Annotated in this window: 98 protein-coding genes, 1 tRNA gene, 2 pseudogenes and 1 riboswitch (2 of these 102 cut by a window edge); of the genes and pseudogenes, 39 read left to right on the top strand and 62 right to left on the bottom strand. The window is 61.7% G+C overall.

The features are described from left to right. Together EFD56_RS07205 and hglS are read right to left on the bottom strand one after the other, a co-directional pair. On the bottom strand, positions 1-887 hold the 5' portion of the coding sequence (locus tag EFD56_RS07205; RefSeq protein ID WP_085743497.1) for an NAD(P)/FAD-dependent oxidoreductase. 397 nt of this gene lie to the left of the window's left edge; 887 of the gene's 1,284 nt are visible here — the first part of the coding sequence; its start codon is at positions 885-887; its stop codon lies off the left edge, out of view. Between the two features lie 67 nt (positions 888-954). After that, the gene (gene hglS / locus EFD56_RS07200) at positions 955-2,385 is read right to left on the bottom strand and encodes a 2-oxoadipate dioxygenase/decarboxylase HglS (RefSeq protein WP_085743496.1); all 1,431 of its coding nucleotides are present in this window, start codon (positions 2,383-2,385) and stop codon (positions 955-957) included. An 84-nt stretch (positions 2,386-2,469) separates the two neighbouring features. Between hglS and EFD56_RS07195 the strand changes: the two genes are divergently transcribed. From EFD56_RS07195 to EFD56_RS07185, 3 genes are all read left to right on the top strand, one after another. Then, complete coding sequence (locus EFD56_RS07195; RefSeq protein ID WP_085743495.1) at positions 2,470-3,378, top strand: LysR family transcriptional regulator; 909 nt, start codon at positions 2,470-2,472, stop codon at positions 3,376-3,378. Positions 3,379-3,446: 68 nt separating this feature from the next. After that, the gene (locus EFD56_RS07190; RefSeq protein WP_003567502.1) at positions 3,447-3,683 is read left to right on the top strand and encodes an Lrp/AsnC ligand binding domain-containing protein; all 237 of its coding nucleotides are present in this window, start codon (positions 3,447-3,449) and stop codon (positions 3,681-3,683) included. A 145-nt stretch (positions 3,684-3,828) separates the two neighbouring features. After that, positions 3,829-5,007, top strand: coding sequence for a glycosyltransferase family 4 protein (locus EFD56_RS07185; protein ID WP_085743494.1), 1,179 nt, complete (start codon positions 3,829-3,831; stop codon positions 5,005-5,007). A gap of 21 nt (positions 5,008-5,028) precedes the next feature. Here the strand turns inward: EFD56_RS07185 and EFD56_RS07180 are convergent, their stop codons facing one another. The 9 genes from EFD56_RS07180 to epmA all read right to left on the bottom strand — a co-directional run bounded on the left by EFD56_RS07180 (position 5,029) and on the right by epmA (position 17,863). Continuing rightward, on the bottom strand, positions 5,029-8,340 hold the full coding sequence (locus EFD56_RS07180; RefSeq protein ID WP_085743493.1) for an oligosaccharide flippase family protein: 3,312 nt from the start codon (positions 8,338-8,340) through the stop codon (positions 5,029-5,031). A 113-nt stretch (positions 8,341-8,453) separates the two neighbouring features. Further along, the gene (locus tag EFD56_RS07175) at positions 8,454-9,632 is read right to left on the bottom strand and encodes a glycosyltransferase family 4 protein (RefSeq protein ID WP_085743492.1); all 1,179 of its coding nucleotides are present in this window, start codon (positions 9,630-9,632) and stop codon (positions 8,454-8,456) included. A 43-nt stretch (positions 9,633-9,675) separates the two neighbouring features. After that, positions 9,676-12,156: a glycoside hydrolase family 2 protein gene (locus tag EFD56_RS07170; protein WP_085743491.1), complete on the bottom strand. Its 2,481-nt coding sequence runs from the start codon at positions 12,154-12,156 to the stop codon at positions 9,676-9,678. A 16-nt stretch (positions 12,157-12,172) separates the two neighbouring features. Beyond that, on the bottom strand, positions 12,173-13,135 hold the full coding sequence (locus EFD56_RS07165; RefSeq protein ID WP_126904999.1) for a DUF1839 family protein: 963 nt from the start codon (positions 13,133-13,135) through the stop codon (positions 12,173-12,175). Between the two features lie 8 nt (positions 13,136-13,143). Beyond that, complete coding sequence (locus tag EFD56_RS07160; protein ID WP_037115497.1) at positions 13,144-14,052, bottom strand: amino acid--[acyl-carrier-protein] ligase; 909 nt, start codon at positions 14,050-14,052, stop codon at positions 13,144-13,146. A gap of 5 nt (positions 14,053-14,057) precedes the next feature. Beyond that, positions 14,058-15,239, bottom strand: a complete 1,182-nt coding sequence (locus EFD56_RS07155; protein ID WP_085743490.1) for an acyl-CoA dehydrogenase family protein — start codon at positions 15,237-15,239, stop codon at positions 14,058-14,060. Then, complete coding sequence (locus EFD56_RS07150) at positions 15,239-15,490, bottom strand: acyl carrier protein (RefSeq protein ID WP_004674181.1); 252 nt, start codon at positions 15,488-15,490, stop codon at positions 15,239-15,241. Before EFD56_RS07150 ends, EFD56_RS07155 begins: the two co-directional genes overlap by 1 nt. Positions 15,491-15,752: 262 nt before the next feature. Further along, a complete protein-coding gene (locus EFD56_RS07145) occupies positions 15,753-16,805 on the bottom strand; it encodes a lysine-2,3-aminomutase-like protein (protein WP_037115500.1) in 1,053 nt (350 codons plus the stop codon). Further along, positions 16,802-17,863 carry an EF-P lysine aminoacylase EpmA gene (gene epmA, locus EFD56_RS07140; protein ID WP_085743489.1) on the bottom strand — a complete coding sequence of 354 codons (1,062 nt, stop codon included), beginning with the start codon at positions 17,861-17,863 and terminating at the stop codon, positions 16,802-16,804. Before epmA ends, EFD56_RS07145 begins: the two co-directional genes overlap by 4 nt. A 148-nt stretch (positions 17,864-18,011) precedes the next feature. Between epmA and efp the strand changes: the two genes are divergently transcribed. Next, the gene (gene efp / locus EFD56_RS07135) at positions 18,012-18,581 is read left to right on the top strand and encodes an elongation factor P (protein ID WP_008528334.1); all 570 of its coding nucleotides are present in this window, start codon (positions 18,012-18,014) and stop codon (positions 18,579-18,581) included. A gap of 174 nt (positions 18,582-18,755) precedes the next feature. On the opposite strand, the gene EFD56_RS07130 is transcribed toward efp, so the two are convergent. Next, positions 18,756-19,430, bottom strand: a complete 675-nt coding sequence (locus EFD56_RS07130; RefSeq protein ID WP_085743722.1) for a GntR family transcriptional regulator — start codon at positions 19,428-19,430, stop codon at positions 18,756-18,758. 145 nt (positions 19,431-19,575) lie between these two features. Here EFD56_RS07130 and EFD56_RS07125 point away from each other — a divergent pair, with 145 nt between their 5' ends. From EFD56_RS07125 to EFD56_RS07110, 4 genes are all read left to right on the top strand, one after another. Next, positions 19,576-20,502: a substrate-binding periplasmic protein gene (locus EFD56_RS07125; RefSeq protein WP_064828723.1), complete on the top strand. Its 927-nt coding sequence runs from the start codon at positions 19,576-19,578 to the stop codon at positions 20,500-20,502. 9 nt (positions 20,503-20,511) lie between these two features. After that, on the top strand, positions 20,512-21,255 hold the full coding sequence (locus EFD56_RS07120; RefSeq protein ID WP_037142234.1) for an amino acid ABC transporter permease: 744 nt from the start codon (positions 20,512-20,514) through the stop codon (positions 21,253-21,255). Positions 21,256-21,258: 3 nt separating this feature from the next. Further along, positions 21,259-22,059 (top strand): amino acid ABC transporter ATP-binding protein, encoded by an 801-nt coding sequence (locus EFD56_RS07115; protein ID WP_064828722.1) that lies wholly within the window; start codon positions 21,259-21,261, stop codon positions 22,057-22,059. A gap of 93 nt (positions 22,060-22,152) precedes the next feature. Next, entirely contained in the window at positions 22,153-23,349 is a 1,197-nt protein-coding gene (locus EFD56_RS07110; RefSeq protein WP_064828721.1) for an NAD(P)/FAD-dependent oxidoreductase, read from the top strand. Between the two features lie 46 nt (positions 23,350-23,395). Here the strand turns inward: EFD56_RS07110 and EFD56_RS07105 are convergent, their stop codons facing one another. From EFD56_RS07105 to metA, 6 genes are all read right to left on the bottom strand, one after another. Beyond that, positions 23,396-24,124: an SIS domain-containing protein gene (locus tag EFD56_RS07105; protein WP_085743488.1), complete on the bottom strand. Its 729-nt coding sequence runs from the start codon at positions 24,122-24,124 to the stop codon at positions 23,396-23,398. Positions 24,125-24,142: 18 nt separating this feature from the next. Next, on the bottom strand, positions 24,143-25,294 hold the full coding sequence (gene nagA, locus EFD56_RS07100) for an N-acetylglucosamine-6-phosphate deacetylase (protein ID WP_085743487.1): 1,152 nt from the start codon (positions 25,292-25,294) through the stop codon (positions 24,143-24,145). Beyond that, a complete protein-coding gene (locus EFD56_RS07095) occupies positions 25,294-26,325 on the bottom strand; it encodes an SIS domain-containing protein (protein ID WP_064828718.1) in 1,032 nt (343 codons plus the stop codon). Before EFD56_RS07095 ends, nagA begins: the two co-directional genes overlap by 1 nt. Beyond that, positions 26,322-27,095, bottom strand: a complete 774-nt coding sequence (locus tag EFD56_RS07090) for a GntR family transcriptional regulator (RefSeq protein ID WP_064828717.1) — start codon at positions 27,093-27,095, stop codon at positions 26,322-26,324. The genes EFD56_RS07095 and EFD56_RS07090 overlap by 4 nt, the downstream gene beginning before the upstream one ends. Before the next feature lie 139 nt (positions 27,096-27,234). After that, positions 27,235-28,257: an aldose epimerase family protein gene (locus EFD56_RS07085; protein WP_037142220.1), complete on the bottom strand. Its 1,023-nt coding sequence runs from the start codon at positions 28,255-28,257 to the stop codon at positions 27,235-27,237. A gap of 140 nt (positions 28,258-28,397) precedes the next feature. Then, positions 28,398-29,321: a homoserine O-acetyltransferase MetA gene (gene metA / locus EFD56_RS07080; protein ID WP_004674197.1), complete on the bottom strand. Its 924-nt coding sequence runs from the start codon at positions 29,319-29,321 to the stop codon at positions 28,398-28,400. A gap of 50 nt (positions 29,322-29,371) precedes the next feature. After that, a riboswitch (SAM riboswitch) is annotated at positions 29,372-29,449 on the bottom strand. A 155-nt stretch (positions 29,450-29,604) separates the two neighbouring features. Here metA and EFD56_RS07075 point away from each other — a divergent pair. Next, a complete protein-coding gene (locus tag EFD56_RS07075; protein ID WP_064828715.1) occupies positions 29,605-31,509 on the top strand; it encodes an ABC transporter ATP-binding protein/permease in 1,905 nt (634 codons plus the stop codon). Between the two features lie 10 nt (positions 31,510-31,519). Here the strand turns inward: EFD56_RS07075 and EFD56_RS07070 are convergent, their stop codons facing one another. The 3 genes from EFD56_RS07070 to EFD56_RS07060 all read right to left on the bottom strand — a co-directional run bounded on the left by EFD56_RS07070 (position 31,520) and on the right by EFD56_RS07060 (position 34,588). Beyond that, on the bottom strand, positions 31,520-33,340 hold the full coding sequence (locus EFD56_RS07070) for an ABC-F family ATP-binding cassette domain-containing protein (RefSeq protein WP_126904998.1): 1,821 nt from the start codon (positions 33,338-33,340) through the stop codon (positions 31,520-31,522). Positions 33,341-33,343: 3 nt separating this feature from the next. Next, complete coding sequence (locus EFD56_RS07065) at positions 33,344-34,000, bottom strand: thiamine diphosphokinase (RefSeq protein ID WP_184330868.1); 657 nt, start codon at positions 33,998-34,000, stop codon at positions 33,344-33,346. Positions 34,001-34,063: 63 nt separating this feature from the next. Continuing rightward, positions 34,064-34,588: a MarR family winged helix-turn-helix transcriptional regulator gene (locus EFD56_RS07060; RefSeq protein ID WP_064828950.1), complete on the bottom strand. Its 525-nt coding sequence runs from the start codon at positions 34,586-34,588 to the stop codon at positions 34,064-34,066. A gap of 115 nt (positions 34,589-34,703) precedes the next feature. On the opposite strand from EFD56_RS07060, the gene EFD56_RS07055 reads away from it, so the two are divergent. Beyond that, positions 34,704-36,239 (top strand): MDR family MFS transporter, encoded by a 1,536-nt coding sequence (locus EFD56_RS07055; RefSeq protein WP_064828712.1) that lies wholly within the window; start codon positions 34,704-34,706, stop codon positions 36,237-36,239. Between the two features lie 388 nt (positions 36,240-36,627). Next, on the top strand, positions 36,628-38,172 hold the full coding sequence (locus tag EFD56_RS07050) for a M48 family metalloprotease (protein ID WP_064828711.1): 1,545 nt from the start codon (positions 36,628-36,630) through the stop codon (positions 38,170-38,172). Positions 38,173-38,222: 50 nt separating this feature from the next. On the opposite strand, the gene EFD56_RS07045 is transcribed toward EFD56_RS07050, so the two are convergent. From EFD56_RS07045 to EFD56_RS07025, 5 genes are all read right to left on the bottom strand, one after another. Further along, positions 38,223-39,086: an RNA polymerase factor sigma-32 gene (locus tag EFD56_RS07045; protein ID WP_012485599.1), complete on the bottom strand. Its 864-nt coding sequence runs from the start codon at positions 39,084-39,086 to the stop codon at positions 38,223-38,225. Positions 39,087-39,464: 378 nt separating this feature from the next. Continuing rightward, positions 39,465-40,037, bottom strand: a complete 573-nt coding sequence (locus EFD56_RS07040) for a CarD family transcriptional regulator (protein WP_011427211.1) — start codon at positions 40,035-40,037, stop codon at positions 39,465-39,467. Between the two features lie 394 nt (positions 40,038-40,431). Beyond that, a complete protein-coding gene (fdxA, locus tag EFD56_RS07035; protein WP_011427210.1) occupies positions 40,432-40,770 on the bottom strand; it encodes a ferredoxin FdxA in 339 nt (112 codons plus the stop codon). A gap of 193 nt (positions 40,771-40,963) precedes the next feature. After that, the gene (locus EFD56_RS07030; RefSeq protein ID WP_010002647.1) at positions 40,964-41,368 is read right to left on the bottom strand and encodes an RNA-binding S4 domain-containing protein; all 405 of its coding nucleotides are present in this window, start codon (positions 41,366-41,368) and stop codon (positions 40,964-40,966) included. Positions 41,369-41,370: 2 nt separating this feature from the next. Then, positions 41,371-44,562: a helicase-related protein gene (locus EFD56_RS07025; protein ID WP_085743485.1), complete on the bottom strand. Its 3,192-nt coding sequence runs from the start codon at positions 44,560-44,562 to the stop codon at positions 41,371-41,373. Between the two features lie 806 nt (positions 44,563-45,368). Here EFD56_RS07025 and EFD56_RS07020 point away from each other — a divergent pair. From EFD56_RS07020 to EFD56_RS32560, 3 genes are all read left to right on the top strand, one after another. Further along, positions 45,369-45,524, top strand: coding sequence for a DUF3309 family protein (locus tag EFD56_RS07020; RefSeq protein ID WP_126904997.1), 156 nt, complete (start codon positions 45,369-45,371; stop codon positions 45,522-45,524). Between the two features lie 26 nt (positions 45,525-45,550). Beyond that, complete coding sequence (locus EFD56_RS07015; protein WP_004674249.1) at positions 45,551-45,811, top strand: YMGG-like glycine zipper-containing protein; 261 nt, start codon at positions 45,551-45,553, stop codon at positions 45,809-45,811. Between the two features lie 192 nt (positions 45,812-46,003). Continuing rightward, a complete protein-coding gene (locus EFD56_RS32560; RefSeq protein ID WP_010009089.1) occupies positions 46,004-46,162 on the top strand; it encodes a hypothetical protein in 159 nt (52 codons plus the stop codon). Between the two features lie 95 nt (positions 46,163-46,257). Here the strand turns inward: EFD56_RS32560 and phbB are convergent, their stop codons facing one another. Together phbB and EFD56_RS07005 are read right to left on the bottom strand one after the other, a co-directional pair. Further along, the gene (gene phbB / locus EFD56_RS07010; protein WP_004674255.1) at positions 46,258-46,983 is read right to left on the bottom strand and encodes a beta-ketoacyl-ACP reductase; all 726 of its coding nucleotides are present in this window, start codon (positions 46,981-46,983) and stop codon (positions 46,258-46,260) included. Between the two features lie 71 nt (positions 46,984-47,054). Further along, positions 47,055-48,236, bottom strand: a complete 1,182-nt coding sequence (locus EFD56_RS07005) for an acetyl-CoA C-acetyltransferase (protein ID WP_126904996.1) — start codon at positions 48,234-48,236, stop codon at positions 47,055-47,057. 238 nt (positions 48,237-48,474) lie between these two features. Here EFD56_RS07005 and phaR point away from each other — a divergent pair, with 238 nt between their 5' ends. After that, a complete protein-coding gene (phaR, locus tag EFD56_RS07000) occupies positions 48,475-49,050 on the top strand; it encodes a polyhydroxyalkanoate synthesis repressor PhaR (protein WP_004674265.1) in 576 nt (191 codons plus the stop codon). Here the strand turns inward: phaR and EFD56_RS06995 are convergent. The 5 genes from EFD56_RS06995 to mtgA all read right to left on the bottom strand — a co-directional run bounded on the left by EFD56_RS06995 (position 49,045) and on the right by mtgA (position 52,173). Continuing rightward, the gene (locus EFD56_RS06995; protein WP_010004193.1) at positions 49,045-49,452 is read right to left on the bottom strand and encodes a hypothetical protein; all 408 of its coding nucleotides are present in this window, start codon (positions 49,450-49,452) and stop codon (positions 49,045-49,047) included. The genes phaR and EFD56_RS06995 overlap by 6 nt on opposite strands. 162 nt (positions 49,453-49,614) lie before the next feature. Continuing rightward, positions 49,615-49,800, bottom strand: a complete 186-nt coding sequence (gene rpmF / locus EFD56_RS06990; protein WP_003543812.1) for a 50S ribosomal protein L32 — start codon at positions 49,798-49,800, stop codon at positions 49,615-49,617. A gap of 155 nt (positions 49,801-49,955) precedes the next feature. Next, on the bottom strand, positions 49,956-50,603 hold the full coding sequence (locus tag EFD56_RS06985) for a glutathione S-transferase family protein (RefSeq protein ID WP_126904995.1): 648 nt from the start codon (positions 50,601-50,603) through the stop codon (positions 49,956-49,958). 13 nt (positions 50,604-50,616) lie between these two features. Beyond that, the gene (locus EFD56_RS06980) at positions 50,617-51,339 is read right to left on the bottom strand and encodes a DUF1868 domain-containing protein (RefSeq protein WP_010008345.1); all 723 of its coding nucleotides are present in this window, start codon (positions 51,337-51,339) and stop codon (positions 50,617-50,619) included. 96 nt (positions 51,340-51,435) lie between these two features. Beyond that, positions 51,436-52,173 carry a monofunctional biosynthetic peptidoglycan transglycosylase gene (gene mtgA / locus EFD56_RS06975; protein WP_004674281.1) on the bottom strand — a complete coding sequence of 246 codons (738 nt, stop codon included), beginning with the start codon at positions 52,171-52,173 and terminating at the stop codon, positions 51,436-51,438. Between the two features lie 136 nt (positions 52,174-52,309). On the opposite strand from mtgA, the pseudogene EFD56_RS06970 reads away from it, so the two are divergent. Beyond that, a pseudogene (locus EFD56_RS06970) lies at positions 52,310-53,226 on the top strand (polyprenyl synthetase family protein). 6 nt (positions 53,227-53,232) lie between these two features. Here EFD56_RS06970 and hisC read toward each other — a convergent pair. The 4 genes from hisC to EFD56_RS06950 all read right to left on the bottom strand — a co-directional run bounded on the left by hisC (position 53,233) and on the right by EFD56_RS06950 (position 57,793). Continuing rightward, positions 53,233-54,294 (bottom strand): histidinol-phosphate transaminase, encoded by a 1,062-nt coding sequence (gene hisC / locus EFD56_RS06965; protein WP_126904994.1) that lies wholly within the window; start codon positions 54,292-54,294, stop codon positions 53,233-53,235. Between the two features lie 16 nt (positions 54,295-54,310). After that, positions 54,311-55,561 carry a flavodoxin-dependent (E)-4-hydroxy-3-methylbut-2-enyl-diphosphate synthase gene (gene ispG, locus EFD56_RS06960; RefSeq protein WP_064819242.1) on the bottom strand — a complete coding sequence of 417 codons (1,251 nt, stop codon included), beginning with the start codon at positions 55,559-55,561 and terminating at the stop codon, positions 54,311-54,313. A gap of 197 nt (positions 55,562-55,758) precedes the next feature. Then, positions 55,759-56,952 carry an MFS transporter gene (locus EFD56_RS06955; RefSeq protein ID WP_037115522.1) on the bottom strand — a complete coding sequence of 398 codons (1,194 nt, stop codon included), beginning with the start codon at positions 56,950-56,952 and terminating at the stop codon, positions 55,759-55,761. Between the two features lie 64 nt (positions 56,953-57,016). Further along, positions 57,017-57,793, bottom strand: a complete 777-nt coding sequence (locus EFD56_RS06950) for a DeoR/GlpR family DNA-binding transcription regulator (RefSeq protein ID WP_037115523.1) — start codon at positions 57,791-57,793, stop codon at positions 57,017-57,019. 242 nt (positions 57,794-58,035) lie between these two features. Here EFD56_RS06950 and EFD56_RS06945 point away from each other — a divergent pair, with 242 nt between their 5' ends. The 3 genes from EFD56_RS06945 to EFD56_RS06935 all read left to right on the top strand — a co-directional run bounded on the left by EFD56_RS06945 (position 58,036) and on the right by EFD56_RS06935 (position 60,442). After that, complete coding sequence (locus tag EFD56_RS06945; protein WP_010017259.1) at positions 58,036-58,809, top strand: amino acid ABC transporter substrate-binding protein; 774 nt, start codon at positions 58,036-58,038, stop codon at positions 58,807-58,809. A gap of 194 nt (positions 58,810-59,003) precedes the next feature. Continuing rightward, positions 59,004-59,684 carry an amino acid ABC transporter permease gene (locus EFD56_RS06940; RefSeq protein WP_004674295.1) on the top strand — a complete coding sequence of 227 codons (681 nt, stop codon included), beginning with the start codon at positions 59,004-59,006 and terminating at the stop codon, positions 59,682-59,684. Then, positions 59,681-60,442 (top strand): amino acid ABC transporter ATP-binding protein, encoded by a 762-nt coding sequence (locus EFD56_RS06935; protein ID WP_085743481.1) that lies wholly within the window; start codon positions 59,681-59,683, stop codon positions 60,440-60,442. The genes EFD56_RS06940 and EFD56_RS06935 overlap by 4 nt, the downstream gene beginning before the upstream one ends. Before the next feature lie 40 nt (positions 60,443-60,482). Here EFD56_RS06935 and EFD56_RS06930 read toward each other — a convergent pair whose 3' ends face one another. From EFD56_RS06930 to EFD56_RS06920, 3 genes are all read right to left on the bottom strand, one after another. Next, positions 60,483-61,055: an NADPH-dependent FMN reductase gene (locus tag EFD56_RS06930; protein WP_064819497.1), complete on the bottom strand. Its 573-nt coding sequence runs from the start codon at positions 61,053-61,055 to the stop codon at positions 60,483-60,485. 184 nt (positions 61,056-61,239) lie between these two features. Next, the gene (pyc, locus tag EFD56_RS06925; RefSeq protein ID WP_126904993.1) at positions 61,240-64,704 is read right to left on the bottom strand and encodes a pyruvate carboxylase; all 3,465 of its coding nucleotides are present in this window, start codon (positions 64,702-64,704) and stop codon (positions 61,240-61,242) included. Between the two features lie 173 nt (positions 64,705-64,877). Further along, positions 64,878-65,633: a helix-turn-helix transcriptional regulator gene (locus tag EFD56_RS06920; RefSeq protein WP_012485581.1), complete on the bottom strand. Its 756-nt coding sequence runs from the start codon at positions 65,631-65,633 to the stop codon at positions 64,878-64,880. A 380-nt stretch (positions 65,634-66,013) separates the two neighbouring features. On the opposite strand from EFD56_RS06920, the gene EFD56_RS06915 reads away from it, so the two are divergent. Both EFD56_RS06915 and EFD56_RS06910 read left to right on the top strand, forming a co-directional pair. Beyond that, on the top strand, positions 66,014-67,777 hold the full coding sequence (locus EFD56_RS06915) for a glucan ABC transporter ATP-binding protein/ permease (RefSeq protein ID WP_064819236.1): 1,764 nt from the start codon (positions 66,014-66,016) through the stop codon (positions 67,775-67,777). A 425-nt stretch (positions 67,778-68,202) separates the two neighbouring features. Next, positions 68,203-68,556 carry a VOC family protein gene (locus tag EFD56_RS06910; protein WP_010002912.1) on the top strand — a complete coding sequence of 118 codons (354 nt, stop codon included), beginning with the start codon at positions 68,203-68,205 and terminating at the stop codon, positions 68,554-68,556. A 50-nt stretch (positions 68,557-68,606) separates the two neighbouring features. Here the strand turns inward: EFD56_RS06910 and EFD56_RS06905 are convergent, their stop codons facing one another. From EFD56_RS06905 to EFD56_RS06850, 13 genes are all read right to left on the bottom strand, one after another. Further along, a complete protein-coding gene (locus EFD56_RS06905) occupies positions 68,607-69,845 on the bottom strand; it encodes an OpgC family protein (protein WP_126904992.1) in 1,239 nt (412 codons plus the stop codon). A gap of 100 nt (positions 69,846-69,945) precedes the next feature. Continuing rightward, positions 69,946-78,465: a glycoside hydrolase family 94 protein gene (locus tag EFD56_RS06900; RefSeq protein WP_085743477.1), complete on the bottom strand. Its 8,520-nt coding sequence runs from the start codon at positions 78,463-78,465 to the stop codon at positions 69,946-69,948. Positions 78,466-79,049: 584 nt separating this feature from the next. After that, on the bottom strand, positions 79,050-79,214 hold the full coding sequence (locus EFD56_RS32555) for a hypothetical protein (RefSeq protein WP_010008857.1): 165 nt from the start codon (positions 79,212-79,214) through the stop codon (positions 79,050-79,052). A 124-nt stretch (positions 79,215-79,338) separates the two neighbouring features. Further along, on the bottom strand, positions 79,339-79,524 hold the full coding sequence (locus tag EFD56_RS06895) for a hypothetical protein (RefSeq protein WP_037116795.1): 186 nt from the start codon (positions 79,522-79,524) through the stop codon (positions 79,339-79,341). Between the two features lie 162 nt (positions 79,525-79,686). Beyond that, a complete protein-coding gene (locus tag EFD56_RS06890; protein WP_085743476.1) occupies positions 79,687-80,436 on the bottom strand; it encodes an ABC transporter ATP-binding protein in 750 nt (249 codons plus the stop codon). Further along, complete coding sequence (locus EFD56_RS06885) at positions 80,433-81,266, bottom strand: ABC transporter ATP-binding protein (protein ID WP_064822971.1); 834 nt, start codon at positions 81,264-81,266, stop codon at positions 80,433-80,435. The genes EFD56_RS06890 and EFD56_RS06885 overlap by 4 nt, the downstream gene beginning before the upstream one ends. Beyond that, the gene (locus tag EFD56_RS06880) at positions 81,263-82,198 is read right to left on the bottom strand and encodes an ABC transporter permease (protein ID WP_085743475.1); all 936 of its coding nucleotides are present in this window, start codon (positions 82,196-82,198) and stop codon (positions 81,263-81,265) included. The genes EFD56_RS06885 and EFD56_RS06880 overlap by 4 nt, the downstream gene beginning before the upstream one ends. Continuing rightward, on the bottom strand, positions 82,195-83,265 hold the full coding sequence (locus EFD56_RS06875) for an ABC transporter permease (RefSeq protein ID WP_064828698.1): 1,071 nt from the start codon (positions 83,263-83,265) through the stop codon (positions 82,195-82,197). Before EFD56_RS06875 ends, EFD56_RS06880 begins: the two co-directional genes overlap by 4 nt. Before the next feature lie 18 nt (positions 83,266-83,283). Then, on the bottom strand, positions 83,284-84,927 hold the full coding sequence (locus EFD56_RS06870; RefSeq protein WP_064828697.1) for an ABC transporter substrate-binding protein: 1,644 nt from the start codon (positions 84,925-84,927) through the stop codon (positions 83,284-83,286). A gap of 101 nt (positions 84,928-85,028) precedes the next feature. Further along, positions 85,029-86,087, bottom strand: a complete 1,059-nt coding sequence (locus EFD56_RS06865; protein WP_085743474.1) for a dipeptidase — start codon at positions 86,085-86,087, stop codon at positions 85,029-85,031. A 159-nt stretch (positions 86,088-86,246) separates the two neighbouring features. Continuing rightward, positions 86,247-87,272 carry an ABC transporter permease gene (locus EFD56_RS06860; protein WP_085743473.1) on the bottom strand — a complete coding sequence of 342 codons (1,026 nt, stop codon included), beginning with the start codon at positions 87,270-87,272 and terminating at the stop codon, positions 86,247-86,249. Positions 87,273-87,306: 34 nt separating this feature from the next. Then, complete coding sequence (locus tag EFD56_RS06855; protein ID WP_085743472.1) at positions 87,307-88,848, bottom strand: sugar ABC transporter ATP-binding protein; 1,542 nt, start codon at positions 88,846-88,848, stop codon at positions 87,307-87,309. 68 nt (positions 88,849-88,916) lie between these two features. Continuing rightward, complete coding sequence (locus EFD56_RS06850) at positions 88,917-89,846, bottom strand: sugar ABC transporter substrate-binding protein (protein ID WP_012485567.1); 930 nt, start codon at positions 89,844-89,846, stop codon at positions 88,917-88,919. A 363-nt stretch (positions 89,847-90,209) separates the two neighbouring features. On the opposite strand from EFD56_RS06850, the gene EFD56_RS06845 reads away from it, so the two are divergent. Continuing rightward, on the top strand, positions 90,210-90,707 hold the full coding sequence (locus EFD56_RS06845) for a DUF1993 domain-containing protein (protein WP_064828693.1): 498 nt from the start codon (positions 90,210-90,212) through the stop codon (positions 90,705-90,707). Positions 90,708-90,733: 26 nt separating this feature from the next. Here EFD56_RS06845 and EFD56_RS06840 read toward each other — a convergent pair whose 3' ends face one another. Both EFD56_RS06840 and galE read right to left on the bottom strand, forming a co-directional pair. Next, positions 90,734-92,293: an alkaline phosphatase family protein gene (locus EFD56_RS06840; protein WP_085743471.1), complete on the bottom strand. Its 1,560-nt coding sequence runs from the start codon at positions 92,291-92,293 to the stop codon at positions 90,734-90,736. Then, positions 92,271-93,254 carry a UDP-glucose 4-epimerase GalE gene (galE, locus tag EFD56_RS06835; protein WP_085743470.1) on the bottom strand — a complete coding sequence of 328 codons (984 nt, stop codon included), beginning with the start codon at positions 93,252-93,254 and terminating at the stop codon, positions 92,271-92,273. The genes EFD56_RS06840 and galE overlap by 23 nt, the downstream gene beginning before the upstream one ends. A 235-nt stretch (positions 93,255-93,489) precedes the next feature. On the opposite strand from galE, the gene EFD56_RS06830 reads away from it, so the two are divergent. Both EFD56_RS06830 and EFD56_RS06825 read left to right on the top strand, forming a co-directional pair. Beyond that, on the top strand, positions 93,490-94,134 hold the full coding sequence (locus tag EFD56_RS06830) for a ThuA domain-containing protein (RefSeq protein ID WP_126904991.1): 645 nt from the start codon (positions 93,490-93,492) through the stop codon (positions 94,132-94,134). Between the two features lie 64 nt (positions 94,135-94,198). After that, positions 94,199-94,765: a GNAT family N-acetyltransferase gene (locus EFD56_RS06825; RefSeq protein ID WP_126904990.1), complete on the top strand. Its 567-nt coding sequence runs from the start codon at positions 94,199-94,201 to the stop codon at positions 94,763-94,765. Between the two features lie 26 nt (positions 94,766-94,791). Here the strand turns inward: EFD56_RS06825 and EFD56_RS06820 are convergent, their stop codons facing one another. After that, a complete protein-coding gene (locus tag EFD56_RS06820; protein WP_126904989.1) occupies positions 94,792-95,046 on the bottom strand; it encodes a DUF2934 domain-containing protein in 255 nt (84 codons plus the stop codon). A gap of 238 nt (positions 95,047-95,284) precedes the next feature. On the opposite strand from EFD56_RS06820, the gene EFD56_RS06815 reads away from it, so the two are divergent. Then, positions 95,285-96,721 carry a DUF6880 family protein gene (locus EFD56_RS06815; RefSeq protein ID WP_126904988.1) on the top strand — a complete coding sequence of 479 codons (1,437 nt, stop codon included), beginning with the start codon at positions 95,285-95,287 and terminating at the stop codon, positions 96,719-96,721. Positions 96,722-96,759: 38 nt separating this feature from the next. Beyond that, on the top strand, positions 96,760-97,320 hold the full coding sequence (locus tag EFD56_RS06810) for a DsbA family protein (RefSeq protein WP_126904987.1): 561 nt from the start codon (positions 96,760-96,762) through the stop codon (positions 97,318-97,320). Positions 97,321-97,400: 80 nt separating this feature from the next. Here EFD56_RS06810 and EFD56_RS06805 read toward each other — a convergent pair. After that, a tRNA-Gly gene (locus tag EFD56_RS06805) sits at positions 97,401-97,475 on the bottom strand. 254 nt (positions 97,476-97,729) lie between these two features. Here EFD56_RS06805 and EFD56_RS06800 point away from each other — a divergent pair. The 4 genes from EFD56_RS06800 to EFD56_RS06785 all read left to right on the top strand — a co-directional run bounded on the left by EFD56_RS06800 (position 97,730) and on the right by EFD56_RS06785 (position 100,230). Then, positions 97,730-98,239 carry a prolyl-tRNA synthetase associated domain-containing protein gene (locus EFD56_RS06800; RefSeq protein WP_126904986.1) on the top strand — a complete coding sequence of 170 codons (510 nt, stop codon included), beginning with the start codon at positions 97,730-97,732 and terminating at the stop codon, positions 98,237-98,239. A gap of 55 nt (positions 98,240-98,294) precedes the next feature. Beyond that, positions 98,295-99,269 (top strand): thioredoxin, encoded by a 975-nt coding sequence (trxA, locus tag EFD56_RS06795; RefSeq protein WP_016736316.1) that lies wholly within the window; start codon positions 98,295-98,297, stop codon positions 99,267-99,269. A 76-nt stretch (positions 99,270-99,345) separates the two neighbouring features. Beyond that, positions 99,346-100,032, top strand: coding sequence for an LON peptidase substrate-binding domain-containing protein (locus EFD56_RS06790; protein ID WP_206513411.1), 687 nt, complete (start codon positions 99,346-99,348; stop codon positions 100,030-100,032). Positions 100,033-100,041: 9 nt separating this feature from the next. Then, positions 100,042-100,230, top strand: coding sequence for a Trm112 family protein (locus tag EFD56_RS06785; RefSeq protein WP_010034724.1), 189 nt, complete (start codon positions 100,042-100,044; stop codon positions 100,228-100,230). A gap of 81 nt (positions 100,231-100,311) precedes the next feature. On the opposite strand, the gene EFD56_RS06780 is transcribed toward EFD56_RS06785, so the two are convergent. Continuing rightward, positions 100,312-101,526, bottom strand: coding sequence for a ubiquinone biosynthesis hydroxylase (locus EFD56_RS06780; protein ID WP_126904984.1), 1,215 nt, complete (start codon positions 101,524-101,526; stop codon positions 100,312-100,314). An 84-nt stretch (positions 101,527-101,610) separates the two neighbouring features. Here EFD56_RS06780 and tesB point away from each other — a divergent pair. From tesB to EFD56_RS06745, 7 genes and pseudogenes are all read left to right on the top strand, one after another. Next, positions 101,611-102,493 (top strand): annotated as a pseudogene (tesB, locus tag EFD56_RS06775) (acyl-CoA thioesterase II). A 210-nt stretch (positions 102,494-102,703) separates the two neighbouring features. Continuing rightward, positions 102,704-103,054, top strand: a complete 351-nt coding sequence (locus tag EFD56_RS06770) for a P-II family nitrogen regulator (protein ID WP_003543684.1) — start codon at positions 102,704-102,706, stop codon at positions 103,052-103,054. A 25-nt stretch (positions 103,055-103,079) separates the two neighbouring features. After that, positions 103,080-104,510, top strand: a complete 1,431-nt coding sequence (locus EFD56_RS06765) for an ammonium transporter (protein ID WP_126904983.1) — start codon at positions 103,080-103,082, stop codon at positions 104,508-104,510. Positions 104,511-104,758: 248 nt separating this feature from the next. Beyond that, the gene (locus EFD56_RS06760; protein WP_126904982.1) at positions 104,759-107,446 is read left to right on the top strand and encodes an FtsK/SpoIIIE family DNA translocase; all 2,688 of its coding nucleotides are present in this window, start codon (positions 104,759-104,761) and stop codon (positions 107,444-107,446) included. Between the two features lie 139 nt (positions 107,447-107,585). Continuing rightward, entirely contained in the window at positions 107,586-108,254 is a 669-nt protein-coding gene (locus tag EFD56_RS06755) for an outer membrane lipoprotein carrier protein LolA (protein WP_004676810.1), read from the top strand. Positions 108,255-108,467: 213 nt separating this feature from the next. Next, complete coding sequence (locus EFD56_RS06750; RefSeq protein WP_085743462.1) at positions 108,468-109,271, top strand: exodeoxyribonuclease III; 804 nt, start codon at positions 108,468-108,470, stop codon at positions 109,269-109,271. Beyond that, complete coding sequence (locus EFD56_RS06745; RefSeq protein WP_126905034.1) at positions 109,268-110,056, top strand: ATP-grasp domain-containing protein; 789 nt, start codon at positions 109,268-109,270, stop codon at positions 110,054-110,056. Before EFD56_RS06750 ends, EFD56_RS06745 begins: the two co-directional genes overlap by 4 nt. A gap of 30 nt (positions 110,057-110,086) precedes the next feature. Here the strand turns inward: EFD56_RS06745 and EFD56_RS06740 are convergent, their stop codons facing one another. Together EFD56_RS06740 and EFD56_RS06735 are read right to left on the bottom strand one after the other, a co-directional pair. After that, positions 110,087-110,542, bottom strand: coding sequence for a cyclic nucleotide-binding domain-containing protein (locus EFD56_RS06740; RefSeq protein ID WP_038691875.1), 456 nt, complete (start codon positions 110,540-110,542; stop codon positions 110,087-110,089). 227 nt (positions 110,543-110,769) lie between these two features. After that, positions 110,770-111,453: a response regulator transcription factor gene (locus tag EFD56_RS06735; RefSeq protein WP_011427159.1), complete on the bottom strand. Its 684-nt coding sequence runs from the start codon at positions 111,451-111,453 to the stop codon at positions 110,770-110,772. A gap of 140 nt (positions 111,454-111,593) precedes the next feature. Between EFD56_RS06735 and EFD56_RS06730 the strand changes: the two genes are divergently transcribed. Both EFD56_RS06730 and EFD56_RS06725 read left to right on the top strand, forming a co-directional pair. After that, entirely contained in the window at positions 111,594-112,142 is a 549-nt protein-coding gene (locus EFD56_RS06730; RefSeq protein ID WP_126904981.1) for a L,D-transpeptidase family protein, read from the top strand. Positions 112,143-112,276: 134 nt separating this feature from the next. Beyond that, positions 112,277-113,107, top strand: a complete 831-nt coding sequence (locus EFD56_RS06725; protein WP_126904980.1) for an aldo/keto reductase — start codon at positions 112,277-112,279, stop codon at positions 113,105-113,107. 110 nt (positions 113,108-113,217) lie between these two features. Here EFD56_RS06725 and leuC read toward each other — a convergent pair whose 3' ends face one another. Together leuC and EFD56_RS06710 are read right to left on the bottom strand one after the other, a co-directional pair. Further along, positions 113,218-114,627 (bottom strand): 3-isopropylmalate dehydratase large subunit, encoded by a 1,410-nt coding sequence (gene leuC, locus EFD56_RS06720; RefSeq protein WP_126904979.1) that lies wholly within the window; start codon positions 114,625-114,627, stop codon positions 113,218-113,220. A 244-nt stretch (positions 114,628-114,871) separates the two neighbouring features. Beyond that, positions 114,872-115,343, bottom strand: the 3' portion of a protein-coding gene (locus EFD56_RS06710) for an amino acid ABC transporter permease (RefSeq protein ID WP_126904978.1). 344 nt of this gene lie beyond the right edge of the window; only the last 472 of its 816 coding nucleotides appear in the window; its start codon lies off the right edge, out of view — the gene reads right to left on this strand; its stop codon occupies positions 114,872-114,874.

The raw sequence follows: 115,343 nt of genomic DNA, 5'->3' as shown, positions 1-115,343 counted from the left end.
CCTGCCTGGTCCATGCGGAAGGAGGACAGGATGTCCTTGGTATCCCAGGCGCCTTCCCGTCCCGGCAGGATCGATTGACGCAGATTGTGGCCAAGCGGCACGGTGGCGAAATTGAAATAGGGCAGATAGACCTGTTCGTTGCGCACCTGCTCGAAAGGGCCGGTGCTGTAGGCATCGGTCGCGACGATGATCCAGTCGGCGCTGACCGCGCCGTTTTCCGTCTTCACGGTCCAGCGGCTGCCGCTGCGCTCCGTTGCGATGACGGGGCTCGACGTATGGATGGCGACACCCGCCTTGACGGCGGCATGGGCAAGGCCGCGCGCATAGGCCAGCGGCTGCAGCGTTCCAGCGCGCAAGTCGAGCAGCGCACCGGTATAGGCGTCGCTGCCGATGCGTCTGGCCGTCTCCGCCGCATCGAGCAGCGTCACGGGCGCGCCGCGTGCGGCCCACTGCGCCGCACGCGCCTCGATTTCCTTCAGCCCGTCGGCGCCGACCGCGCAGTGCAGCGTGCCGGCGCGTTCGAGTTCGCAGGCAATGCCGTGCCTGTCGATCAGTTGCATCACGAGCTTCGGGGCATTGCCGAGCAGCTCGAGCAGGCGTTCGCCGTGCAGCGGGCCGAGCACGCCGGGCAGGTCGTCGGGCATCACCCACATGCCGGCATTGATCAGACCGACATTGCGCCCTGCGCCGCCGAAGCCGATCTCCTTCGCCTCCAGCAGCACCACCTTCGAGCCGGCTTCGGCAAGATGCAGGGCAGAGGAGAGGCCGGTGTAGCCGCCACCGACGATGACGACGTCGGCCGATACCGCGCCTGCGAGAGGCGAGGTAGCAGGCGGTTCGGCTGCGGTCTTTTCCCAGAGGCCATGGGAGCGCGGATCATTCAGCATGGTTCAGTCCGATCGGAACGAAATCGCGGTAGTTTAGCGCATATGATGAAGGGTTGAAGCGCGCATTTCACGCAACGGTCTTCAACGGCAGGCCCGCAAGGCCGAGCGCTTCCATCGCTGCATCCAGCGATGCGGCCTGGCGCTCGGCATAAAGCACCAGCTCGTCCTGAACGGCAGCGCCGAGTGCTGCCTCGAAGGCGTCGCGGTTCGAGCGCGTCGCATAATTCTGCTGCTGATCGGTGCCGAGATTCGACTGGAAGATGCCGGCCGCGCTGACGGGCAAGAAGTCTTCGTAGACGATCGGCGAGAAGGCAAGGTAACCCTTGGCGATCAGCGCTTCCGGATCGCCAGGCAGCGTGCCGTTGACCGCGGCGGCAATGCCTGCCGGCGTGGCGGCATAACGGAAGAAGGCGAGATCTTGTCTGCGCAGCTCGTCCCAGCTGTCCGGCAGCGCCTTGAAACGCTCGGCAAGTTCCCGATCGTAGGCGCCGGCCTTGGCACCGCCGGCGCCGACCTGCACCTCGCCGCGAACCGAGGCGAGCAGCCTATCATAGAGCGTCCGGCCCTTGGCCGTCAGCGCCACGCCGCGCTGTTCGATCTCGCCGAAACGGGCGGTATGCGTGCCTTGAACTGCTTCCGCCTCACCGGCAAAGACGATCGTTTCTTCCAGCGCCTTGAAGCTCGTCTGCCGCAGCAGGATATCGCAATGACGGCGCGGCGGCCCTTCGATGACGGCCTTCGGCGTGATGCCGCGTTCCGGCATGCGGGCCTGGACCGCGTCGATATCGAGCGTGCGCGGCGTCAGATGATTGATGTGCGGGCCTTTGAAGCTGACGACGTCGGCGATCAGCCGATGCGCGTCGTGCAGGCGCTTGTAGGTTTCGGCGCCGACCGTCGCCTCGCCGTGCCAACGGAAGGTTTCGAGCGCCTCGGCGACGAATTCCGTTGCTTCCGCTTCCGTCAGGCCGCCATTCTGCTCGTGACGCTCAATCAGTGCGACGGCGCGCGGCGTATAGATGCGCCGCTTTGCCAAAATGGCCTCGGCTTCGCTGCGCAGGCCTTCGTCTTCGATCAGTTCCAATCGCAGCAGCGAGGTGAAGACGCGGAACGGATTGATGTTGAGCGCGGCCTCGTCGATCGGCCGGAAGCAGGTGGAATGGACCGGCACGCCGGCAACAGAGAGATCGTAGTAGCCGACCGCCTGCATGCCCATGACGGCGAACAGCCGGCGGATGGTGAAAAGTTCATCGGCCGTGCCGAGGCGGATGGCGCCGTGACGCTCGACATCGATGCGCTCGAGCTCGCCGGCGTGCGCCAAACGCTGGCGCAGCTCCGGATCGCGTTCGAGGCAGTCGGCATTCACATCGGCGACCAGTTCGATCAGCGTGCCGTATTGCGGCACCTCCGTCCGGTACATCTGCGACATCGCTTCGGTGAAAAGGGAACGGATGCGGTCAGTGGAAACGAAGGTTTGCGGCATTTCGAAACTCCGGCTCATTCCGTTTTTGCAGGATGAAACTCTTTACAATCGCGGCGAAGCCGGAAATATCGCTATTTCGGAAATAGCTCATTCTGAAATGGAATGATTATGCTTGGCTCAAGGCGTTTTCTGCCGTCGATTTCACATCTCGCCGCCTTCGAGGCGGTCGCCCGCACCGGCAGCGTCACGGCGGCCGCACGCGAGCTCGATCTGACGCAAAGCGCCGTCAGTCGCCAGGTGAGCGCGCTGGAAGAGCAGCTTGGCGTCGAGCTCTTCCTGCGTGAACGCCAGACCATGCGGCTGACACTGGCCGGCGACGGCTACGCCCGCGAAATCCGCGAGGCACTCCGGCGGATATCCAGCGCCTCCCTGAACCTGCGCGCCAATCCGCATGGCGGCACGCTCAATCTCGCCATCCTGCCGACCTTCGGCACGCGCTGGCTGGCGCCGCGGCTCGGGCGCTTCCTCGCCGCCAATCCTGGTGTAACCATCAATCTGGCGACCCGGCTCTCGCCCTTCGATTTCCGCCTCGATTCGATCGATGCGGCGATCCATTTCGGCCATCCGCACTGGCCGGGGGCGGAACTGACCTTGCTGATGTCGGAGCGCACCGTGCCGGCCTGCAGCCTCGACTTTCTCGAGCGACACGCGATCACCGGGCCGCAGGATCTGCTGTCCGTTCCGCTTCTGCATCTGACGACGCGCCCTGATGCCTGGGAGCAGTGGTTCGCCGGCAACGGCGTTTCCTTCGAAAGCGTGCATGGCATGCTCTTCGACCAGTTCGCCACCGCCGCACAGGCGGCGATCGCCGGTCTCGGGGTCGCCCTGCTGCCGACATTCCTGATGCAGGAGGAACTCAGGCGCGGCGATCTTGTCGCCGCCGTCGATCGGGAGATGGAGAGCCGCGAGCGCTATTATCTCGCCTTTCCGCGCGAGCGCGCCGACTATGCGCCGCTTGCCGCCTTTCGCGACTGGATCGTCGCGGAGGCCGCCGCCAATCCGGCTGCGTGAGGAACGGCTTGCATCGGCATGGCGCTTTCGACCATTATATCAGCCAAACAAACTCTGCAGGAAATCTCATGAAGCCGATCTTCGTCCAGCTCCAATGCGCCCCCGGCAAAACCTATGAGGTTGCCGACGCCATCTACCAGACCGAACTGGTTTCGGAGCTCTATTCCACCAGCGGCGACTACGATCTGCTGCTGAAGGTCTACATTGAGGAAGGCCAGGATATCGGCAAGTTCATCAACGACAACATCGCCAATATACCCGGCATCGTCCGATCGCTGACGACGCTGACCTTTAAGGCTTTCTGAGCTCCGTCAGACGCGGTTAACCCTTTTCGCGAAGAATCGCCTGTCCGAACGTCGCTAAAACTGCGGCTTAACGCCTGAGATATCTCATCGTTGCTATAAGAAAGCCGCCTCGACAGGAGGCGGCGTGCACAGCGATAGGTGGGAAATGGCGATCGTCGAGGCAGGCAGGGTGCACGCGAGGCCGCAGCTGGAAACGGGGCCGCTGATCGTCCATGTCGTGCGGCAGTTCCTGCCCAATCGCGGCGGCCTGGAAGATGTGGTCGCCAATCTTGCCCGCCAGACCGTCCGGCGCGGTTATCGCGTTCGCGTCGTCACACTCGATTCGCTGTTCACCGCACCGAAGGATAAACTGCCGGCGCGCGAAGACATCGACGGTATCGCGGTGGTGCGCATTCCCTGGTCCGGCAGCAGCCGCTACCCGCTGGCGCCGGAGGTTTTCCGCCATCTCGCTGATGCCGATCTCGTGCATGTCCATGCCATCGACTTCTTCTTCGATGCCCTTGCCTGGGGCCGGCTGCTGCATCGCAAGCCGATGATCGTCACCACCCATGGCGGCTTCTTCCACACCCGCAAATACGCGGCGATCAAGAAGATCTGGTTCCGCACGCTGACCCGCGCTTCGGCACTGGCCTACCGACGCGTCGTCTGCTGCAGCGCCTCCGATCTCAAGCAGTTTTCCGCCATCGTCCCGGACAGCCTGCTGATCGAAAACGGCGCCGATATCGGCAAATTCGCCGATAGTGCCTCGCAGCGGCCAAGGCGCCGCATCGTCACCATCGGCCGCTTCTCGGTGAACAAGCGGCTCGACCATCTGCTCGACGCGATGGCGGTATTGAAGGATCGTGATCCGGAATGGCATCTCGATATTGTCGGCGCCGAATCCGACCTGAACCGGGTTGATATCGCAGCCGCCATCGAAGGCCGCAATCTTTCCGGCCGCGTCACCCTGCACGTCTCGCCCGACAACGGCGCCATCCGGCGCATTCTCGCCGAGGCCTCGCTGTTTGCCTCCGCCTCGGAGTATGAAGGTTTCGGCCTTGTGGCGCTGGAGGCGATGAGCGCCGGCCTGCTGCCGGTGCTGAACGCCAATGATGCCTTTACAATGCTTGCTGGCCGGCATCCCGTCATCAGGCTGGCCGATTTCACCCATCCGGCGAGCGCCGCGACAATGATCGAAGCGGCCTATGAAATGCTCGCGCGCCAACCGGACGTCGTTCGCGCCGAGCTTGTCGACGCCGTGCGCGGCTATTCCTGGGATATCGTCGCCCGGCGTTATATCGATCTCTATCGGTCGCTGAACGTCGTCTCTCCTGACCGGATCTAATCCTGCCAGCCTGAAATCCCGTCATGCTTTGGCGAGACGGATGATCTCATCGAGCACGAACCTGCGTGATTGCGGCGGCGTCAAATTATGATCGGCATCCGGCAGCATCAGCAGCCGCACATTCGGATAGCGGGACAGCTTGGCGCCGCGCGGTCCAAAGTGAAAATAGACGTGATCGAGGCCGACATCGCCTTCGCTGTAGATCAGCGTCAACGGCACCTTGCGCCTGCCGAACTGGGCGAAGGAATGCCGGACCTCGCGGGCGATGTGACGCCGGTCGGGCAGCAGCTCGAGCAGCGGCGCGACCCATGGGGACAGGCGACGACCGGCAGCGATGACCATGTTCTGCAGCGCCGAGACGACATCCACCTGACCGCGCAGCAGCCGCTTTAGCGTATCGAGCCGCGCCAGGCGCTGGCCGTAATCATCGAGGCTGCGGGGAACGGAAACGACATGTTCCTTACGCACCGGTATCTCAGGATCCCAGTAATAGACGAAGGGATTGATCGACACGACGGCCTTCAGTCGCTCGTCGGCGACGCCGGCGCGGAAGGCGACATAGCCGCCACTGCACCGGCCGGCCACCATTACAGGGCCGGCGGTGATGGTTTCGAGCAGATCGAGCGAGGCGACTGCATCGGCGGTTTGCGTATCGGAATAAAGCACCTGCTCCGGCGCATCAGGCCGCGGCGGACTGTCGCCGACATTGGCGGAATCGAAGCGCAGCGAAACCACGCCCTGGCGCGCAAGCTCGCGCGCCATATCAACCGTCGTCCGCCCCCAGCCGGCATGCCGGTCATAGGCGGTCGACAGGAAGAGCACGGCACTGCCCTTGATCTCGCCGGGCGGCCGGCTGACGACGCCGACCAGGTGATCATGGCTTCCGAAACGGACCGGTATTTCGACAAACCCATTGCCGGCCAGCGGCGGGTTGTCGATTTCTGCCGGCGATGGGGCGGCGGATGTCTCCACCGTGGCCCCCTCCAGCCACGTCGTCAGCTGCGCGACGACAGCCATCGGCGTCTTGGCGAAGAGCGGATTGGTGACGAGTTCATCATAGCCTTCGAAAGCCTTCTGCTCGACATCGGCGCCAAGCGCCGTCAGCGTATCGGCAAAGCCGGTATCGTCGGCCTTGGCGGGACGTTCGAGGATCAGATAGCGGGACGCCGCCAATCCTCGCGGCGAGGCGATGTTGAGCTTGCCGAGCTCGCCGGCGATCTCCTCGGGCATGACGAGGCCGGCGATCTGCACCTTGGCGGTCTGGACATGCTCCTTGCCGAGGCCGAGATCGGCATCGATGATCTTCGACCACATGTTGAGTTCGCGCAGATAGGCCCGGCCGCTCAGCACCGGCGCCAGCATGACGAGGCTGTCGACGCCCTCGATCGAGGCGCCGATGCGCTGCGCAAGTGTTGCGCCGAGGCCCTGTCCGATGAGGACGATACGGTCGCAGCCGGAGAGTGTCTTCAGCTTGGCAGCCGCCGCGCGGATCGAATTTTCCCAGGTTTCCAGACTTGCCGGCAGCGCGTCGAAATCCAGCGCATCGCCGGTGCCGCGATAGTCGAAGCGCAGGCTCGGCACGCCGATATCCGAGAAATGCTCGGCCGCAACGCGGAAAAACTTGCGGCTGCACATCTCCTCGAAACCCCAGGGGCTGACAAAAAGCACAGCGGCCGAACGCTTCTTCACCTGCGCATTCTCAGGCATGAACAGGCCGATCGTACCGTCGAAGACGACAGGCAGGGCAGCGCTGCGCCCAGCCCCCTCAGCCGGTTCGAGCGAGAATTCGCCGGGAGCGACCTTGGCGCGATCGGGATCACCGGGAAGCGCCGGCGCAATGAAATTGATGGCGTGCCCGACAGGCTTGCGGAGCATGGACGGCATCTTGTCGAGAATGGAGCGCATGACATCGACATCTTCGGCCGGTACGGCGCGCAGCACCCGCAGCGCTGCGAAATAGCACAACGTGCCGGCGACGATCGCACCGACGAGACCGGCCGGACCATGGACAAATTCCAGCACGGAAATGGCTCCGCAGGCGCATAACACGGAGGCGAGCGTCACCTTCGTGAGGCTTCTGTAGAGACCCGAAAGCTGAGATCCGAATCCTGTCTGTCTGATCATCATCACCGACATTGCAACGAAGACGAGGATGCGCACCAGCGCGGCGCCCTCGGCGGCAAGCCTAGGTACGATCAGTAAACAACCGGCTACCATCACGAGGCCACCTATCACACTGATTTTCAGGCGGGCGCGGGCCCTGTCCATCGATAGGAGGTAGAGGCTGAGGATCTGCATGAAGGTATAGGCGGGCGCCACCAGCGCCAGCAGCGCCACCACCGTGCCACTGCGGCCGAACGCCTCGCCGAACACGACCCGCACCAGCTCGCTGGAGATGGCAGCAAGCCCGAGGCTCATCGGCAGGACGATATAGGCCATGCTGCGGGTGACGGCGGCAAAGACCTCGACCGGCAAGGTCGAATCGTCGCTGTTGTGCCGCCGCTCTGAGTAGTAGGGCAGCAGGCTGCCGGTCATCTGGATCGGCAGTTGCAATGCGATATTGGCGATCGACAGGCCGACCGCATAATAGCCGACCATCTCCACCGACCAGAACTGCTGCAGAAACAGCAGTTCGAGCCGGTTGAGGAAGATGGAATCGATGATGAACTGGAGCGAGAGGATGACCGAGGAGGAGGCCAGGTATTTCAGCGACACCCCGCACCAGTCGCGGCGTGCAAGCAGGATCGGCAGCGTGGCGAAAAACAGGACAAGCTGGCCGAGCGCGTAACCGATCAGAACACCCTGGACGCCATAGAGGACGGCGCCGACAGCGACGCCGGCAAGCTGGACGATCGAGACGACGACGGTCAGCCGGAAGAAGGCGCCGAGCTTCTTCTCTCCGATCAGGTAGAATTTGACGAAGGAGCCGATCGCCTGGACGAAGAACAGAACGCCGGTGACCAGAGCGACGGACGGCGCGGTTTCGGCCCAGTGCATCTCCTCGGAAGTCAGGAAAAACAGCGCGTAAAGGGCCAGCAGCACGACGGTCGAAAACATCATGAAGCTGACGAGGATGGCGGCAAAACCGCGTCGGCGGCGCGCGTCGTAACCTTCCGCCGACAGCTGCGGCAGCGTCTTCAGGAGCGTGATGCTGGAGCCGAGCTCGGCGATCGAGGCGCCGGTCACCACCAGCCAGAGCGAGAAAGCGACGATGCCGTTGGCTTCCGGTCCCAGCAGCCGCGCGGTGATGATCGAGGAAACGAATCCCGTCAGCAGCAGCAGCATGCCCGCCGCCGCATTCATCACCGAATTTGCGATAATACCCTTCGACATCTGTCCATCCGTCAGGATCGGCCGTTGCACGGTTCTGCGTGACATGCCGTAATCCGCATACCCGCCATCTCTAATGCGAAAATGTTAAAATAAAGCGGAGTGGCGACCTCAGCTTAGCTGGTTTGCAGCTCCGCCAGCCTGTGAAGTGCCTTCTCGTAGCTGTTCTCGGCGAGGTAGCGCAGCAGAAATTCCCGTGCTTTCTCCGCCTTCTCGCGCGCCCGCTCCGGCGCAAGGAAGATTTCCCTGAGGTGCGCGGCCGCCGCCGGGGGAGAAGGATCTGCCCAGACCGCATTTCCGAGCCCGGCAAATTCAGGGTGGGTATCGACAACCGGAATGAGCGGAGCGTCGACCAGCCATGTATTGTTCGGATCGCAGAAATCCGCCGTGCCCGACCATGCGGTGGAAATGACGGGCGTAAGCTGCATGATCGCTTCGGCAACGGTCAGCCCGAAGCCTTCCGAACGATGCAGCGAAAGATAGGCGTCGGACGAGCGGATGAGGCCATTGATCTCGGAATTCGACAGCTTGTCGGTGACGATCCTGATCCGGCTGTCGTCCTTGACCGAGGCGACCAGGTCGCGCAGGCCCTCGTCCCTTGCGATGTCGCCACTGGCCTTCATCAACAGAAAGGCGCGTGGGGCTTCGGCGGCAAATATCCTGAAGGCCTCGACGACGGCCTGCGGATTCTTCCGGTTGATCGAAGAGCCGGCACTGAAGATGAAGCTGACGAGAAAGGCGTCCTCGTCGATGCCGAATTTCTCCCGCATGCCGTCCGCGGCCGGCTTCTCGGTGACGGGATGCGGAACGACGATAACGGGCGCGGCGGTCAGCGGCGCAATCGCCCGGCGGGTGAATTCCGAAGGCACGAAGACGGCGTTCATGTAACGCATCGCGTTGCGCCACTCCGCCGGCACGGCTTCGAGCTCCCAGGCGAAATAGCCGATATTGAAGGCACGGGAGAAAGTCGCCACGCCCTTCTTCAGAATGGCGCGCGGCAACATCGGCGGATTGAGATGCCAGATGCGGCTTCCCGGTGTTTCAGCGGAGGGAGACAAGGGCCTCCATCCGGCAAAGGACGATTCGTCGGGATGGGTGCTGACGTCCGAAAGCGATATCGCCCGGCCTGCTGCGGCGAGCGCGTCGGCGCACAGCCTTGCCGACTCGCCGACGCCGACGGCCATCGATAGATAACCGGCGATTTCCACCGGCTTGCGCGGATTGAAGGCGACACGCGAGCGTGGAATCAGCCGCTGCAGGGCATGGGCACGCAGAAATCGGTATATCGTTCTCAAATCACGGATCTCTTTCAATGCATCGGCATTGTTGTTGGCGGGGTCAGCTCTGGAGCATGAGGCGATGTGAACTGCCGAGATGTCTGATGTCGCCGGCCGGCGGACTATCGGTCTCCGTGCCGGGCAGCCTATGGAGCCGCACGCGCTGCGCCGCGCCGGGAGCAAGATGAAACCAATCATCCTCGGCCCGATAGCCTTCGACGTCGATATGCACCGATTGCGCCAGCCTGTCGGTCCTGAGATCGACGAACCAATCGTCGCCGACCTTGCCGAGCGATGCCTCGATGCCCGCATCGTGAAGCGCTTTGCCGCGTCCACAGGGGAAGTGGAAGCTTTCGGCAAGAATGGCGCCGTCGGCGAGTGAGCGCAGTCGCGCCACGTTGACATCATGCGCCGGCGGGCCGAAGCGGAAGGCGTAGGTCGTATCGAAGAAGGCGCCAAACAGCGCGGTGGAGGCAAACCGTTCCACGCTCCGTGCCGCCAGCTTGAAGCCCGTGTTGCCGCTGACGACCTGCTGCTTGCCGTCGCGCAGGCAGAAGACTTCGAGCTCGACGTCGAGTGCGGCGTCGGTCTCGTTGACGACATGCACATCGAGGCCGTTGGTTCCTTCATCGAGAAAGACGGTCTGAACCGGCCGGAAGGCACGGCGCATCGCATACCAGACCGGCTTTGGCTCGCCGGTCGAATCGATCACGCCCCAGCCGGGGCCGGGCAACAGGTCCTGCAGCGTCCAGACGAGTGCGCCGCTGCAGCTCGAGCCCTTGCGCCGCCATTCGGCAAAGGTTTCCTCGAGCACCTCGCCGGTGACGGCGCGGGAGAGATCGAGATAACGTTCCGGATCTTCGCGGCGCAACCGGGCCGGATCGAACCCGTAAAGGAGCTCCAGATAGAAGTCGCGAACGTCCTCGAAGTCCCACGATGCGCTGCGGTCGCGCGGCACGCGCGCCTTCCAGAGCGGGCTGTGGACGGCCGGCACGTCGAGATGACGATGCAGCGTCCTATGCTGCGGCACATGCGCGAAGGCGAGGCTTTCGGAGGCAAACCGCACCTCGGCGCGGCGGGCATCGGCAATCGGCCGCATATAGGCGCCGACGCCGTAATAATGCGCAACACCGGCGTTCGGCGAAAAAGGCAGTGCGCCGCCATAGGGCGAGTTCGGGACATAGGGCACGTCGGGACGCATGCGCGCGATGACGGCCGGGATGATCTCATCGGTGATCGGCCCGCTCCAGAATTCCATCGGCAGGCCGAGCATGGCCGCTTGCTGGTGGATCTCGCTACCGCCGCAGAGCACCGCGAGCGAAGGCGATGCTTGAACGCCGTGCAGCATTTCCTCGACCTCGGCGTGCACGTGACCGAGAAAGGTCTTGTCATTGCGTGGATAATCAAAATTGGCGAACATGAAGTCCTGCCACACGAGCAGGCCGAGTTCGTCGCAGAGCGCAAAGAAATCCGGCGTCTCATAGGTCATCGTGCCGCCGATCCGGATCATGTTCATGCCGGCGTCAGTGGCAAGACGCAGGAACGGCTCGTAGTCCGCTCGTCCACCCGGCAGGCGCGCGATATCCGCTGTCGTCCACACCGCGCCGCGGCAAAAGACGCGCTCGCCATTGACGAGCAGCGCGAAGTCATCGCCGTCATCGCCGCGGTCGACCTCGATACGCCGGAAGCCGGTGTTGCCGAGCGAGTACTCGGTGCCATCCGAAACCAGCGTCAGCTCGTAGAGACGGGGAGCGCCATGTGTGTGCGGCCACCAGGGCTCGATGTCGGCAAGCTTGAGGATAGAAGAGTAATGATTGTCGCCGACCTTTTCGAACGGCTGTTCCATCCCGCCGCAGCGCAGCAGCATCGAAGGGTTCTCGGCATTGTTGTGCAGGGAAACGCTGAGCCGGCCGACGCCGCTCTCCTCCAAGACGGCGCGAATCGAGACATTGTCGAGCGATACGGGGTTGCGCCGCACCAGAGAAATCGGCCGCCACGGGCCGACCGCGTGGATGTCGGGACACCAGCCCGGCATATGGCCGAGCAGCGTCGTGCGGAAATTTTTCAAGCCCGGCGGCGTGATCATCTGTGGCCGCCAGCGCGCGCGCGGGCCGGGCTCCGACAGACGCGGGCCGAGCGCCCGGAAACAGAGCGCCAGCTCGTCGCCGCCCGAAAGCGTCACCGGAATCTCATGCGCGGTAAACATGCTTTCCGAAAAGAGGATTTCCTGGCCGTTCAGGAACACATGGCACAGCGTCGCCAGCCCCTCGAAACGCAGGATCGCTTCGCCGGGTTCGGCATCGAAGAGGCGGCAGAGATACCAGGCGTCTTTGGCGTTCAGCGGCTCCGGATTTTCCCGGTCGAAGAGCCCGGCTCTTTCGAGTGCGGCGGCGACGGTGCCTGGAACGGGTGCGGGAATGAACTGCGCGGAGAGCGGAATGTCGTGCGGCACCGCACAGGCATCCGGTTCCGTCAGGACCAGGTTCCAGCCTTCGGAAAGCACGCTTTCCTCGGCTCCGATGCTTGCCAAACGCCCCCGCATGGTCTGATCTCCGGCCTCAGATTCGCTCTGCAAGCGATGCCATCATCAAATCCCATGCATCGGCGGCCGGATCAAGGGCTGCCTGCAGCGGCTCGAACTTCCTGCGGGCGACGGCGCGGGCAAGCTGGAACTGCACGGATTTCGCCGCGTCCGAAATGCGCCGCGCATGGTCGGCGGCGTCTGCGAATTCATCCGCGGAGAGCCACGCCAGATGATCGGCCGCCAGCTCGAAATTGGCGCCGACCTGGCGAAGCGTGTTAAAGGCATATTTGTGAAAGAAGCCGAACGGCCGCTCAGCCACCGCTTCTACCTGTTGCGGAAAGACCGCGGCGAAGGCGCGGATCGGATTGTCGCTGGGCCGCCTGTTGAAATGAACCCCGGCTAGTCGTCGCGCGGTCGCGCGCAGATGCGCTTCGTCGGCGGGCTTTTCCGGGAATCGTGCAAATTCCGCATAAGGCAGGAACGGCGGGTCGTTCTCGGTCAGCTGCAGCTGGAACAGCCCGTCGAAATCCTCGCCTTCAAGGTGGAAATAGCCGGCATTGTGGAAATACTCGACGCGTTTTGCCGCAACATCCAGCCGGTTGACGGCGACCGTCGTCTTGCCGTGCTCCTGCCGATAGGCGGTGCCGCGCGTATCCGGCATATAGTAGGAATCCATCTCGATCAGGCAGAGACGGCCCCGCGCGATCTGCACTTCGACATGCCGCTCGGCCCGGTCATAGATGGCAAGTTCGGTCGCGCGGATGCCATAAAGCGTCTCGAGATCCTCGAGCGGCACCTTGAAGAAGGTGAACTGGTCGCCTTCGAAATCCTGCGCCAGGGTGAAGCCGAGCATCGCCTCGGGTGCTGCCGCCGAGGTCGCCAGCACCTCGATCCACAGGTCGACGTAGCAGTTGGTTTCCGGCCAGGCGCGCTCGCTGGAATGCAGCGCGTGCGGACGATAGGTTTCCGGGCGGATCCCCGGGAATACCGATGTCATCGCGTCGCTCAGCCCCACAGTGCTTTCCGCACATTGGCCGGCCATTGCTTCACGTCGAGCCCGTGATGGTGGAACAGGGCAAGTGCGATGCGCTCGAGCCCGAAGCCGACACAGGCCGTGTGCGCAACGCTGCCGTCTTCGAGGTTGAGGCCCCATTTCGTGCCGAATGCGTCCTGGTGATAGTTGAAGCTCATGCAGGCGGTCGGATTGGCGGCCGAGGTGATCGGGATCAGCAGTTCGAACTTCAGGTTCTGGTCGCGCTGATTGTTGGCGAGCATCTTACCGGCGCGGCCGAAGAACGGATCGTTGGCGATATCGATCGTCACTTCCAGGCCGACGGCCTTCATCATCTCGACTCCGCGATCCATCCAGCGCTGGCGGAAATCGGTGACGTGCTGCTCGCTGCCCATGCAGACATATTCGCGCATGCGGAATAGCTGCTGGCGGGCCGGATCTTTCGACGGTTCGTGGCGGAAGCAGTAGGATTGCAGGTCGAAGAGGCCGCCGGTCTTCGGCAGATTGCCGCGCTTGGCGATCGTCGGATAGAGCGGATAGCAGGCGGCCGGCGTCAGTACGATGTCGGTCGCTTCCTGTCCCTTGGTCCAGTCCTCGCCGACTTCCATGCATTGCAGCAGGCTGACATGATCAAGTTCGCTGCCGCAGAAGCTGTGCACGGTGCCGGCCAGCTGCGGGAAGCTCTTCATGTAACCGCTTTTTTCGAAAAAAGCGCGGTTCATACCGGGCGGAAAGCGCATGGCTTCCGCACCATCGGCGCCGCCGACCTTGTCGATCAGGCGCTCGAAGGCAGCGATCACCTCTTCGAACTGGCCGCTGCGGCCATAGAGCCCATCGATGCCCGTATCGATCAGCAGGCCGGCTTCGAAAAGCCGGTCGAGAAACGAGGTCTGCATATCCATGATTGTCACCCCAGTAGGCTAGTGTCCTGCTTATGGACAAGAAGCATGCTCGACGTATTACCGAGGATGCGGTCGTTCGAGATCATGAGCTGTGCGGAATGGGCGTCGCGCAGATGGCGTCCGAGGCTGAAGGGCGTGCCGTTCTTGTAACCCATGATGCCGCAGATCAGCATGGCATGGTTGACGATCTCCAGGATCGTCTCGGAAGAGGCAATCTTGACGTTGTTCATCGCCACGGCAAAGCCCATCGACGACAGCCTGTCGGGATCGGCCTTGGCATGTTCATAGGCCTTCAGGCCGGCAACGACGTTGGATTTCACCATCTGCAGCAGGTTGGAAACCTCGGCGAGGCGAAGCGCGCCGGGCGGCTGGGCATCAGGCGCCTTGCGGGCGGCAGCGCGCACAAAGGCCTGGGCACGCGCGACGGCGTCGACTGCGATGCCATACCAGACGCCGCTCCACAACAGATGCGACGAGGCGAGCATGGATTGCGCCGCGATCTCGGCGAAAGGCTTCGGCAGGATCTGCTGGGCCGGTGCCTGCCCCTTGAAGAGGAAGCCATCGGAGCAGGTGCCGCGCATGCCGAGCGTATTCCAGGCGTGCGTCCTTTCGAGCGTGTACTGGTCCTTGAGAAAGGCCGTCAGCACCTGATCGGATGACGCCGCCTGCGCGTGGGCGCGCGAGGTGATGAGAATGGCGTCGGCATGCGAACCATAGGAAATGACGGTCGCATCCTTTTCGAGGCGGCAGATATCGCCGTCGACTTCAACCGCGCAAATACTGTTGCGCAGGTTTCCGCCGATCCCGCCCTCGGTGGTGGCGGAGGCGATCAGCAGTTGCCCGGCAGCAATGCTGCGCATGAAATGGCAATGCCATTCGCTGTCGGCGCCGTGTTCGACAAGGCTCGATAGCTTGATGTGGTGCATCGCGAAGACCATGGCGCTCGCTGCGCAAGCCTGGCCGAGCATCGCGCACAATTCGGCGATCTCGGTGATCGAGGCCGATTCACCGCCGAGATGGTGCGGCACCTGGATGCCGAGCAGCCTCTCGGCCTTCATGGCATCCACGGCTTCGCGTGGGAAACGGCCCTCGGCGTCGACGACATCGGCATGTTTGGCCGCGATTTCGGCGACGCGAGCCACCCTGGCGGCAAGACCGTCCTGCATGATCTTGACGGGGAAGTTCATCAGGCGACCTTCCGGCCGTCCTGGATGAGATCGACAGTTTTGGCGATCGCCGAGATGCTCGCGAAGGATTTGCGGTTCAGCAGATTGTCGGGAAATTCGATGTCGAACGCCTCTTCAATGCCGAGCATCAGCTGCACCGAAGCGAAGGACGTCAGACCTGCTGCATAAAGATCGGCATCGTCGGCGATCTGGTCGATCGGCGTCGGAAGCTTGCCGAATTTGGCTACGAGGTCGCGGATTGTCTTATTCATCCCATCACTCCAAGATTCTCATGATCCCGAACCGGCGTTCATCGCCTTGTCATGAGCGTTCTTTTAGTGCGGAAAACAGAACATTCCGCTAATTTGTTGGGTTAAATATGATTAGCACTCACAGTTAGGATTTTAGCGATCGGCCCGGTTGGAGTAAAAATAACAATTCTACATCAATAATTTAATAGAGTTTCGACGACGAAACTTGCGGCGCTCTGCGACGCGACGAGTACAGAAATGACACGCAAAGCGCCATTTTGCGTCAACCGGCGGGGGGATAGGAATGTTCGCCGCCGCGATAGTCCGAGACGGAATAACATCCGTCCCCTGTCGCCCGGATAACGCTTTCGCTGATGACGGCCTTGCCGTGGCCGCCCGGGATATCGAGGATGTAGGCCGGCTGGCAAAGCCCGGAAATCCGTCCGCGCAGCGCCGCGACGATCCGCTGCCCCTCGTCGATCGTCAATCTGAAGTGGCCGGTGCCGGGCGCGAGATCCGGATGGTGCAGGTAATAGGGTTTGACGCGGATCTCGACGAAGGCCTTCATCAGCTCGGCAAGCACGTCGGGATCGTCATTGACGCCCTTCAACAGCACCGACTGGCTGATCATTGCGATGCCGGCGTCGACCAGGCGAGCACAAGCCGCGCGCGCTTCCCTTGTCAGCTCCCTCGGATGATTGGCGTGCAGCGCCACGTAGACCGTCTTGCCGCTCGCCTTCAGGGCAGCGATCAGCGCCGCATCGATCTTTTCGGGATCGACCACGGGAACGCGGGTGTGGAAGCGCACGATCTTGACATGCGCGATTGCCGCCAGCGCCTCCATGATTTCGCGGAGCCGGCGCGGGGAAAGCACCAGCGGATCGCCGCCGGTGAGGATGACCTCCCAGATCTCCTGGTGGTCGGCTATGTAATCGAAGGCTGCCTGCATTGCGGCGGCATCGAGCGTGCCGAGGCCCTGCGGCCCGACCATTTCACGCCGGAAGCAGAAACGGCAATAGACCGGGCAGATATGCACGGCTTTGAGCAATACGCGATCGGGGTAGCGGTGGACGATGCCTTCAACGGGGCTATGGGCATGGTCACCGATCGGATCGGCGCGCTCCCCGGTTGCGGCCGTCAACTCAGCCGGATCAGGCACGAATTGCCGTGCGATCGGATCATCAGGATCGGCGCGATCGATCAGCCTCGCCATCACAGGCGTCAGCGCGATCGCGTAACGTGCGGCCACCTCGTCGAGCATTGCACGATCGTCGGGCGTGGCCAGCCCCGCCTGCAGGAGATCATCGACGGTCTTGATCGGTTTTACGGCGTTCATCGCCCATACTCCGCAACCGGCGCCCAAAGCACCTGATCGATGCGCGAAGCCCCCGTCGCCAGCATTACCAGCCGATCGAAACCGAGGGCAATGCCGCTTGCCTCGGGCATCGACGAAAGGGCGGCCAGGAAATCGTCGTCGATCGGGTAGGTCTCGCCATAGACCCGCATCTTTTCGGCCATCTCGATCTCGAACCGCCGCCTCTGTTCGGCGGCGTTGGTGAGCTCGCCAAAGCCGTTGGCGAGTTCAACGCCGCAGGCATAGAGCTCGAAACGCTCGGCAACACGGGGATCGCGGGCTGATGGACGGGCAAGGGCCGCCTCCGAGACCGGATATTCGTCGAGAATGGTGATGCGGCCGAAGCCGAGATGCGGCTCGATCTTTTCGACCAGCACTCGGCTGAAGAGATCGGCCCAGCCATCGTCATCGGCAACACGAATGCCGACGCTTCTCAGCTCGGCCGCCAGATGCTCGCGATCGGTCGAACCGTCGGCGGCGACGGAGGCGAGAAGATCGATCCTGGCGTGGCATTCAAACGCTTCGGCGACGCTCACGCGTTCCGGCCCGGCGAAAGGATCGCACGCCGCACCGCGATAGCCAAGCTTGTCGGTCTTCACCGTCTCGGCTGCGAGCGCCAGAATCCGCACGCAATCCATCATCAGGCTCTCGTAGCTTTCGCCGGCTCGATACCATTCGAGCATAGTGAATTCGGGATGATGCAGCGGCCCGCGCTCGCGGTTGCGATAGACATGGGCAAAACACGAAATGCGCTGCTCGCCTGCGGCAAGCAGCTTCTTGCAGGCGAATTCCGGCGAGGTGTGCAGATAGAAGGGCGCCATTTGCCCGTCCGTCGTCAGCGCTTCGGTGGCGAAGGCATGCAGATGCGCCTCGTTGCCGGGCGAGACTTGCAGCACCGCGGTATCCACCTCGATGAAATCCTCGCGCGCGAAAAAACCGCGCAATGCCGCCTGGATCGCATTGCGCCCAATCAGGAAGGGGCGGCGATCGGCATGCACGGACGGGGTCCACCAGGGGGACGCTTTGGCCGAAGGGTTCATTCCAAGCTTTCTTGGCCGGAGAAGCCGGTATGGGGGTGGCTATTTCCCGGATTTTAGGTTAGTTGCGCCCCCAAAGAAAAATATTTGCGTCTTCAGGGCGTTTCGACAGTCCTCTACGACGCCGAAAGCCGAGTTACAAGGAAGTCTTATGGTCAAGGTCATCGCCTCTTCGGTCCGCAAGGGCAACGTTCTCGATGTCGACGGCAAGCTCTACGTCGTTCTCACCGCCCAGAACTTTCATCCGGGCAAGGGCACGCCGGTCACCCAGGTCGACATGCGCCGCATCGTCGACGGCGTGAAGGTTTCCGAGCGCTGGCGCACCACCGAACAGGTCGAGCGCGCCTTCGTCGAAGACGTCAACTTCCAGTACCTTTATGAAGACGGCGAAGGCTTCCACTTCATGAATCCGGCGAACTACGACCAGGTGGTCGTCAGCCAGGAAACCATGGGCGACCAGAAGGCCTATCTCCAGGAAGGCATGACCTGCATCCTGTCGATCCATGAAGGCATTCCGCTGGCGCTCGAACTGCCGCGCCACGTCACGCTCGAAATCGTCGAGACGGAACCGGTCGTCAAGGGCCAGACGGCGTCCTCTTCCTACAAGCCGGCGATGCTCTCCAACGGCATCCGCACCTCGGTGCCGCCGCATATCGATGCCGGCACCCGCGTCGTCATCGCGACAGAAGACAATTCCTACGTCGAACGCGCCAAGGATTGATCCTGGTTTTCATCCATGCGAGAGGCCGGCTCACGCCGGCCTCTCACTAAGATGTGGAATTTCGGGCAGAGCTCGATGTCGCATCAACTCGGGCCCTGCGATTGTTTCGGACGGCTCATTTTGCCGGAAATATCTTCGTTCAGCTAAAGCTGCACGCAATTCCAAGGTCCGAATTCAGATTACCTTTCGGACCTCGCTCTCGAAGCTCATGACATGAGCCATAGCGATCCTTTCAGCCTCATCCGCGTCGCCTTTGCATACGGCCTCAAGCATGAGGACCTGATCATGCAAGACGTCCTCAAGACGCGGTACCAGTGTCGGAAACCGTTTCATGGCCACGTACAGGATTCTCAACGACAGATTGTGGTAGTGATCCAGCGTGTCGAACAGGAAAGGGTTCTTCGCCACTTTGTAAATGAAGCGGTGAACCCGACGATCTAGCGCAAGGATGTCTTCCAGCGCCATCGGACCGGTTGTCTGCTTGAGCTCATCGATCAGTTGCCGGGCTTCTTGCCGCTCGAACTCGCGCAGCCTTTCCGCAGCCAGTCGGGTCGCCCAGGATTCGATCCGTGCTCGTGCCTCATAAACGGCAGTAAGATCATTGATATCGATCTTGCTGACAAAAGTGCCGCGCCGCGCGCTGACGACGACGAAACCATCATATTGCAGACGCTGAAGCGCCTCCCGAACCGGCGTGCGCCCGACGTCCATGCGTTTCATAAGCTCGGCCTCCCGCAGAAGCGTGCCCGGAGGAAGCTGTGTCGTGATGATGTCGTCGCGCAGCCGAATGTATGTCCGCTCCGCCAGCGTTGATTCAGCCGCTTCGTAATCCACTTCGAATACCGACATCTTCAGCGCGTTCCTCTCTCTGTGCATGTCCGCATAGCCAAACACTGCTCCGCCTAAAAAAGCGCGCAACGAATCTGCTTGACTTCATATAGTGTCGGCATATCTTCAATATATCAGCAATATATAACCACAAAGAGGGGTTCAAATGAAACATGCTGAATTGACGAAAAAATCGCAGGCGCATGGGATCGTTGCCTTGGCGATATTGAGTTTGGGGTTGTTCGCGACGGCCCTGCCACCCGCTGCTGCCGCCGACGATCTGGAACTGATGAAGCCGGGCACGCTCGTCGTTACGGTGCAGCCGTACATGCCCTACACGGCGGTTAAGGATGGGAAGCTTGTCGGCCTTGACAGCGACATCCTGGCAGCCATCGCCGATAAGCTCGGCCTGAAGATCGAAATCAACGTCACCGACTTTCCGGGCATGCTGGCTTCCGTCCAGACGCAGCGGGCTGATATAACCATTGGCGGAATCGCATGGTCCGACGCCCGCCAGAAAGTCGGCCTGTTCACGGACCCGCCGTATTATTCGCCACCGGCCATGGCGGTAAGCGGCACGGCCGCCTTTCCGGATGTTGCGAGCCTGGAAGGCAAGAATCTCGGCACCGTCACCGGCTATGTCTGGGCGAAATCCATCGCCCAGGTCCCGAACGCATCGCCCCATACGTTCCCGAGCGCCGACAGCGTGTTCCAGGATATTTCTGCCGGGCGCCTCGACGTAGGCTTTCTCGATCCGCTGCTGATCACCTATCAACAACAGCAGCGGCCTGACATGAAGGTCCGTATCGAATATCTGAAGCCGCCGACGAACGAACAGGTCGCCGCGCACCCCGATTACAAATATTTTCAAGCGTATATGACCGGATTCTACCTTCCAAAGCAGTCGCCGAAGCTGGCCAAGGCTGTTTCCGATCAGATTGACGGCATGTACAAGGATGGATCCCTTGCGGCTTTGATCACGAAATGGGGCGGCGATCCCCAGCAGTTCTTGGTCCCATCGCCCGAGATGGCGGCACAGCGGCGCGGCGTTGATCGTCCCGCCGACTGGAATCCGCCTTCCATCGCGAAGTGAGATCGAAGCATGATGGCGTTGTCATCCTTCACCGATATCTTCCAGGTTCCCTGGAACGACTACGTCGGAAACATTGCCGGGGGTCTGCTCAAGACCCTCGGCTACACCATGGCAAGCTTCGTCGGCGCGACGATCCTTGGTCTTGCACTTGCACTGATGAGGCTCAACCGGCTCCGGCTGGTCCGCGTCCCTGCGGCGCTCTATACGGAGCTTTTTAAGAACGTACCGCTCCTCGCGATCATTTTCCTCACCTACTTCGGCCTGCCTTCCGTAGGCATCAGGCTGGAGGTTTTCGAGGCTGGAGTATTGAGCCTGGTGCTCTTCTACGCGGCTTACCTCTCCGAGATCTTTCGGGCAGCTATCGCCGGCGTCCACAGAGGACAGCAGGAGGCGTCGCAAGCGCTCGGGTTAGGGCGCGGCAAGACTTTCAGCCATGTCGTTCTGCCTCAGGCGGTGCGGCTGGCGCTTCCCGGTACGAACACCATGTTCGTCGACCTGATCAAGTCGACCTCGCTGCTCGTGACGATCTCCGCTGCCGAACTGATGACGCAGGCCCAGTTGATAGCCTCGGAAACCTTCCGAGCGCTGGAAGTGTATCTGGTGATCTCGGCCGTTTATTTCGGTATCTGCTACCCGGTTTCACAATGTCTGCTTCTGCTCGAGCGCAAGATCCATGCGGGTGTGCCATTGTCATTGGCCAGACGGCGTCGGCTGAAATTGGCCAGGGCCTATCTCGCCGAGGGGAAGGTCTGACCCATGACCACCACTCCCGCCAAAACTGCCTTCGTGGCAAAGCAGCCGGTCGGTCGTCCCGCCGTCAAAATTAGCGGATTGCGCAAGTCTTTCGATGGGCGCCTGGTGCTTGACCGCGTCGATCTCGATGTTCCAGTCGGCAAAATCGTCAGCATCATTGGTCAGAGCGGGGGAGGAAAGACCACCCTCATGCGCTGTGTCAATTTGCTTGAGCGTCCCGATCAGGGAACGATCACTGTCGGCGATGAGACGATCTTCGCTGACGGCAAGGTAACCTGCCGCAATCTTGCGAAGCTTCGGCAATGCGTCGGCATGGTGTTTCAGCGTTTCAATCTGTTCCCGCATTTGACGGCTGTGGAGAACGTCATTCTCGCTCAGATGCAAGCAGCCGGGATTGCTGAGAGACAGGCCGTGGAACGGGCCGTGAAACTTCTGACCAGAGTGGGTCTTGCCAAACGGGCAATGGCTTATCCGGAGCAGATGTCGGGCGGCGAGCAGCAGCGTGTGGCGATTGCACGCGCCCTGGCGCTGGAGCCAACGGTGTTGCTGTTCGACGAACCGACGTCGGCGCTCGATCCTGAATCGACCGGCGAAGTTCTCCGCGTCATGCGGGAACTGGCCGCAGACGGCATGACGATGATCCTGGTCACCCACGAGCTTCCCTTTGCGAAAGAGGTGTCGGACTGGGTCGTGTTCATCGATGGCGGTCTTATCATCGAGCAGGGAACCGCCGGAGATGTGCTTGACCGTCCAACGGAGGCACGCACGGCTGCCTATGTCGCGCGCTACGCTTCTCCAGGCTAGCCTCGATCGACCTGAACCGCTCCGGCGGCGCATGGCGCCGCGGCAGAGCCCGGCCGGCATCAGGCCTCTTTTTCCAAGGCAAATACATATCCGATGAACAAGCTTACAACAGATATCGCCGTCATCGGCGGCGGCGTGATCGGCATGGCAACCGCCCTGCGGCTGCGTGCCGACGGTCGGGATGTCGTGCTGATCGAACCGAACAAACCCGGTTCGGGCGCATCCTACGGCAATGCCGGAACGATTGCCGATTATGCGATCATTCCCGTCGGCACGCCCGCTGTCCTTAAAAACCTGGCGGCGCTGCTCCTCAATTCCGACAGCCCTTTATCCATCCGCAAGGCCGCATTGCCGACGTTATTTCCATGGCTGGTGCGTTTTGCCTACGAATCCCTCCCTCACCGATACAGAGACAATACGAGCCGCATCGCCGACCTTCTGTCCGACGCTTCATCGGAATGGCTTGAACTCGCAGCAGAAATCGGCGCATCCGATCTCTTGAGCGCGAAAGGATGCCTTTATCTCTACCAGACGCCTGAGGCCTTCAAGGCGGCCGCTTCGGATGTCGCGCTTCGCCGAAACTACCGGATAGCGCAGCAGCTTCTCACCCCCGACGAAGTGCAAAGCCTCGAGCCCCGGCTGCCGCAGGTTCATGGCGGAGGGCTTTTCTTTCCGAAGGCGATAAACTTCACCGATCCCGGCCAGGTCATGAGCGTGATGGAAGCCGGCGCCAGACAAGCCGGGGTCGAGTTCGTCCGAGATTCCGTGACGACTATTTCGCGTGAGCGGAACGGAGTGAGGATGCAGGCTTCAGCCCACAATATTCATGCCCGAGCAGCCGTGATCGCCGCCGGGGCACATTCCCGCGGGCTGGCTCTGCAGCTCGGAGAGCGGGTTCTGCTGGATACTGAGCGGGGTTATCATCTCGAGTTCGATATGGAAACACTGCCGGTGGAACGACCGGTATGCCCGACGCATCATGGATTTTACTTTTGCCCGATGCGTGACCGTTTGCGTGTGGCCGGTACCGTGGAGCTCGGAGGCATTACTGCTCCTTCGAACCCGAGGCGGCTGGAAGTGTTGCTCGCAAATGCGCGAAGGATTTTCCCAACGCTTGGTGAACCAAGCCGGAGCTGGATGGGCTTCCGCCCTTCGATGCCCGATTCCGTTCCGGTTATCCGGCCTTCAAAAGGAGGAAGGGACGTCGTGTTTGCTTTTGGACACGGACATATCGGTTTGACGCTGGCACCGCGGACTGCCCGCATGGTCAGCGCCATTCTTGCCGCCTGATCGCGTCAAGAACCGCGCTTGCGACGCGGCAGGCCTTTTATCCGACTCAGAGATGCGGGTTGCGCGGCCGATATTTCTTGACGAGCTTCTGGTTGATCTCGGCTGCCCCCGGCATGTTGGCGCTGAGATAAACAGGCGCATCGCCTGATTTTGAAAGCTCCGAGGCGACCTCGGCAAAGATCGCATTGATAACCGTCACCCCCACCGCCGTCGAGACCGGCCCGACCCGAAGCCCTGTTCCTTCGAGGTCGAGAACGGCATCACCCGGCGGCAGCCCGTTGTCGAGCACGACATCAGCGACCTCGGCGAGCCGCCGGCGGCCATTGGCGATCGCCGAGGAATAAGCGATCGAGGTGATGGCGATCACCTTGGCGCCGATTTCATGCGCATAGTCGGCGGCTTCGATCGGCGCGGCGTTCACGCCGGAATTCGATGCAATGATAATGACGTCGCCCGGCTGCATGCCGTAACGCTCCAGCATCGGCCGCACTAGGCCCTGGGTCCGTTCATAGACCGAGCTGATGACTGCTCCTTCGTGCAGCATGGCCGAACCGACAAGCACCGGCACAGTGAAGGCGAGCCCGCCAGCGCGATAGTGCACCTCTTCCGCCAGCATATGCGAATGCCCGGTGCCGAAGACATAGACGCGCTTGTCGCCACGAGCTGCATCGAGGATCACCGACGCTGCCTGCGCCATCGGCTCGGCAAGCGCGTGCTTCAACGTCTCCAGCCGACCGATCAGATTGGAGAAATAGGCATCGGTGATATCAGTCATCCTACGTCTCCTTGAGGGTCAGGCCGCTTCGCCGGCAAGCCAGGTGGCGGCAACAGTCAGCGCATCGGTGAGATGGACGAGATCGGCGCGCGCGCCCGGCGAGAGATGGCCGCGATCGGCAAGCCGGAGGAAACGGGCGGGATAGAGGGTCGCCATGCGCAAGGCCTCGGCGAGCGTCAGGTCGAGATAGGTGACGCCGTAGCGGATCGTCGAGATCATGTCGACATCGGAACCGGCGAGCGTGCCGTCGGAGAGCACCAGCTTGGAGCAGAAGCCGCCTCTTTCGCGCCGGACGGTGCGCCCGTTCAGCGTGAACGAATCCTTCTCAGACCCGACGAGCGACATCGCGTCGGTGACAAAGAACAGCTTGCCTTCACCGCGCTTGGCGCGCAGCGCCGTGCGCAAGGCCTTCGGATCGACGTGATGACCGTCGGCGATGATGCCGCACCAGGTGGAGGGATGATCGATCGCGGCGCCGACAAGGCCCGGCGCACGGTGCCCCAGTTGGCTCATGGCGTTGAAGAGATGCGTGACGCCGCGCGCTCCGGCATCGAAACGTTCCTCCGCCGCCTCGCTCGAACAATCGGAGTGACCGATGCTGACGGTGACGCCCGCTTCCGCAAGTTCGCGCACCTGAGCAACCGTCACCTGCTCGGCGGCAATCGTGACGAGCAGCGTGCCGATCGCCTCGCGCGCCTGGATAAAGGCTTTGACGTCGCGGTCTTCGACCGGCCGCATCAGCTCGGCCAGATGCGCGCCCTTGCGCGCCGGCGCCAGATGCGGACCTTCGAGATGCAGCCCGGCAACGCCGCGGTCCGCCTTGACTGCTTCCGTAGCGGCCTCGATGGCGGCGATGGAGGCTTCCGATGTGTCGGTGATCAGCGTCGGCAGCAGCGCGGTCGTTCCATAGGGCCGGTGGCCCTGTGCGATGATCTCCATCGAGGCGGCGGATGGTTCGTCGTTCAGCATCCGTCCGCCGCCGCCATTGACCTGCGCATCGATGAAGCCGGCCGAAAGCACGCCGCCGGCAAGCGTCACCGTCTCGCCGTCCGGCAGATCGTTTGTCGCGACAATCGCCTCGACCCGGCCGTCGGCAACGATGAGCGCCCTGTCGTCATGAAAGCGCTCGCCGTCGAAGATGCGGGCGCCGATGAAGATCTTGCGGGCCATCAGACCGTCTCCGTCACCTTGAGCAGGTTTGCCGGCTTGTCCGGATCGAAGCCCTTGCGGCGGGTCACCGACTCGATCAGCCGGTAATAGACGAGCAGCGACACCAGCGGATCGATGAGGCCGTTGCCGGTCGTCGGCACCCGAAGATTGATCCCGGAGAGCGGCTGCGTGGAGAAACCGACGGTGGTGGCGCCGAGTTTCTGCAGCCGCTCCAGCGCCTGGCCGTTATTGGCAAAGGCCGCATCATCCGGCGCGAAGGCGACGATGGGAAAGCCCGGCTGTACCAGGCGCATCGGGCCGTGCATCAGTTCCGCCAGCGAGAAAGCTTCGGCATGCAGGCCGGAGGTTTCCTTGGCCTTCAACGCCGCTTCCAGCGCAATGGCGAAGGCCGGGCCGCGGCCGGCCGTATAGAGCGAGGTCGCGTTGAAGAGCACCTCCTCGGCTGCCGCCGTATCGATCCCAGCCGTCGCTGACAGCGCCTCCGGCAGCTTGGCGAGCGCGGCCTGCAGCCCGGATGCACCGCCGATCGCAGCTGTCACGCCGGAAAGGGCGGCGACGGAGGCGATGAAGGATTTGGTCGCCGCGACGCTCTTTTCGGCGCCGGCGTTGAGGCCGAGAACGATATCCGCCTGTTTGGCAAGCGGGCTGTCGGTGACGTTGACGACGGCGATCGTCGTTGCCCCGCCCTTCCTGGCCGCCTCTTGCAGGGCCACGATATCGGGGCTCGCACCCGATTGCGAGACGGTGAAATGCACGCCGCCCTTCAATTGGAGCGCGGCCCCGTAGACGGACGCGATCGACGGGCCGACCGAGGCGACCGGAACGCCGCAGGTGATCTCGAAGAGATATTTGAAGAAGGTGGCGGCGTGGTCCGACGAGCCGCGCGCCGCCGTCGTCACCACGCTCGGGCGGGCGGACGAAAACAGTTTGGCAATCTCGGCAAAGGCCGGTTTTTCCTTTTCGAGAAGGGTGGCCACCACCTCCGGCGACTGGCCGGCTTCCTGCAGCATCAGCGACTGGGTTTCACTCATAGGTCATCTCCGATTCTCAATTCGGCAACGAAATCATAGGCATCGCCGCGGTAGTGCGAGCGGGTGTATTCGACGACACGCTGGTCTTCCAGGCGCGAGACGCGTTCGATCAGAAGCGCCGGCGCGCCTGATTTGACGTTCAGGATCGCCGCCGACGATGGGTCGAGCGTGACCGCGGTCAGCCGCTGCAGCGCGCGCACCGGCCGGTGGCCATTGGCGGCCAGCGCATCGTAGAGCGATCCCTCGCCACCGGCATCGACGCCCAAGAACTTGATCGGCACCACGGCGCGCTCGATCGCCAGCGGCAGGCCGTCGGCAAGACGCAAGCGGTCGAGCCTCAGCACCGGTTCGTCGCCGCCAAGACCGAGCAGGAAGGATTCCTCCGGCGATGGCGTGTTGATGGTCCGCGACAATATCCGAGCAGCCGGCAGCCGGCCGCGGGAGCGCATATCGGCGGAGAAGGAGGAAAGCCGCCAGAGCGACTGCTCCATGCGTTCCACCCGGCTCGATACGAAAGTACCGCTTCCGTGGCGCGATTCCAGTACGCCCGACGCCATCAGATCACGATAGGCGGTGCGTACGGTCACGCGGCCGAGCTTCAACGCTTCGGCGAGATCGCGCTCTCCCGGCAGCGCCGCGCCGGGCTTCAGCAGGCCTTCCTGGATAAGACCGGTCAGCGCCTGTGCCAGTCGCTTATAAAGCGGGCCCGTCAACGCCTCGTCACGCAGGCCGCGGCTGTTTAGCTCCGCTATTAGACTGGTTCTATCCATGGGCCGACAATAGAACCTATCTAGAACCAATCGGCAAGGCGGAATCGCGCGCGGCTAGGAAAAAACCTCCCCGGCGGGCCGAAGAGGTTTCATAGCGATCAAATTTGACAGTCGTGCGTCGACAGCGCGGTCTCAGACGTCAGCTCTTCGTGAAGATATAATCCGTCTCCTGGCGCAGCACTTCGCCGGGGCGCAGCACCGCATTCGGGAAACCTTGATGATTGATGGCGTCCGGCCAGACCTGCGTCTCCAGGCAGAATCCGGCGAAGGGGCCGTATTTGCGCCCGCCGTGTCCGGGCGCCCCGGTATTGAGCTTGAAACCGGCATAGAACTGCACGCCCGGTTCGGTGCTGCGCACTTCAAGCGACACACCGGAATAAAGACTGCGGGCGAGCGCGACGCTGCGCTTGGCGGTGCGTTCGGCCGACAGGCAGAAATTATGGTCGTAAAGCACCTGTTCGCTGCCGACGAAACGCTTCATCGGCGTCATTTCGCGAAGATCGAATTCGGTACCGGCAACGGAACGGATCTCGCCGGTCGGCACCTGCCGTTCATCGGTCGGCAGATAGTGATCGGCGGCGATCATGATGTCGTGGCCGAGCGCATCCTCGCGGCCATCGAGATTGAAATAGGCGTGCTGGCAGACATTGGCGAGCGTCGGCTGGTCGCTGGTCGATTCATAGGTAATCGACAGTTCGCCGTTGCCGTGCACCCAGAAGGTTGCCTGGATGGTGCAATTGCCGGGATAGCCGGCGCGGCCATCGGGATCGACGATCTTCAGCACCACGCGGTCAACGTCATGTTCGACGATCGTCCAGCTTCGTTTGGCGATATTGTCGCTGCCGCCATGCAGATGCGTGACGCCGTTTTCGTTCGGCTCGAGCTGATGGTCCTTGCCGTCGAGCGTGAATTTGCCGCCGCCGATCCGGTTGGCGCAGCGGCCGGGCGTGGCGCCGAAATAAGCGGAATAGAGCGGGTAGCTGTCGAAATCCTCGAAGCCGAGCGAGAGCGGCGCGTCATGACCCTCAAGGCGCAGATCCTGAATGACCGCGCCCCAGCTGATGATCTTGGCCGTCAGCCCGCCGCCCTTGATGACGACACGATAGACGGTTTCGCCCGCCTTCGTCTGCCCGAAAACTTCCCGCTCCAACTTGTCCGACATGATGACATCCGTTCCGTTCTATCCTTGGGGTTCAGGACCGGAACCTGCCCGCATTTGCTCCAAACCGCAACCGGTCGGCACAGAAAGAAATGCTGCAGCAAAGATGTCGCGGCAATGTGTTGAGATGCGACGGGTGACGCTCAGAGATCCATGCCGATCTCTTCGACGTCATAGGGCGTCGTCTGGTAGATTTCGTTGATCCAGTTGCCAAACAGCAGATGTGCGTGGCTGCGCCAGCGGTTCTGCGGCGCAAGCGCCGGATCATTATGCGGAAAGTAATTGTGCGGCATCTTGATCGGCACGCCGGCGTCGACATCACGGAAATACTCGTCCGAGAGCGAGGTGGAATCATATTCGACATGGTTGAACATGTAGAGCCGCCGGCCCCTTTTCTCATGCACCAGGCAGACGCCCATCTCGCTCGATTCCATCAGAATTTCCAGGCTGTCGGATTTCTCGATGTCAGCGCGCCGCACCTCCGTCCAGCGCGACACCGGCACCTCGAAATTATCGGAAAAGCCGTTGAGATAGATGGAGGAAGGCTTCAGGTTCCGGTGGCGGTAGACGCCGAAGGCCTTTTCCTTCAGCTCGTATTTCGGAACGCCGTGGAAATGATAGATCGCCGCCATCGCGCCCCAGCAGACGTTCATCGTCGAATGGACGTTGGTTTCCGTCCAGTCGAGAATTTCCTGCATCTCTTTCCAATAGGTGACGTCCTCATAGGGCAGAAGCTCGATCGGCGCCCCGGTGATGATGAAGCCGTCGAATTTGCGCTGTTTCACCTCTTCCCACGTCTGATAGAAGGCGAGCAGGTGATCTTCGGAGGTGTTCTTCGCCTTGTGCCCGCCAATGCGGATCAGCGACAGCTCCACCTGCAGCGGCGAAGCGCCGACCAGGCGCGCCATCTGCAGTTCGGTCTTGATCTTGTTCGGCATCAGGTTGAGCAGCCCGATCTGCAACGGGCGAATGTCCTGACGGATCGCCATCGTCTCGGTCATCACCCGCACACCTTCCTGAACCAGGGTTTCGAAAGCGGGCAGCGTATCGGGGATCTTGATGGGCATTGCGGTCACTCGATCAAAAATAAAAAACCGGCGGCGACAAAAAAATCGCTACCGGTCCGCACGCGGCCCTTTAGCGACTTTTTTAACGTGGCTGCAAGCCGGCCGGCCAAATCACCACGGAGTGCCTTAATTAGTCCCAGTTGAGCCGCGAATCAACTGCCGAATGCATGCAGCGGCGACTCAGGCAAGGCTCATCACAGTTTAATGACTGATAGAATCTGTTGATAGACCGGTAACGCCACCATGTTAATAATGACAGTATGGGCGGTGTTGGAAAAGCGTGATGGCAGATAAGACCAAGGGGAGGCCGGGGATCCGGAGGCAGGATAGAGTAGGGTATGATTTCAGCCTGACTTATCGCCTCGGGGTGATGTTCTCCGCATTCTGGAATTCTCAAGTGCGCGGCAGGGTGCTGTTTCTGGCGACCGTGCTGATCCTCGTCATCCTGCTGACGGCCTATGGTCAGGTCATTCTCAACGAATGGAACGCCCCCTTCTACGATTCGCTCGAGCGCCGCGACCTCGGCGAATTCTTCCATCAGCTTGAAATCTTCGCCATGATCGCCGGTACGCTGCTGTTGCTCAACGTGCTGCAGGCCTGGCTGAACCAGATGACCGCGCTCTATATGCGCGAGGGCCTGTCGCGCGATCTCGTCGACCAGTGGCTGAAGCGCAAGCGGGCGCTGCGGCTCGCCTCCAGCGGTCTGATCGGCGTCAACCCGGATCAGCGTCTGCACGAGGATTCCCGCAACCTTGCCGAAAGCACGACCGGGCTCGTCCTTGGCCTGCTGCAATCGACCATTCTTCTGGTGAGCTTCATCGGCGTGCTCTGGGAACTGTCGAGCGGCTTCATCTTCCACATCAGCGGCCACAGTTTCTCCATTCCCGGCTACATGGTCTGGGCCGCGATCTTCTATGCCGCCTCGGCCTCGGTGCTGAGCCAGGTCGTCGGCCGCAAGCTGGTCAAGCTCAATGCCGACCGCTTCTCGAAGGAGGCCGAGCTTCGTTTCACGCTGATGCATGCCAATGAGAACATGCCGGCGATCACCGTCGCGCGCGGCGAGGAGAACGAGCGCCGGCGCATCAATACCGACATCAGCTCGGTGCTGAGGGTCGTCAAGCGGCTCGCCATGGCCAATACCAATCTCACCTGGGTGTCAGCCGGCTACGGCTGGCTGGTGATCGTCATTCCGATCATCGTCGCCGCACCCGCCTATTTCTCCGGCGGCCTGACCCTTGGTCAGCTGATGATGTCGGTCGGCGCCTTCAACCAGGTCAATACCGCGCTGCGCTGGTATGTTGCCAATTTCGGCCCGATCGCCGAATGGCGCGCCACGCTGATGCGCGTCACCGATTTCCGCCAGGCGCTGCTCGACATGGACGAGGACTACGACCTGAAGGACAGCATCGCCTATGAAAATACGGCACCCGACACATTGACGCTGAAGGATGTGGTGATCAACGCCAAGATCGGCGAAGACATCGACGAATGCGGCGGTTTTCGCCTGCGCGAAACCGATGTCGTGATCAAGGCCGGCGAGAAAATCATGATCAACGGCGATCACAGCGTCAACCGCAAGCTGCTGTTCCAGGCCATGGCCGGCCTGTGGCCATGCGGCAGCGGCACGATGGGTCTGCCGCCGGCCGACGATATGCTGTTCGTGCCGCAGATCGCCTATATTCCCGGCGGCACGCTGCGCGAAGCGTTGGCTTTCCCCGAAAGCGCCGATGCTTACGAGAAATCAGCCGTCGAGGCGGCGCTCGAAAAAGCCGGCCTGCATTCGCTGATCGCAAGGCTCGATACCCGCGCTCGCTGGGACAAGCTGCTCGACAGCGACGAACAGAAGGCGATCGGCTTCGCCCGCCTGCTGCTCGTGCGCCCGCGCTGGATCGTCTTCGACGAAGTGCTGGAGGGTATGGAGCCGGAGTGGCAGGAAACGATGGCAAAGCTGCTGACCTCCATGCCCGAAACCGGCATGATCTATATCGGCCGCTCCGAAGCCTATCTCGAGGCGCTGCAGCCGCGGGTGCTGCATCTGCAGGCGCTGCCGTCAAAATCCGAAGAGCCGCAGCCGCAGGTCGCCCAGACGGGCGCCAGCGCCAGTGCGGGCGCCGCCGCCATCCCCCGCCCCGGCGCTTTAGGTCGCTCTCGCCGGACCACTGGTTACATGGATAAAGCGAGCGGCTGAGTTGTGAAACTCAGCCCTCCAGCTCTTCCCGCAGCATTTCGAGCTCCAGCCACTCCTCTTCCATGGCAGTCAGGCCGGCACGCAGTTTCTCCATCTCGGCCGCAAGGCGATTGAAAGCAGCCGGATCACGCGCGAAGAGATTGGGATCGGCCATCACCTGTTCGCGCTTGGCGATCTCGGCTTCGGCTTTCGCCATCTCCTTCGGCAGGTTTTCGAGCGCGAATTTCTGCTTGAAGGAGAGCTTGCCCTTCGAGCTTCCCGCGGCCGGCGCCGTCTCCTGCGCCTTCGGCTTCTCCGCCGCCTTATCGGCCTTCTTGCGCTCTTCCAGCGCGCCCTTGCGCTGGGCAAGCATGTCCGAATAGCCGCCGGCATATTCGATCCAGCGGCCGTCTGGCGCATCCGGCACGGCGGGTGCGATCGTCGAGGTCACGGTGCGGTCGAGGAAATCGCGGTCGTGGCTGACGAGAATGACGGTGCCGGGGAAGCCGGCGACGATTTCCTGCAAGAGGTCGAGTGTCTCGATATCGAGATCGTTGGTCGGCTCATCGAGGATCAGAAGGTTCGCCGGTCGCGACAGGATACGGGCCAGCATCAGCCGGGCGCGCTCACCGCCGGAGAGGCTCTTGATCGGCGTCCGCGCCTGTTCCGGCTGAAACAGGAACTCTTTCATGTAGCCGGTGACATGCCGCTGCTCGCCGTTGACGATCAGGTTTTCGCCGCGGCCGTCCGTCAGGTAGTTCGCAAGCGTATCCTCCGGATCGAGATCCTCGCGCTTTTGGTCGAGTGTCGCAATTTCCAGATTGGTGCCGAGCTTTATCGTGCCGCTATCCGGGGAAAGCTGTCCAGTCAGCATTTTCAACAACGTCGTCTTGCCGGCGCCGTTCGGTCCGACCAAGCCAATGCAATCGCCGCGATGCACGCGGATCGAGAAGGGCGTGACGATGGCGCGCTCGCCGAAACTCTTGGTGATCTTGTCGGCCTCGATCACCAGCTTGCCGGATTCCTGCGCGTCTGAGACCGACGCCTGCACCGTGCCCTGAGGGCCCTTGTGGCCGCGATATTGCGAACGCATCGTCTGCAGTTCACCGAGGCGGCGCATGTTGCGCTTGCGCCGCGCTGTGACGCCGTAGCGCAGCCAATGCTCCTCGCGCTCGATCGCCTTGCCGAGCTTGTGCTGTTCCAACTCCTCGGCCTCCAGCACCTGGTCGCGCCAAGCCTCGAAATGCGCAAATCCCCTGTCGAGCCGGCGCGAGGTGCCGCGGTCGAGCCAGACGGTTGCGGTCGAAACCTTTTCCAGGAAACGCCGGTCGTGCGAGATCAGCACCAGGGCGCTGCGCGTCTTCTGCAACTCACCTTCCAGCCATTCGATCGTCGGCAGATCGAGATGGTTGGTCGGCTCGTCGAGCAGGAGAATATCGGGCTCGGGCGCCAGCACGCGGGCGAGGGCGGCCCGGCGTGATTCGCCGCCGGAAAGAGTGCTCGGATCTTCCTCGCCGGTCAGTCCGAGATGCGACAGCAGATAGGTGACGCGATAGGGATCGTCACCCGGCCCGAGCCCGGCTTCCGCATAGGCCTGCACCGTGCTGAAGCCGGCAAAATCCGGCGCCTGTTCGAGATAACGCACCGTCGACGAGGGATGGCGGAAGATCTCGCCCGACTGCGCTTCGACCAAGTCGGCAGCAATCTTCAGCAGCGTCGATTTTCCCGAGCCGTTGCGGCCGACGAGACAGATCTTGTCCCCGGGCTCGACCTGCAGCGAAGCACCCGCCAGAAGCGGCGCGCCGCCGAAGCTCAGGAAGATATCGTCGAGTTTCAGAATGGGAGGGGCCAAAAATCAGACTCCGGAAAGATCATAAGGTCGGGCAAGCACGATCGCCCGGCCGCTGCCGAGCGAAAAACGAACCTTGCCTTCCGCCACGTTGGAAATGGTGCGCGACGAGCCGAAGGGCAGGTGGAAATCTGTGAGCGGATAACGCGCATTCTCAATCGAAAGGCCGGTCAGCGGGCCGAGCCCCGGCACGGAAAACAGGCTGCCTTTGGGAAGATCGAGTTCGATGGTGCCTGATATCAGCGGTACCGCTTCCTCTTTGCCCGAAGTCAGCAGCACATCGAAACCCGCTTCCGCCAGGCCGACAGCCGACAGCAGATGCTGAAGGGCGTGGTCGGAGCGTTCGCCGCCGAGCGCGCCGGCGAGGATCAGCCGCCGCGCGCCGCGGGCGATCGCTTCCGCTACGGCGATTTCGCCGTCCGTTGCCGCCTTTGCCGCCGGGTAGGGCTGTCTCGGCACATTGGGAAACGCCCCGTCGAGATCGGCCGGCGTCGAATCGAAATCGCCGACCCAGAGCTCGGGCGTCACGCCGAGCGCCGCCGCATGCCGCATGCCGCCATCGGCTGCGATGAAGCGGCTGCCGCCGATCGCCTGGCGCAGGCGCTCCGTCAGGCTGAGTTCGCCGCCGAGCAGAATGGTGAAAGTGGATTGGCTCATGGGCATTGCCCTTAGCGCAAACGGGGGGGCGAGGGGAAGGGGCGCGCCGGCGGATCGGCGGCCTTCGCCTCAACCGGGCGTATCTTTGTCGCGCGACAGGAAGATCGCTTCGTAGCCACCGATGAAGCGTTCGAACAGGGTCGCGAAACGCTCGATATCCTCACCTGGCCAGTCGGAGACGATCTCCGAGATGATCGCAAGTTTCTGCGCGTGGATATCGGCAAGCAAGGCTTGGCCGGCGTCGGTGATGACGACGACGATCCGCCGCGCATCGGCCTGCGAGGCCTCGCGGCGCAGCACGTTGCGCCCGACCATCTCGGCCACGACCCGGCTGGCGCGTGACGGATCGATGCGCAGCATCTCGGCTATCGTGCCGACAGTCACCTCGCCGGCTGGCTCGGCCCGCCGCACGGCGTCCAGCACGTCGAGATGAGAAAGTTCAAGATCCGGCGCCGCACTCTGGATTGCCAACCGGCCGATCAGCCGCCGACCGGTCATCAAACGCATGCGCGCCATGCTCCGGCCAATGCGAGGCAGGTTCGCGTCCGGATCGGTCGGGCTGGTGGACAGGATCTTGGTCAGAGTTTCATTCATCACGGAATCATAACAGAGCCGTCGCGAAAATTGAATATGCCGATGGCATTCATGTGCCATTGACAATTACATGCTGATGGCACATAAAATTCGCACGAACCCGGAAATACGCCTCATGGACATGCAACTCGCGCCTGCGCCGCTCGTGACGGATCCTCGTCGCCGGCTTATCCTCTTCTTCTTTCTGATGACCGCCATGTTCATGGCGACGCTTGATAATCAGATCGTCTCCACGGCGCTGCCGACGATTGTCGGCGAATTCGGGCATCTCGAACGGTTCGGCTGGATCGGCTCGGCCTATCTTCTGGCGCTCAGCGCCGTCATGCCCGTCTATGGCAAGCTCGGCGATCTCTTCGGCCGCAAATATGTGATGATGACGGCGATCGCAATCTTCACCGTCGGCTCTGCAGTCTGCGGCCTTGCCGTCTCGATGGATACGCTGATTGCTGCCCGCGTGCTGCAGGGCCTCGGCGGCGGCGGCATCATGGTATCGATCTTTGCCGTCAACGCCGATCTGTTCGAGCCGCGCGAGCGGGCGCGCTATCAAAGCTATTCCAGCCTCGTGCTGATGGCGTCGGGCGCGATCGGTCCGGTGCTCGGCGGCACGATGAGCGACCTCTTCGGCTGGCGCTCGATCTTCCTCGTCAACGTGCCGATCGGCTTCATCGCGCTGACGGGCCTGGCCTTCATGCTGCCCTACCGCAAACCGCATCGCCGTCCCAAGATCGATTATGCCGGCGCGCTGCTGCTTGCGCTGACGACGACGAGCGTCGTGCTTGCCACCGATAGCAGCGAATTGTTCGGCGCATTGATTTCGCCTGAGAGTATCGGCGTCGTCGCCTTCGGCGTGGTTTGCGCCGTCGCCTGGGTTTTCGTCGAACGCCGCGCACCCGAGCCGATCGTGCCGCTGCAGCTCTTCCGCAATTCGACCTTCAGCCTTCTCCTGATCATCTCGATCATGGGCGGCGCCATTGCCATCGGCATGGTCAATTACTTCGCCCTCTTCCTGCAGACGACGACGGGTCTTTCGCCATCCGCCGCCGGCCTTTTCTTCATCCTCCTCACAGGCGGTCTCGTCTGCGGATCGCTGTCGGCAGGCCGCATCATCTCCAGGACGGGACGCTACAAACCCTTCGCCATCGCAAGCCTCACCTGCAGCGCCGTCGCCTTCGCGCTGATGTCGCAGGTCCAGGCCGGAACGCCGATTGCCTTCATCGGCGCGATCATGCTGCTGCACGGAATCGGCATCGGCCTTGCCCAGCAGGTTCCCGTTATCGGCGTGCAGAATGCCGCACCGGCCCGCGACGTCGGCGCCGCGACCGGTTCGGTGACGCTCTCGCGCATGGGCGGCGCCTCGATCGCCATCTCCATTTACGGCGCCATCATCGCTTCCGGTCTCGGCAAGTCCGGCGTTCCCATTGCCGGTGTTGCCGACATCGAACAGCTGACGCCGAAGATGATGGCCGCCCTTCCCGAAGCCAGCCGCCAGGCCGTCGCGGATATCTACGCCGCCGCCTTCGCGTCGCTGTTCATGACCTCCTGCGCCATTGCCCTGATCGGCCTTGCCGCCGCCGTGATGCTGAAGCCGGTACAACTGCCGCGCGCCGGCGAGGCGAAGCAACTGCAAGCCGCGGCGGAAGCGGCGGAATAACCTGATCGTAAAATTGGAATGCGTCGCATCAGGCGCTCCATGCACAGAACCACGATCAACAGTTGCGATTTTCGCCTGTTGTTGCTGCTTCTGCAGGGATTGCCTCAATCACTCCGTTCTTTTTCCGCGCCGCCGGCAAATCTGCGCCGCGTGACGGAACTTTCGCCATAATTTCATCCGAGCGAAGGGAGGCCTCAACGACTGAGGCATTGCCAAAATGCAACGGCGCCACATTTAAACAGAGTCTCGCTATGCAACCGATGCGGAAATCAGCTACAGCAACGACTTGTATCGGCCTAGTGTGCAGCGCGAGATCAGGGGTGCGCACCTGTTAAGTTCCCCTTGCCAAGGCCGGTCCCGATCTGCGGCAAACCGGCAAAGCAGCGACATGATGCGGAGAACCAGACTGGACAGCTTGACGACGTGGAAATCGCCCGCGCTTTCCAGTGATGCCATCTCCGCGCCGCGCCGTTTCGCGCGTCGCCTCATGCTGCTTTCAGCCATCGCAATGGCGCTGAACGGATGTCAATCGCTGATCGAACAATCCTATCAGCCGAGCATCTCGCCGTCTTCCAATCCGCAGATCGTCGACGAGGTGCAGAAGAACGACCCGCGTGCGGCGATGGGCGCCCGCGAACATCCACGCATCGTGGCAAGCTACGGCGGTGAATACAAAGATGCCAAGACCGAGCGTCTCGTCGCTCGCATCGCCGGCGCGCTGACGGCAGTGTCGGAAAATCCGAGCCAGTCCTACCGCATCACCATCCTGAATTCGCCGGCCATCAACGCCTTTGCACTGCCGGGCGGTTACCTCTACGTCACCCGCGGCCTGCTCGCCCTTGCCAACGACGCCTCGGAGGTCGCCGCCGTGCTATCGCACGAAATGGGCCACGTGACGGCGAACCACGGCATCGAGCGGCAGAAGCGCGAAGAGGCGGAGGTCATCGCCAGCCGCGTCGTCGCCGAAGTGCTCTCCAGCGATATCGCCGGCAAACAGGCTCTGGCCCGCGGCAAGCTGCGGCTCGCAGCCTTCTCCCGCCAGCAGGAGCTGCAGGCTGATGTCATCGGCGTGCGCATGCTCGGCGAAGCAGGTTACGATCCCTATGCCGCCGCCCGCTTCCTCGATTCCATGGCGGCGTACAGCCGCTTCATGTCGGTCGATCCGGAAGCCGACCAGAGCCTCGACTTCCTTTCGAGCCACCCGAATTCCGCCCAGCGCATCGATCTCGCCCGCACCCATGCGCGGGCCTTCGGCCAGGAAGGTTCGGTCGGCGACAAGGGCCGCGATTATTATCTCGACGGCATAGACGGTCTGCTCTACGGCGACAGCCCGGAGGAAGGCTTTGTGCGCGGCCAGACCTTCCTGCATGGCGGTCTCGGCATCCGCTTCGACGTGCCGCCGGACTTCCATATCGACAACAAGGTCGAGGCGGTGATGGCCACCGGCCCGAACGACATCGCCGTGCGCTTCGATGGCGTCGCCGACAACCAGAACCAGAGCCTCACCAATTATATCTCCAGCGGCTGGGTGACCGGTCTCGATCCGTCGACCATCCAGCAGATTACCGTCAATGGCATGGAAGCTGCTACCGCGCGCGCAAGCGCCGACCGCTGGGATTTCGATGTCACCGTGATCCGCAACAATGCGCAGATCTTCCGTTTCTTGACCGCGGTGCCGAAGGGCAGCGACGCCCTTGAGCCGACGGCCGATGTTCTGCGCGCGAGTTTCCGGCGCATGACCCCGGCGGAAGCCGCCTCGCTGAAGCCGTTGCGCATCCGCGTTGTCACGGTGCGGCCGGGCGAGAACATCTCGACGCTTGCCGCCCGCATGATGGGCACCGACCGCAAGCTCGATCTCTTCAAGCTCATCAATGCCCTGCCGATGGGCGCGGCCGTTTCGCCCGGCGATCGCGTCAAGATCATTGCCGAGTAAAAAAAGCCCGGCTCACGCCGGGCCAGTCAGTGCTGCTGGAGGGGAAAGTTTCAAGCGTAGGCCGCCATATGCGGGTCGGCGCTGACCAGCGCCGTGCGAAGTTTTTCCATCGCCCGGCTTTCGATCTGGCGCACGCGCTCCTTGGAAATGCCGAGATCGGCGCCGAGTTCTTCGAGCGTGGCGCCGTCTTCGGCGAGGCGGCGGGCGCTGATGATTTTCATTTCACGTTCATTGAGATGTTTCAGCGCCGAGGCGAGCCAGATGCGGCGGCGCTCGCCGTCGATCATGTTGGAAACCTGCTCGTCGGGGAGAGGATCGTCGCTGACGAGAAAATCCATCTTCTCCGCGCTCTCGGCGTCGCCGGAGACGGAAGGCGCCTGCAGCGAAGCATCGTTGCCGGAAAGCCTGGCATCCATGGTCTGAACGTCGGCAAGGCTGACGCCAAGGGCGGCGGCGATTTCCTGATGAATGGATTGCAGCGTCAGTTGCGTGTCGCCCTTGGCGAGCTTGGCGCGCAGTCGGCGCAGATTGAAGAACAGCGCCTTCTGCGCCGAACTCGTGCCGCCGCGCACGATCGACCAGTTGCGCAGGATATAGTCCTGGATCGACGCCCGGATCCACCAGCTGGCATAGGTCGAAAAGCGCACGTCGCGTTCCGGTTCGAAACGCGCGGCCGCCTCCAGCAGGCCGACATAACCCTCCTGCACGAGGTCGCTCATCGGCAGGCCGAAATTGCGGAACTTACCGGCCATGGAGATCACCAAGCGCATATGCGCCATGGCGATCTGGTTGCGCGCACCGCGATCGTCGTGATCCTTCCAGCGAGTGGCGAGATCGTGCTCTTCCTGGCGGGCGAGATAGGGGGCGGCCATCGCGATTTTGATCATGCGCCGATCTGCAGACATGTTCTTCATTTCGATCTCCCTAAACAGGCCTTCGCCCTCAAAATGAACAATAAAACTCACCTTCCGGAACATCGCTGTCCGGATTGAATGGGGTTCCGAATGCATGAAGGCCTCACCCCTGGACTTTTCAGGGGGAGGCCCTAATTTTCATCATGAGCCGCTAAGACGGCCGGGTTGGACCTGTTTCTTCATGTTGCCGAACGGGCAATATTGAAAAGGCATGATCCGCTCCTCACCGAACATTGACGGAATAGCGGTGAGCCCGACGAGCCAGCGGCTCGACGAGCAGTCCGCAATTACGTGTGATAAACGCGGCAGTCGGGAAAAAGTTCCAATAAAAAACCCGGCACGAAGGCCGGGTTTTTTCACAGGAAAAACTAACCGCCTTTATGCGGCTTCGTCCTGCGAATCGTCTTCCTCGATGGCCTTGCCGCGCTTCGGGCCCTTGTTGAGGTTGGTCTCGACGAGGCGGACAGCCTCGGTTTCCGACATCTTGTTGACAGCGGCGATTTCGCGCGCCATGCGGTCGAGCGCGGCCTCGTAGAGCTGGCGCTCGGAATAGGACTGCTCGGGCTGGTTCTCCGCACGATAAAGATCACGCACGACTTCAGCGATGGAAATGAGATCGCCGGAATTGATCTTGGCATCATATTCCTGGGCGCGGCGGGACCACATGGTGCGCTTGACGCGCGCCTTGCCCTGCACAACCTTCAATGCACGATCGACGAAATCCGTTTCCGAAAGCTTGCGCATGCCGATGCTCATCGCCTTCGCGACCGGAACCTTCAGACGCATCTTGTCCTTCTCGAAATCGATAACGAAAAGTTCGAGCTTCATGCCGGCAACTTCTTGCTCTTCAATAGCGGTGATGGTACCGACGCCGTGAGCGGGGTAGACGATCGATTCACCGGTCTTGAAGCCGTGACGTGCTGTAGAAGGTTTTTTCTGCTGAGTCGTCATTCTATTCAAAAACTCCCTGTTACGCATCCGGCGGCGGCCGGAGCCGGGTCAGTCAGGCCCGGTTGAGACGGTAGCATCCGTCGGGTGACTTCACTCTGGTCCCATCAGTCAAAAGCAAGGACTTCTTGCGCGCGATCTGGGGGACCCGGCGCTCAAAGCGTTGATATGTCACGGAAACCGCGTACGGATTTGTTTTGCTTTCGTGATGGTTTTGGGCATGCGTCATGCCACAAATGGAACAGTAGGCGAAACCTATCATAAAAATATGAGGAAATCAATAATTTGCTTCGCCTGAGTCATGCGGGCAACACACATCACCCATATCAGAGACGCAGGATTTAAAACGTTTCATCGTGGAAACGCCCGAATCCGGCGGCCAAATCTGGCAGCCGTATCAATCGCCGGAACCGGGTTTTTCGGAGAAATATTTCTCGAATTTACCGGTCTGGCCGTCCATCTCCTTGGCCTCCGGCAGCGGATCCTTCTTGACCGTGATATTCGGCCAGATGCTGGCATATTCGGTATTGATCTTCAGCCATTTGTCGAGACCCGGCTCGGTATCCGGCTTGATCGCCTCGGCGGGACATTCGGGCTCGCAGACGCCGCAATCGATGCATTCGTCGGGATGGATGACGAGGAAATTCTCGCCTTCATAGAAGCAGTCGACGGGGCAGACTTCCACGCAATCGGTGTATTTGCACTTGATGCAATTGTCGGTCACGACATAGGTCATGAAGAACTCCAGGATTTTCCATGCGGATGGGACCGGGCAACCTGGAACGTCGCGCCTATCCCCGTGCCGGACGAAGCGTGGACAGGCTTGGGAGGCAAGCACGCTTCCGGCAGGTTGTCAGTGACCTATCGGCTTTATCGCCGGATTTCAAGGATAAACGATCTGCAAAAGCCGCCGCTGCTGACAGAGTTTTCTAATCCTCGTCCGACATCAGCCTGTCGATCGCGCGTCTTTCCTTTTTTGTCGGACGGCCGGTCCCGGTCGCGCGGATCGCCTGCTCGTACGGGGTGAGGCGTTTTGCCTCATCCGGCGGCGGGGATTGGTCATCATAGAGCAGGCGGGCCTCCTCATAAGGACCCCGCCGCTCGCCGGCGAGACGGACGATGAGAACGATGTCACGCCGTTCCAGCGTCAACTCGATGCGGTCGCCCGGCTTGACCATCTGGCTCGGTTGGCTGCAGCGCTCGCCGTTGATGCGCACGTGCCCTGACTGGACATGGCTCTGCGCCAGCGAACGCGACTTTACCATGCGCGTGAAGAACAGCCACTTGTCGATGCGCTGGCGCGAACCGCTTCCTGGCTGTGTCTCCCCGCCCATGACTACTTCTTCATCTGTTCCTTGAGAGCGGCGAGCTTGGCGAAGGGCGAATCCGGATCGATCGGCTTCTCCTTGCGTGGCGGCTTGGCCTCGAAGCGCAGCGGCTGTGCGCCGCGGTTGTTGTTGCGATCGTTGCGGTCATTGCGCTCACCGCGATCCTTGCGCTCGCCACGGTCCTGCCGGTCGCCGCGCGGTTGGTCCTTGCGCTCACCGCCCCTTGCCTGCTGCGGCCGGCCATCGCGACCGCCGTCCTTGCCGCGGTTGTTGCGGTTGTTGTCGCGTCCGTCGCCGCCGCGATTGCCCTCGCCGCCTTCGCCGCCGCCCGAACGGCGATTGCGCTCGCCGCGGTCCTGGTTCTGGCCTCGATCATGGCCCTGGCCGCCGCGGCGTTCGCCATGGCCGCCACGCGCCTGGCGATGATTATCGTTGCGGCCGCCGAGGCGCCACAGCAGAACCGGCTTCGGTTCCGCCGGTTCGCCGGCTTCTTCGGAAGCAGCGGCTGTTTCCCTGGCAGCTGAAACCTCTGCCGAGGCTTCGGTCGCAGGATTGCCTTGAACCGCTTCTGCCGCAGGCGCGTCGGCCGCGGTCGCCTCGGCTGAGGATGGCTCGGAAACAGCCTCCTCCGCCGCCGCGTCGGCGTCGTCGTGATCGGCCTTTTCCACCGTTTCTTCCTGAGATGCCTCTGCGGAGGCTGCGGGCGCCGGAGCGGCGTCCTGCGCGGCAAGATGAGCCGACGCCTCTTCCGCCTTCACGGCATCGGCGCGATAGCCGAGACCCTTGAGGATTTCTTCCATGTCCTCGAGCGTCGCGCCGAGGATTGACAGCATCGCCGTCGTCGTCGTGAAGCGGCGGCCGTCATAGGCGCCTTCCGGACGATTGTTCTGGCCGGGTTTCCATTGCAGCAGCGGACGGATGATATCGGCAAGCCGCTCGAGAATGTCGATGCGCACGGCGCGTTTGCCGAGGAAACGAAAACCGGCGAGCTTGTAGAACATCCGCTCGAAGCTTGGATCGGTCACGACGGAGGTGCGGCCGGCGGCCAACACGGGAATGAGGTCACCGTAACCCGGCTTGTCCAAACCGTCGTTCTTCAACGCCCAGAGCAGCGTGATCAGTTCGGCCGGCGCCGGCTTCAGAAGGGCCGGGACGAAAATATGATAGGCGCCGAAACGCACGCCGTAGCGGCGCATGGAGGCGCGGGCCTCCTGATCCAGCGACTTCACCTCCTCGGTCACGTCACGTCGGAAGAGCACGCCGAGATTCTCGACGAGCTGGAAGGCAAGCCCCTTGGCGAGACCCTGCAGGTCTTCGGCGCGCGACAGATCGTCGAGCGGCTTCAGCACCGTGCTGATATGATGGTTGACGAAGCGCTCGATGCGGGCGGCGACGTGATCGCGGGCATTGCCGGTCAACTGCTCGTCGGCGAGCAGAATCACCCGTGGACGCATGACATGATCGCTGCCCGAAAGCCGCGCCACGGGATCGCCGAGCCAGCGGATCAACCCGTCCGAGCCGATCGCCAGATCGCTATTGCCGGCGGCATGCATCCGCGCCGCTCTGGCTTCGAATTCGAGCGCGAGCGCTTTTTGCGACGCAGCCTGAACCGCCTTGGCATCCGGTCCGTCCGCTCCCGCCACCGGCGTGAAACGGAACCCGCTCAACTGCCCTACATGATGTCCTTCAACGAAGACATCGCCATTCACACTGATTTCAGCTTCCAGCATCGCATTCTCTCTCAGGCGCTTCATGAGCACAGATGTCCTGCGATCAACAAAGCGTTTCGTCAACCTTTCATGTAACGCATCGGACAATCGATCTTCGATTTCCCGCGTCTTTTCCTGCCAATGTGTCGGATTGGTCAGCCAGCCGGGCCGATTCGAAACATAGGTCCAGGTCCTTATCTGCGCGATTCGCGCCGAAAGCGTGTCAATTTCCCCATCTGTCCGATCGGAGCGATGAACCTGCTCCGCCAGGAATTGCTCGTTCACCGTGCCATAGCGGACGAGATCGGAAAAGAGGGTCGCGATCAGATCGGCATGTTGTGCCGGAGTGATACGCCTGTAGTCGGGAAGTGCGCAAGCCTCCCAGAGTTTTTCGACGCGGGCCGGCCGATCGGCGAGATCGATGACCTCGGGATAGCGCGAAAGCTGCTCCAGCGCCTGCTGGTCGACGGCGGGCAGCGCCCGCGTCAGTCCGGCGACGCGCGGCCCCGCCTCGAGACTGGCGCGCAGCGACTGGATCGAGGAGAAGTCCATCTCAGTCGTGCGCCACTGCAAGACTTTGACATTGTCGAATTCATGGCCTTCGATGCGCTGGACCAGCTCCTCGTCGAAGGGCGAGACCTGGCCGGTGACGCCGAAGGTCCCGTCGCGCACGTGCCGCCCGGCGCGGCCGGCGATCTGGCCGAGTTCACCCGGATTGAGGTTGCGGAACTGGTAGCCGTCGAATTTTCTGTCTTGGGCGAAGGCGACGTGATCGACATCGAGATTGAGGCCCATGCCGATTGCGTCGGTCGCCACCAGATATTCGACGTCGCCCGCCTGATAAAGCGCGACCTGCGCATTGCGCGTGCGCGGGCTGAGTGCCCCCAGCACGACCGCCGCGCCGCCGCGCTGCCGGCGGATGAGCTCGGCGATGGCATAGACCTCGTCGGCCGAAAAAGCGACGATGGCAGAGCGCTGCGGCAGCCGGGTGATCTTCTTCTGCCCGGCATAGAAAAGATGCGAAAGCCGCGGCCGCTCGACGATGGTGATACCGGGCAGCAGCAGCTGCAGGATCGGCCGCATCGTCGCGGCGCCGAGCAGCAGCGTTTCCTCGCGGCCGCGAAGGTGCAGGATGCGGTCGGTGAAGATATGGCCGCGCTCGAGATCGCCGGCGAGCTGCACCTCGTCGATCGCCACGAAGGCGGCCTTCGTCTCGCGCGGCATCGCTTCAACGGTACAGACCGAAAAACGTGCATTGGCCGGCGAAATCTTTTCCTCACCGGTGACCAGCGCCACGTTCTGCACACCGACCTTCTCCACCACCCGCGTATAGACCTCGCGCGCCAGCAGCCGCAGCGGCAGGCCGATCACGCCGGTCCCGTGTGCGACCATGCGCTCGATGGCATAATGGGTCTTGCCGGTATTGGTTGGTCCGAGCATCGCGGTCACACCGCGCCCGCTCAGAATCATCGGCTGCGAAGTCAGAGTCATGGTCCATGCAAATGAGGCAGGCGGCCCCAGGAAAACTGTCGCCTCTCGACGGAGGCACAGAACACATGGACAGCTGCCGCCGCAAACGCAAGGGCAGATTTTAAAATGCAGCGAGGATTACGACCTCTGCGAGTCATCCGGGACGCCTGAATTTCAGATTTGGAACAGCCTGAGAACGAATCAGCGACGAATCGCTGACTCCCGCTGATTCAGCTTTTGTTCACGGCTAACTATTGATTTTGAATCACTTTTTCCCACTAGATGCTGAATCGCGAGACTCTCTCCCGTTCGCATTTCCATTGCCTTGCCGAGGTCGGCCATGCACTTTTGCCAAGCGGAAATTCCACCGCAAATTAACCGGTCGACCAAATCCGGAACGAATCGGAGACGAATCGCCGACTGAGCCGTTTTCACCTTTCGTTCACGGCAAGATCTGGTGCCACCGCCAGCCTCCGTCGCTAGATGCAGGCAGGTGACAGAACCTCGCGTCAGACGTCTCAAGCAGGAATTAACCTTTGACGACGAAATCACCCAACCTTAAGCCGGGAATCACTTTGCACGAGCGGATTGATCAAAAACGGAACGAATCACCGACGAATCGGCGACATGATGATCTTCCCGATATGTTCGCCGCAACATATTGTATTTGAGCGATTTTTTAACCATAGCAGCATTTTGCCGAGCGAGACCGATCACAAACCATGAATCGTGCCGCATCACAATTCGCCCGCCTAACCGGGAACAAAAATCGCCAATGCGTGTTTCTTGTCCATTCAGATTGCGGATGAAAATGAAGGAAACACACCATGTTTGGCACGATACTTCTCGTTATCCTCATTCTGCTCTTGATCGGAGCCTTGCCGAATTGGGGTTATAGCCGTGGCTGGGGCTATGGACCTTCCGGCGGTTTGGGGCTAGTTCTCGTGATTATCATTATCCTTGTACTAATGGGCCGCATCTAAGGCCCGACAACCTGGGGAGTTACGACATGATGAAGAAGATTGTTCTCATTGGCGCGCTCGTGGGCGCCCTCGCATCCTGCACGGCGACCGAGCAGGGCACTGCGATTGGCGCCGGTACCGGTGCGATCATCGGCGGTGCTGTCACTAACAGCTGGGGTGGTGCCGCAGTCGGCGCCGTTGCCGGCGGTCTGACCGGCGCGCTCATCGGCCAGTCGGTCGAACGCCGCGGCTACTGCATCTATCGCGACCGCTACGGCCGCCGCTACGAGGCCCGCTGCCGCTACTGACCGGCAGAATCATATCGGACTCCCAACGGGCGCTTTTGGCGCCCGTTTTTCTTTGTTGCCTTTCCGTGTCAACGCGACGTTGACGATCGGTATCAAAAGTCAAGTCTACCGGCGTCGTCCCGAGAACCGCATATTCCTTCTCAAGGGCAGTGGGCAGGCAAAGCCGCCCACGCATTGAAAAGGAACGCTTCCATGGCTCAAATTTTCATGAATTCCGCCGTCGCCGTTCTCATCGCCTTGGCCTTCGTGACAAGCGCGGTCTCAGCCCTTCGCAGCGAAGTCCGCGCGGCGCGAAAAGTGCCAGTCCGGATTGCCGCCCGCGGACATCGCAACCCCCGCGACCGCTCCTGACGTCCCGAAGCGGACAACCGAGCCGCACACAAAAGCGACAGCGCAGCCGGCAGGCAGACGCTGTCGCTTCAAGCCGATCTGGCTCGTCGACCCGGCTAAACGAAGAACTGCCCGCCATTGGCCGTCAGCGTCGAACCGGTGATGAAGCCGGCATCGTCGGAGACGAGGAAAGTGACGCAGCGGGCGATCTCTTCCGGCTCGCCGAGACGGCCGACGGGAATCTGGGGAATGATGCGCTCGTTCAGCACCTTCTCCGGCACGGCAAGCACCATTTCCGTTCCGATGTAACCGGGGCAGATGGCGTTGACCGTGATATTTTTCGCCGCTCCTTCCTGGGCAAGCGCCTTGGTGAAGCCGAGATCGCCAGCCTTGGCGGCCGAATAGTTCGCCTGGCCCATCTGGCCCTTCTGGCCGTTGATCGAGGAGATGTTGACGATGCGTCCGAAGCTGCGGTCGCGCATGCCGGTCCAGACCTGATGCGTCATGTTGAACAGGCCGGTGAGATTGGTGTTGATCACCTCGTGCCACTGCTGCGGCGTCATCTTGTGGAACATGGCATCGCGGGTGATGCCGGCATTGTTGACGAGAATCTCGACCGGTCCGATCTCGCTTTCAACCCTGGCGATCCCTTCCCCGCAGGCAGCGTAATCCGAAACATCCCACTTGAATACGGCAACGCCGGTGACGTCGTGGAAGGCCTTGGCCTTCTCGTCATTGCCGGCATAAGTCGCCGCGACCTTGTATCCGGCCTTTTTCAGTGCCGTGGATATTGCTGCGCCGATGCCGCGTGTACCGCCGGTGACCAGAGCCACTCTGCTCATGTTCCGCTCCCCTTGTGTTTTCGCCCGCGCGTGGCGGGATTTCAATCAATGACGGATCGTATCGTATGCTATTAGAGTGCTTCGAAGCACATGGCGACACCCATGCCGCCGCCGATGCAAAGCGTGGCCAGGCCTTTCTTCGCGCCACGGCGCTTCATCTCAAACAGCAAAGTGTTGAGAACACGCGCGCCGGAAGCGCCGATCGGATGGCCGATGGCAATTGCCCCGCCATTGACATTGACGATGGCAGGATCCCAACCGAGATCCTTGGTGACGGCGCAGGCTTGCGCGGCAAAAGCCTCGTTGGCTTCGACGAGATCGAGATCGCCGACCGACCAGCCGGCCTTTTCGAGCGCCTTGCGGGACGCCGGGATCGGGCCGGTGCCCATGATTGAAGGATCGACGCCCGCCGTTGCCCAGGAAACGATGCGGGCGAGCGGCTGGATGCCGCGGCGGACCGCTTCCGCTTCGCTCATCAGCACTGCTGCTGCGGCGCCGTCATTCAGGCCGGACGCATTTGCAGCCGTCACCGAGCCGTCCTTGTCGAAGGCCGGGCGCAGCTTGGCCATCGCCTCCAGCGTGGCGCCATGGCGGATATACTCGTCGGCATCGACCGTAACGTCGCCCTTACGCGTCTGGATGACATAGGGGATGATCTCATCGGCAAAGCGGCCGGCTTTCTGGGCGGCTTCGGCCTTGTTCTGCGAAGCGACGGCGAACTGATCCTGTTCGTCGCGCGAAAGCTGCCATTGACGCGCAATATTCTCGGCGGTGATGCCCATGTGATAACCATGGAAGGCATCGGTCAGGCCGTCCTTGATCATCGTGTCGACCATCTTCGCGTCGCCCATCTTGACGCCGCCGCGCAAGTGCACGGCATGCGGCGCCATCGACATGGATTCCTGACCGCCGGCAACGATGATCTTGGCATCGCCGGTGGCAATCTGCTGCATGCCGAGCGCGACGGCGCGCAGGCCTGAGCCGCAGAGCTGGTTGACGCCCCAGGCGGTCGCTTCCTTCGGAATGCCGGCCTTGATTGCCGCCTGGCGGGCCGGGTTCTGGCCTTCGCCTGCGGCCAGCACCTGGCCGAGGATCACCTCATCCACTTCGCCGGCCTCGACGCCGGCGCGCGCGAGCGCGCCCTTAATGACCGCCGCGCCGAGTTCATGGGCGGGGACCGTTGCGAAAGCGCCGTTGAACGAACCGACTGCTGTTCGACCTGCGCTGGCGATGACGACGGATGAATTGCTCATGGGGAGGCTCCTCGTTTTTCGTCCCACTTACATAAGGGGAAACTGGCAAAGCTTTGAGCACAAGTCAAACGCGAAGACCGGCCGCCGGCATTTTTCGGCGGCGGCCCGCAAAGCCAATTCGCATGATCTGTTAAAGGTTTGCCGCATCGCACAAAGAGATTGTCACCGACCTTCTTTTGCGTCTACAGTCTGAAGTGGAGGAACATCCATAAATCAGACGGGGGTTCAGGAGACTGATATGGCGAAGAATGAGGGTCAGATTGTCATCAAGAAATACGCCAATCGCCGCCTGTACAATACAGGCACCAGCACCTATGTGACGCTGGAAGATCTGGCGGAGATGGTGAAAAAGGGCGAAGATTTTATCGTTCAGGATGCAAAAAGCGGTGATGACATCACCCATTCGGTGCTAACCCAGATCATCTTCGAACAGGAATCGAAGACCGGCAACACGCTGCTTCCGATCTCTTTCCTGCGCCAACTCATCACCTATTATGGCGACCAGATGCAGATGGTCGTGCCGAGCTTTCTCGAACATTCGATGCGCGCCTTCACCGAGCAGCAGGCGCAGATGCGCGAGCAGGTGAACCGCGCCTTCGGCGAGACGCCGCTCGGCAAGAACCTGCAATTGCCGATGCAGATGGTCGAGGACCAGGTCCGCCGCAACACCGAGCTGTTTCAGCAGGCCATGCAGATGTTCTCGCCCTTCATGACCCCGCCCGCGGCCAAGGAAAGCCGCAAGGCCGAGGCCAAGGACATCGACGAGCTGAAGGAACAGCTCCGCGCCCTTCAGAACAAGCTCGACAACCTATAAGCCGATCGAGACATCCCGCCCGGCGCTTCGGATCGAAACGGCAAAACCGCCGATCACATCGATCAGAGCGATCGTCATCAGAATGAAAAACACCTGCGTCGCAGCGTCCTGGACGAGCAGAAACTCGACCAGGAAGCCGATGAACACCAGCATCGACAAGATGTGGTTCAAAAGGTTGCCGGGACCGGTTCTGGTCGCTTTCAGGATTTCGAAGAACAACACGACAAGCGCTACGACGATAAAGAGATCGCCGAGCGCCATGCTCCAGATCGCGCCTGAGAGCATCGACAGCACGATGACATCATGCTGCAGCACTGCAATGCCGCCATCGCCCATAAGGCCGAGCATCGCCAGATTGTAAAGAATAAACGGGATAATCATCAGCGGCATTGCGGCTATCATCGGCAAATCTCCTGGGCTAAGAGAATACTGCCGTAAACCGCCGTCTCACTTCAAGCCGCTGCAAATATTATATTTACAGATCACCGCGCCACCGAGAAATGCAAAAAGGCCGGCGTGACGCCGGCCTTGAAAACCTTCGATCGGACGAGCCGGATCGAAAAATTATGCGCTTTCCTTCGGCGTCAGAACCTGGCGGCCACGATACATGCCGGTCTTCAGGTCGATGTGATGCGGGCGGCGCAGTTCGCCGGAATTCTTGTCTTCGACATAGGTCGGAGCCTTCAGCGCATCAGCTGAACGGCGCATGCCGCGCTTGGACGGGCTCGTTTTTCTCTTCGGTACAGCCATTTCTCTTACTCCACTTGCGGGCAAAACATTCCCACGGCCAGACTGGCGGCCGAAACGGACATGTCGCGATTTCGGAAATTTTGCGCGCTTATACATGCAAGGGGCGGTCTTGACCAGTCCCCGTGAATTTTTTTTGCGAGACGATGATTCCTCGCTCAGACTTCGTCTTCCGCCACGATCCAACGCTCGGCACGGGCCGCGTCTTCCCATTTCCGCCAGGCCGGATGCGCCTTCATGGTCCTCATATAGGCGAGCGTGTCGTCCTGATGGACAAGATCATAAATGTCGAACCGATTGACGACAGGCGCAAACATCGCATCCGCGGCCCCGAAGGCGCCGAAGAGAAACGGTCCGCCGGATTTCTCCAGGAGGTCGCGCCAGATCGTCTCGATGCGGCGGACATCGGCATCGACACCGTCCGGCAAGACGATCCTGGCCCTCGGCCGGCGGATGTTCATCGGACAGGCGCCGCGCAGGGCCCGGAAACCCGACAGCATTTCCATGGAAACCGAACGGGCGAGCGCCCGCGCAGCGCGATCCCTCGGCAAAAGGCCGGCTTCGGGATAAAGCTCGGCGGCATATTCGATGATCGCCAGCGATTCCCAGATCTTCAATGCGCCGTGCTGCAGGACCGGCACATTGCCGCTTGGCGAGATGGCCTTGATGTCGGGATTGCCGCCAGGGTAGTCGAAGGGGATCAGCACCTCCTCAAAATCGATGCCGCCGCCCGTCAGCGCGATCCATGGCCGAAACGACCAGGAGGAATAGTTCTTGTTGGCGATGTAGAGCGTCGGTCTGTCCATGAGTTTCTCCCGTTCAGGCGTCGAAATCGAAGATCAGCAATTCGTGGAAATGGTTCATGTCCTCGAAGACGCAGAAGGCCGGTGGCGTCAGCTCGAAAACGGGCGTCTTGCGGCGGATCTCGTCGGCTACATCGTCGAGCATCGCCTGCCAGCGCGGCAAGGCCTCGTCCTCCAGCCGTTCGATCGGATAGGCTAAGGTCACGTGGAACTTATAGTCCTCATGGTTCGGCTGGCGATAGCCGAGAAACTCGGCAAAGGCATTGCGCCAGGCGCGCATGACCCTGCGGTCCTTCTCGGTTGCCCCGTCGACGAGCAGGCCCGACGGGCGAGCTTCGACGACGGCCACCTTGAAGGGCTCGGCCATCGAGAAACCTGCAAGCCGGGCTGCCATCAGCGCGGTCATGTCGTCGATCGGCGTCTCGAGAGGGAGATCGCCTGGCCAGCAATCCTGCTGGCGCCGGGTCTCGATGAGCCCTTCGAAAAGCGTCATGTGAAGGCTGGAGATCGGCGTGAAGAGGAACTGCGCGGCCTCAGGCATCGCCAGATATGTCTCACGCGCCTCGATCAGCGCCGTCTGCGTCTGCGAACCCTTCTCGACATGGCAGACGATGGTATTGCCGGCTTCCGGCAGAAAACCGCCGACCTTGCGGTAGCGGCTGCCGAGATGGGCGGGCGGGATCGGATTGTGGGTCTTCGAGTAGGCGAGAAGCTCTGGCGAAAAGGTCGTGGTGGTCATGGGCGACTCGAGGGGTTCCGGTTTCACTGCACCGCCCATATGGCAGAACCAAGAATGTCAGATGACGCTTGGTCCTTCTAACGACAAGTTCTGATCTCACTCATAGATGCACTTGATGTATTCGCCCGAACCCTGCGCCCGCCTCTCGATGACGCCGGCCAGCCGGCGAAGGCCGCGTCCCGGCTTGCCGGCATTGCGGTCGATCGGGTTCGGGAGCGAGACGGCCAGCAGCGATGCCTGCCGCCGCGTCAGCTTCGAGGCCGGTACCTTGAAATGATGCTGGGCTGCCGCCTCGACGCCGTAGATACCGGGACCCCATTCGGCGATATTGAGGTAGATTTCCATCAGCCGCCGTTTCGACAGGACGAAATCCGTGGAGACGGCGAGCGGAAGCTCCATCGCTTTGCGCACGAAGGAGCGGCTGTTCCAGAGAAAGAGGTTCTTGGCCGTCTGCATCGGGATGGTGCTGCCGCCGCGCGTTGCCTGACCTTTCAGCGTATCCTCGACCAGCATGCGCATCTCGGCCCAGTCGACGCCGCCATGAAAACAATATTGCCCGTCCTCGGACATCATCACCGACTGCACCAGCACCGGAGAGATCTGATCCAGCGATACCCATCTGCGGTCATAACCGCGCAACAGCACGAGGTCGCGCAGCATCAGCGTCGAGACCGGATGGATGAAAGGCAGCAGATAGAAAAAGATCAGCACGTAGGGAAGGATGACCAGCGCCAGCACGGCAAGAACGATGCGCTTCAGCATAGGCCGATTTTCGAACCAACGCCGACGGGCCGGCATGTCGGCGATATCCTCTGTCTCCGGCGCTATATCCAAAATGCCCCCAGTCCACTTCGCTCCCTGTCGTTCTCATAACGCCTGTGAGGCGCTTATGCCAGAGCACATGGGAAATCTTGCGCCAGCCATCGACAATTCCGTTGCAAGCCCCCTTGCCCCATGCCAAACAGCGCCGATGGACGCGAACCGGGACACTTTCGAGACGAGGCTGAAGAACAACGCCCGCGAGATCGAGGCGCTGCTCGACGCATTGCTGTTGCCGAATGCCCTTTCCGATGAAATCGCCAGGCCCGAGACCCTGCGCGGCGCCATGCACTATGCCGTCCTGAACGGCGGCAAGCGGCTGCGCCCATTCCTGGTGGTAGAAAGCGCCGCGCTTCTCGGCGGCGATGCGCAGGCCGCCCTTCGTATCGGCGCCGCGCTCGAATGCGTGCATTGTTACTCCCTCGTGCATGACGATCTGCCGGCCATGGACGATGATGACATGCGCCGCGGCAAACCGACGGTGCACGTCAAGTTCGATGAAGCCACCGCGATTCTCGCCGGCGACAGCCTGCTGACCTACGCCTTCGACATTGTCGCAGCACCGGAAACTGCGCTTCCCGATATCAGCAAGGCATCGCTGGTGTTGGCTCTTGCGCGCGGCGCCGGTCTCGGCGGCATGGCCGGCGGCCAGGCGCTCGATCTCGCGGCGGAAAAACAGGCGCCAGACGAGGACGGCATCATCCGCCTACAGGCGATGAAAACGGGCGCGCTGATCCGCTTTGCCTGCGAGGCCGGCGCCATCATCGCGGGAAGCCCGCAGGACGATCGCCAGCGTCTGCGCGCCTTCGGCGAAAAGATCGGCCTTGCCTTCCAACTCGCCGACGACATTCTCGACCTGACCTCGGATGCCGCAACCATGGGCAAGGCGACCGGCAAGGATGCGGCCCGCGGCAAGGGAACGCTCGTAGCGTTGCACGGGATGGAATGGGCCGCGAGACCGAGCTCCGCCGGCATGTCGCCGACGCCGAGGCGCTGCTGGCTCCCTACGGCACGCGTGCATCGACCCTGATTGCCGCGGCGCATTTCATCGCCGACCGGAAGAGTTAGTCTAAATCAGGCTGCCAATATTTCTTTGAGAGCGGATAGCAGACGGGCGCATTCCTCGTCTGTGCCGATGCTGATGCGCAGGAATTCCGAAATACGCGGCTTGGCGAAATGCCGGACGAGCACGCCGCGCTCCCGCAGCGCGGCTTGAAGTGCGGCGCCCGGCCGGCTTTCATGCCTTGCGAAAATGAAATTCGCCTGAGACGGCAGCACCTCGAAATCCAGCGCTTCGAGCTCCCGGACGAGTTTTTCCCGGCTGGCGATGATTTTCCGCCGGCATGTCTCGAACCACGCCTCATCCTTGATCGCGGCCGTGGCGGCGGCCTGCGCCAGACGATCGAGCGGATAGGAGTTGAAGCTGTCCTTGACGCGCACCAGCGCCTCGATCAGATGCCGCTGCCCTAGCGCAAACCCGACGCGCAGACCTGCAAGCGAGCGGGATTTCGACAAGGTCTGGATGACCAGCAGATTGGGATATTTGGAAATGAGCGGGACAGCGCTTTCAGCCCCGAAATCGACATAGGCCTCGTCTATCGCCACGACTGCATCCGGATGCGTGGCGACAAGCGTCTCTATCTCGGCAAGCGGCAGGCCGATGCCGGTCGGCGCATTCGGATTGGGAATGAGGATCGCGCCGCACGGCCTGTCGTAATCCGCCAACAGGATCCGGAACCTGTCATCGACAGGCACTTCGACCGTCTCGACGTCGTATAGCAGGCTATAGGCTGGATAGAAAGGATAGCTGACGTCCGGATAGAGAAGCGGCAGCTCGTGTTTCAGCAGCGCCTGAAACGAATGAGCGAGCACCTCGTCGGAGCCGTTGCCGACGAACACTTCATCTGCCGCCAGATCGAAACGGCCGGCGATCGTCTCACGTAATTCCGTGGCAGTCGGATCGGGATAGAGCCGCAGACGATCGTCCGCCGCTTGCCCGATCGCTTCGAGCGCCCTGGGAGACGGCCCGTAGGGATTCTCATTGGTGTTGAGCTTGATCAGGCCGGGAATACGGGGCTGTTCCCCCGCGACATAGGGCCGAAGCTTGCTGACGATGGGCGACCAGTACCGGCTCATCTAACCCCGCCGGTCTTCATTCCGCCGCGGTCCGCTGGCCGAAGCGCTTCTCGATATAATCGACGACAAGCGCTTCGAAATCAGCGGCGATGTTGGGGCCGCGCAGCGTCAGCGCCTTCTTGCCGTCGATGAAAACCGGTGCTGCGGGCGTCTCGCCGGTGCCGGGAAGCGAAATGCCGATATCGGCATGCTTGCTTTCACCCGGTCCGTTGACGATACAGCCCATGACGGCGACATTCAGCGCCTCGACCCCCGGATATTTCTCGCGCCAGACCGGCATGTTCTTGCGGATATCGTTCTGGATGTTCTGGGCCAGTTCCTGGAACACCGTCGACGTCGTGCGGCCGCAGCCGGGACAGGCGGCAACAACGGGCACGAACTGACGGAAGCCCATGACCTGGAGGATTTCCTGCGCCACCTGGACTTCGCGCGTACGGTCGCCGTTCGGCTCGGGCGTCAGGGAGACGCGGATGGTATCGCCGATGCCATGCTGCAGCACGAAGCCCATCGCCGCCGACGAAGCAACGATGCCCTTGCTGCCCATACCGGCTTCGGTCAGACCGAGATGCAGCGCGTGATTCGAGCGTTCGGCGAGCATGGAGTTGACGGCGATCAGATCCTGCACCTGGCTGACCTTGGCCGAGAGGATGATGCGGTTGCGCGGCAGACCGATTTCCTCGGCAAGCGCTGCCGAAAGCAGCGCCGACTGGACGATCGCCTCGCGCGTTACCTGCCTGGCCGAGAGGGGCGAGCCGGCGGCGGCATTTTGATCCATCAGCGCCGTCAGCAGGTCCTGATCGAGCGAACCCCAGTTGACGCCGATGCGCACCGGCTTGTCGTAGCGGATCGCCATCTCGATGATCTCGGCGAACTGCTTGTCCTTCTTGTCCTTGAAGCCAACATTGCCGGGATTGATGCGGTATTTCGCCAGCGCTGCGGCACAATCGGGATGATCGGCGAGCAGCTTGTGGCCGATATAATGGAAGTCGCCGATCAGCGGCACGTCCATGCCGAGCCGCAGCAGCCGCTCGCGGATCTTCGGCACGGCAGCCGCACTCTCGTCGCGGTCGACGGTGATGCGCACCAGCTCCGAGCCTGCGCGGTGGAGGGCCGCGACCTGGGCGACGGTCGCGTCGATATCGGCGGTATCGGTGTTCGTCATGGATTGCACGACGATCGGCGCGCCGCCGCCGACGATGACGCCGCCGACATCGACGGCAACGGAAGCGCGGCGCGGTTTCGGATCAAAATCGGCGGCTGAAGACATGAAGAGTTTTTGCACCCCTAATACATGTCGCGCAACAATCTGCAGCGGTCTGCGATGACGACATGCGTAAAACAAAGACCTAAAGCGCGAAGCCTTTATCTGAAAGACTGCCCGCGCTCTAGAAACAGTGCCTTTCAGGTGGATCAAGCCCAGCGGCTTGTCAACCGCCCCCTATATCACTTTTGTTTGGAAGCGGCTCAGTGGCCGCCTCCAGAGACGCCATCGGCATAATGGGCGAGCTTGGAGAACAGGAGAACGACGAGCAGCAGCACCGGCAGTGCCATGAATACGACCGCAAAACCGACATGCTCGGCGACGAAGCCGATCACCGACGGCGCGACCAGCATGCCGGAATAGCCCATGGTCGTGACGACCGAAATGCCGATGCCGGGCTTCAGGCCGGGGATGTTGCCGGCTGCCGAGAAGGCGATCGGCACCATGTTGGAAATGCCGATGCCGCACAGGGCAAAGCCCAGAATGGCTATCTCGGCGTCCGGCGCGAAACTCGCAAGCAGCATGCCGGCAATGGCAAACAGCGTGCAGACCCGCAGCGTCTTGACGCCGCCCAAACGGTCGCGCACCAGATCGCCGGCAAAGCGCATGATCGCCATGGTCGCCGAGAAGGCTGCGAAACCAAGGCCTGACAGGGCCACGGATGCATTCATTTCCTGGCGGAGGTAGAGCGCGCCCCAGTCGAGGACCGCACCTTCCGGCACCATCGAGAACAGCGCCATCAAGCCGAGCAGCCATGGCAGCGGCACCATCGGCAGTCTGGTTTTTTCCTTCTTGGCGTCGGGATGCGGCGGATCCGCAAGGATCATCGGCCAGGCGAGGGCAAGGAAGATCGCCGCCAGCAGGGTCGCCAGCTGCGCATGGCCGAGAATGCCGAGCTTGGCGATCACGATGCCGCCGAGGCCGGAGCCGATCAGGCCGCCGAGGCTCCAGAAGGCGTGGCAGGAGGACATGATGGCGCGGCGCATCGATTGTTCGACCGAGACTGCGTTGGCGTTCATCGCCACATCCATCGCGCCGATGAAGCCGCCGAACAGAAAGAGCGCGATTGCGCCGGTGATGACGTTCGGCGCGAGCGTCAGCGCCAGAAGCAACGGCAACACGCAGACAGCCGTCGCCCGGACAACGACACGCGAGCCATGTCTGGCGATCTGGGCGCCGGCGATCGGCATCATGACCAGCGAGCCGACGCCGAAGACGATGATCATCAGCCCGAGCTCGAACTTGGAGAGCCCGAGACGCTCGGCGAAATCAGGGATCTTCGGTGCCCAGCAGCCGACGACAAAGCCGTTCATGAGAAAGAGCAGGGAAACCGCCGCCCTGCTTCTGGTAAGGAAGCCCCTGCGGACCCCCGACGGCGCATTCACATGACTGTCCATTTTCAGTCTTTCCTCGTTATCGGGTCTTGGGAGCACCCGTTTTCTAAACTCCGCTTGGGCGGCTTCAGTTCGTTTTCTCGGCGATGACGGTCCGGCAGCCGCGCTCGCGGTAGCCGGCGAGGACGGCTGGATCAGCGTCGTGCTCGACGACCAGGCATTCGCAATGCGCAACCGGAAGGATGCTGTGAGGGGCGGCGGTGCCGAACTTCTCCGAGGTCACGGCCGCCAGAACCTTTCTGCTTCTCGACGTGGCGAACCGTTTGAACTCCGCATCCTCGAAGCTGAAGGCGGTGATGCCGGCCTCAAGATCGACGCCGCAGGCGCCGAGGATGCAGAGATCGGGCGAAATCTGCTCCATATCCCGCAGGGCCTTGGCGCCGAGCGCGCCGCCGGTTTGCCGGTCCATCATGCCGCCGATCAGGATGACACTGACGGCGGGTTTGTCGATCAGCGCCGCGGCAATCGCCGGCGCATTGGTCGCAGCCGTCAGTTCGAGTTCGGCCGGCAAGGCATTGGCAATCGCCAGATTGGTGCTGCCGGCATCGAAGAACACCGTCAGGCCGGCGGCGATCTGTTTTGCTGCTGCCCGCGCCAGTGCCTGCTTCCGGTCGGCGGCAATGCCGATGCGCTGCGTCAGGCTGCCATGCGCCGGCGAGACCGGCAAGGCGCCGCCATAGACCCGCTCGCAGAGTCCCGCCGCCGCCATCTCGCGAAGGTCACGCCGCACCGTATCTTCGGAGACGCCGAATTCGAGCGCAAGCTCCGCCGCCAGCACGCGGCCGTTCAGCCGCAGCCGCTCGGAAATCACCCCTTGGCGCTCTCGCAACAGAAAATCCTGCATGTTCCTACCGGGTCATTGGTTGAAGTGGTGAAAACATGCATAAACGTTTATGACCGTGCAGACAACATGCACAGCTACACGTTTTCTGAAGCAATGAAACAATGCACCCGATAGGCGCTGGCCGGCTGAGAAAAATATTTCGCCGTTTCTGCATTTATTCGCAGTTTTCTACGCTTCGGGCGCCCTAGTTTTCTGCAAACTATGCCGCATCCGATCACAACCTCCCAAGGATGGATAAAACAATGAACTGGTTGAAAACCGCCGCCGCCGCTGTCCTCATTCAGGCTGCAGCCCTCCTGCCCGCCCATGCCGGTGAAAATCTCGCCGCCATCAAATCGGCCGGCGTCTTCAAGATCGGTACCGAAGGCACCTATGCGCCCTTCACCTATCATGACGAAAGCGGCAAGCTCGTCGGCTTCGACGTCGAGATCGGCGAGGCGATCGCCGCCAAGCTGGGCGTCAAGGCCGAATTCGTCGAAGGCAAGTGGGACGGCCTGATCGCCGGCCTCGACGCCAAGCGCTACGACACGGTCATCAACCAGGTCGGCATCACCGAAGCCCGCAAGCAGAAATATGATTTCTCCGAACCGTATATCGCTTCCAAGGCCGTACTGATCGTCCGCGAGGGCGATGACAGCATCAAGACCTTCGCCGATCTGAAGGGCAAGAAATCCGCCCAGTCGCTGACCAGCAACTTCGGCAAGCTCGCGACCGAAGCCGGCGCAGAACTCGTCGGCACCGACGGTTTCGACCAGTCGATCCAGCTCGTGCTGACGAAGCGCGCCGATGCGACGATCAACGACAGCCTTTCCTTCCTCGATTTCAAGAAGCATAAGCCGGACGCGCCTGTGAAGATTGCCGCCCAGCAGGAAAATGCCGATTACTCCGGCATCATCATCCGCAAGAACGAGCCGGAGCTTCTTGCCGAAATCAACAAGGCGCTTGCCGACATCAAGGCCGACGGTACGTACAAGAAGATCGCCGACAAATATTTCGGCCAGGACGTTTCGAAGTAAGTTCCCTCCCCAACCCCTCCCCACAAGGGGGAGGGGCCCAACGGCCATCCGCGACATCTCAAACAACCATTTCGGCCAGCGGTTCGGTTGCTGTTTCGTGCGGAGCGAGAGACTTGATACGTCCCTCCCCCTTGTAGGGAGGGGTTGGGGAGGGGTATTCGAGATATCGCCACCCACCGACGAGAGGGAATTCCTTGCAGCACTGGCTTCAACTGATGGCGGAATCGCTCCCCTCGCTCCTCTGGGCCGGGCTGGTCTTCACCATCCCCCTCACGTTGCTGTCCTTCACCTTCGGTCTGATCCTCGGCCTGGTCACAGCGATCGCCCGCCTCTTCGGTCCCGCGCCGGTCGTGGTCGTCGCCCGTTTCTATGTCTGGGTCATCCGCGGCACACCGCTCCTCGTGCAGCTCTTCGTGATCTTTTACGGCCTGCCGAGCATCGGCATTCTGCTCGATGCCTTTCCCGCCGCCCTCATCGGCTTTACCCTGAATATCGGCGCTTACAGTTCCGAGATCATCCGCGCCGTCATCTCCTCCGTGCCCAAGGGCCAGTGGGAAGCAGCCTATTCGATCGGCATGAGCTGGCGCCAGGCGATGAGCCGCACCATCCTGCCGCAGGCCGGCCGCGTCGCCGTGCCACCGCTGTCGAATACCTTCATCTCGCTGGTGAAGGACACGTCGCTTGCCGCCGCCATCACCGTGCCGGAACTCTTCCAGGCAGCTCAGCGCATCGTCGCCACCACCTATGAGCCACTGATCCTCTATATCGAGGCGGCGCTGATCTATCTGGTCCTGAGCTCCATCCTCTCGCAGCTGCAGGTGCGGCTGGAACGCCGCTTCGCGCGTTATGGCGGCATGCTGGAGGCAAACGCATGATCGAGCTTTCCAACATCGAAAAGCGCTTCGGCGATGCCATCATCCTGAAGGACATCAGCATTCGCATCCCCGAAGGCAGCGTCACGGCGCTGGTCGGGCCCTCAGGCGGCGGCAAAAGCACGCTGCTGCGCTGTATCAACCTGCTCGAAATCCCGACATCAGGTGCAATCCGCCTCGGCGAGGCAGAGCTTTCCTTCGCGCCCGGCAAACGCATCGGCTGGCAGGCGATTCAAAGGATCCGCCGCCAGACCGGCATGGTCTTCCAGAACTTCCAGCTCTTCCCGCATCAAACCGCGATCGAAAACGTCATGGAAGGTCTGGTCACGGTGCTGAAATGGCCGAAGGAGAAGGCCCACGAACGCGCCACGGAACTCCTGACCAAGGTTGGCATGGCGCACAAGGCCGATGCCTGGCCGTCGACATTATCGGGCGGCCAGCAACAGCGCGTGGCGATCGCCCGGGCGCTCGCGCCGTCGCCGCGCGTGCTTCTGTGTGACGAGCCGACCTCGGCGCTCGATCCGGAACTCTCGGCGGAAGTGGTCGATGTGCTGGGTCAGCTGGCCCGGGAAGGTACGACCATGGTCATGGCGACCCATGATCTGCGCCTCGCCTCCAAGATCGCCAATGACGTCGTCTTCCTGGAAGCCGGCAGCGTGGTGGAAACGGGCAGCGCCAGAGCGATCTTCACGGCGCCACAGCGCGAACGCACCAAGCGGTTCATCTCGACGATCAACGCGGCGCATAGCTACGATATTTAAGACGGTGCCGGGCTGTCACCCGGCACCGCCGGCATTCCGATCAAGCGGCCGTCACGACGGCGCGCGCGGCCTTCAAGGCGTTGCCCCACCAGGTCAGCTGGTCGAGCATGTTCTTGGCGGCTTCGTTGAGATGCGCATAGTCCCCAAGCTGCTTGCCCTCCTTGAGAACGGCAAGATATTCGCTGAAGGCAATATGAACGCCCGTTTTGACCGAAGCTGCACTCATTTCGACGAAAATCAGGCGAAGCTGCTCGACGGCGCGCGCCCCGCCAACGCCGCCATAGCCGACGAAGCCGACCGGCTTCTGGATGAATTCGCCGAGATCGATGGCATTTTTCAGAACCGCCGTCGGCGCATGATTGTACTCGGCGACGGTGAAAATGAAGCCGTCGAATTCGCGCAGCTTCTTCTTCCAGCGCTCGGCGGCTTCGCTTTCCGCTGTCGTTGCGCGCTCTTCGCCGAAGAAATGCATGGGATAGTCGAGAAGATCGAGAACCTCGACTTCGAGATCGGAGCGCTGGCCGACGAGCCCGGCGATCCACTTGGCCGGATGTTCGGCAAAACGGCCAATACGCGTGCTGCCGACGATGACGGCAAACTTCAACTTGCTCATGGAGAGAATGTCCTGGTTGGTCTTGGGGCGGATATACGACTTCAAGTCTATGGGAAAGCCTCCTCGCCAAGCAAGGCGAGGAGGCCGTAAACGCTTCGAAAAATCAGGCTTCCGACAGCCCGATCACACACAATCGGGTGATTGGTGAGGCAGCCAGCCAACTGAACAAGCCTCTCGGCAAGGCTCAAGCGGCATAGACGACAAGCAGGTCCTTGGCATCGATCTGATCGCCGGCCTTGACGAGGATTTCGGCAATCGTTCCATCCTTTTCCGCATGGATCGCCGTTTCCATCTTCATCGCTTCGATGGAGACGAGCACATCACCGGCGCTGACGGCTTGGCCGGATGAGGCGAAGACGCGGCTGATGACGCCGGGCATCGGCGCACCGACATGAGCACCATTACCGGGCTCGGCCTTGCGGCGCACGGCCGCACCCGTCGCCCCATGGGCCCGGTCCGGCACCTTGATGCGGCGCGGCTGGCCGTTGAGCTCGAAGAAGACGGTGACCATGCCCTGGCTGTCGGTGGCGCTCATCGCCTGATTGACGATGACGAGCGTCTTGCCTCGTTCGATATCGGCAAACAGTTCCTCGCCGTCGGCCAGCCCGTAGAAATAGGCAGGCGTCGGCAGCACCGAGACCGGGCCATAGGTATCGGAGGCGAGCGCAAAGTCGGTGAAGACCTTCGGATACATCAGATAGGAGGCGAATTCGAAGTCGCTGACCCCGCGCTCCAGCTTGGTCTCGATGACCTTGCGCTCGGCATCGAGATCGGCTTCCTTCAGCAGCGAGCCGGGACGCACCGTATAGGGCTTTTCGCCCTTCAGTGCCTTCTTCTGTAGTGCTGCCGGCCATCCCGACGGCGGCTGGCCGAGATCGCCCTTCAGCATCGACACCACCGATTCCGGGAAGGAGACTTCGCGCTCGGGGCTGACGACGTCGGCGACCGTCAGGTCCTGGCTCACCATCATCAGGGCCATGTCGCCGACCACCTTGGAGGAGGGCGTCACCTTGACGATATCGCCGAACATCTGGTTGGCGTCGGCGTAGGCCTGCGCCACCTGGTGCCAGCGGGTCTCGAGTCCCAGCGAGCGGGCCTGTTCCTTGAGGTTGGTGAACTGGCCGCCCGGCATTTCATGCAGATAGACCTCCGAGGCTGGGCCCTTGAGGTCGCTTTCAAAGGCGGCATACTGGTTGCGCACCGCCTCCCAATAGAAGGAGATACGGCGGATCCATTCCGGATCGAGGCCCGGATCGCGCTCGGAGCCGGAGAGCGCCTCGACGATCGAGCCGAGACAGGGCTGCGAGGTATTGCCGGAAAGCGCATCCATCGCCGCATCGACGGCATCGACACCGGCTTCGACGGCGGCAAGAACGGTCGCGGCGGCAATGCCCGAGGTGTCATGCGTATGGAAGTGGATCGGCAGGCCGGTCGCTTCGCGCAGCGCCTTGAACAGCACCTTCGCCGCCGCCGGCTTCAACAGACCCGCCATATCCTTGACCGCGATGATATGGGCGCCGGCCTTCTCGAGCTCGACGGCAAGGTCGGTATAGTATTTCAGGTCGTATTTCGGGCGGGCGGAATTAAGGATGTCGCCGGTGTAGCAGATCGCCGCCTCGCAGAGCTTGTTCTCCTCGGCAATCGCATCCATCGACACCCGCATGTTCTCGACCCAGTTCAGGCAGTCGAAGACGCGGAAAAGATCGATGCCGCCTCTGGCCGCCTGGCGGACGAAATATTTGACGACATTGTCGGGATAGTTGGTGTAGCCGACGCCATTGGCGCCGCGCAGCAGCATCTGCAGGAGCAGGTTCGGCGCGCCCTCGCGGATCAGCGCCAGCCGCTCCCACGGATCTTCGGTGAGGAAGCGCATGGAGACGTCGAAGGTGGCGCCACCCCAGCATTCGAGCGACAAGAGATTCGGCAACGCGTGCGCATAGGTGCTGGCGATCCTGGCGATGTCATAGGTGCGCATGCGGGTGGCGAGCAGCGACTGGTGGCCGTCGCGCATCGTCGTATCGGTCAGAAGCACGCGCTTCTCATTGCGCATCCATTCGCCGAACTTCTTCGGGCCGAGCGTGTCGAGCAGCTGCTTGGTGCCGTCCTTGACGCCGTTGCCGTTGGCATAGGGCACCACAGGCTTGGCGGCATTTTCGAGGGGCCTCGGTCTGTCCTTGGCCTCGGGATGGCCGTTGACGGTGACGTCGGCGAGATAGGTCAAGAGCTTCGTCGCGCGGTCCTGGCGCTTGACCTGCTGGAAGAGCTCCGGCGTCGTGTCGATGAAGCGGGTGGTGTAGCTGTTGTCGCGGAACTTCGGATGGCCGATGATCGCTTCGAGGAAGGTCAGGTTGGTGGCGACGCCGCGGATGCGGAATTCGCGCAGCGCCCGGTCCATACGGGAAATCGCTTCGGACGGGTTCGGCGCCCAGGCCGTGACCTTGACGAGCAGCGGATCATAATAACGGGTAATGATGGCGCCGGAATAGGAGGTGCCGCCGTCAAGCCGGATGCCGAAGCCGGAAGCCGAGCGATAGGCGGTGATGCGGCCGTAGTCCGGAATGAAATTGTGTTCGGGATCTTCGGTGGTGATGCGGCACTGCAGCGCATGGCCGTTCAGGCGGATATCGGCCTGAGCGGGAACGCCCGATTCCGGCGTGCCGATCGCAGCGCCGTCGAGGATGTGGATCTGCGCCTTGACGATGTCGATGCCGGTGACGACTTCGGTCACCGTGTGCTCGACCTGGATGCGCGGATTGACCTCGATGAAGTAGAATTTGCCGGTATCGGCATCCATCAGATATTCGACGGTGCCGGCGCCGATATAGTTGGTCGCCGCTGCGATCTTCAGCGAATAGGCAGCCAGTTCCTGGCGCTGCGACTCCGAGAGGTAGGGTGCGGGCGCGCGCTCGACGACCTTCTGGTTGCGGCGCTGGATCGAGCAGTCGCGCTCGAAGAGATGCACGACATTGCCGTGTGTGTCGCCGAGGATCTGGCTTTCGACGTGGCGGGCGCGCTCGACCAGCTTTTCCAGATAGACCTCGTCCTTGCCGAAGGCGGCCATCGCCTCGCGCTTGGCCTCCGTCACCTCGCGGGCGAGATCGGCTTCGGCGCGGATGACGCGCATGCCGCGGCCGCCGCCGCCCCAGGAGGCCTTCAGCATGACGGGATAGCCGATTGCTGCCGCCATCTTCGCCACTTCGGCCATATCGTCCGGCAGCGACTCGGTCGCCGGCACGACGGGCACGCCGACCGAGATCGCCAGATTGCGCGCCGCGACCTTGTTGCCGAGCTGGCGCATCGTATCGGCCTTCGGACCGATGAAGATAATGCCGGCCTTGTTGCAGGCATCGACGAATTCCGGGCTTTCCGACAAGAGGCCGTAACCGGGGTGAATGGCGTCGGCACCCGAAAGCTTGGCGACCCGGATCACCTCGTCGATCGACAGATAGCTTTCGATCGGCCCGAGATCGCGGGCCAGATGCGGGCCGCGGCCGACCTGATAACTCTCATCCGCCTTGAAACGGTGCAGCGCCAGCTTGTCCTCTTCCGCCCAGATCGCCACCGTTTTTATTCCAAGCTCGTTGGCCGCGCGGAACACGCGAATGGCTATTTCAGAGCGATTGGCAACGAGTATCTTGGAAATGGGCAAAACGGTCTCCTCCGTCGTTCAGACGCGGGCATGCTGCACCCGCGAAGAAAATTCTTAACTTCTTGTCACAGGAAGTTCAATTTCTCTTGCGACTGCGAAACGCACTTTCTCGCCATGCGAAGACATGTCGACTGGCAGTATGCAGCGATTTGCGCGAAATGGATAAAAAAAGCTCAGCTTATCAGGCCATGGCGGAAAGCGAGCGCCACCGCCTGTTGCCGGTTCTTCGCCTTCAGCTTGCCCTGCAGGCCGTTCATATACCAATCGACGGTGTGGTTCGAGATCTTCAGCATCTTGCTGATCTCCATCGACGTCATGCCTTCGGCGAGATAGTGCAGGATTTCCATCTCGCGCCGCGTCAGCGGCGTCTCAGCCGGCAGCACCGTCTCCAGCGCCTCGGCCTCGCCGGTCAGCTCGAGCAACCGCCAGAAGGTCTTGCGCGCCACAGCCTCGAGCAAGGCGATCTCCACCGGCGACAATTCGATCGGTCTGCCGCCGAGACTGAGGCTGCCCAGAATGCCGTTGCGCCCATGGATCGGAAAGAGATAGCCGTCCTCCAATCCATGGCCGAAGGCATCGACCATCATCTGCTCCATACGGCGGCGATGCGCGTCGCTGTTGAATGCCGCCATGCTTTCCCGCCAGCGGAAAGGCCGCTGCGCATGAGTGAGATAGCGCACCATCGGATCGATCCTGATATATTTTTTTGCGGCATATATCTGCAGCCATCGTTCGGGCCAGCGGCCGGCCAGCGGTGCAGCCCGCAGTTCCGAGTTCTGCTGGGCCGGTGTCTGCTGCAAATGGCGTAGCAGACCGTAATACTCGAAGCCGGAACCATGGAGGACCTGCTCGAGCTCGTTGACGACAGCATCCGGATTTGGGCACTCTTCCAGAATTACAAGCACTTGAATTAATGAATTAATATTCACAAAACGCCCCTTGTCCGGACCTTAAGTCCGCATCCAGGCCGTTGGCGGCTTTTCAATTTGGTCGCGAAACGGTCTTCAACATGCAGTCTTTAATTTCAATGCTGTGCTAAACATTTATTAAAATGCAAGCGCAAATTGTCGTGGCATATAATCCGCCAGAAATTCGGTTGCCAGACCCTGATGCTGAAAAATGTGAGCGATCTTCACGCAATCTGCTGTTCTATGCTGCTGATGCGGCTCCGATTCCCCGCAGAAAGCGATAGAGCCTTCGGCTTAATCCTCCCGCGGCTGGACCCTGAATACTCCGTTAATCGCCGGTTCAGGTAGCCTTTTGTAGCATCCCACCATTCCCTTTTTCGCAGATGCACAAGAGGTTAGACGTGTCGCTATTCAAGGTCTATGCAAGAGCTCTGCGCTATCTTGGCGCCTACAAGCTCCGCGTATCCCTGGTCGTTATCGCCAATATTGTTCTGGCGACCATCACCATTGCGGAACCGATCCTGTTCGGTCGCATCATCGATGCGATCTCGGGCAAGGGTGAAGTCAAGCCCATCCTGTTCATGTGGGCGGCCTTCGCCGTGTTCAACACCATCGCCTTCGTCCTGGTATCGCGCGAGGCCGACCGGCTTGCTCATGGCCGGCGGGCCACGTTGCTGACGGAGGCTTTCGGCCGCATCATTTCCATGCCGCTCGCCTGGCATCACCAGCGCGGCACCTCCAACGCGCTGCACACGCTGCTGCGCGCCTGCGAGACGCTGTTCGGCCTTTGGCTGGAATTCATGCGCAACCACCTGTCGACGGTCATCGCGCTTGCCCTGCTGGTGCCGACCGCAATGTCGATGGACCTGCGCCTGTCGGCCGTCCTCATCGTGCTCGGCATTGCCTACTGGCTGATCGGCCGCGTGGTCATGAGCCGCACCAAGGATGGCCAGGCGTCGGTTGAGAACCACTACCATACCGTCTTCTCGCATGTCAGCGACTCGATCAGCAACGTGTCGGTTCTGCATAGCTACAACCGCATCGAGGCCGAAACCAAGGCATTGAAGTCCTTTGCCGACCGGCTGCTCGAAGCGCAGTATCCGGTGCTCGACTGGTGGGCGATCGCCAGCGCGCTGAACCGCATGGCTTCGACGATCGCGATGATGGTCGTCCTGATCATCGGCACGATGCTCGTCCAGTCCGGCCAGCTGCGTGTCGGTGACGTCATTGCCTTCATCGGCTTTGCGAACCTGCTGATTGCCCGCCTCGACTTGATGCGTCAATTCGCCACGCAGATCTTCGAGGCGCGTTCCAAGCTCGAGGACTTCTACACGCTCGAAGATTCGGTGCGTGAACGTGAAGAACCGGCCGGCAACGGCGAGATCAAGAACGTCAAGGGGGCGGTCGAATTCCGCGACGTCTCCTTCGGCTTCGGCAACAGCTCGCAGGGTCTGCACAATGTCTCCTTCTCGGTGAAGGCCGGCCAGACGGTTGCGATCGTCGGCCCGACCGGCGCCGGCAAGACGACGCTCGTCAACCTGCTGCAGCGCGTCTACGATCCGCAGGGCGGCCAGATCCTCGTCGACGGTACCGATATCACCAAGGTGACCCGCAAGTCGCTGCGTCGCCATATCGCCACGGTCTTCCAGGATGCCGGTCTGCTGAACCGCTCGATCAGCGACAATATCCGGCTCGGCCGCGAGGGTGCCAGCGAAGAGGAAATGCGCCGGGCGGCCGAAGCTGCCGCCGCCGCCGACTTCATCGAGACCCGCGAGGACCGTTACGACACGCATGTCGGCGAACGCGGCAACAAGCTCTCGGGCGGCGAGCGCCAGCGCATCGCGATTGCCCGCGCCATCCTCAAAGACGCACCGATCCTGGTGCTCGACGAGGCGACCTCGGCGCTCGACGTCGAGACCGAAGCGCGCGTCAAGTCGGCGATCGACAATCTGCGTGAGAACCGCACCACCTTCATCATCGCCCACCGCCTCTCGACGGTCCGCGAAGCCGATATGGTGCTCTTCCTGGACGACGGCCGCGTTGCCGAGCAGGGCAGCTTCGACGAGCTCAGCCACAGCAACGGCCGCTTCGCCGCCCTGCTGCGCGCCAGCGGTATCCTGACGGACGACGAAGTCCGCAAGGCCCACGCCACCGAAGCCGCCTGATCGGTCGGGTTCAAAATAAAGGCTGGAAGGTAGCTCCTTCCGGCCTTTTTGTTGGCTGGGTGAGGCCAGTCCAATTCCGACGACATACTTCAGGGCTTGGTTTCCTTCCAAAACCGTTGCTGACGTCACACAGTAACCGTGTACAATGGGGCCGCCCCCTCTGCCCTGCCGGGCATCTCCCCCACCGGTGGGGAGATCGGTTGGGTGCGATGGTTTCCCCAGCCAACAACGAACATGTATTCCGCCCGGCGACGGAAAGGAACCAGGTTGCAACCACTGGCCAATCTCCCTCCTTATCGGGCAGATACCCCGCAGGGCAGAGGGGTGCCGCACGCTGCTACGCCGCCATTCCAAACCCAACCCCGATTGACCACCCTGCCGATCTTCCTACCTTCCGCATTGTCCAAGCATCGGAAGGAAAGCCCATGAAGGTCCTGCGCATCGTCGCCAATATTGCAGCACCCGACATCACGCCGGCGCGGCGGTTCTATCAGGATGTCCTCGGTCTCGACGTCATCATGGATCACGGCTGGATCACCACCTTCGGCGCCGCGAGACCCATGAACGTTCAGGTGAGCGTCGCCAGCGAGGGCGGCTCCGGCACGCCGGTGCCGGACCTTTCGATCGAGGTCGACGATCTCGACGCTGCTTTCACGGCGATGTCGGCCGCCGGTTTTTCGATCGAATACGGCCCGGCGGACGAGCCCTGGGGCGTCAGGCGCTTTTATGTCCGCGATCCCCTGGGCAGGCTGGTGAACATCCTCGCTCACAAAAATTGAGCCGGCGGGCAGGGGCCGCCGGCTCCTCTATCTCAAGGCAAAGCTGGCAGCTATTTCCGATTGGTGCGGCGATAGGTGTTTGCCGCTCCGCCGATCCGCACGGGCACCGGTACGGCGGCAACCTCGGTGACGAGCTTACTCTTGACCTTGTCCTGCTGACGCTTGTGCTCGAGATAGTAGGCATAGGCGAATTGCGTCGCGATGCCGGCGATGACAAAGATCGGGCCGACCAGCGGATCCTTGTTGGTGATGTAGAGCACGACCTGGCCGACCATGGCGAGGATCGTGCCAGCAACAAAGATGTTGAGCGAATGGCGGCCGAGGATCGTCAGGGGGTGATCCGCGGGACGCCGCAGGATGCGGGAGAATGCGGGGATGCTGATGATCAGGTAGGTCAGCGCCAGCACATGCAGCAGTCGCGGCAGCGACAGGAAGGTCTTGTCGAAACCTGTTATAACCGGCGGCAGGCCAAGCGCTGCCAGCGAGTTGCCGAAAATCCAGAGATGACCGGTCACCCAGACGAAGGAAAGCACGACATAGGCGGCGGCGACCGCAAGCAATAGCGGATGCCGCGGGATTCGGCCGCCGCGCTTGATATGCAGGATCGAGATGATACCGATCGAAAACAGGAACTGCCAGGAGAGCGGATTGAGGAACCAATAGCCTTCGATCAGCATATTGTGCGGCGCCACCTGATAAATGCCGGCGAGCAGCCAGACCGTGCCCGAGACGGCAAGCGCCAGCAGCGCGCTTCGCTCGTTGAGGAGCAGGAGGATGGGCACCATCAGCAGCAACGCCCCGTACATGGGCAGGATATTGTTGTAGCCGATCTGGTGGCCGAGCAGGAGCAGCGCGGGGATACCGTCCTTGAGGTTCATCAGAACCGCCAGAATATTGATTTCGACAAGCAATCCGGGCCGGTGGAACAGCCAGGCGCCGCAGATGAACAGCGCCAGTGTCATGAAGGTTGTGATCATGTGGGCGAGATAGAGGGTGAAGGCCCGCTTTGCCGCCTTGATCGCCATTCTGATCCGGTTGCCCGGCTGGAAACGGGTCCCGTAAGCAAGGCCGACGGCAATGCCGGATATCAGCACGAAAGCCTCCGCGGCATCGGAGAAGCCGAAATTCTTCGTCGTGACATATTCGAAGAACTGCCCGGGAACATGATTGATGAAGATCATGATCAGGGCGAGGCCACGCAGCACGTCAAGCCTTGTATCGCGCCCTGGCGCAGCTACGGATCGGGAACTGCGCTCGGTGCCGATGGCTTCGGTCCGCGTGCTTGCCATGGAGTGTCTCCTGTTATCCGATTTGCAAACGCGACGACGGCCAAAAGGGTTCCCTTTTGGCCGTTCGCGAATCGCCGTGATGTCTGCGTGGAGAAACGCTTTATCCGAGCGGATATCCCTCTTCGGGATCGGCGACTTCGCTGCCGTTGATCGACAGAGTGTAGCCGCTGGCGTTGGACGCTTTTGAGACCGAAATGCGGTATTTGCCGTCGCCCCGCTCGACCTCCGCCGCAAAACCGTCCCATTCCGACGGGAGCGACGGACGCACGTAAAGCCGGCCATCTTTCAACCGGATACCGAGAATGCCCTCGACGGCAGCCCGGTAGAGCCAGCCGGCCGAGCCTGTGTACCAGGTCCAGCCGCCGCGCGAGGTATAGGGCTCATGTCCATAGACGTCGGCAGCCACGACATAAGGTTCGACCCGGTATTGCTCGGCCGAAGCCTTGTCGAGCGCATGGGTGATCGGGTTGAGGATCTGGAAGCAGCGCAGCGCGTCGTCGCCCCGCTTGAGCTCCGCCAACGCCATCACCACCCAGGTCGCGGCATGGGTATATTGGCCGCCGTTTTCGCGCACACCCGGCGGATAAGCCTTGATATAACCGGGATCCCTGGCGGAATTGATGAAGGGCGGCGTGAACAGCCGGATGATGCGGGCTTCCTCGTCGACCAGTTGATCGAGCACGGCGTCCATGGCCTTGACGGCGCGGGCCGGGTCGCCCTCGCCGGACAGAACGCTCCAGGACTGCGCGATCGAATCGATCCGGCATTCCGGGCTTTCCTTGGAACCGAGCAGCGCGCCATCGTCGAACGTGCCGCGGCGATAGTAGCCGCCGTCCCACCCCGCGGTTTCGAGCGCCTTCTTCAAGTCCTTGAGATGTGCAGACCAGCGCTTTGCGCGGGCCTTGTCACCGCGCTCTTCGGCATAGGGGATGAAGGAGCGCAAGGCTCCCGCCAGGAACCAGCCGAGCCAGACGCTGGTGCCGCGTCCGCCGATGCCGACGCGGTTCATGCCGTCGTTCCAGTCGCCGCCCAGGAACAGCGGCAGGCCGTTCGATCCCTTGCGGGCGATGGCGAGATCGAGCGCCAGCGCCGCATGTTCGTAGACGCTCGCCTTGTCCTCGGAAATCTCCGGCTTGTAGAAGGAGTCGTGCTGTCCCTCGAGAAGCGCCGGACCTTCCAAGAAGGCAATTTCCTCGTCGAGCACGCTCTTGTCGCCGGTGACGCTGCAATAGTGATGAATCGCATAGCTCAGCCAGACGACGTCGTCCGAGATCATCGTGCGGACGCCGGCACCGGTTCCCGGCAGCCACCAATGCTGGACGTCGCCCTCGCGGAATTGGCGCGAGGCGGCGTTCAGGATCTGCCGGCGGGCGATCGAAGGTTCGTGCAGCAGGAAGGCCAGCGTATCCTGCAGCTGATCGCGGAAGCCGAAGGCGCCGCTTGCCTGGTAGAAGGCGGTGCGGGCCATGATCCGGCAGCCGAGGCTCTGATAGGGCAGCCAGGTGTTGACGAGATTGTTCATCCCGCGATCCGGCGTCGAGATCTGCAGCCTGCCGGTGAAATCCCGCCAGAAGCTGCGGTTTGCCTCGACGGCATCGTCGAACGAAGCCTTGCGGACATCAGCGATGACAGTGCGCGCCTCTTCTTCCGTCGGTGTATCGCCGAGGAAGAAGGTGAAGTCGCGCTCTTCGCCGGCGCCAAGCTCGATGTCGATTGCCAGAGCCGCGGCCGGATCGCCGTCGAGCTCGGTGGCACCCGAAAGCGCAGCTGCTGACGTAACAGCCTGCGGCGCCTGGATCGTTCCCGCCTTGCCGATGAACTCGCGCCGGCTTGCGCAAACGCTCGAAGGCGTCTCGCTGGCCGCGAAGAAAGCGGTTCGGTTGGAAAAATCGATGCTGTAGGGATTGGTGGCAAACAGCGCTCCCGTCTCCCCGTCATGGCGCGACAGGATGAAGGGGGCCGTGCGTCCCGGATTGTTGCCGAGGACCCATTCGACATAACCATAGAGACGCAGCCTGCGGCCGGTCGAACCGGTGTTGCGCAGGCGCAGGCGCTGCAGTTTCACCGGCTTGTCGCGGGCGATCGTCTGCGTCAGCTCCAGTGCGATATCGTGCTGGATGCTCGAGAAGACCGAATAGCCGAGCCCATGGCGGGCCTCGAAACGAACGTCCGGCCGGCGCGACAGCGCCGCGAAGGGCGTCATGACCGCACCGCTGTCGAGATCGGCGAGATAGAAGGCCTCACCCGAACGGTTGACCACTGCGTCGTTCGACCAGGAGGTCAGCTGGTAGTCGCGCGAATTGACGCTCCAGGTGAAGCCTGCGCCTTCGGCTGATACGTGAAAGCCGAACCTGTCATTGGAAATGACGTTGATCCAGGGCTGGGGCGTCGCATGCCCTCCGGGCAGGCGGACGACATATTCGCGGCCGTCGCGGGCAAAGCCGCCGATGCCGTTCCAGAAGTCGAGATCACCTTCCTCCTCGATGACGACGGCCGGCACGACAGGCGGCGGCACCGGCGCGATGCGCTTGACCGGAACCTTGTTACGCTCGGCGCGCTCCATTTCCTGCAGTTCATCCTTAGAGGGCGCAAACAGGGCGACGGCGCGGTTGATCTGATCGATCACCTTGCCGTTCTTCGCGTGGAGGGTGACGCGGGAGGCTGCGATCACTGCATGATAGGTGCTCTCCTCCATCAGGTCCTTGCGAACCGCGAAGATATGCTGACGCAACCCGTCGGCCTGGCCTATGCGGCGCACGTTCTCGCACATGGCGTCGAGCGCGTGCTGCATGTCCTGCGCGTAGGAAGAGGCGCGTTCGTTCATGATGATGAGATCGGCGGTGACGCCGCGCGAGCGCAGATATTCCTGCGCCAGCAGTGCCTCGCGGGCGATATCGAGATCCATGTCGTCGTTGACGCGCAATGTGAAGATCGGGAAATCGCCGGAGATCGCCAGCGGCCACAGCGCCGATTGTGACTGCAGGCCGGCCTCGACGGTCGCTTCGTCCTTGCGCAATTGCATGTCGGGGTAGACGAGGTAGCGTCCGAGGTGCTGGAAGGCGGCCGCCTGCTGCGAGGTGACGCCGACATGGCGCATCTGCACCTGCGTGCGCGTCCAGGCCTGGACAAGCTCGTGGTTGAAGGCGTCGGGATGGCGGTAGCGATTGACCGCCTTGTCGACCTCGTCGCGGTTTGGAGCGGCGATCGTCCAGAAGAACACGCTGACCTTTTTGCCGGCTGGAACACGTACGGTGCGGCGCAGCGACATGACGGGGTCGAGCATGAAGCCGTCGCTGCCGGATAGTGTCGCGCCCGGATCGAAGGCCGCCGCATCGGCGAGGCTGCGGCCACGGCCGATGAACTTGCGCCGGTCGGTCTCGAATTCGGTGTGACGGGTGTCGCCGGCATTGTCGACGATCAGATGTGCGATGCTGATGTTCGGCTCGTTCGGATCGCGTTTGTTGCGTTCGGCGCGAATGACGTCGCCACGTTTGCCGATCTCGGTCTTGATGAACATGCGGGCGAAGGCCGGATGCGCATTGTCGGTATCATCCGAGGTGATGACAGGTTCGAGATAGGAGGTGACTTCGATGAAACGGTCTTCCGTGCCCATGTTGAGCAGGGTGACACGGCGGGCCTCGGCATCATGCTCGGTCGCAATGATACACTCCACCTCGCTCGTCAGATCACCAATCGTCTTGGTGAACTGCGCTTTTTCGTCGGCGAACTCGACCTTGATCTTTTCGCCTTCGACGCCCTTCGGCTCTGCTGTCGCCGACCACCATTCGTTGGTGGCGGTATCGCGCAGGAAGATGAAGGTGCCCCAGCGGTCTTCGGTCGGATCGGCCTTCCAGCGGGAAACAGAAAGGCCGTTCCAACGGGAATAACCGGCGCCCGTCGCCGTCAGCATCAGTGAGTAATGGCCGTTCGACAGGAACACGAGTTCGCGGTCGCGCGAAGCCGGATCGCTGATCTTCCTGATCTCCGGCCGCAGCAGATCGTCCTGGATGCTGGCCGGCGTGTCGGATTCATGCTTGCCGCTCATGACGGGGATGTCGCGCGGCGCCTTTTCCTGCAGCAGCAGCTCGGCCGCCTCGATAACCGGGTCGGAATGGAAGAGCTCGCGCAGATGGCCGTTGAAGGCGACGTTGGCGACGGCGGCGATCGACATGCCGTGATGGTGGGCATAATAATTGTAGACTACCGCGCATTTCTTGCCTTCCGGCACGCGGGTCGGCGTGAAATCGACGGCGTCGTGGAAGCCGAACTTGCCGAGCGCGCCGACCTTGCGCAGTCTCTGCAGGTTTTCCAGAGCGCCCGGCGGGTCGTACTGGCTGGCGAGCAGCGATGCATAGGGTGCAATGACGGCATTGTGGCCGAGGCCGCGCTTCAGGCCGAGCGTCGGCACGCCGAAATTCGTGTATTGGTAGTTGAGGTTATGGTCGCGGGCATTGAAGGCCGCTTCCGAAATGCCCCACGGGATACCGAGTTTGCGAGCATAATTCATCTGCTCGACGACAACCAGATTGTTGGTCTGGTTGAGAATACCGCCGCCGCGTTCCTGCATGACGAGCGGTGGCATCAGATATTCGAACATCGAGCCCGACCAGGAGACCAGCGCGCCGCGCGATCCCACCGGCACGACCTGGCGGCCGAGACGGTACCAGTGCTCCGTCGGCAGATCGCCCTTGGCGATGCCGAACAGGCTGGTCAGGCGGCATTCGGACGCCAGCAGATCGTAGCAGGCCTGATCGAGTTCACCGCTTTCGACGCGGTAGCCGATCGACAGCAGGCGCCGTTCCGGCCGGAACAGGAAGCCGAAATCCATCGAGAAGGCGAGATCGCGGGCCTTGTCGCGCAGCGCCACCAGCCGCGGCCGCAGCGCATCGACCTTGGACAGGTCGAAGGTGCTGTCTGAAATATGCGCCTCGCAGACCTTCACCAGCGACGCTGCCCATTGGGTGACCTCTTCGCTCTGCTTCGACTTGACCTCATGGTCGAGATTGGCGGCGAGCTTTTCGATGTCGCGCGCGAGAACGGCAAGATTGATGATACGGATCGAGGCGAATTCATGCTCGCGCTTGACGGCAGCAAGCGCATTCTGGAAGCCGACGATGCGTTCTTCCAGGCGCCGGCGCAGCGGCCGCACGGTCTTGCGGTCGTCGGGCAGATCTGCCAGCACTTCACCCAAAATGCCGGCCGTGTCGCCGACACCGTCGAGATTGCCCTGCATGTGAGCCGACGGGGCCTCGGCCCAGTTGCGGCAGGCCGACGAAATGGCGATCAGATGACCGGCGAGATTGCCGCTGTCGACGGCCGAGACATAACGCGGCCCGAGCGTCTGCAGCGTATCGGTGTGATACCAGTTGAACAGATGGCCGCGGAATTTTTCCATCTTGTCGATCGTGGCAATCGTCTGCTCCAGCCGCTCGAGCGTCTCCTCAAAGGAGAACCAGCCGAAATGCCGGCCGGAGACGACGGAGAGCAGATAGACGCCGATATTGGTCGGCGAGGTGCGGGCCGCGACGATGACATGCGGCGTTTCCTGGATATTGTCAGGCGGCAGATAATTCTGCTCAGGTGTGGTGAAGGTCTCGAAATAACGCCAGGTGCGCCGGGCGATCTTGCGCAACTCGCTCGACACGGAATCGGCGACCTCAAGCCGGTCCTCGGTCTCCGCCGACTGGCTGACATACCAGGCGACGACAGGCGAGAGAATCCACAGCAGTGCGAAGGGGATGCCGACGAGGAAGGCATTGTCGCCGGGAAGAGCGGCGAAACCGAGCGCCAGCAGAGCCAGCACCGGCGCATGCCACATCTGCTTGTAATAGGAGGCGAGGGTGCCTTGACCGCCGGCCTGAACGCTGGCGGCCGTCCTCCACTGCAGCATCAGCTTGCGGCTGACGAACAGGCGGTAGAGCGACCGGCCGATCGCATCCGCCATCATGCAGGCGGAGTCGGCGATGAAGACGATGCGCAGCGCAACCTGCGCATTGGCGGCGGTGATATCCGACCAGACCGTATAGAGATGGGCGCGGGCGACGATATCGCTGGTGCGCGGGATGATGCCGTTGATCAGCGACAGCGTCGGCGCCACGAAAAGGCAGAAGATCAGCAGGATCTGCCAGACGAGCGCGCCGAGCGGTCCCATGAAATACCAGCCGAGCACGGAAGCGAAGAACCAGGCGATCGGCGTCAGCGAGCGGCGCAGATTGTCGAACATCTTCCAGCGGCCGAGGGCGGTGACGCCGTATTTCGGATTGAACATATAGGGCAGGAGCTGCCAGTCGCCGCGAGCCCAGCGATGCTGGCGCGAGGTCTCGACCTCGTAGCGGATCGGGAAATCCTCGACCAGCTCGAGATCGGTGACGAGGGCGCAGCGCGCCATCGAACCTTCGAGAAGGTCGTGGCTGAGCACGGAATTCTCCTCGATCCGGCCCTTCAGCGAGGCTTCGAAGGCATCGACGTGATAAAGCCCCTTGCCGGTGAACGTGCCCTCGCCGGCGAGATCCTGGTAGACGTCGGAAACGGTGAAGACATAAGGGTCGAGGCCGCGATTGATCGAAAAGACGCGCTGGAAGACCGAAGCGTCCTTGCCCGTCGTCAACGACGGGGTGACACGTGGCTGCAGCACGCCGTAGCCGCTCTCGACACGGCCGGTTTTCGGATTGATCACCGGACGGTTGATCGGATGATAGAGCTTGCCGACGAGCTTGGTGACGGCGTCGCGCATCAGGCGCGTGTCGGCGTCGAGCGTCATGACATATTGGACATTGGCCGGCACGGCATTGGCGCCCGGCAGATAGGTCGTGTCGCGGTCGCCGCGCAGCAGCATGTTCAGCTCGTGCAGCTTGCCGCGTTTGCGCTCCCAGCCCATCCAGACGCCTTCCGAGGCGTTGTAGAGGCGGCGGCGATGCAACAGGTAGAAACGCGTCTTGCCGTCATAGGCATAACGGGCGGAAAGATTGGCGATTTCGCGCCTTGCATAGTCGAGAACCTCGAGATCGGCGGCCGTCTCCTCGACATCGCTGTCGGGCCAGTCGCTGAGCAGCGCGAAATAGATCTCGCCGCGCGGATTGGCGAGATAGTGGACCTCGAGATTGCGCACGTGGTCGTCCACGCTGTCGCGGTTGGAGATCAGGCAGGGCACGACGAGCAGCGTGCGCGCATCTTCCGGAATGCCTTCCTTGAACTCGTAGCCGACGAGACGCGCCGGCGTCACGAAGAAGGAAAGAAGCGTGTTGAAGAGGCCCGTCGCCCCCTCCGATGCCGGCAGCGAGAACATGATCAGCAGCACGGCGATTTCGAGCGCCCCCATGCCGGCACCCGCCATGAACTTGCCGACAACAGCCATGGCGATAACCGTCAGCAGCATGACCGGTACGGCAATTGCCAGCCAGTTGAACTGGCGCACGGCGCGCACGAAATGCTGGGTGACCGTCGGGCGATAATTCGCCCGCGCCTCGAGCTTCGGTCGCTGCGCGCCGGACAGAAAGCCGCCGACATTCGGTTCATGCGGCTGCGGTTCGCCGGAGGCCTTGGCGGCATCCGTCATGTCGAGTGCCAGCTGCGCGATTTCCATTTCGGTCAGCGGCGAACGCTTGGCGAGCTTTTCGATCTGCTTGCGATATTTGTTGCGCGAGCCGGAATCGAGAATGCCGTAATCCGAATGTTCCCAGAGCAGTTTGTCGACATGGCTGACCTGCTCGACCCAGACCGACCATTCGGTATCGTCGATCTCGCGCAGGCTGCGGATGATGTTGCCCATCGTCACATTGCCGGAGGAGAGACGGCTGTGTTCCGCCGTCGTCGCCTCTTCGGTGTTGCGGCCAAGCTCTTCCAGCCGCTCGTCGAGCCAGGTGATCGCCAGGCTCGAGGTCTGCGATCCGTCACGCAGGCGGTAGAGGAACTGCGTCGAGAAGGTATTGTCCTCGGCCAGCGGTTCCAGCGTCTTCAGATAGGCGGCGGCCTTGGCCGGATCGGTCAGGCGCACCAGCTCGTCGGCCGCCTCATTAGCGCGGCGGCGCAGGCGGCGGCTGGCTTCGACACGGCTCGAAATACGGCGAAGGTTTTCGACGAGCACGTAGCGCACCAAAGATGGCAGCGCCCACAGTTCGCCGATCCTCAGCGTCTCGTTGGCCTGGAAGCCGTCGACCAGTGCCGTCAGGCTTTCCTGCGAGATCGTGCTGTGGGTATGGGCGACGTAGAGCCAGGCAAGCACCAGAGTGCGCGGAATCTCGACTCCGCCGACGGACATGGTCGGCAATTCGCGGTAGAAGCGGCGGGGGAAGTCACGCCGCACTTCCTGGATCGCCTCCTCGACGATGTAGTGATTGTCCAGCAGCCACTCCGCCGCCGGCGTGATTGTCTCGCCGGCCTCGACATCCGTCGCCGTGGTCCGGTAGACGCGCAGGATTTCCTTCTCGTTTTCCTTGTGGCGCGCGAAGAAATCGAAGGCGGCGAAAGCCGGCAGCTTGCTGACGCCGTTGCGGGCGACTGCATCGCCCATTGCCTTGATGTCCTCGATGGAAAGATAGGTCGAGCGGATCGAATCATTGTGATCGATCTGCTTCATCTCGGGTTCGCGGGAGAGGCTCGGAGAAAGATTGGCAATAGACATGGGTTCGGTTCTGGATCCAAACAAAGTTATGGCTGGTTTTGCTCAGCCTTTTGCACTGCTTATCATGACTGCTACATGAACGGGCCCGGATTCTTCGAAGATCGATGAAGCCGGGCAATGACGTCGGACAGGCGATGCAAACGGACGAGGCTTTGTTGCAGGGTTGCCCCCAAACGGCGATCGTTACCCTCTGCGCAAAACCATGTCGAAAAGTTGGACACCATCGGAATAATTCAAGTCAAGGGGTGCAGACCACTGGGTCAGCGCACGCCTGCCGATGCAGGGCGGAGGAGGTAGACCGAACGACATCAAAAATGCGCCGCATCTGGGTGGATGCGGCGCATCTGCGATTTCTTGAAAAGACGGAGAATGATCAAGGGCGGAATACCGGGACAGATAAGATGTCCGGGATTCACCAGAACAGGAGGATTCTAAGGCCGGTTCGGCTTTGAATTTGAATCCTGTTCCAAATTAAGGAGTTGGAGCATGATGTCGTCCGAAAACCGCCCACACTTTTCGGCAATATGCTCTAAGGGCGGCAACCGCCAAAGCCCCGGCACCTGCCGAGACTTGCCATCCGCCGACTATCCGACGAGGCCGAAGACCATGGCCACCACAAACAGGAATGCCGCGGTGAAGATTGTCCCATGGAGCACCGCCTGAAGCCTGTGACGCGTGGCCTGCGGCTTCTTGGTCGGTACGGAACCATAGTGGTTCACGTGAGTATGCGAAATACCCAGTTCTGCCATATGTCGCCTCCGTTGTTCTCGTGCGGCCGGTTGTGCGGCTCGCTGTTATATTTCTTATTCTCTATCAGGTAGGTAGAGATAAATTTCCGTCCAGAGGGAGCGGAAGAGAAAATTCAACCGGCTCTTAGCAGAGCGTGCGCCATGCCCAGATCAACGAGCGCTCGACAGCGTTCTCGTTCTGCGGCGGGTTGGAGGTCTCGATTTGGCGCCGGTCCTTTTCCGCAGGCATGGAGACAGTCATCTGATCCTTGCATTCAGCTTTGGTGCGAGGATCGAGGTAGCCCATGGTCATCCCGCCGAGAAAGAACATGCCCTGACCTCCATCGATCACGAAAGCTAACAACGGTTAACAGGATCATGACAGAAGCGGGGCAGCTGTCAATAGTCTAGTTGAATGGTCGTCTTTTAAGAAAACATTATCCTTAACGGCGCCGCCGGCCTTTCCTTTTCAATGGCTTGAAATGATTGTCTTTCAGACTTTGACAAAGCCCTTGCTCGCGATCATCAAATTTTTCGTGTAGTCCTGTTGGACCGCACCCTCTGCCAGCGCTTGCGAGCTCAATCGTTCGACCACGGTGCCATTGCGCATCACGGCGAGCCTGCCGCACATATGGGTGATCACTCCGAGATCGTGGCTCACCATAATGAAGGTGAGTTTGCGATCGCGACGGATCTGCTCGAGCAGGTTCAGCACTTCCGCCTGCACCGAGGCGTCGAGCGCCGAGGTCGGCTCGTCGAGCAGCAGAATCGACGGTTCGACGATCAGCGCCCTGGCGATCGCCACGCGCTGCCGCTGGCCGCCGGAAAGCTGATGCGGGTAGCGGAAACGGAAACCATTGCCGAGACCGACTTCGTCGAGCGCACGGGCAATGCGCCTGTCGCTATCGGCAATGGCGTGGATCGCAAGCGGTTCGAGCAGCAGCCGGTCGATCGTCTGGCGCGGATGTAGCGAGCCATAAGGATCCTGGAAGACCATTTGCACGCGTCGATAGAAGGCCTTGCTGCGCTTTGTGCCTTTCAACGCTTCGTCGTCGACGTGGATCGCGCCGCTGCTGATCGGCGCCAGGCCGGCCACGGCGCGTAGCAAGGTGGATTTGCCCGAGCCGGACTCACCGACGAGGCCGAAGGATTCACCGCGTTCGACATCGATGCTGACGTCCTTCAACGCGTGAAATTGGTCGTAGACGACACTGAGATTGTCGACGTCGAGTGCTGCGCTCATACCGCCCACTCCGGCCTGCGGTCGAGAACCGGCAGCGGATGGCGGTTCGCGCCGATCTCCGGCATGCAGTTCAGCAGCCCTTGCGTATAGGGATGCTGGGCATGCTTGAGATCGGCGGCTGCGAGTTCCTCGACGATCTTTCCGGCATACATGACGATGACGCGATCGCAGAAAGAGGAAACCAGTCTGAGATCATGCGAGACGAAAATCAGCCCCATGCCGCGCTCCGATACCAGCCTGTCCATGATTCTGAGCACATCGAGCTGCACCGTCACGTCGAGCGCCGAGGTCGGCTCGTCGGCAATCAGCAGCTCCGGCCCGGCGATCAGCATCATGGCGATCATCGCACGCTGCCCCATCCCGCCCGAAACTTCATGCGGATGCAGATCGAAGACGCGCTTCGGATCGCGGATCTGTACGGCCTCCAACATGGCGAGTGCGCGCTCGCGTGCCTCCGCCTTGCTAACCTTTTCATGGGTGCGCAGGGTTTCGCAGATCTGCCGGCCGATCGTCATCACAGGATCGAGCGAATATTTCGGGTCTTGCAGGATCATGGCGATGCGTTTGCCGCGCAGCCTGCGCCTTTCCCCGGCCGAGGCCTTGAGGAGATCGATGCCATTGAAATCCAGCTTTTCGGCCGTGACGATGCCGTGTTTCGGCGTCAACCCCATGATCGCCCGGCCGGTCTGCGACTTGCCGGAACCGGATTCGCCGACGATGCCGAGCCTTTCCTTGCCGAGCGTGAAGGAGACGCCGCGCACGGCCTCGATCATGCCGGTGCGGGTGGGATAGCTGACCTTCAGCTTGTCGACCGTCAGAAGCGTCGTCACTGGCCGCTCTCCTTCGGATCGAGTGCGTCGCGCAGGCCGTCGCCGAGCAGATTGAAGCCGAGGCTGACGATGAGGATGGCGATGCCGGGCATCGCTGCCACCCACCATTGATCGAGGATGAAGCGCCGGCCCGCAGCGATCATCGCGCCCCATTCCGGCAGCGGCGGCTGCGCGCCCAAGCCCAGGAAGCCGAGGCCGGCGGCCGTCAGGATGATGCCCGCCATATCGAGCGTCACGCGCACGATCAGCGAGGAAATGCAGAGCGGCATGACATGGCGCACGACGATGCGCAGCGGCGAGGCACCCATCAGTCTCACCGCCGAGATATAATCGGACCGCCGCACCGTCAGCGTTTCGGCGCGGGCGATGCGGGCATAGGGCGGCCACGAGGTGATGGCGATGGCGATGATCGCGTTCTGGATACCGGGGCCGAGGGCTGCGACGAAAGCGAGCGCCAGCACCAGCTTCGGAAAGGCGAGGAAAATATCGGTGATGCGCATCAGCGTCGCATCCACCCAGCCGCCGGCATAACCGGAGACGGTGCCGACAATCAGGCCGATCGGCGCCGAGATGACGGCAACGAGCACGACGACCAGCAACGTCAAACGCGATCCGTAGATCAGCCGCGAAAAGATATCACGGCCCTGGTCGTCGGTGCCGAGCAGGAATTCACCCGTTCCCGGCGGCAGCAGCCGGGCATTGCGCAGATCGCCGACGACGGGATTGTGCGTGGCGATGAGATCGGCGAAGGCGGCGATGAAAAGCAGCGCGACGATGATCAGCAGGCCGATGACGGCAAGCCGGTTTGCGGTGAACTGCCGCCAGGTGACATAAGCGCGGCCGAGGCGCGCCTGCATGCGCGATTGCGGCCGGTCGGAAAGCAGCCACTCGCGGCGGCTCATCGTTGGAGAGGGACTGGCGGGAGCCGTCATCGGTTTCGCGTCCTCGGGTCGAGCGTCCGGTAGAGAAGATCGGACAGAAGATTGATGCCGATGAAAACCGTGCCGATGACGATCGTGCCGCCGAGCACGGCGTTCATGTCGGCATTCTGCAGCGAATTGGTGATGTAGAGCCCGATGCCCGGCCAGGAGAAGACGGTTTCGGTCAGCACCGATCCTTCGAGCAGGCCGGCATAGGAAAGCGCGATGACGGTGACGAGCGGCACGGCGGCATTGCGCAGCGCATGCCCCCAGATCACCCGGGTTTCGGACAGCCCTTTGGCGCGCGCGGCGACGATATATTCCTGCGACAGCTCGTTCAGCATGAAGCTGCGCGTCATGCGGCTGATATAGGCGAGCGAGAAATAACCGAGCAGCGAGGCGGGCAGGATGATGTGGCGGAAGACGTCGTAGAACACGTCCCACTGCCCCTGCCAGGCGCTGTCGAGCAGATAAAAACCGGTGATCGGCGTGAACGTATATTCGAAGACGATGTCGATGCGGCCGGGAAAGGCCACCCAGCGCAGCTGCGCATAGAAGATGACGAGCGAAATCAGCGCCAGCCAGAAGATCGGCACCGAATAACCGATCAGGCCGATGACGCGCACCACCTGGTCGGCGATGCTGCCGCGGCGCACGGCGGCGAGAACGCCGAGCGGCACACCGACGCAGGCGCCGATCAGCGTTCCGAGCGTCGCGAGTTCGATCGTCGCCGGCATGACGCGGCGGATATCGACCATGACAGGGTTGGTGGTCAGCACCGAATTGCCGAAATCGCCGGACAGGACGCCTTTGACATAGATAAAAAACTGCTGGTAGAGCGGCAGATTGAAGCCCATTTCCTGGCGCACACGCTCGACGACATGGGTGGGCGCACGGTCGCCGAGGATGGCGAGCACGGGATCGATCGGCACGACGCGGCCGATGAAGAAGGTGACGGCCAGAAGACCGAGATAAGTGGTGACGGCGGCGAACAGGAAGCGTCCCGCCGCCTTGGCGAAAGTGCTGGCACGGCCCTTTCGGGGCCGCGCCGCCGCCTGTGTTGCTTCGATGGTGCTCAAGCGATCAATCCTGCCGGATCATTCCTTGGCGATCGGCCCGACGAAATTGGTATCGAAGCTCGGACCCAGCTTGAAGTCCTTCAGGTTCTTGCGATAGCCGGCCACCTCGGTCTGCTGGAAGATGATGACGAAGGGGCTGTTGGCGAGGAACTTCTTCTGGATATCCTCGTACATGGCAGCGCGCTTCTCACCGTCGCGCTCGAGCAGCGCGGCCTTGGTTTGCTTGTCGAGTTCCGGCGCTTCCCAGGTGTTGCGCCAGGCGAGCGTCTTCACCGTGCCGGCATCGGAATTGTCGGGGTTGCTGGTGAAGGTGTCGGCATTGGAATTCGGGTCGAAATAGTCCGAGCCCCAGTTGCCGATATAGATGTCGTGGGTGCGGGCGCGATATTTGGTCAGCGTCTGCTTGCCGTCGCCCGGGATGATTTCCAGCTTTACGCCAGCCTGCGCCAGCGTTTGCTGCATGGATTCAGCGATACCGGTCACCGGCTGCGTGTTGCGCACGTCCATGGTCACGGAAAAGCCGTCCGGCACGCCGGCCTTGGCAAGCAGCTCCTTGGCCTTGGCGACATCGAGCTTGTAGGGGTTTTCATCAAGCGCGCCGAGCTGGCCCTTCGGCAGGAAGGTCTGGTGGATCTCGCCGATGCCCTTGATCAGCGTTGCGCCGATCGCATCGTAGTCGACCAGATATTTGAAGGCCTCCTGGACTTCCGGCTTCTTCAGGTTCTCGTTCTTGCTGTTCAGGCTGACGTAGTAAATCGTGCCCTTCGGCGCGCTGGTCGTCGCGAGATCGGCGTTCTTGGAAAGGGCGTCGATGTCGCCCGGCTCGAGATTGCGGGCAATGTCGATATCGCCAGCTTCGAGCGCCAGCCGCTGGGCCGAGCTTTCCTTCATGTAGCGGTAGATGACGCGATTGAGCTTCGGCTTGTCGCCGTAATAATTGTCGTTGCGCTCCAGCACGACGACTTCGTTGGCTCGCCATTCGCGCAGCTTGAAGGCGCCGGAACCGGCATAGCCGGTTTTCAGCCACTCATTGCCGAAATCATTGTCGTATTTGTGCTCGGCATCCGGCGTTACCGCCTTCACATGCTCCTGCACGAGCTTTTTGTCGACCACGGAGGCGACTGTCGCCGTCAAACAGTTGAGCACGAAGCTCGGCGCATAGGCCTTGTCGACCGTGAAGACGAATGTATTGGCATCGGCCGCCTTGGCCTTTTCGGTGACATTGTCGCCGGTCAGACCGAATTGGGTCAGGATGAAGGCCGGGCTCTTGTCGAGCTTGACGGCGCGCTCGAACGACCATGCCACGTCTTCAGCGGTAACAGGATTTCCCGATGCGAATTTGAGGCCTGGCTTCAGCTTGAACGTATAGGTGAGGCCGTCATCCGAAACGCTCCAGCTCTCGGCAAGATCGCCCTTCACCTTGGATGTGTCGGCGAGATCGAGGCGGACGAGCAGGCTGTAGCTGTTGCTGGTGATCTCTGCGGTCGAAAGCTCGAAAGCCTCGCCGGGATCCATCGTGATGATGTCGTCAATGGCAAAACCCTCGACAAGCGTGTCTTTGGGCGTTTCGGCGAAGGCGGCAGGTGCCGCCATCATCAGGAGCGAAAGAGCGGCTCCCGCGGAAAGCAGGCGGAAATTGCGGCTGAGCTTGGTGATCATCATGGTCTGTTCCCCTGTTCTTGATTGATTACGAAGCGTTTTGTCGATTCATGTCCGATTAAAACTATTGTTCGCTGTCAGCGCGTCCAGAGGCGGGCTGCACTTTAGGCGTACTCCTCCCGCCAGGCTTGTGCGAGAATGCGAAGCCAATTTTCACGGGCAAGTTTCGTGAGATCCGCCTCACCATAACCAGCCTCCCTGAGAGCGGCAATCAGCTTCTGGTTGCCTGACGCATCGCCGATTTCGTCAGGGATCGTGGCGCCGTCGAAGTCCGATCCGAGCGCCACGCAATCGATGCCGATGCGGTTCACGAGATAGTCGATGTGACGGATCATGTCGGCCATCGGCGTATCGCTGTCCGAGCGGCCGTCTGGGCGCAGCATGGCGGTGGCATAATTGATGCCGACGAGACCGCCGCTTTCGCGGATCGCATCGAGCTGCCTGTCCGTCAGGTTGCGCGCGACCGGCGTCAGCGCATGGGCATTGGAGTGGCTGGCGACCAGCGGCTGATCCGTCGTCTTCGCCACGTCCCAGAAGCCCTTTTCGGTGATATGGGCAAGGTCGATCAGGATGCCGAGGCGATTGCATTCCCGCACCAGCGCAAAACCGGCATCGGTGAGACCCGGCCCGGTGTCCGGTGACATCGGGAAGGCGAAGGGCACACCATGGCCGAAGACATTGTGCCGGCTCCAGACCGGCCCCAGCGATCGCAGCCCCGCCGCGCAGAAGACCTCGAGCGCCGACAGGTCGGCGCCGATCGCCTCACAGCCTTCCATGTGCAGGACAGCGGCGAAAACATCCTCGGCCATGGCGCCGCGGATGTCCTTGACCGTGCGGCAGAGACGCCAGGCGCCGGCCTGGTCGAGCCGCAGCGCGATCGCCGCCATTTCGGTGGCGATGGCAAGCGACGGAAGTGGATCAAGCGGGGCAGCCATCGGCGTGACATAACGACCGTCTGCATCCGGATCGGCGAAGACGAGATCGCCCGAGGGAATATAGATGGCGCAGAGACCACCGGAAAGACCGCCCGCTTTCGCCCGACGCGCATCGATATGGCCGAGAGTCGTGCCGTCCGCAAATTCCGCGATAGGGTCGCTGCCGTCTTTTGAATGTGTCCAGAGTCGAAGGAGAACGTCGTTGTGACCGTCAAATACGAATTGCATCTGTTTTCCTGCGCGGCCCCGAGGCGGGCGAATGAAGTAGCCAGAATAGAAAAGCTGACGGAATTCGCCATCTCTTTTTTTTTGAATATCGGCCATCGGCGCCAAAACGCAAAACGGGGGCCGAAGCCCCCGTAAAATCTTCAATGAAACCGGCCGAGATCAGTGCTTGCGGCGCTTCTTCTGTCTGTAGACGTCGATGACGACAGCCGCGACGATGATGAAGCCTTTGACGATCTCCTGGTAATAGGCGTCGATCCTCAGGAAGGTGAAGCCCGATGTCATGACGCCGAGGATGATGGTGCCGATGACGGTGCCGGTGATGCGGCCGACGCCGCCGGTGAGCGAAGTGCCGCCGATGACGGTCGCGGCAATCGCATCGAGTTCATATCCGACACCCATGCTTGCCTGCGCGGTTTCCGCGCGTGCCGCCGTGACGATGCCGGCAAGGCCGGCAAGCAATCCGGCGATCACATAGACCTTGACGAGATGCGCCTCGATGTTGATGCCGGAGACGCGCGCCGCCTGCGGGTTGGCGCCGATGGCATAGGTGAACTTTCCGTAGCGTGTGTAGCGCAGCGCAATATGGAAGATCAGCGCCACGACCAGGAAGACGACGACGGGCCAGGCCTTGGTTCCGATGAAGTGAAACTGCTCGGTGATCCCGGACACCGGCTGTCCCTTGGTATACCACTTCGCGACGCCGCGGGCCGACACGAACATGCCGAGCGTTGCGATGAAGGGCGGGATCTTCGTGTAGGCGATGAGGGCGCCGTTCGCCAGGCCCGCAGCCGCTCCGATCATCAGGCCGATCATGATCGGCACGAGCGCCGGCAGGTCGGTCAGAGAGGGGAACACGGCCCGTCCCCAAGTCGATGATTGCGCGAAGCTCGTCGCAATCATCGCTGTCATGCCGACGACGGAGCCGGATGAAAGATCGATGCCGCCGGTGATGATGACCTGCGTGACGCCGACGGCGATGATGCCGATGACCGAGACCTGAAGGATCATGATCGTCAGGCGCTGCGAATTCATCAGGAAGCTTTGCCCGATGAACATCCAGCCAAGCGCTTCATAGATCAGCGCGATGCCGACGAGCACGAGGAAAATGCTGAGCTCAGTCGGTAGGCGGCGGCGCCTTTGCCGGGTTGCGAGCGGAGCCGCACCCTCTGCTGCCTTGGTACTCATGTTAAACCTCCCTTGGGCGATTGCAGACCGCGAATCACTGCGCAGCCAGCTCCATCACCTTGATCTGCGTTGCTTCATCGCGATTGAGGAAACCGGTGACGCGGCCCTCGTGCATGACCATGATGCGGTCGCTCATCCCGAGCACCTCGGGCATCTCGGACGAGATCATGATTACCGCTACGCCGTTTCGCGCCATTTCCGTGACCAGCCGGTGGATTTCCGCCTTGGCGCCGACATCGATGCCGCGCGTCGGCTCGTCGAGGATGAGGATCCGCGGATTGGTGAGCAGCCAGCGGCCGATCAGCACCTTCTGCTGGTTGCCGCCGGAAAGATTTTCTACCCGCTCGTAGAGATTGGGCGTTTTCACCCGCAGCTTCTTTGCCATATCTTCGCAGGTCGCCTCGATGGCGCCCTGCTGCACGAAGCCGCCCTTGACATATCTGTCCTGCAGCACGGCAATCTGCATGTTCTCGAGAATATCGAGGATCAGCAGACAGCCGGTATCCTTGCGGTCCTCGGTCAGGAACGCCATCTGGTGACGAATGGCCTCGGTCGGCGAAGAAATCGTCACCGGTTTTCCGTAGAGTTCGATCGAGCCGGAGCTTGCCGGCGTCACGCCGAAGAGCGTTTCGGCGACATTCGAACGACCGGAACCGACCAGACCGGCCACGCCGAGGATCTCGCCCGCCCTTACCTCGAAGGAGACGTTCTTGAAGACGCCGTTGAGGCAGAGATCCTTGACCGAAAGCATCACCTCGCCGATCGGCACCTCTTCCTTGGGGAACATCTGGGTGATCTCGCGCCCGACCATCATGCGGATGATATCGTCGCGGGTGACGTCGGTCGAAGCGTGCGTGCCGATATAGCGACCATCGCGGAACACCGAAAACTCGTCGGCGATCTCGAAAAGCTCGTTCATCTTGTGGGTGATATAGACGATGCCGATACCCTGCGCCCTGAGGTCGCGGATAATGCGGAAAAGGTGCTCGACCTCGCGCTCGGTCAGCGCCGAAGTCGGCTCGTCCATGATCAGCACGTCGGAATTATAGGAAACCGCCTTGGCGATCTCGACCATTTGCCGGTTGGCAACCGACAGGTACCGGACCTCGATATCGGGATCGATGTCGATATTCAGCCGGGCAAACAGCTCTTCGGTCATCCGGTGCATGACGCCGTGATCGACGAAGCCGAAGCGATTCTTCGGTTCGCGGCGGATCCAGATATTTTCGGCAACCGTCATGAACGGCATCAGGTTCAGTTCCTGATGGATCATCGCAATGCCGTTCTCCAGCGCGTCAAGCGGAGATTTCAGCTGGATCTCGATGCCCTTCAGGCGGATATCGCCTTTATCCGGTATGTAGATGCCGGCGAGGATCTTCATCAGCGTCGATTTGCCGGCGCCGTTTTCGCCCATCAGCGCATGCACGGAGGCGCGCTTCAGCCGGAACTGCACGTCATCGAGCGCGACGACCCCAGGAAATTCCTTGCGAACACCTTCGGCGCTCAGCAGATATTCCGCATTCGGAACTGCGCCGCTTGCGCGAACGGCTGCCATGGTTGTCGGGCTGACGGCCATATCATCTCCTCCGGATACGGGCAGGCGGAAAGGATGCGGGTTTTGCCCGCATCCTGTTGGCGTTCGCCTCAGTTCTTGGTGACGAAGTCCTTGACGTTTTCAGGCGTGACGAGCTGGAAGGGAATATAAACCTTCTTCTCGGTCTTTTCGCCCTTGGCGATCTTCAGCGCGGTGTCGAGAGCGCCCTTGCCCTGACCGGCGGCATCCTGGAACACGGTCACGTCGAGATCGCCGGCCTGCATGGCGGCAAGCGCGTCCTGCGTGGCGTCGACGCCGCCGATGACGACCTTGCTCATATCCTTACCGGCTGCCTTCAGCGCCTGGATGGCGCCGATTGCCATTTCGTCATTGTTGGAGATGACGGCGTCGAATTCGATGCCGCTGGAGAGCCAGTTGGTCATCAGGTCGGCGCCCTGGGTGCGGTCCCAGTTGGCTGTCTGCTCTTCGACGATCTCCAGGCCCTTGCATTCATCAGTCTTGATGACGTCATGAACGTCCTGGGTGCGCATGCGCGCAGCCTGGTTGGAAAGCTCGCCCATGATGACGACAGCCTTGCCCTTGCCGCCGAGAATGCGGCAGATTTCCTTGGTTTCCAGCGTGCCGGATTCCTGCTCGTTGGATGCAACGAAGGCCTGCTTTTCCGGCAGCGTGTCGACGTTGACCGGCTGGCGATTGACGTAGACCAGCGGGATGCCGGCATCGGCGGCAAGCTTCGACATGGCCGTCGTCGCGTCGGTATCGACAGGGTTGACGATGATTGCATCGACCTTGGAGGCGATGAAATTCTGGATCTGGCTCTGCTGCTTGGAAACGTCGTTCTGAGCGTCCTCGACCTGCAGCGTCACACCGCTCAGTGTCTTGGCATAATCGGTCATGCCGTTGCGCAGAACGGTCAGAAAGTTGTCGTCGAACTTCGCCATCGAGACGCCGACGGTTTCCGCGTGAGCGGCCGCCGACATGACGAGCGCCATCGCAGTGCCCAGGATAAACTTTTTCATTGTACTTCCTCCACAAACGGTGCCCGGCTGCACCCTCCTCACGCCGGAGCCCCAGGCATTTGCCCTGAAGCCGCAATTTGCTGCGCCGCCTCTCCCGCGGCGTCCCGTAAAACGGAACAAACAAACCGTAAAATTTGTCCTGCGGAATATTCATTCCATTTTCCTGCAGCGACGTCAAGTCTCTTTCGCCGCAAGAAAGCGATGGGCGTGCTGCGATGGCGGGGCCAGCAAAGCCTTTCGCTGCATTGTCAAAGGCGGCGGGAATATCCATCTATCCGAAGCCGAAGGCACGCTTACGGCGGCAGGCGCTCTCGGCTCTCTTATTGCTGCCCCGACCATTTTGAAGATTTGGAGATAGGACACATGTCCGTTTCGATGTATCGCCTCACCGTCCCCATGTTCCAGCGCGGCCTCGCCAGCCTCAAAACCTACCTCGACAAGGCGGAGGCCTATGCGAAGGAGAAGAATTTCGATCCCGCCGTCCTGGTCGCCGCCCGCCTTGCGCCCGACATGCTGCCGCTTTCCGGCCAGTATCAGCGCGCCAGCGACAGCGCCAAATTCACCCTCGCTCGGCTGACCGGCACGGACGCCCCGAAATTCGAAGACAATGAGAAGACGTTCGACGAGTTGCGCGAGCGCCTGGCAAAGACCGAAGCCTATCTCGCCACATTTTCGGTGCAGGCGCTGGAAGGCGTGGAAGGCCGGCAGATCACCTTGCCCGGCAACAGCGGTATCGTGCTCCCGGGTGACGAATATGTCGCGACCTTCGCGCTGCCGAACTTCTATTTCCACGTCGCCACCGCTCACGCCATCCTGCGCAACCAGGGCGCGCCGATCGGCAAGCGCGATTATCTCGGCTAATTCAGGCCATCCCCGGCAAAGCTCGATCAGGGCCGGCGCGTCACCGGCCCTTTTTCCGTCAGCTCGGTATGGGCCAGCGTCTGATCCAGATGCTGCGCTCTCAGCGACAGCAGCTTCTCGGCATATTCAAGCCGGACGGCCGCATAGGCCGGATCGGACGCGACATTGTCGAGCTCCATCGGATCGTCGCGCAGATTGAAGAGCAGCGGCGGCAGTGCGGTAAAATGCACATATTTGAACCGTGCATCGCGGATTACCGCGAGATTGCATTGGTTGGACCTCAGCCCGAAATGCCGTTCCGCTTCGCAGGCGGCGATATCGCGGAAATCGAATTCCCAGAATGCCATATCCCGCCATCCCGGCTCACTTCCGCCGTTGACGAACGGCATGAGCGAGCGGCCGTCGAGGCCGTTTTTTGCCTCGACGCCGAGCTTTTCGCATAATGTCGGAAAAATATCCGCAGCGCTGGTGAATTCGTCGACGATCCCGCCGACGGCACTGCTTGCGGGATCGCGAATGACAAGCGGAACATGATAGCTGCCGTCGAAGAAGCCGCCCTTGCCGAGCGTCCAGTGATCGCCCGCCATCTCGGCGTGATCGGACGTGAAGACGATAAGCGTATTCTCCCAGGCATCCGCATCTTTCAGCGCCTGCCAGATGCGGCCGAGCTGCGCGTCAACCTCAGAGATCATGCCGTAGTAGATCGCCCGGATCGCAGCGAAATCCTCGCCATTCCAGCCGCTGAGCGGCCCGGTGGCGCCGTGAATGAAATTGCCCTTGCCGGTGCGCGGCATGGCATAAGCGAGATAGGGATGACTTTCCTCTTCCGCTTGGGCGTTTGCCGCGCGCGCAAAAGCCGGTCCGTCGCCCGGCCCGAACATCCGGTTGAACGGCTCCGGCACGGAAAACGGCGGATGCGGACGCAAAAAAGAGACATGCGCGCACCACGGCCCGTCCTGCTCGCCCATCCAGCGGATGAATTCGCCGGCCAGGAACGCGGTCTGGGTCTCGTCGCGGGAATAGGCCGGCGCCGCGTTGGAAATTTCACCGGCTTGCGCACCGACCGGAATATGGATGTCGCGGTTGACGGCATCGGCATGGCCGCGGGACCTCAGCCAGGAGAGCCATTGTCTTTCATGCTCGGGCAGAAGCTGGCGGACCGTAAAGCCAGGCAATACGCCTTCATAGGTCGTCAAATGCGGATCGCCGGCATCCATACCGCGCGGATCGGGCGCCGTGTCGGTATAGCCGAACAGCGTCGGATCGTATCCCGCCCGCCGCGCCGCCAGCGCCAGATTGTCGAAGCGGGCGTCGAGCGGCGAGCCGTTGCGGCAGACCCGGTGGTTCATCTGGTAAAGGCCGGTATAGAGGGTCGCCCGCGCCGGCGAGCAGGGTGCCGCCCCGGCATAGTGCCGCCGGAACAGCGTGCCCTCGTGTGCCAAGGCATCGACATTCGGCGTTTTCACGCAAGCATGACCGGCAGAAGACAGGCAGTCGCCGCGCCACTGGTCCGCGGTGATCAGCAGAATGTTCGGTCGGCGGTCGCTCTTGATTCGAGCTGGCTCAATGCTGGTTGGATCGTGCATGCCAGTTCCAGGCGGAGCGGATGATCGCGGACAGATCATATTGCGGCACCCAGCCGAGCACGTCGCGCGCCTTGTCGTTATTGGCGACCAGGGTGTGCGAATCGCCCTCGCGACGGCCGATATATTCGACCGGGAACGGCCGGTTCGACACCTCCTCGATCGCGCCGAGCAATTCCTTGACCGTCGTACCGGTGCCGGTGCCGAGGTTGAGCGCGACGGACTCTCCGCCCTTCAAGAGATATTCGACGGCGCGCACATGCGCGTCGGCAAGATCCAGCACATGGATATAGTCGCGCACGCAGGTGCCGTCGCGCGTCTCATAATCGCTGCCGAACACCTTGAAGCCCTGACGGCGGCCGAGTGCCGCGTCGATCGCCAGCGGGATCGCATGCGTCTCCGGCTGGTGCCATTCGCCGATGCGGCCTTCGAAATCGGCGCCGGCGGCGTTGAAATAACGCAGCACCACCGAGCGCAGGCTCTTATACTGATCGTAATCGGCAAGCGCCTGTTCGACGATATGTTTCGTCCGCCCATAGGGGTTGATCGGCAGCTGCCGGTGCGTCTCGTCAAGCGGCACGCTTTGCGGCAGGCCGTAAGTGGCGCAGGTGGAGGAGAAGACGAAGGCGTTGATGCCGGCGGCCTGTGCCGCCGAAAGCAGCGTCAGGGTGCCGATCACATTGTTCTCATAGAAGGAAACCGGATCCTTGACCGATTCGCCGACCTCGATCAGCGCCGCGAAATGCAGGATCGCCGCCGGCCTATGCTTGGCGAGCACCTCGTCCAGCCGGGCGCGATCGCGAATATCGCCTTCCTCGGCCGGCCCCCATTTGACGAACTCGCGATGGCCGTTGGAAAAATTATCGAAGACGACAGGCTTGTAGCCCTTGTTCGCCAGGTCGAGGCACGTATGCGAGCCGATATAACCGGCGCCGCCGACCACAAGAATCGTTTCACCTGCCATGCACCACCCTTGTTGTTCTTGAAAGACGGGAGAAACCTAGACGAGAAGCACGGCAATAAAAAGAAGGAACTGCGACAGGCGTCAATGGGCAACGGGTCCAATGTCGAACCACCCGGCACTCGGGCGATTGTGCCGGATCGGCGGTTCGTGAATTATTCGCGTGATTTGCGTAACCGCCCGTTTTAAGGGGCTTTCACCACCATGTGTCCGCAGCAATCAGCCAGGGAGCGCGTGAATGAGGAAGGCATTGGTCGTCTGGGGCGGCTGGCAGGGTCACGAGCCGGAGCAATGCGCCCATATCGTCGCCGATCTCCTGCGCGAAGACGGCTTTGCGGTCGAGGTGACCGGCGATCTCGGCATATTCGGATCTCCGACGCTCGCGAAAGCCGATCTGCTGGTGCCGATCATCACTGGCGAAAAGCTTGAGAAGGATCATGCCCTTGGCCTGGTCGAAGCGGTGCGCGGCGGGCTCGGGCTTGCCGGCCATCACGGGGCGCTTGCCACCTCCTTCAAGGAAAGCGCGCCTTTCCGCTATGTCTCCGGCGTCACCTGGGTCGCCCATCCCGGCAACATTATCGACTTCCGCGTCGCGGTCACCCGCCAGGACGATCCTGTTATGGAGGGCATTCCCGACTTCGACTACCGGTCGGAGCAATATTATCTGCATTACGATCCCACGGTCGAAATCCTGGCGACCACCACCTTCACCGGAGCATATGATCCGGCGGCCCGCAATGTCGTGATGCCTGTTGTCTTCAAGCGCCATTTCGGCGCCGGCCGTATCTTCTATTCCGCTCTCGGCCATGTCGCGGCCGAATTCGACCATCCCTACATGCCGCTGATCCTGCGGCGCGGCCTCGGCTGGGCCGCCCGCCAGTAGATTTGGGCGAGGCCTCAAAGGACGGCCGCTTGCCGGTCGCCCGCCCGCGCCATAACTTGCCGGCATGCCGGATCGTTTCTCTTTCGTCCTCGCCACCGCCGATCGCCTGACCGATATCGAATCGGTCTTCGACGATTGTGCGGGCGGGCGGAATTGCCGCTGCGCCTACTGGTATCTTCCAAATGCCGATTACAAGGCGGGATGGGGTGAGGGAAATCGCAGCTGGTTTCGGGATCTTGTCACCCAGCCGCGTCCGCCGGGCATTCTCGGCTATCACGACGACGAGCCGGCCGGATGGTGCGGTGTGGCGCCGCGCGCGGTGTTCGACCGGCTGCGCCGGTCAAAACCCTTCGCTCCGGTTGATGACAGGCCGGTCTGGTCGATCAACTGCTTCATCGTCCGCAAACCGTTCCGGCGCCAGGGCCTGTCTCGCCTGCTTTTGAAACATGCCGTCGAATTTGCAAGGAGGAATGGGGCCGAATGCCTCGAGGCCTATCCCGTCGATCAGCGCCGCGCGGCGGGAACGGGCGACCTTTACCCGGGCACACTTTCGATATTTCTCGACGCCGATTTTGCCGAAGTGGCAAGACGTCTGCCCACAAGACCGATCGTCCGTCTGGACTGCCGCTGACTATCTTGGCTGTGCGGAATTGGGGTCTAACGGGCCGCCTTGATCTGCCGGTCGTTGTCGACGCCGGGGGCCGCCTCATCATAGACCCGCATCAGCCGCCCGGCTGCCTTCAGCTTCTCGATGAGATCGTTTCCGTCGGGCGAGGCCTTCGTCAGTTCCAGCTGCTCGAATTCCTTGAGCGCCTGCGCCCAATGGCTTTCCCCACGCCCTTCCGGCCTGCCTTCCAATTCCCACAGCGAATAAGCGCGCTGGCTGACCCAGGCGTCTTTATTGTGACTCATAATCAACCCCAGCGAGAAATTTGGAAAAAATATTCGACAGGCAACAAGGTGCCAAAACCGGCTTTAGGAGTCGTTACGAGGCAGCGTTAGTTTTTAGCTAACGGCCATGATTCGGCGAGACTAACCGCCGATAAAGTCATACGAATTCGCGGTACGATATAGCTGCCTCTCCTCGCTTGGCAGCTTGGACTGATTTGAATACCGAGTTAGGGTCGGCGCGAAACGACAGCGGTGACCTATGGCAGCAAAGACGACTCTCAACGCGAAAAACCTGGAGGCGCTCGGTGCGCAGCGCCTCGCCGAACTGCTAATCGAGATCAGCACCGGCAGCGCCGCCCATAAACGGCGACTTCGCATGGAGCTGGCCGGCAATCAGGGCAGCACCGAGGTCGCGCGTGAAATCCGCAAGCGCCTCGGCAGCATCGCACGAGCGCAGAGCGTCATCGAATGGCATAAAGTAAAGGCCGTCAACGCCGACCTCGAAACGCAGCGATCCGCCATCGTTACCGTCGTGGCCGCCGACGATCCGAAGGAGGCGTTCGATCTCATCTGGCAATTCCTTGCCGTTGCCGATTCGATATTCCACCGATCCAACAGCAGCGACATCGCCTTCATCGAGACGTTCCATCAGGCATGCGCCGATGCCGCCGTCATCGCCAGGTCCGCGGGGATCGGTATCGATGTCCTTGCCGACAAGGTCTTCACCGCGTTGCAGGATAACGACCACGGCCAATATGACCCGCTGATCGCCGAGATGGTTCCGGCGCTGGGCAAGGACGGTCTGGAACGTTTGAAGAGCCTACTGATGCAATGGTCGAACGAACAGGAGGAGAAGCCTGCCGAGGCCGAGCGGGAGATATTCGGCTGGGGCGGCAACGGGCCGATCTACAAGGACGAGATCTACGCCAACCATCGGCGACTGACGGCGCGCATCGCCCTGCAGGACATTGCCGATGCCCAGGATGATGTCGATGCCTTCATCGCCCACCAGCCGGAGGAAACCTTAAGGGCGCCGACGGTCGCGGCGGAGATCGCCGGCCGCTTGCTTTCGGCGGGACGCGCCGAGGAGGCGTTGAGGATTTTGGATGGCATCGATCAGCGGGGGTGGTTCGAACTGCCTTTTGAATGGCAGCGCGCCCGCGCAGAAGCGCTCGACGCGCTCGGACGGGGAGAGGAAGCGCAGGCCTATCGATGGCAATGCTTCGAGCAGTCGCTGAATGGGGAGCACCTTCGCGCTTTCCTGCGAAAGCTCGCCGACTTCGACGACATCGAGGCTGAGGAGAAAGCATTCGCCTTCGCACACGGTTTTCCCGATGTTCATCGAGCCCTTGCCTTTTTCCTCGCCTGGCCGGCAGCTGCCGAGGCAGCCAAACTCGTCTCCAAGCGCCAGGCGGAACTCGATGGCAACCTCTACGAGCTGATGACGCCGGCCGCCGAAATGCTGCAGGAGAAACACCCGCTCGCGGCAACCATGCTGCTGCGGTCGATGATCGGCTTCGCTCTCGATTACGGCCGATCCAGCCGTTACAGGCATGCCGCGCGCCATCTGGCGGAGTGCGCATCGCTCGCACCTCACATCGACGATTTCGGCAATGCCCGGCCTCACGACGCCTATGTCGCCGAGTTGAAGCGTCAACACGGAAAGAAGCATGGTTTTTGGAGCTTGATTCGTTAACCGAATAGCCGATTTCACGAAACGGAAAGGAGATCGTTATGACCGAAACTTCGTGGCACGCGGATCCGCTGCGCTGGGGCAATGGCCCGCGCATCTTCGAAGTCTTCCTCGAGCCGACCGATCCTTATTCTGCCAAGGCATTCAACAAGCTGGACGCTTTTCTCGAGCAGGCCGGCGAGGAGAAGATCACGGTGAAAATCCGTCTGCAATCGCAGCCCTGGCATATGTATTCCGGCGTGATCGTCCGCTGCATCATCGCAGCTTCGACGCTGGAAGGCGGCAAGGAGACGGCAAAGAAGGTCCTGGCCGCCGTCGCCGCGCATCGGGAGGAATTCGAATTCGATCATCACGCCGGCGGCGCGAACATGGACGCCACACCGAATCAGATCATCGAGCGCCTGGAAGGCTATAGCGGTGTGAAGCTGAAGGACGCTTTCGCAATTGCCGATTTCGACCGGGAGATCAAATGGCACTGCCGCTATGCCCGGCAAAACGGCATCCACGTCTCACCGACCTTTATGATCGACGGGCTGGTGCAGGCGGACGTCAGCAGCGGCGACGAGGTTGCGACTTGGGTGAAAAAGGTGCTGGGTCACTGACAACCCGTTCGGACTGCGGTCTATCATCCATGTCACGGGGACGGGCTACTGATATGTTTTTGGTATGATACTGGGAAAACTGGAGCGGGCGAAGGGATTCGAACCCTCGACCCCAACCTTGGCAAGGTTGTGCTCTACCCCTGAGCTACACCCGCTCAATCCGCATCGGTCCGGGGTAGTCGTTGGACCGTGGGCGCCGCCTCGTGGCGACGGGCGCTATATGGCCTAACGGATTTTCAAATGCAACAGGGAAATGACGAAGAGGCGAAGAAAAATTCGTGCGGTCGCATGAGGCATGCGGAAAGGCCGCAAATGTGGGGGTCGGGCGTCGGTGGCGAAGATTGCCAAATGATGTGGACGGACTTAACCAGGACGCCTCGCTTTTTCCTCGCCACCAATGGATTGCCCGATGCCCGAAAACACCCCCAAGACGAAAGAAGATCTGTTTGCCTTCCTCGACGGGCTCGGCATCGCCCATAAGACGGTCGATCACGCGCCTGTTTTCACCGTGGCCGAATCGGTTGCGCTGCGCGACGAGATCCCCGGCGGCCACACCAAGAATCTCTTCATTAAGGACAAGAAGGACAGGTATTTTCTGCTGACCGTCGAAGAGAATGCCGAGGTCGACCTCAAGCAGGTTCACACCATCATCGGCGGCTCCGGCCGGGTTTCCTTCGGCCGGGCTGAGAAGCTCATGGAGTATCTCGGTGTCATTCCCGGCGCGGTCACCGCCTTCGGCGCGATCAACGATACGGCAGGGAGCGTCACCTTCGTGCTCGATGCCGATCTGATGCGCGAAGAGATCGTCAACTGCCATCCGCTCGCCAACGATGCGACGACCTCGATTGCGAGCGGCGATCTCATCCGTTTCATGGAAGCGACCGGACACAAGCCGCTTGTCTTGAAAGTGACGTCCTGACATACGATTTTAGCGCTACAATGATGCCGGCAGGATCGGCGCGCGGGAGATACCTATGAGCGGCAGCAACAACCCCTATAACGGTTCCTTCGGAAATCAGATGTCGGCAACGGCCAGCTTCGGCGCTCAGGGCGCACCGGCGGCTGCGGCCGGCAGCTACATCACCGACACGACGACGGCGAATTTCGGCAAGGACGTCATCGAGGAATCGCGCAAACAGCCGGTGCTGGTCGATTTCTGGGCGCCCTGGTGCGGGCCGTGCAAGCAGCTGACGCCGGTCCTGGAGAAGGTTGTCAACGAGGCCAAGGGCCGCGTCAGACTGGTCAAGATGAACATCGACGACCATCCCTCGATTGCCGGCCAGCTCGGCATCCAGTCTATCCCCGCCGTCATCGCCTTCGTCAACGGCCGCCCGGCCGACGGTTTCATGGGCGCGGTGCCGGAAAGCCAGATTACTCAGTTCATCGACCGGATCGCCGGACCGGCCGGCGCCGATGAGGCGGCCGAAATCGAGGCCGCCCTGACGGAAGCGTCGGAACTGCTTGCCGCCGGCAACCTCAACGAAGCCGCGCAGCTTTACGGCGCCGTCATGCAGGCTGATCCCGAGAATGCCAAGGCGCTTGCCGGAATGGCCGAATGCATGATCGCCGCAAACCAGCACCAGCGGGCGCGCGAGACACTGACCGATCTGCCCGAGGAGCTCGCTAGAGATGCCGGCATCCAGGCGGTCTTGAAGAAGCTCGACCAGATCGAGGAGGCGCGCAAGCTCGGCGATCCCGTTGCCCTCGAGCGTGAACTGGCCGCCGATCCCGACAATCACGAAGCGCGGCTGAAGCTCGCCAAGATCCTCAATGTCGAAGGCCGGCGCGACGAGGCGGCCGAACATCTGCTTCAGATCATGCGCAAGGACCGAAGCTTCGACGATGACGGCGCGCGCCGCCAGCTGCTGCAGTTCTTCGAGGTCTGGGGTTTCAAGGATCCGGCGACGGTTGCCGCCCGCCGCAAGCTTTCGGCGATGCTGTTCTCCTAAGATTAGAATGTCGGCCCTTGCGTTTTTAAGCGGGGGCACCACATTCTCGTCAGAACGGGCATGCCCGTTTACAAGAATGCGGGACGGTTTCATGCAAGTCGGTAATGCCAGATACCTGAAGCCGGGCGATCTGCCCTATGCGATCGCCGTCTTCCCGCTGCCCGGAGCCCTCCTCCTGCCGGCCGGGCAGCTTCCTCTCAACATCTTCGAGCCGCGCTATTTGGCGATGCTGGATGCAGCGCTTGCCGGAAACCGGCTGATCGGCATGGTGCAGCCGGCGCTCGGCGAACATGAGGACAAGGGCGGCGAGCCCAGTCTTGCCGCCGTCGGCTGCCTCGGGCGAATCACCTCCTTCGCCGAGACCGGCGACGGGCGCTATATCGTGTCGCTGACTGGCGTCTGCCGCTTCCGGCTACTGGAGGAGAAGGTGACCAGCGACCCCTTCCGCACCTTCCGGATCGCGCCTTTCATCGCCGACCTCTCGGCCGAGAACGAGGAGGAGGCGGTCGATCGCACCGCCCTGCTCACCGCCTTCAAGGCCTATCTCGATGCCAACAAGCTGGAAGCCGACTGGGAGAGCGTCGAGCGGGCGAGCAATCTGACGCTGGTCAATTCGCTCGCCATGATGTCGCCGTTCGGACCGGCCGAAAAACAGGCTCTCCTCGAGGCGCCCGATCTCAAGACGCGGGCCGAGACGTTGATCGCCATTACCGAGATCGTGCTGGCGCGGGTCTTCGGTGACTCCGACACGGTTCTGCAGTAAACTTCGGCCATGGACGAAAAACTCAGCCGCGTCGATCCGAAACTGCTGGAGCTCCTGGTCTGCCCGCTCTCCAAGGGCCGGCTTTCCTATGATCGCGAACACAATGAGCTCGTTTCGGAAAAGGCGCGCCTTGCCTATCCGATCCGCGACGGCATTCCGATCATGCTGGTGTCTGAGGCGCGGCGCCTCGACGAATAAAGCAATTCCAGGAAAAGTGAGAAGCGGTTTTCCCAGGCAAAGCGCGGAGCGCTTTTGCAGGGAATTGCGTGAAAACAAAAGTTAAATCGCTTCGCCGGCCAGCAGGCGCGGATTGTCCTTCGCCGTCGTTCCGGCCGCCTGGCCGATGAAGAAGGATTTGAGGCGCGGCAACCGGTCGACAATGCCGAGACCGACATCGCGGGCGACGCGGATCGGCATTGCGTCATTGGAGAAGAGCCGGTTCAGCACGTCGGTCGTCACGCCCATGCGGAAAGTGTCGAAGCGCCGCCAGGTCTGGTAGCGCTCGAGAGTGTTGATCGAGCCGATATCGAGGCCGAGACGATCGGCTTCCACGATGGTTTCGGCCAGCGCCGCCACATCCTTGAAGCCGAGGTTCAAGCCTTGTCCCGAGATCGGATGGATGCCGTGGGCGGCGTCGCCGGCGAGCGCGAAACGCGGGGCGACGAAGGCGCGGGCGAGCGTCAGACCGAGCGGAAAGGCGCGCTTGTCGCCGATCACCTTCAGTGCCCCGAGCTTGTGGCCGAAGCGGCGTTCCAGTTCCTCCTCGAAGACCAGCTCGTCGGCGGCGACCAGACGCTCTGCATCATGCGTGCGCTCGGTCCAGACCAGCGAAGAACGGTTGTTTTTGAGCGGCAGGATGGCGAAGGGGCCGGCCGGCAGGAAATGCTCTTCGGCGCAGCCGTCATGCGATCGCTCGTGCTCGACGGTCGCGACAATGCCGGACTGGCCGTAGTCCCAGGTGACCGTTCTGATGCCGGCGAGATCGCGCAGCTTCGAGCGCACGCCGTCGCAGGCCACCACCAGCCGCGATTGCAGCATACTGCCGTCCGAAAGCGTGACGGTGGCATGGCTGTCCTCAGTTTTGAGCTCCGTCGCGCCAAGTCCGTGGCGGATGTCGATGCCGAGCCGTTCGCAGGCGCCGCGCAGGGCCGCGACCATGGCGACATTGGGGATCATGTGCGCGAAGGGCCGGCCTTCGGCCACTTCGCCGTCGAAGGTGAGGAAAACCGGGCGCACCGGGTCCGAGGTTCTCGAATCGGTGACGATCATCTTGGTAATCGGCTGAGCTTCCGGCTCGATCTCGCTCCAGATGCCGAAGATTTCGAGCATCTTCACGGCGGCGGCGATGACGGCGGAAGCGCGCGCGTCGCTTTTCCACACATGCTCGGGTGCGGCCTCGACCACCGAGACTTTCAGATGCGGGGCTGCCTGCTTGACCGCAACGGCAGCGGAAAGGCCGACATAGCCCCCGCCCACAACCAGCATATCAAGCATCACGCCGCTCCCGTACCTTGTGCCTCAGATGTGATCTATATAGATCATCGCCACTTCACTTCCTACCGCCGGGAGGCATACAAAATGACGCGCGAGACATCAGGGCCTACGGCGATGGAGAGGCTGCTTTCGACACTCGACCTGGAGCCGATCGAGGTCGACATCTTCCGCGGCCGCAGCCCTCAGGCGGGCTGGCAGCGGGTCTTCGGCGGGCAAGTGATCGGCCAGGCGCTGATGGCGGCGCAGCGCACCATCGAGGCGGAGCGTTTCGTCCATTCGCTGCACGCCTATTTCATGCGGCCCGGCGATCCCTCGGTGCCGATCATCTATCAGGTGGAGCGCATCCGCGACGGATCGAGCTTCAATACCAGGCGTGTCGTCGCGATCCAGCACGGCAGGGCGATCTTCGCGCTGTCGGCCTCTTTCCAGCTGGAGGAGCCGGGCTTCGACCACCAGATCGGCATGCCCGAGGTGCAGATGCCGGAGGCGCTGCTCGGAGAGCAGCAGATCAAGGACCAGTATCTCGCGCATGCGCCGGAGGCGATCCGGGCATATTGGCAGCGCGAGCGGCCGATCGAAATCCGCCCTGTCTCGCTGACCCATTATTTCTCCGACAGGAAGCTCGATCCCAGGCAGGACGTCTGGGTGCGGGCGACCGGGCCGGTTCCCGACGATCGGCGCTACCAGGCGGCAGTCCTTGCCTATCTCTCCGACATGACGCTGCTCGACACGTCGCTTTATGCGCATGGTACGTCCATCTTCGATCAGAGCCTGCAGGTGGCGAGCCTTGATCACTCCATGTGGTTCCACAGACCCTGCAAGCTCGACGACTGGCTGCTCTATACGCAGGATAGCCCGTCGGCCTCGGGCGCTCGGGGGCTGCCGCGGAAGTCTTTTTACCCGATCGGGCGTGCTGATCGCCTCCGTCGCTCAGGAGGGCCTGATTCGGAAAAAGGCAAATGATTAAATAGAGTGCATATTTGCAGATTTGCGCATTATTTGTGCGCTTATTGGCCAATCATTTGCCTGTTTATTGGCGCTGTTTCACAAATTCTTTATATTTCAATAAGTTATACCACATCTCGAATCTGGCACGTCCTTTGAATGTATATCGCCGGTCGCTGTTCAGGAACGTCAGCGGCAAGGAGAGTCGGCTCCGCGCCGAGGATAACGAAGGATGGGAAACCAGATGAAAATTGTGATGGCTATTATCAAGCCGTTCAAGCTCGATGAGGTCCGCGAAGCCCTGACGGCGATCGGCATTCAGGGCCTGACCGTGACCGAAGTGAAGGGCTACGGTCGCCAGAAGGGGCATACCGAAATCTATCGCGGCACTGAATACGCCGTCAGCTTCCTGCCGAAGCTCAAGATCGAAATCGCCGTTGCATCGGAACTCGTCGACAGGGCGGTCGAAGCCATCGCGGCGTCTGCCAAGACCGGCCAGATCGGCGACGGCAAGATTTTCGTCTATTCGATCGACCATGCCGTGCGCATCCGTACGGGCGAAACCGATTCAGAAGCGCTGTAAGCGGCAGATCAAGGAGCTTTTTTCAATGTCGACTTCGAAGTTTTCTTCCCCCTTTGCGCTGATCTGCGCAGCAACAGCTGCGCTGATGGCGCCGGTTGTCGCTTTCGCGCAGGAGGCTGCGCCCGCCGCCGCCACTACCGCTGCCGCCGCTCCGGCCTTCACCATGGACAAGGGTGACAATGCCTGGATGCTCATCTCCTCGGCACTCGTCCTGCTGATGACCATCCCCGGCCTTGCGCTGTTCTACGGCGGTCTCGTCCGCGCCAAGAACATGCTGTCCGTGCTGATGCAGGTGTTCATGATCACCGCCGTCGTGGCGCTGCTCTGGGTGACCTACGGCTATTCGCTCGCCTTTACCGACGGCGGCTCGCTGAACAGCTTCGTCGGCGGCTTCTCCAAGGCGTTCCTGGCCGGCGTCAACACCTCGTCGCTCGCCGAAACCTTCTCGAAGGGCGTCGCCATTCCGGAATACACCTTCATCGTCTTCCAGATGACCTTCGCCTGCATCACACCCGGCCTGATCGTCGGCGCATTCGCCGAGCGCGTCAAGTTCTCGGCTGTCATGCTCTTCGTCGTGCTCTGGGTGACCTTCATCTACTTCCCGATGGCGCACATGGTCTGGTTCTGGGGCGGTCCGAGCTCCTACACCTCGCCGGCCGGCCTGATCTTCTCCTACGGCGCAATCGACTTCGCCGGCGGCACGGTCGTTCACATCAATGCCGGTATTGCCGGCCTCGTCGGCGCCATCATGCTCGGCAAGCGTACGGGCTATAAGAAGGAAATCATGGCTCCGCATTCGATGACGCTGACCATGGTCGGCGCCTCGCTGCTCTGGGTCGGCTGGTTCGGCTTCAACGCCGGCTCCAACCTCGAAGCCAATGGCTATGCTTCACTTGCCTTTATCAACACCTTCGTCGCGACGGCTGCCGCCGCGGTGTCCTGGTGCATCGTTGAAAGCCTCGCCCGCGGCAAGGCTTCCATGCTCGGCGGTGCTTCGGGCGCGGTCGCCGGTCTCGTCGCCATCACGCCGGCGGCAGGTTTTGCCGGCCCGATGGGCTCGATCGTTCTCGGCCTGATCGTCTCGCCGGTCTGCTACTTCTTCGTCGACGTCGTGAAGAACAAGTTCAACTACGACGACAGCCTCGACGTCTTCGGCGTGCATTGCGTCGGCGGCATCATCGGCGCTCTCGGCACCGGCATCCTCGTCAACCCGGCGCTGGGCGGCGCAGGCATCGTCGATTATTCGACGGCCGATTTCGCAGCCTCCTATGCCGGCACGGCAACCCAGGTGCTCGCTCAGGCCAAGGGCGTGCTCACGACGCTGCTGTGGTCGGGCATCGGCTCGGCGATCCTCTACAAGATCGTCGACGTCGTCGTCGGCCTGCGCGTCACGGTCGAGGCCGAGCGCGAAGGTCTCGACCTCTCGACCCACGGCGAAGCCGCCTACCACTCGTAACATCGGCTTTGCGGCGCCCGGCTCAAGGGCGCCGCTCCACGGCCCGTCGCGGCCTATCTAACCATAAGCCGCATTTGGCCCGGACCTTCCAAGGTTCGGGCTTTTTTCTTTTTCTGGGCTGGATGCCCGTCCCGGCACGCATGGTTAACATCGCTTTAACCCGGCTCTGGTTAGGTAGAGCGGACGCATTTTGGCATGGCGAAGCTTCGGTGATTCGCATGCCCTCAGGCAGTGGACGGGTTAGACACATGGCAAGAAGCACGTCGCCGGCGATGGATGGCCGTCCGGATCGGTTCTCCTTCTCGGCATTCATGCTGCGGCAGATCCAGGCGCTCATCGGCTTTGCGATCTTTCTGCTGCTGGCGTTCTGCGTCGCGGCGCTGGCGACCTGGAACGTCGCGGATCCGAGCTATTCCTACGCCACGGCCAACCTGCCGACGAATATCCTCGGCTACAGCGGCGCTGCCTTTGCCGATATCGTCATGCAGTTCCTCGGGCTTGCCAGCGTCGTTTCGATGCTGCCGATCGTCGCCTGGGCGCTGACGATGATCTCGGGCCGCAGCTTCAACCGCATTCCCGCCCGCATCGGCGCCTGGCTTGCCGGTTCGATTTTGTCTTCCGCCGTCATCGGCTGTTTTCCGCCGCCGCTCACCTGGCCGATCCCGAACGGCATCGGCGGCGTCGTCGGCGATATGATCCTGCGTTTTCCGGCACTGTTTGTCGGCGCCTATCCCACAGGCACCTTTGCCATGGTGGTCGGCTGCATCTTTGCCGTGCCGACCGCCTGGATGATGCTGTTTGCCTCGGGCCTCGTCGGCCGCAGCGAAGCGGATGACGAAATCGAGGACGATTACGTCGAGACGACAAGCAAGGCGCGGGTCGTCGGCGATGAGGACGAGGAGGACGAGTCGCGCTGGGTCGCTTTCAGCGGCGCGATGACACATGCCTGGTATATGAGCCAGGGGCGGCTGCGTCGCCTCTTCGGCATGGGACCGCGCAAGCGGCGCCAAGGCGATTTCGAATCGCCCTATGATTTCAACGATGATGAGTTCGGCACGTTGAACGAACCGGTCCGTGCCAAGACGCCGGCTGTACGCGGCGAGCGCATGGAACCGTCGATGGAGCCGTCAATGGGGGCAAGGGCGGCTTCGCCGCGGCGCGTTGTCGCCGCGCCGTCGCTTTCCATCGACGACGAGGATGAGGACGACGATCCGCCCTTCGATACCGACATGCCGCCGCGCCCGGCCGATATCCTGCCAGACGACGATGACGACGACTGGATGATCCGCGCGCCGGCGAAAGCCGCCGGCAAGCCGGAGCCTCGCGTCGTGCCTGCGATCTCGCGCCCGAAACCCGGCGCCCGCGTCGAGCGCGAGGCGCAGGGTTCATTCATTCGTCCAGAAGGCTTTCAGCTGCCTTCGATGCACCTGCTCGCCGAACCGAGGAACGTGGTGCGCGATTCGACGCTGTCGGCCGACGCACTCGAGCAGAATGCCCGTATGCTTGAGGGCGTGCTCGAAGATTTCGGCGTCAAGGGTGAGATCATTCACGTCCGTCCCGGCCCCGTCGTTACGCTTTACGAACTGGAGCCGGCGCCCGGCATCAAGTCGTCGCGCGTCATCGGCCTCGCCGACGATATCGCCCGCTCGATGAGCGCCATCGCCGCCCGCGTCGCTGTCGTTCCCGGCCGCAACGCAATCGGCATCGAACTGCCGAATCAGACACGCGAGACCGTCTTTCTGCGCGAATTGATCGCCTCCCGAGATTTCGACGGCAGCAAGGCCAAGCTCGCCATGGCGCTCGGCAAGACGATCGGCGGCGAAGCCGTCATCGCCGACCTCGCCAAGATGCCGCATCTGCTCGTTGCCGGCACCACAGGTTCGGGCAAATCGGTCGCCATCAATACGATGATCCTGTCGCTGCTCTACCGCATGACGCCGGAACAGTGCCGGCTGATCATGATCGACCCGAAAATGCTCGAACTCTCCGTCTATGACGGCATCCCGCACCTGCTTTCGCCTGTCGTCACCGATCCGAAGAAGGCCGTCGTCGCGCTGAAATGGACCGTGCGCGAGATGGAAGAGCGCTACAAGAAGATGTCGAAGATCGGTGTGCGCAACATCGACGGCTTCAACACCCGTGTCGAGCAGGCCTTGTCGAAGGGTGAGGTGATCTCACGCACGGTGCAGACCGGCTTCGATCGCCATACCGGCGAAGCGATGTACGAGACCGAGGAATTCGACCTCCGGCCGATGCCCTATATCGTCGTCATCATCGACGAAATGGCCGACCTGATGATGGTCGCCGGCAAGGATATCGAAGGCGCCGTCCAGCGCCTGGCGCAGATGGCGCGTGCCGCCGGCATCCATGTGATCATGGCGACGCAGCGCCCGTCGGTCGATGTCATCACCGGCACGATCAAGGCAAACTTCCCGACCCGCATCTCCTTCCAGGTGACCTCGAAGATCGACAGCCGCACCATCCTCGGCGAACAGGGCGCCGAGCAGCTGCTCGGCATGGGCGACATGCTCTACATGGCCGGTGGCGGGCGCATCCAGCGCGTGCACGGTCCCTTCGTTTCGGATGTCGAGGTCGAAGAGATCGTCTCCTATCTGAAGACGCAGGGCTCGCCGCAATATCTCGATGCGATCACCGCCGATGACGATGAGGATGGCGATTATGGCGGCGCTGGCGGTGGCCCGGCCGGCACGTCGAACCTTTCGGATTCGGAAGATCCTTATGATCAGGCTGTCGCCGTCGTGCTCCGTGACGGCAAGGCCTCGACCTCCTATGTGCAGCGCCGGCTCGGCATCGGTTATAATCGCGCCGCCTCGCTGATCGAACGCATGGAGAAGGAGGGCATCATCGGGCCGGCCAACCATGCCGGCAAACGCGAAATCCTCGTCCCTACCGAAGACGACATCCTCGATCGCTGAGATAACAGCCATATATTTCAGATAGGGCCGCTTTTGCGGAAACCAGATCGCAGCAAAGCCGTTTCCTCTCGCGGGCCGATCGCAACGCCTTGAAGACGCCGCCTTTCGGCAGCATGCAGATCGCATAAAGGAGATTTAGATGCGTAACTCCGATTCCTTCCTCTCCGGCCTGACGATGACGCGGCGCGATCTTCTCGGCGCTTTCGCCGTTGCTGCGATGGCAAGCGCCATTCCCTTCGGCGCCCTCGCGCAGGCGGCGGCGCCCGCCTCCGGCACGGCGCAGGCGATTGCCGACCATTTCTCCGGCGTCACGACGATGCAGGGCGAATTCGTGCAGTTCGGGCCACGCGGCGAGCAGACCGGCGGCAAGTTTTTCATCCAGCGCCCCGGCAAGCTGCGTTTCAACTACGACGACCCGTCGCCGATGCGGGTGATCGCCGACGGCAAGAATGTCGCCATCGGCAATACCAAGCTCAAGACCTGGGATCTCTATCCGCTCTCCAAGACGCCGCTCAGCCTGCTGCTGGCGCAGCATATCGATCTGTCGGCCGGCATGGTGAAGGGCGTCAAGGAAGAGTCGGACCTGACGACGATCGCGCTCGGCAACAATACGGTGTTCGGAAACTCGACCATCACCATGATGTTCGACCCGAAAACCTATGACCTGCGTCAGTGGACGATCACCGACAATCAGGGCAAGGACACCTCGGTGATGATCTTCAACGTCAAGACCGGTATGCAGTTCGATGATCGCGTCTTCCGGGTTCCCTATGAGAGCATTCCCGGCACGCCGCAATCGCGCGACTAGAACAGGATGATTTTAGGCTTGAGGCCTAAAATCTGAATCCTGTTCTAAATTAAAGAGTTAGAGCATGATGTCGCCCGAAAACCGCTTACACTTTTCGGCATTATGCTCTGAGGCTTTTCGGTTGATCTCCTGACGCTTTTGCACGCGGCCCGGTTCCCTCCGGTTCGCCTTTGTTCTAAAGCCCTTTCATGAAAGCGTGAAAGGGCTTGCCGCATGAGCTTTTCGGTTACCACCTGGAATATCAATTCAGTACGGCTGCGCATGCCGATCGTCGAGCAGCTCGTTCTCAAGCACAGGCCTGACATTCTCTGCCTGCAGGAAACCAAGGTGCCGAACGAGCTCTTTCCCGCCGCGCCCTTGCGGGCCATGGGCTATGATCACATCATCATCCACGGTCAGAAGGGTTATCACGGGGTGGCGATCGCCTCGCGCATTCCGCTGACCGAAGATCACCGGCAGGATTACTGCGGCGTCGGCGACGCCCGCCACTTATCGGCGATCTTCGAACGCGGCAACCGCCGCATCCGGCTGCATAATTTTTACGTCCCGGCCGGCGGTGACGAGCCGGACCGGACGATCAATCCGAAATTCGGCCATAAACTCGATTTCATCGAGGAGATGAAGCTCTTGAAGGCCAATGGCGAGGCCAATACCTCGGCCATCCTGGTCGGCGACCTCAACATCGCGCCGCTGGAACACGACGTCTGGTCGCACAAGCAGCTCTTGAAGATCGTCAGCCATACGCCTGTCGAAACCGACGGGCTGCTCGAGGTGATGAAGCGCGGCGCCTGGCTCGATCTCATGCGCCAGCACGTGCCGGCCAGCGAGAAGCTCTACACCTGGTGGAGCTACCGCGCCAAGGACTGGGAAGCGGCCGACCGCGGCCGCCGGCTCGACCATATCTGGTCGTCATCGGATCTCGGGCCGCATCTCAAGCGGATCGAAATCCTGAAGGAAGCCCGCGGCTGGGATCGGCCTTCCGACCATGTGCCGGTGACGGCGCATTTCGATCTCTGACGCAGTGGATTCTTCAGGAGTTCGAGGACACGCACAAGCTGGCCGAGGCACTCGACCGGCTCGGTATTGCATACACATGGCACAAGGTCGTCCCGTTTGTCGGCGAGCTGATCCCGGCGCCGATCGTCACCGATCCGGGCTCGGTGATCATGTTCGGCTCCTACACGCTATGGAGAAACGCCAAGGCGAACGGCTACCAGCCGGGCGTGTTCAAGCTGCGTCCTTTCGTCCAGGAAAAGGCGTGGCATCCATATCTCCTGAACGGAGCCGACGCGTTGTTCCTCACTCTCCGAGACATCCCTACCCAGCTGACTGACGATGGGCGGGAATGGTTTCTACGTCCCGTCGATGACAGCAAGGAAGAGCCCGGCAATGTCAAATCGGCAGGCGAGATCATCCGCATGGCAGAGAGGGTCCTCACGCTTGACGAAGACGAAATCCCGGGTGGATCGCTTCGCCACGACACGCTTCTGATGCTCACCAAGCCCGTTCGCATCATGCGCGAATGGCGTCTGTGGGCCGTCAACGGGCGGATCGTCACCTATTCGCTCTACAAGGACGGATCGCGTGTCGTCCACCGTCATGAGATCGACGAGGATGCGCTGGCGTTCGGACAGCGCATGGTCGATATCAATCCTGGGTACTCGCCGGCCTATGTCATCGATCTCTGCCGCACCGAAGAGGGGCTGAAGCTGCTCGAGACGAACTGTCTAAACGCTGCCGGCTTCTATGCCGCCGACCTCATGAAGCTCGCCGCAGCAATCGACAGCTTCGCACGCGACTGACGCTTCCTTGTTGCCGCGGATCGGTGTGGATCAGCTGAACCGGTGGAACTGGCTTGCGGCCTTGGCCGCGAGTTCGGCGAGATTGTCGCGGATGCGATTTTCGATCAGACGGGCCGCATCCGGATATTCCTCGAGCAGCCGGTGGAAGAGGGCGCGGGTGATGCGGATGATGCTCGTGTCCTCGCGCGCGATCGCGGTGAACTTGCGCTCGACTAGCGTCACCAGCGCCAGCTCGGAAATCAGTGTGCCGGGTCCGGCAACGGCATCGGCCCGCTGCATGCCGTCGCTGCTCGTCGTGCTGAGTGCCAGGCTGCCGCTCAAGACGACATAGGCGCTCTCGGCCGGCGCGCCCTGGCGAAACAGCATCTGGCCGGCCGCGATCATGCGCCGGTCGGCGCCGAAGGCGATCAGTCGCAGCTGGTCCTCGCTCATGTCCTTGAACAGCGGAAGCTGCGAGAGCAGATGAATATCGTCCGTCAGCGCCATGCGGGCTTTTCGCCTTAGAGCAATTCCAACAAAACTGCGGAGCGGTTTGCGTGCGGAACTGCATGAAAACAAAGAGATAGAGCATTTCCGTGATTCGGAGAAAACCAAAATACTCTAGAGCATGACGCCGAAAAGTGTGAGCGGTTTTCGGGGGACATCATGCTCCAACTCTTTCATTGAGAACAGGATTCAGATTTCAGGCCGAGCCAGCCTAAAATCATCCTGTTCTAGGGGATGATCTTGTAGCCGCCGTTTTCCGTCACCAGGATTTCGGCGTTGGAGGGGTCGCGCTCGATCTTCTGGCGCAGCCGGTAGACATGGGTTTCCAGCGTATGCGTGGTCACGCCGGAGTTGTAGCCCCAGACCTCTTCGAGAAGCACGTCGCGGGTGACGACCTTCTGTTCGGCGCGGTAGAGATAACGGATGATCGCCGCTTCCTTTTCCGTCAGGCGGATCTTCTGGCCGTTGTCGGTGGTCAGCAGCTTCTGGCTCGGCTTGAAGAGATAGGGGCCGACGGTAAAGGTTGCGTCCTCGCTCTGCTCGTGCTGGCGCAGCTGCACGCGAATGCGCGCGAGCAACACGGCGAAGCGGAAGGGTTTTGTGACATAATCGTTGGCGCCGGCTTCGAGGCCGAGGATCGTATCGGAATCCGTATCATGACCGGTCAGCATGATGATCGGCGCCTTGAAGCCGCCCTTGCGCAGGAGCTTCACCGCTTCGCGGCCATCCATGTCGGGCAGGCCGACATCCATGATCAACAGATCGACCGGGGTCGAACGGGCGGTCGCAACACCCTTGCCGGCGTTGGCTTCCTGCAGCACCGTGAATTCCTCATAAAGCGACAACTGCTCCGTTAGCGTCTGCCGAAGGTCCTCGTCGTCATCCACCAAAAGAATGGTGCGTGCGGTCATGCCGTTGCGTCCTCATGTTAGGTCCCCTAGTCCTACGCCAAATTGCAGGTTTGGCAAGGATCGGCCGGCGGGGCTGTTGCCGGGCATGTTTGCATATGATTTCAATCAAAGCCTCAGGCAATGCAAGACATGCGAGAAAAATGGAAAAAGCAAGGCGAAAGCCGAGAGTTAGGTCGTCGACGGTCGTGGTGCGCCCGGTACCGGGGAGAAAGAGCCGCGCGATCGTCCGGCTCGGCGCGATCATCGTGCCTGCCGCGATCGGCCGCTCCGGCCGCACCGTCATGAAACGCGAGGGTGACGGCGCCACGCCGATCACATCGATGAAGCTGCTGTCAGGCTTCCGGCGCGGCGAGCGGAACGGCCGGCTCGCCACTGCGCTTCCCATCCGCCGCATCGGCGCCGGCATGCTCTGGTGCGACCAGTCCGGCGATGCCAACTACAACCGCCTCGTCAAGGCGCCGTTCGGTGCCAGTCACGAGGAGATGCGGCGCAGCGACGGGCTCTACGATATCTGCCTGGTGATGGACTGGAACATCTCCTGCCGGGCGCGCAACCGCGGCTCGGCGATTTTCTTCCATCTCATCCGGCCGGGCTACGAGCCGACGGCCGGCTGCGTGGCGGTGAGCCTCGGCGACATGCGCCGCCTGCTGCCGCATCTTCGCAAGGGGACGATTGTGCGGGTGGTCTGATTGTCTTCCGGATGCGGCTGCCTATATCTTTCCGGTGACCGAACGCTCAGGCTGAGATGCGCTTCGGGACGCCCCATGTGTGTGCGGGCGCAATTCATGCCTCGTCCAATTCTTCAAACTCCCGGAGATATATTGTGACCGCTCAACCCATCATCACTTTCCATGACGGACATTCCATTCCGCAGGTCGGGCTCGGTGTCTGGCAGACACCGCAGGAGATTGCCGCCCCGACGGTGCGCACAGCCATTGCCGCCGGCTATCGCCATATCGATACGGCGTCCGGTTACGACAATGAGGAGGGTGTCGGCGAAGGCATCCGCTCCTCCGGCCTTGACCGCAAGGACATCTTCGTCACCACCAAGCTCAGAAACACCGACCAGGGTTACGACAATACGCTGCGTGCCTTCGACGGCAGCCTGAAGAAGCTCGGCTCCGACTATGTCGACCTTTATCTCGTTCATTGGCCGTCGCCCCATCGCGGCCTCTACACCGAAACCTGGAAGGCATTCGTGCGCATAAGGGAAGAGGGGCGCGCCCGCTCGATCGGCGTGTCGAATTTCTATCCGGAACATCTGGAGCGGATCATCGGCGAAACCGGCGTCGTTCCTGTTATCAACCAGATCGAGCTGCATCCCGATTTCCAGCAGAAGACGGCGCAAGAGGTTCACAAGAAACTTGGTATCGCCACCGAATCCTGGAGCCCGCTCGGCCAGGGTCAGTTCATCTCGAACCCTGTCATCGGCGAGATCGCCAGGAAACATCGGAAGACGCCGGCTCAGGTCATTATCCGCTGGCACATCGACACCGGCCTCGTCGTCATCCCGAAGTCGGTGACGCCGTCGCGCATCGAGGAGAATTTCCAGGTGTTCGACTTCAAGCTCGATGCCGATGACATGGCGGCGATCGCCAAGCTCGACAGCGCCGGCGCCCGCATGGGACCGGACCCGATGACGGCGGCCTTCTAATCGCCGGTTGCGATCATTGCCGCCGATCGGCTGTCGACGCCGCAATAAAAGAAGCCGCCCGATGCGCCGAGACGCATCGGGCGGCTTTATCTTTCATTCCGTCGGACGCGTCAGTTCCACTCGCGGATATCGACGAAGTGGCCGGCGATTGCGGCGGCGGCGGCCATGGCCGGCGAGACGAGGTGCGTGCGGCCCTTGAAGCCCTGACGGCCTTCGAAGTTGCGGTTCGAGGTCGAGGCGCAACGCTCGCCCGGCTTCAGCCGGTCGTCGTTCATGGCGAGGCACATGGAGCAGCCCGGCTCGCGCCAGTCGAAGCCGGCGGCCTTGAAGATCTTGTCGAGGCCTTCGGCTTCTGCCTGTTCCTTGACGAGGCCGGAGCCCGGAACGATCATGGCGTTGACGGTCGAGGCAACGGTCTTGCCCTCGACCACCTTGGCGACGGCGCGCAGGTCTTCGATGCGGCCGTTGGTGCAGGAGCCGATGAAGACGCGGTCGATGCTGATGTCGGTCATCGGCGTGCCCGGCTTCAGGCCCATATACTCGAGCGCGCGCCACTTGGAGGCACGCTTCGTTTCGTCCTGGATTTCATCAGGATTCGGTACGATGCCCTGGACCGAGACGACGTCCTCGGGCGACGAACCCCAGGACACGATCGGCGGCAGTTCGGCGGCGTTCAGCTTGACGACGCGGTCGAAATGCGCGCCTTCATCCGATTTCAGCGTCTTCCAGTAGGCGATCGCCTGTTCGAGCGCTTCGCCCTTCGGCGCGCGCGGCTTGCCCTTGATATATTCGAAGGTGATCTCATCAGGCGCGATCAGGCCGGCGCGGGCGCCGCCTTCGATCGACATGTTGCAGATCGTCATGCGGCCTTCCATCGACAGCGAACGGATCGCTTCGCCGGCGTATTCGATGACGTAGCCGGTGCCGCCCGCCGTGCCGATCTCGCCGATGATGGCGAGAACGATATCCTTGGCAGTGACGCCTGCCGGCAGCTGGCCATCGACCTGCACCAGCATGTTCTTGGCCTTCTTCTGGATCAGCGTCTGGGTGGCGAGCACGTGCTCGACCTCAGACGTGCCGATACCATGGGCGAGCGAGCCGAAGGCGCCATGGGTGGAGGTGTGGCTGTCGCCGCAGACGATCGTCATGCCCGGCAGGGTGAAGCCCTGTTCCGGCCCGATGATGTGGACGATGCCCTGGCGCTTGTCGTTCTCGGAATAATATTCGACGTTGAACTCGGCGGCATTCTTGGCAAGCTGCTCGACCTGGATGCGGCTTTCTTCGTTCTTGATGCCGAGATGGCGATCCGGCGACGTCGGAACGTTGTGGTCGACGACGGCGAGCGTCTTTTCCGGCGCGCGGACCTTGCGGCCGCTCATGCGCAGGCCTTCGAAGGCCTGCGGCGAGGTGACTTCGTGGACCAGGTGGCGGTCGATGTAGAGAAGACAGGTGCCGTCGGCCTGTTCGTCGACCAGGTGGTCGTCCCAGATCTTGTCGTAGAGGGTACGCGGTGCGCTCATGGCGTTAAGTCCGTTTTTGGAAGCTTTGGAAAATCGGAAAAAAGCGGATCAGGCTCCGCCGGCCGTCATTCGATCAACGAAGTCGGCTGTTGAGCGCACCGGATACGCATGCAAAAAATCGGGCCGGCAGGCGATAGTGGTCCTGCAGCACGAAAATATGCGCACCAGTGCATCTGAACTTGGATTCCATGGCGGTGGATATAGCGATTTTTGATCGAAACGGCAATTCGAATCATGATGTGGCTCAGCGCGGCTTCTGCTTCATCTTCTTTTCAATGCGCCGCAGCGCCAGTGACAGGCCGATCGTCAGGATCAGGTAGATATAGGTGACGATCGAATAGGTCTCGAAGAAGCGAAACGAGCCGGAGGCATAGACCTTGCCCATCTGGGTGATGTCGGCCACCCCGAGGACCGAGACGAGCGATGAGTCCTTCACCATCGAGACGAAGTCGTTGGAAAGCGGCGGGAAGATGACCCGGATCGCCTGCGGGAAGACGACGAGCCGGAAGCGGCGATAGCGCGACAGGCCGAGCGACTTGGCTGCTTCGATCTGGCCGATATCGACCGACTGGAAACCGGCACGGAAGATTTCGGCAATGAAGGAGGAATAGCCGATCATCAGCGCGATGATGGCCCGCCACATCAGCGACAGGTCGCGCACGAGGATCGGCTCAGCAATGCCGGCCGGCACCAGAGGCGAGATGATGAAGTTATAG

It is taken from the genome of Rhizobium phaseoli, assembly GCF_003985125.1.
Taxonomy (GTDB): Bacteria; Pseudomonadota; Alphaproteobacteria; order Rhizobiales; family Rhizobiaceae; genus Rhizobium; species Rhizobium phaseoli.
Note: the sequence above shows the minus strand (reverse complement) of the source record. Positions and strands in the feature narration are given on the sequence as shown.

Excerpts from the sequence above, each read along its gene's own strand:
- hglS (WP_085743496.1), bottom strand. The coding sequence starts at position 2,385 with ATGAGCCGGAGTTTCGAAATGCCGCAAACCTTCGTTTCCACTGACCGC.
- EFD56_RS07195 (WP_085743495.1), top strand. The coding sequence starts at position 2,470 with ATGATTATGCTTGGCTCAAGGCGTTTTCTGCCGTCGATTTCACATCTC.
- EFD56_RS07190 (WP_003567502.1), top strand. The coding sequence starts at position 3,447 with ATGAAGCCGATCTTCGTCCAGCTCCAATGCGCCCCCGGCAAAACCTAT.
- EFD56_RS07185 (WP_085743494.1), top strand. The coding sequence starts at position 3,829 with ATGGCGATCGTCGAGGCAGGCAGGGTGCACGCGAGGCCGCAGCTGGAA.
- EFD56_RS07180 (WP_085743493.1), bottom strand. The coding sequence starts at position 8,340 with ATGTCGAAGGGTATTATCGCAAATTCGGTGATGAATGCGGCGGCGGGC.
- EFD56_RS07170 (WP_085743491.1), bottom strand. The coding sequence starts at position 12,156 with ATGCGGGGGCGTTTGGCAAGCATCGGAGCCGAGGAAAGCGTGCTTTCC.
- EFD56_RS07165 (WP_126904999.1), bottom strand. The coding sequence starts at position 13,135 with ATGACATCGGTATTCCCGGGGATCCGCCCGGAAACCTATCGTCCGCAC.
- EFD56_RS07160 (WP_037115497.1), bottom strand. The coding sequence starts at position 14,052 with ATGGATATGCAGACCTCGTTTCTCGACCGGCTTTTCGAAGCCGGCCTG.
- EFD56_RS07155 (WP_085743490.1), bottom strand. The coding sequence starts at position 15,239 with ATGAACTTCCCCGTCAAGATCATGCAGGACGGTCTTGCCGCCAGGGTG.
- EFD56_RS07150 (WP_004674181.1), bottom strand. The coding sequence starts at position 15,490 with ATGAATAAGACAATCCGCGACCTCGTAGCCAAATTCGGCAAGCTTCCG.
- EFD56_RS07145 (WP_037115500.1), bottom strand. The coding sequence starts at position 16,805 with ATGAACGCCGTAAAACCGATCAAGACCGTCGATGATCTCCTGCAGGCG.
- epmA (WP_085743489.1), bottom strand. The coding sequence starts at position 17,863 with ATGAACCCTTCGGCCAAAGCGTCCCCCTGGTGGACCCCGTCCGTGCAT.
- efp (WP_008528334.1), top strand. The coding sequence starts at position 18,012 with ATGGTCAAGGTCATCGCCTCTTCGGTCCGCAAGGGCAACGTTCTCGAT.
- EFD56_RS07130 (WP_085743722.1), bottom strand. The coding sequence starts at position 19,430 with ATGTCGGTATTCGAAGTGGATTACGAAGCGGCTGAATCAACGCTGGCG.
- EFD56_RS07125 (WP_064828723.1), top strand. The coding sequence starts at position 19,576 with ATGAAACATGCTGAATTGACGAAAAAATCGCAGGCGCATGGGATCGTT.
- EFD56_RS07120 (WP_037142234.1), top strand. The coding sequence starts at position 20,512 with ATGATGGCGTTGTCATCCTTCACCGATATCTTCCAGGTTCCCTGGAAC.
- EFD56_RS07115 (WP_064828722.1), top strand. The coding sequence starts at position 21,259 with ATGACCACCACTCCCGCCAAAACTGCCTTCGTGGCAAAGCAGCCGGTC.
- EFD56_RS07110 (WP_064828721.1), top strand. The coding sequence starts at position 22,153 with ATGAACAAGCTTACAACAGATATCGCCGTCATCGGCGGCGGCGTGATC.
- EFD56_RS07105 (WP_085743488.1), bottom strand. The coding sequence starts at position 24,124 with ATGACTGATATCACCGATGCCTATTTCTCCAATCTGATCGGTCGGCTG.
- nagA (WP_085743487.1), bottom strand. The coding sequence starts at position 25,294 with ATGGCCCGCAAGATCTTCATCGGCGCCCGCATCTTCGACGGCGAGCGC.
- EFD56_RS07095 (WP_064828718.1), bottom strand. The coding sequence starts at position 26,325 with ATGAGTGAAACCCAGTCGCTGATGCTGCAGGAAGCCGGCCAGTCGCCG.
- EFD56_RS07090 (WP_064828717.1), bottom strand. The coding sequence starts at position 27,095 with ATGGATAGAACCAGTCTAATAGCGGAGCTAAACAGCCGCGGCCTGCGT.
- EFD56_RS07085 (WP_037142220.1), bottom strand. The coding sequence starts at position 28,257 with ATGTCGGACAAGTTGGAGCGGGAAGTTTTCGGGCAGACGAAGGCGGGC.
- metA (WP_004674197.1), bottom strand. The coding sequence starts at position 29,321 with ATGCCCATCAAGATCCCCGATACGCTGCCCGCTTTCGAAACCCTGGTT.
- EFD56_RS07075 (WP_064828715.1), top strand. The coding sequence starts at position 29,605 with ATGGCAGATAAGACCAAGGGGAGGCCGGGGATCCGGAGGCAGGATAGA.
- EFD56_RS07065 (WP_184330868.1), bottom strand. The coding sequence starts at position 34,000 with ATGCCCATGAGCCAATCCACTTTCACCATTCTGCTCGGCGGCGAACTC.
- EFD56_RS07060 (WP_064828950.1), bottom strand. The coding sequence starts at position 34,588 with ATGAATGAAACTCTGACCAAGATCCTGTCCACCAGCCCGACCGATCCG.
- EFD56_RS07055 (WP_064828712.1), top strand. The coding sequence starts at position 34,704 with ATGGACATGCAACTCGCGCCTGCGCCGCTCGTGACGGATCCTCGTCGC.
- EFD56_RS07050 (WP_064828711.1), top strand. The coding sequence starts at position 36,628 with ATGATGCGGAGAACCAGACTGGACAGCTTGACGACGTGGAAATCGCCC.
- EFD56_RS07045 (WP_012485599.1), bottom strand. The coding sequence starts at position 39,086 with ATGAAGAACATGTCTGCAGATCGGCGCATGATCAAAATCGCGATGGCC.
- EFD56_RS07040 (WP_011427211.1), bottom strand. The coding sequence starts at position 40,037 with ATGACGACTCAGCAGAAAAAACCTTCTACAGCACGTCACGGCTTCAAG.
- fdxA (WP_011427210.1), bottom strand. The coding sequence starts at position 40,770 with ATGACCTATGTCGTGACCGACAATTGCATCAAGTGCAAATACACCGAT.
- EFD56_RS07030 (WP_010002647.1), bottom strand. The coding sequence starts at position 41,368 with ATGGGCGGGGAGACACAGCCAGGAAGCGGTTCGCGCCAGCGCATCGAC.
- EFD56_RS07025 (WP_085743485.1), bottom strand. The coding sequence starts at position 44,562 with ATGACTCTGACTTCGCAGCCGATGATTCTGAGCGGGCGCGGTGTGACC.
- EFD56_RS07020 (WP_126904997.1), top strand. The coding sequence starts at position 45,369 with ATGTTTGGCACGATACTTCTCGTTATCCTCATTCTGCTCTTGATCGGA.
- EFD56_RS07015 (WP_004674249.1), top strand. The coding sequence starts at position 45,551 with ATGATGAAGAAGATTGTTCTCATTGGCGCGCTCGTGGGCGCCCTCGCA.
- EFD56_RS32560 (WP_010009089.1), top strand. The coding sequence starts at position 46,004 with ATGGCTCAAATTTTCATGAATTCCGCCGTCGCCGTTCTCATCGCCTTG.
- phbB (WP_004674255.1), bottom strand. The coding sequence starts at position 46,983 with ATGAGCAGAGTGGCTCTGGTCACCGGCGGTACACGCGGCATCGGCGCA.
- EFD56_RS07005 (WP_126904996.1), bottom strand. The coding sequence starts at position 48,236 with ATGAGCAATTCATCCGTCGTCATCGCCAGCGCAGGTCGAACAGCAGTC.
- phaR (WP_004674265.1), top strand. The coding sequence starts at position 48,475 with ATGGCGAAGAATGAGGGTCAGATTGTCATCAAGAAATACGCCAATCGC.
- EFD56_RS06995 (WP_010004193.1), bottom strand. The coding sequence starts at position 49,452 with ATGATAGCCGCAATGCCGCTGATGATTATCCCGTTTATTCTTTACAAT.
- rpmF (WP_003543812.1), bottom strand. The coding sequence starts at position 49,800 with ATGGCTGTACCGAAGAGAAAAACGAGCCCGTCCAAGCGCGGCATGCGC.
- EFD56_RS06985 (WP_126904995.1), bottom strand. The coding sequence starts at position 50,603 with ATGGACAGACCGACGCTCTACATCGCCAACAAGAACTATTCCTCCTGG.
- EFD56_RS06980 (WP_010008345.1), bottom strand. The coding sequence starts at position 51,339 with ATGACCACCACGACCTTTTCGCCAGAGCTTCTCGCCTACTCGAAGACC.
- hisC (WP_126904994.1), bottom strand. The coding sequence starts at position 54,294 with ATGAGCCGGTACTGGTCGCCCATCGTCAGCAAGCTTCGGCCCTATGTC.
- ispG (WP_064819242.1), bottom strand. The coding sequence starts at position 55,561 with ATGTCTTCAGCCGCCGATTTTGATCCGAAACCGCGCCGCGCTTCCGTT.
- EFD56_RS06955 (WP_037115522.1), bottom strand. The coding sequence starts at position 56,952 with ATGGACAGTCATGTGAATGCGCCGTCGGGGGTCCGCAGGGGCTTCCTT.
- EFD56_RS06950 (WP_037115523.1), bottom strand. The coding sequence starts at position 57,793 with ATGCAGGATTTTCTGTTGCGAGAGCGCCAAGGGGTGATTTCCGAGCGG.
- EFD56_RS06945 (WP_010017259.1), top strand. The coding sequence starts at position 58,036 with ATGAACTGGTTGAAAACCGCCGCCGCCGCTGTCCTCATTCAGGCTGCA.
- EFD56_RS06935 (WP_085743481.1), top strand. The coding sequence starts at position 59,681 with ATGATCGAGCTTTCCAACATCGAAAAGCGCTTCGGCGATGCCATCATC.
- EFD56_RS06930 (WP_064819497.1), bottom strand. The coding sequence starts at position 61,055 with ATGAGCAAGTTGAAGTTTGCCGTCATCGTCGGCAGCACGCGTATTGGC.
- EFD56_RS06910 (WP_010002912.1), top strand. The coding sequence starts at position 68,203 with ATGAAGGTCCTGCGCATCGTCGCCAATATTGCAGCACCCGACATCACG.
- EFD56_RS06905 (WP_126904992.1), bottom strand. The coding sequence starts at position 69,845 with ATGGCAAGCACGCGGACCGAAGCCATCGGCACCGAGCGCAGTTCCCGA.
- EFD56_RS06900 (WP_085743477.1), bottom strand. The coding sequence starts at position 78,465 with ATGTCTATTGCCAATCTTTCTCCGAGCCTCTCCCGCGAACCCGAGATG.
- EFD56_RS32555 (WP_010008857.1), bottom strand. The coding sequence starts at position 79,214 with ATGGCAGAACTGGGTATTTCGCATACTCACGTGAACCACTATGGTTCC.
- EFD56_RS06895 (WP_037116795.1), bottom strand. The coding sequence starts at position 79,524 with ATGTTCTTTCTCGGCGGGATGACCATGGGCTACCTCGATCCTCGCACC.
- EFD56_RS06890 (WP_085743476.1), bottom strand. The coding sequence starts at position 80,436 with ATGAGCGCAGCACTCGACGTCGACAATCTCAGTGTCGTCTACGACCAA.
- EFD56_RS06880 (WP_085743475.1), bottom strand. The coding sequence starts at position 82,198 with ATGACGGCTCCCGCCAGTCCCTCTCCAACGATGAGCCGCCGCGAGTGG.
- EFD56_RS06870 (WP_064828697.1), bottom strand. The coding sequence starts at position 84,927 with ATGATGATCACCAAGCTCAGCCGCAATTTCCGCCTGCTTTCCGCGGGA.
- EFD56_RS06865 (WP_085743474.1), bottom strand. The coding sequence starts at position 86,087 with ATGCAATTCGTATTTGACGGTCACAACGACGTTCTCCTTCGACTCTGG.
- EFD56_RS06860 (WP_085743473.1), bottom strand. The coding sequence starts at position 87,272 with ATGAGTACCAAGGCAGCAGAGGGTGCGGCTCCGCTCGCAACCCGGCAA.
- EFD56_RS06855 (WP_085743472.1), bottom strand. The coding sequence starts at position 88,848 with ATGGCCGTCAGCCCGACAACCATGGCAGCCGTTCGCGCAAGCGGCGCA.
- EFD56_RS06850 (WP_012485567.1), bottom strand. The coding sequence starts at position 89,846 with ATGAAAAAGTTTATCCTGGGCACTGCGATGGCGCTCGTCATGTCGGCG.
- EFD56_RS06845 (WP_064828693.1), top strand. The coding sequence starts at position 90,210 with ATGTCCGTTTCGATGTATCGCCTCACCGTCCCCATGTTCCAGCGCGGC.
- EFD56_RS06840 (WP_085743471.1), bottom strand. The coding sequence starts at position 92,293 with ATGCACGATCCAACCAGCATTGAGCCAGCTCGAATCAAGAGCGACCGC.
- galE (WP_085743470.1), bottom strand. The coding sequence starts at position 93,254 with ATGGCAGGTGAAACGATTCTTGTGGTCGGCGGCGCCGGTTATATCGGC.
- EFD56_RS06830 (WP_126904991.1), top strand. The coding sequence starts at position 93,490 with ATGAGGAAGGCATTGGTCGTCTGGGGCGGCTGGCAGGGTCACGAGCCG.
- EFD56_RS06825 (WP_126904990.1), top strand. The coding sequence starts at position 94,199 with ATGCCGGATCGTTTCTCTTTCGTCCTCGCCACCGCCGATCGCCTGACC.
- EFD56_RS06820 (WP_126904989.1), bottom strand. The coding sequence starts at position 95,046 with ATGAGTCACAATAAAGACGCCTGGGTCAGCCAGCGCGCTTATTCGCTG.
- EFD56_RS06815 (WP_126904988.1), top strand. The coding sequence starts at position 95,285 with ATGGCAGCAAAGACGACTCTCAACGCGAAAAACCTGGAGGCGCTCGGT.
- EFD56_RS06810 (WP_126904987.1), top strand. The coding sequence starts at position 96,760 with ATGACCGAAACTTCGTGGCACGCGGATCCGCTGCGCTGGGGCAATGGC.
- EFD56_RS06800 (WP_126904986.1), top strand. The coding sequence starts at position 97,730 with ATGCCCGAAAACACCCCCAAGACGAAAGAAGATCTGTTTGCCTTCCTC.
- trxA (WP_016736316.1), top strand. The coding sequence starts at position 98,295 with ATGAGCGGCAGCAACAACCCCTATAACGGTTCCTTCGGAAATCAGATG.
- EFD56_RS06790 (WP_206513411.1), top strand. The coding sequence starts at position 99,346 with ATGCGGGACGGTTTCATGCAAGTCGGTAATGCCAGATACCTGAAGCCG.
- EFD56_RS06785 (WP_010034724.1), top strand. The coding sequence starts at position 100,042 with ATGGACGAAAAACTCAGCCGCGTCGATCCGAAACTGCTGGAGCTCCTG.
- EFD56_RS06780 (WP_126904984.1), bottom strand. The coding sequence starts at position 101,526 with ATGCTTGATATGCTGGTTGTGGGCGGGGGCTATGTCGGCCTTTCCGCT.
- EFD56_RS06770 (WP_003543684.1), top strand. The coding sequence starts at position 102,704 with ATGGGAAACCAGATGAAAATTGTGATGGCTATTATCAAGCCGTTCAAG.
- EFD56_RS06765 (WP_126904983.1), top strand. The coding sequence starts at position 103,080 with ATGTCGACTTCGAAGTTTTCTTCCCCCTTTGCGCTGATCTGCGCAGCA.
- EFD56_RS06760 (WP_126904982.1), top strand. The coding sequence starts at position 104,759 with ATGGCAAGAAGCACGTCGCCGGCGATGGATGGCCGTCCGGATCGGTTC.
- EFD56_RS06755 (WP_004676810.1), top strand. The coding sequence starts at position 107,586 with ATGCGTAACTCCGATTCCTTCCTCTCCGGCCTGACGATGACGCGGCGC.
- EFD56_RS06750 (WP_085743462.1), top strand. The coding sequence starts at position 108,468 with ATGAGCTTTTCGGTTACCACCTGGAATATCAATTCAGTACGGCTGCGC.
- EFD56_RS06740 (WP_038691875.1), bottom strand. The coding sequence starts at position 110,542 with ATGGCGCTGACGGACGATATTCATCTGCTCTCGCAGCTTCCGCTGTTC.
- EFD56_RS06735 (WP_011427159.1), bottom strand. The coding sequence starts at position 111,453 with ATGACCGCACGCACCATTCTTTTGGTGGATGACGACGAGGACCTTCGG.
- EFD56_RS06730 (WP_126904981.1), top strand. The coding sequence starts at position 111,594 with ATGGAAAAAGCAAGGCGAAAGCCGAGAGTTAGGTCGTCGACGGTCGTG.
- leuC (WP_126904979.1), bottom strand. The coding sequence starts at position 114,627 with ATGAGCGCACCGCGTACCCTCTACGACAAGATCTGGGACGACCACCTG.